Annotated in this window: 108 protein-coding genes and 3 pseudogenes (1 of these 111 only partly in view); 60 read left to right on the top strand and 51 right to left on the bottom strand. The window is 66.7% G+C overall.

Annotation, left to right across the window (positions count from 1 at the left end; genetic code table 11):
- The 3 genes in view from C8258_RS15425 to cysD are tightly spaced (at most 35 nt apart) and all read right to left on the bottom strand, a layout consistent with a single transcriptional unit that may run on beyond the window.
- Positions 1–766 carry the 5' portion of a hypothetical protein gene (locus C8258_RS15425; RefSeq protein ID WP_233225109.1) on the bottom strand. 476 nt of this gene lie to the left of the window's left edge, so 766 of the gene's 1,242 nt are visible here — the first part of the coding sequence; its start codon is at positions 764–766; the stop codon falls past the left edge of the window.
- Between the two features lie 35 nt (positions 767–801).
- The gene (gene cysC, locus C8258_RS15420) at positions 802–2,694 is read right to left on the bottom strand and encodes an adenylyl-sulfate kinase (RefSeq protein WP_106955775.1); all 1,893 of its coding nucleotides are present in this window, start codon (positions 2,692–2,694) and stop codon (positions 802–804) included.
- A complete protein-coding gene (cysD, locus tag C8258_RS15415; protein ID WP_106955839.1) occupies positions 2,694–3,599 on the bottom strand; it encodes a sulfate adenylyltransferase subunit CysD in 906 nt (301 codons plus the stop codon). Before cysD ends, cysC begins: the two co-directional genes overlap by 1 nt.
- A 637-nt stretch (positions 3,600–4,236) precedes the next feature.
- Between cysD and C8258_RS15410 the strand changes: the two genes are divergently transcribed.
- From C8258_RS15410 to C8258_RS15400, 3 genes and pseudogenes are all read left to right on the top strand, one after another.
- Positions 4,237–5,121: an IclR family transcriptional regulator gene (locus C8258_RS15410; RefSeq protein WP_233225108.1), complete on the top strand. Its 885-nt coding sequence runs from the start codon at positions 4,237–4,239 to the stop codon at positions 5,119–5,121.
- Between the two features lie 30 nt (positions 5,122–5,151).
- Positions 5,152–5,682 (top strand): annotated as a pseudogene (locus C8258_RS33645) (hypothetical protein); the annotation flags it as partial.
- Between the two features lie 115 nt (positions 5,683–5,797).
- Positions 5,798–6,580 (top strand): phosphotransferase, encoded by a 783-nt coding sequence (locus C8258_RS15400; protein ID WP_106955772.1) that lies wholly within the window; start codon positions 5,798–5,800, stop codon positions 6,578–6,580.
- On the opposite strand, the gene C8258_RS15395 is transcribed toward C8258_RS15400, so the two are convergent.
- Positions 6,562–7,329, bottom strand: a complete 768-nt coding sequence (locus C8258_RS15395) for an SDR family oxidoreductase (RefSeq protein ID WP_106955771.1) — start codon at positions 7,327–7,329, stop codon at positions 6,562–6,564. The two genes, C8258_RS15400 and C8258_RS15395, sit on opposite strands and share 19 nt — an antisense overlap.
- A gap of 379 nt (positions 7,330–7,708) precedes the next feature.
- Between C8258_RS15395 and C8258_RS15390 the strand changes: the two genes are divergently transcribed.
- Entirely contained in the window at positions 7,709–8,620 is a 912-nt protein-coding gene (locus C8258_RS15390) for a CPBP family intramembrane glutamic endopeptidase (protein ID WP_158271260.1), read from the top strand.
- Positions 8,621–8,648: 28 nt separating this feature from the next.
- Positions 8,649–9,932 (top strand): FAD-binding oxidoreductase, encoded by a 1,284-nt coding sequence (locus C8258_RS15385; protein ID WP_036500186.1) that lies wholly within the window; start codon positions 8,649–8,651, stop codon positions 9,930–9,932.
- 132 nt (positions 9,933–10,064) lie between these two features.
- On the opposite strand, the gene C8258_RS15380 is transcribed toward C8258_RS15385, so the two are convergent.
- Positions 10,065–10,481: a cytochrome c oxidase subunit 4 gene (locus C8258_RS15380; protein ID WP_036500184.1), complete on the bottom strand. Its 417-nt coding sequence runs from the start codon at positions 10,479–10,481 to the stop codon at positions 10,065–10,067.
- An 18-nt stretch (positions 10,482–10,499) separates the two neighbouring features.
- The gene (locus tag C8258_RS15375; protein WP_106955770.1) at positions 10,500–11,498 is read right to left on the bottom strand and encodes a cytochrome c oxidase subunit II; all 999 of its coding nucleotides are present in this window, start codon (positions 11,496–11,498) and stop codon (positions 10,500–10,502) included.
- 456 nt (positions 11,499–11,954) lie between these two features.
- Between C8258_RS15375 and asnB the strand changes: the two genes are divergently transcribed.
- From asnB to C8258_RS15355, 4 genes are all read left to right on the top strand, one after another.
- Complete coding sequence (gene asnB / locus C8258_RS15370) at positions 11,955–13,880, top strand: asparagine synthase (glutamine-hydrolyzing) (protein WP_106955769.1); 1,926 nt, start codon at positions 11,955–11,957, stop codon at positions 13,878–13,880.
- 231 nt (positions 13,881–14,111) lie between these two features.
- Positions 14,112–14,441 carry a hypothetical protein gene (locus C8258_RS15365; protein WP_106955768.1) on the top strand — a complete coding sequence of 110 codons (330 nt, stop codon included), beginning with the start codon at positions 14,112–14,114 and terminating at the stop codon, positions 14,439–14,441.
- Positions 14,442–14,493: 52 nt separating this feature from the next.
- Entirely contained in the window at positions 14,494–14,763 is a 270-nt protein-coding gene (locus C8258_RS15360; protein ID WP_039777254.1) for a DUF2277 family protein, read from the top strand.
- An 86-nt stretch (positions 14,764–14,849) separates the two neighbouring features.
- A complete protein-coding gene (locus tag C8258_RS15355; protein WP_106955767.1) occupies positions 14,850–16,622 on the top strand; it encodes a metallophosphoesterase family protein in 1,773 nt (590 codons plus the stop codon).
- 55 nt (positions 16,623–16,677) lie between these two features.
- Here C8258_RS15355 and C8258_RS15350 read toward each other — a convergent pair whose 3' ends face one another.
- The 5 genes from C8258_RS15350 to C8258_RS15330 form a co-directional block, all read right to left on the bottom strand.
- Positions 16,678–18,681 (bottom strand): hypothetical protein, encoded by a 2,004-nt coding sequence (locus C8258_RS15350; RefSeq protein ID WP_106955766.1) that lies wholly within the window; start codon positions 18,679–18,681, stop codon positions 16,678–16,680.
- 38 nt (positions 18,682–18,719) lie between these two features.
- A complete protein-coding gene (locus tag C8258_RS15345; RefSeq protein ID WP_106955765.1) occupies positions 18,720–19,961 on the bottom strand; it encodes an acetyl-CoA carboxylase biotin carboxylase subunit family protein in 1,242 nt (413 codons plus the stop codon).
- 317 nt (positions 19,962–20,278) lie between these two features.
- Positions 20,279–21,019 carry an adenosylcobinamide-GDP ribazoletransferase gene (locus C8258_RS15340; RefSeq protein WP_369974758.1) on the bottom strand — a complete coding sequence of 247 codons (741 nt, stop codon included), beginning with the start codon at positions 21,017–21,019 and terminating at the stop codon, positions 20,279–20,281.
- A gap of 20 nt (positions 21,020–21,039) precedes the next feature.
- Positions 21,040–22,971 (bottom strand): nicotinate-nucleotide--dimethylbenzimidazole phosphoribosyltransferase, encoded by a 1,932-nt coding sequence (gene cobT, locus C8258_RS15335; RefSeq protein WP_106955763.1) that lies wholly within the window; start codon positions 22,969–22,971, stop codon positions 21,040–21,042.
- Positions 22,972–23,209: 238 nt separating this feature from the next.
- Positions 23,210–23,878: a DUF3043 domain-containing protein gene (locus tag C8258_RS15330; RefSeq protein WP_233225107.1), complete on the bottom strand. Its 669-nt coding sequence runs from the start codon at positions 23,876–23,878 to the stop codon at positions 23,210–23,212.
- Between the two features lie 313 nt (positions 23,879–24,191).
- Between C8258_RS15330 and C8258_RS15325 the strand changes: the two genes are divergently transcribed.
- From C8258_RS15325 to C8258_RS15300, 6 genes are all read left to right on the top strand, one after another.
- Entirely contained in the window at positions 24,192–24,542 is a 351-nt protein-coding gene (locus C8258_RS15325) for an iron-sulfur cluster assembly accessory protein (RefSeq protein WP_036500157.1), read from the top strand.
- Between the two features lie 102 nt (positions 24,543–24,644).
- Entirely contained in the window at positions 24,645–25,616 is a 972-nt protein-coding gene (locus C8258_RS15320; RefSeq protein ID WP_106955762.1) for a carbohydrate kinase family protein, read from the top strand.
- A gap of 104 nt (positions 25,617–25,720) precedes the next feature.
- Complete coding sequence (locus tag C8258_RS15315) at positions 25,721–26,434, top strand: MBL fold metallo-hydrolase (protein ID WP_030514790.1); 714 nt, start codon at positions 25,721–25,723, stop codon at positions 26,432–26,434.
- A gap of 182 nt (positions 26,435–26,616) precedes the next feature.
- Complete coding sequence (locus C8258_RS15310) at positions 26,617–27,741, top strand: FtsX-like permease family protein (protein WP_106955761.1); 1,125 nt, start codon at positions 26,617–26,619, stop codon at positions 27,739–27,741.
- Positions 27,738–28,460: an ABC transporter ATP-binding protein gene (locus C8258_RS15305; RefSeq protein ID WP_106955760.1), complete on the top strand. Its 723-nt coding sequence runs from the start codon at positions 27,738–27,740 to the stop codon at positions 28,458–28,460. Before C8258_RS15310 ends, C8258_RS15305 begins: the two co-directional genes overlap by 4 nt.
- 89 nt (positions 28,461–28,549) lie before the next feature.
- Entirely contained in the window at positions 28,550–29,158 is a 609-nt protein-coding gene (locus tag C8258_RS15300; protein WP_106955759.1) for a TetR/AcrR family transcriptional regulator, read from the top strand.
- Positions 29,159–29,386: 228 nt separating this feature from the next.
- On the opposite strand, the gene C8258_RS15295 is transcribed toward C8258_RS15300, so the two are convergent.
- Together C8258_RS15295 and C8258_RS15290 are read right to left on the bottom strand one after the other, a co-directional pair.
- Entirely contained in the window at positions 29,387–30,640 is a 1,254-nt protein-coding gene (locus tag C8258_RS15295) for a SulP family inorganic anion transporter (protein WP_233225106.1), read from the bottom strand.
- A 25-nt stretch (positions 30,641–30,665) separates the two neighbouring features.
- Positions 30,666–31,646 (bottom strand): formylglycine-generating enzyme family protein, encoded by a 981-nt coding sequence (locus C8258_RS15290; protein WP_106955758.1) that lies wholly within the window; start codon positions 31,644–31,646, stop codon positions 30,666–30,668.
- Positions 31,647–31,888: 242 nt separating this feature from the next.
- Between C8258_RS15290 and C8258_RS15285 the strand changes: the two are divergent.
- Positions 31,889–32,926: pseudogene (locus tag C8258_RS15285) on the top strand (sulfatase-like hydrolase/transferase); the annotation flags it as partial.
- 305 nt (positions 32,927–33,231) lie between these two features.
- Here the strand turns inward: C8258_RS15285 and C8258_RS15280 are convergent.
- The 3 genes from C8258_RS15280 to C8258_RS15270 all read right to left on the bottom strand — a co-directional run bounded on the left by C8258_RS15280 (position 33,232) and on the right by C8258_RS15270 (position 36,245).
- Complete coding sequence (locus C8258_RS15280; protein WP_036500139.1) at positions 33,232–34,332, bottom strand: branched-chain amino acid aminotransferase; 1,101 nt, start codon at positions 34,330–34,332, stop codon at positions 33,232–33,234.
- A 244-nt stretch (positions 34,333–34,576) separates the two neighbouring features.
- Positions 34,577–35,677: a glycine cleavage system aminomethyltransferase GcvT gene (gene gcvT / locus C8258_RS15275; protein ID WP_106955757.1), complete on the bottom strand. Its 1,101-nt coding sequence runs from the start codon at positions 35,675–35,677 to the stop codon at positions 34,577–34,579.
- Between the two features lie 181 nt (positions 35,678–35,858).
- The gene (locus C8258_RS15270; protein WP_199195714.1) at positions 35,859–36,245 is read right to left on the bottom strand and encodes a helix-turn-helix domain-containing protein; all 387 of its coding nucleotides are present in this window, start codon (positions 36,243–36,245) and stop codon (positions 35,859–35,861) included.
- 90 nt (positions 36,246–36,335) lie between these two features.
- Between C8258_RS15270 and C8258_RS15265 the strand changes: the two genes are divergently transcribed.
- On the top strand, positions 36,336–37,016 hold the full coding sequence (locus C8258_RS15265) for an NADPH-dependent F420 reductase (protein ID WP_106955755.1): 681 nt from the start codon (positions 36,336–36,338) through the stop codon (positions 37,014–37,016).
- Positions 37,017–37,315: 299 nt separating this feature from the next.
- Positions 37,316–37,735: a group 1 truncated hemoglobin gene (locus tag C8258_RS15260; RefSeq protein ID WP_106955754.1), complete on the top strand. Its 420-nt coding sequence runs from the start codon at positions 37,316–37,318 to the stop codon at positions 37,733–37,735.
- A 229-nt stretch (positions 37,736–37,964) separates the two neighbouring features.
- Here the strand turns inward: C8258_RS15260 and C8258_RS15255 are convergent, their stop codons facing one another.
- Positions 37,965–38,693: a MerR family transcriptional regulator gene (locus tag C8258_RS15255; protein WP_106955753.1), complete on the bottom strand. Its 729-nt coding sequence runs from the start codon at positions 38,691–38,693 to the stop codon at positions 37,965–37,967.
- A 62-nt stretch (positions 38,694–38,755) separates the two neighbouring features.
- Between C8258_RS15255 and C8258_RS15250 the strand changes: the two genes are divergently transcribed.
- Positions 38,756–39,229, top strand: a complete 474-nt coding sequence (locus C8258_RS15250; RefSeq protein WP_106955752.1) for a DUF6194 family protein — start codon at positions 38,756–38,758, stop codon at positions 39,227–39,229.
- 23 nt (positions 39,230–39,252) lie between these two features.
- Here C8258_RS15250 and C8258_RS15245 read toward each other — a convergent pair whose 3' ends face one another.
- Together C8258_RS15245 and C8258_RS15240 are read right to left on the bottom strand one after the other, a co-directional pair.
- Complete coding sequence (locus C8258_RS15245; protein ID WP_106955751.1) at positions 39,253–40,515, bottom strand: amidohydrolase; 1,263 nt, start codon at positions 40,513–40,515, stop codon at positions 39,253–39,255.
- Positions 40,515–41,183, bottom strand: a complete 669-nt coding sequence (locus tag C8258_RS15240; RefSeq protein WP_106955836.1) for a trimeric intracellular cation channel family protein — start codon at positions 41,181–41,183, stop codon at positions 40,515–40,517. The genes C8258_RS15245 and C8258_RS15240 overlap by 1 nt, the downstream gene beginning before the upstream one ends.
- Positions 41,184–41,466: 283 nt before the next feature.
- Between C8258_RS15240 and C8258_RS15235 the strand changes: the two genes are divergently transcribed.
- The 4 genes from C8258_RS15235 to C8258_RS15220 all read left to right on the top strand — a co-directional run bounded on the left by C8258_RS15235 (position 41,467) and on the right by C8258_RS15220 (position 44,861).
- On the top strand, positions 41,467–42,021 hold the full coding sequence (locus tag C8258_RS15235; protein ID WP_106955750.1) for an RNA polymerase sigma factor: 555 nt from the start codon (positions 41,467–41,469) through the stop codon (positions 42,019–42,021).
- On the top strand, positions 42,018–42,284 hold the full coding sequence (locus tag C8258_RS15230; RefSeq protein ID WP_106955749.1) for a hypothetical protein: 267 nt from the start codon (positions 42,018–42,020) through the stop codon (positions 42,282–42,284). The genes C8258_RS15235 and C8258_RS15230 overlap by 4 nt, the downstream gene beginning before the upstream one ends.
- Before the next feature lie 155 nt (positions 42,285–42,439).
- Positions 42,440–44,179 (top strand): hypothetical protein, encoded by a 1,740-nt coding sequence (locus C8258_RS15225; RefSeq protein WP_233225105.1) that lies wholly within the window; start codon positions 42,440–42,442, stop codon positions 44,177–44,179.
- Between the two features lie 55 nt (positions 44,180–44,234).
- Positions 44,235–44,861, top strand: coding sequence for a DedA family protein (locus tag C8258_RS15220; RefSeq protein WP_106955748.1), 627 nt, complete (start codon positions 44,235–44,237; stop codon positions 44,859–44,861).
- A gap of 1 nt (position 44,862) precedes the next feature.
- Here the strand turns inward: C8258_RS15220 and C8258_RS15215 are convergent, their stop codons facing one another.
- Positions 44,863–45,969 (bottom strand): 4Fe-4S binding protein, encoded by a 1,107-nt coding sequence (locus C8258_RS15215; protein WP_106955747.1) that lies wholly within the window; start codon positions 45,967–45,969, stop codon positions 44,863–44,865.
- A 156-nt stretch (positions 45,970–46,125) separates the two neighbouring features.
- Positions 46,126–46,764 carry a TetR/AcrR family transcriptional regulator gene (locus C8258_RS15210; RefSeq protein WP_063008163.1) on the bottom strand — a complete coding sequence of 213 codons (639 nt, stop codon included), beginning with the start codon at positions 46,762–46,764 and terminating at the stop codon, positions 46,126–46,128.
- A 91-nt stretch (positions 46,765–46,855) separates the two neighbouring features.
- Between C8258_RS15210 and C8258_RS15205 the strand changes: the two genes are divergently transcribed.
- On the top strand, positions 46,856–48,154 hold the full coding sequence (locus tag C8258_RS15205) for a glycosyltransferase (RefSeq protein ID WP_106955746.1): 1,299 nt from the start codon (positions 46,856–46,858) through the stop codon (positions 48,152–48,154).
- Between the two features lie 505 nt (positions 48,155–48,659).
- Positions 48,660–50,087 carry an FAD-binding oxidoreductase gene (locus tag C8258_RS15200; RefSeq protein ID WP_106955745.1) on the top strand — a complete coding sequence of 476 codons (1,428 nt, stop codon included), beginning with the start codon at positions 48,660–48,662 and terminating at the stop codon, positions 50,085–50,087.
- Between the two features lie 14 nt (positions 50,088–50,101).
- Here C8258_RS15200 and C8258_RS15195 read toward each other — a convergent pair whose 3' ends face one another.
- A complete protein-coding gene (locus C8258_RS15195) occupies positions 50,102–50,620 on the bottom strand; it encodes an isoprenylcysteine carboxylmethyltransferase family protein (protein ID WP_106955744.1) in 519 nt (172 codons plus the stop codon).
- An 89-nt stretch (positions 50,621–50,709) separates the two neighbouring features.
- Here C8258_RS15195 and C8258_RS15190 point away from each other — a divergent pair, with 89 nt between their 5' ends.
- On the top strand, positions 50,710–51,153 hold the full coding sequence (locus C8258_RS15190; RefSeq protein ID WP_106955743.1) for a MarR family winged helix-turn-helix transcriptional regulator: 444 nt from the start codon (positions 50,710–50,712) through the stop codon (positions 51,151–51,153).
- On the opposite strand, the gene C8258_RS15185 is transcribed toward C8258_RS15190, so the two are convergent.
- Entirely contained in the window at positions 51,136–52,248 is a 1,113-nt protein-coding gene (locus C8258_RS15185; protein ID WP_106955742.1) for a DUF2332 domain-containing protein, read from the bottom strand. The two genes, C8258_RS15190 and C8258_RS15185, sit on opposite strands and share 18 nt — an antisense overlap.
- A 54-nt stretch (positions 52,249–52,302) precedes the next feature.
- On the opposite strand from C8258_RS15185, the gene C8258_RS15180 reads away from it, so the two are divergent.
- Genes C8258_RS15180 through pip form a run of 3 tightly spaced genes read left to right on the top strand, consistent with a single transcriptional unit; the run spans position 52,303 to position 54,908 of the window.
- A complete protein-coding gene (locus C8258_RS15180) occupies positions 52,303–53,517 on the top strand; it encodes a citrate synthase (RefSeq protein WP_106955741.1) in 1,215 nt (404 codons plus the stop codon).
- A 56-nt stretch (positions 53,518–53,573) separates the two neighbouring features.
- Entirely contained in the window at positions 53,574–53,912 is a 339-nt protein-coding gene (locus C8258_RS15175; RefSeq protein WP_106955740.1) for a hypothetical protein, read from the top strand.
- Positions 53,913–53,954: 42 nt separating this feature from the next.
- Complete coding sequence (gene pip / locus C8258_RS15170) at positions 53,955–54,908, top strand: prolyl aminopeptidase (protein WP_106955739.1); 954 nt, start codon at positions 53,955–53,957, stop codon at positions 54,906–54,908.
- Positions 54,909–54,929: 21 nt separating this feature from the next.
- On the opposite strand, the gene C8258_RS15165 is transcribed toward pip, so the two are convergent.
- Positions 54,930–56,294, bottom strand: a complete 1,365-nt coding sequence (locus C8258_RS15165; RefSeq protein ID WP_106955738.1) for a CYTH and CHAD domain-containing protein — start codon at positions 56,292–56,294, stop codon at positions 54,930–54,932.
- A 241-nt stretch (positions 56,295–56,535) separates the two neighbouring features.
- Between C8258_RS15165 and C8258_RS15160 the strand changes: the two genes are divergently transcribed.
- Complete coding sequence (locus tag C8258_RS15160; RefSeq protein WP_106955737.1) at positions 56,536–57,108, top strand: class I SAM-dependent methyltransferase; 573 nt, start codon at positions 56,536–56,538, stop codon at positions 57,106–57,108.
- Here the strand turns inward: C8258_RS15160 and C8258_RS15155 are convergent.
- The 3 genes from C8258_RS15155 to C8258_RS15145 all read right to left on the bottom strand — a co-directional run bounded on the left by C8258_RS15155 (position 57,095) and on the right by C8258_RS15145 (position 59,828).
- Entirely contained in the window at positions 57,095–57,427 is a 333-nt protein-coding gene (locus tag C8258_RS15155; RefSeq protein WP_106955736.1) for a putative quinol monooxygenase, read from the bottom strand. The genes C8258_RS15160 and C8258_RS15155 overlap by 14 nt on opposite strands.
- 219 nt (positions 57,428–57,646) lie before the next feature.
- On the bottom strand, positions 57,647–58,591 hold the full coding sequence (locus C8258_RS15150) for a hypothetical protein (RefSeq protein WP_146161245.1): 945 nt from the start codon (positions 58,589–58,591) through the stop codon (positions 57,647–57,649).
- 235 nt (positions 58,592–58,826) lie between these two features.
- Entirely contained in the window at positions 58,827–59,828 is a 1,002-nt protein-coding gene (locus C8258_RS15145) for a zinc-dependent alcohol dehydrogenase family protein (RefSeq protein WP_106955734.1), read from the bottom strand.
- 100 nt (positions 59,829–59,928) lie between these two features.
- Between C8258_RS15145 and C8258_RS15140 the strand changes: the two genes are divergently transcribed.
- The gene (locus C8258_RS15140) at positions 59,929–60,870 is read left to right on the top strand and encodes an AraC family transcriptional regulator (RefSeq protein WP_199195713.1); all 942 of its coding nucleotides are present in this window, start codon (positions 59,929–59,931) and stop codon (positions 60,868–60,870) included.
- A gap of 23 nt (positions 60,871–60,893) precedes the next feature.
- Here the strand turns inward: C8258_RS15140 and C8258_RS15135 are convergent, their stop codons facing one another.
- The 5 genes from C8258_RS15135 to C8258_RS15115 form a co-directional block, all read right to left on the bottom strand.
- The gene (locus C8258_RS15135; protein WP_146161244.1) at positions 60,894–61,391 is read right to left on the bottom strand and encodes a hypothetical protein; all 498 of its coding nucleotides are present in this window, start codon (positions 61,389–61,391) and stop codon (positions 60,894–60,896) included.
- Positions 61,355–61,636, bottom strand: a complete 282-nt coding sequence (locus tag C8258_RS15130; protein ID WP_106955732.1) for a helix-turn-helix transcriptional regulator — start codon at positions 61,634–61,636, stop codon at positions 61,355–61,357. Before C8258_RS15130 ends, C8258_RS15135 begins: the two co-directional genes overlap by 37 nt.
- A gap of 536 nt (positions 61,637–62,172) precedes the next feature.
- Positions 62,173–63,099 carry a haloalkane dehalogenase gene (locus C8258_RS15125; RefSeq protein WP_106955731.1) on the bottom strand — a complete coding sequence of 309 codons (927 nt, stop codon included), beginning with the start codon at positions 63,097–63,099 and terminating at the stop codon, positions 62,173–62,175.
- Between the two features lie 22 nt (positions 63,100–63,121).
- Entirely contained in the window at positions 63,122–63,565 is a 444-nt protein-coding gene (locus C8258_RS15120; protein WP_106955730.1) for a TIGR03618 family F420-dependent PPOX class oxidoreductase, read from the bottom strand.
- 416 nt (positions 63,566–63,981) lie between these two features.
- Positions 63,982–65,073 carry an acyl-CoA desaturase gene (locus C8258_RS15115; RefSeq protein WP_106955729.1) on the bottom strand — a complete coding sequence of 364 codons (1,092 nt, stop codon included), beginning with the start codon at positions 65,071–65,073 and terminating at the stop codon, positions 63,982–63,984.
- 417 nt (positions 65,074–65,490) lie between these two features.
- Here C8258_RS15115 and C8258_RS15110 point away from each other — a divergent pair, with 417 nt between their 5' ends.
- Positions 65,491–66,153, top strand: coding sequence for a hypothetical protein (locus tag C8258_RS15110; RefSeq protein ID WP_146161243.1), 663 nt, complete (start codon positions 65,491–65,493; stop codon positions 66,151–66,153).
- 211 nt (positions 66,154–66,364) lie between these two features.
- Entirely contained in the window at positions 66,365–66,823 is a 459-nt protein-coding gene (locus tag C8258_RS15105; protein WP_106955727.1) for a DUF488 family protein, read from the top strand.
- A 9-nt stretch (positions 66,824–66,832) separates the two neighbouring features.
- Here C8258_RS15105 and C8258_RS15100 read toward each other — a convergent pair whose 3' ends face one another.
- Both C8258_RS15100 and C8258_RS15095 read right to left on the bottom strand, forming a co-directional pair.
- Positions 66,833–67,705 (bottom strand): hypothetical protein, encoded by an 873-nt coding sequence (locus C8258_RS15100; protein ID WP_233225104.1) that lies wholly within the window; start codon positions 67,703–67,705, stop codon positions 66,833–66,835.
- 307 nt (positions 67,706–68,012) lie between these two features.
- Entirely contained in the window at positions 68,013–69,011 is a 999-nt protein-coding gene (locus C8258_RS15095; RefSeq protein ID WP_106955726.1) for a DUF3048 domain-containing protein, read from the bottom strand.
- 170 nt (positions 69,012–69,181) lie between these two features.
- Here C8258_RS15095 and dapA point away from each other — a divergent pair, with 170 nt between their 5' ends.
- From dapA to C8258_RS15065, 6 genes are all read left to right on the top strand, one after another.
- Positions 69,182–70,072, top strand: a complete 891-nt coding sequence (gene dapA / locus C8258_RS15090; protein WP_106955832.1) for a 4-hydroxy-tetrahydrodipicolinate synthase — start codon at positions 69,182–69,184, stop codon at positions 70,070–70,072.
- Between the two features lie 123 nt (positions 70,073–70,195).
- Positions 70,196–70,912, top strand: a complete 717-nt coding sequence (locus C8258_RS15085) for a hypothetical protein (protein WP_106955725.1) — start codon at positions 70,196–70,198, stop codon at positions 70,910–70,912.
- Positions 70,897–71,295, top strand: coding sequence for a hypothetical protein (locus C8258_RS33205; RefSeq protein WP_036524405.1), 399 nt, complete (start codon positions 70,897–70,899; stop codon positions 71,293–71,295). The genes C8258_RS15085 and C8258_RS33205 overlap by 16 nt, the downstream gene beginning before the upstream one ends.
- 185 nt (positions 71,296–71,480) lie before the next feature.
- A complete protein-coding gene (locus tag C8258_RS15075; RefSeq protein WP_106955723.1) occupies positions 71,481–77,492 on the top strand; it encodes a DUF4011 domain-containing protein in 6,012 nt (2,003 codons plus the stop codon).
- Positions 77,493–77,592: 100 nt separating this feature from the next.
- Positions 77,593–78,882: a hypothetical protein gene (locus C8258_RS15070; RefSeq protein ID WP_106955722.1), complete on the top strand. Its 1,290-nt coding sequence runs from the start codon at positions 77,593–77,595 to the stop codon at positions 78,880–78,882.
- 255 nt (positions 78,883–79,137) lie between these two features.
- On the top strand, positions 79,138–81,219 hold the full coding sequence (locus C8258_RS15065; RefSeq protein WP_233225103.1) for a DUF262 domain-containing protein: 2,082 nt from the start codon (positions 79,138–79,140) through the stop codon (positions 81,217–81,219).
- Between the two features lie 285 nt (positions 81,220–81,504).
- On the opposite strand, the gene C8258_RS32290 is transcribed toward C8258_RS15065, so the two are convergent.
- Positions 81,505–81,900 (bottom strand): hypothetical protein, encoded by a 396-nt coding sequence (locus C8258_RS32290; protein WP_146161242.1) that lies wholly within the window; start codon positions 81,898–81,900, stop codon positions 81,505–81,507.
- Position 81,901: 1 nt separating this feature from the next.
- Here C8258_RS32290 and C8258_RS15060 point away from each other — a divergent pair, with 1 nt between their 5' ends.
- The 4 genes from C8258_RS15060 (at position 81,902) to C8258_RS15045 (ending at position 85,834) form a co-directional block, all read left to right on the top strand.
- Positions 81,902–83,533, top strand: coding sequence for an exonuclease domain-containing protein (locus C8258_RS15060; protein ID WP_106955721.1), 1,632 nt, complete (start codon positions 81,902–81,904; stop codon positions 83,531–83,533).
- 274 nt (positions 83,534–83,807) lie between these two features.
- The gene (locus C8258_RS15055; RefSeq protein WP_106955720.1) at positions 83,808–84,122 is read left to right on the top strand and encodes a WXG100 family type VII secretion target; all 315 of its coding nucleotides are present in this window, start codon (positions 83,808–83,810) and stop codon (positions 84,120–84,122) included.
- On the top strand, positions 84,123–84,419 hold the full coding sequence (locus C8258_RS15050; RefSeq protein WP_106955719.1) for a WXG100 family type VII secretion target: 297 nt from the start codon (positions 84,123–84,125) through the stop codon (positions 84,417–84,419).
- Positions 84,416–85,834: a DUF4157 domain-containing protein gene (locus C8258_RS15045; RefSeq protein WP_106955718.1), complete on the top strand. Its 1,419-nt coding sequence runs from the start codon at positions 84,416–84,418 to the stop codon at positions 85,832–85,834. Before C8258_RS15050 ends, C8258_RS15045 begins: the two co-directional genes overlap by 4 nt.
- Here C8258_RS15045 and C8258_RS32285 read toward each other — a convergent pair.
- The gene (locus tag C8258_RS32285; protein WP_146161241.1) at positions 85,807–85,998 is read right to left on the bottom strand and encodes a hypothetical protein; all 192 of its coding nucleotides are present in this window, start codon (positions 85,996–85,998) and stop codon (positions 85,807–85,809) included. The genes C8258_RS15045 and C8258_RS32285 overlap by 28 nt on opposite strands.
- 149 nt (positions 85,999–86,147) lie before the next feature.
- On the opposite strand from C8258_RS32285, the gene C8258_RS15035 reads away from it, so the two are divergent.
- Together C8258_RS15035 and C8258_RS32280 are read left to right on the top strand one after the other, a co-directional pair.
- A complete protein-coding gene (locus tag C8258_RS15035) occupies positions 86,148–86,582 on the top strand; it encodes a YbaB/EbfC family nucleoid-associated protein (protein ID WP_106955716.1) in 435 nt (144 codons plus the stop codon).
- Entirely contained in the window at positions 86,579–87,133 is a 555-nt protein-coding gene (locus tag C8258_RS32280; protein WP_146161240.1) for a DUF6188 family protein, read from the top strand. The genes C8258_RS15035 and C8258_RS32280 overlap by 4 nt, the downstream gene beginning before the upstream one ends.
- 89 nt (positions 87,134–87,222) lie before the next feature.
- Here the strand turns inward: C8258_RS32280 and C8258_RS15030 are convergent, their stop codons facing one another.
- Positions 87,223–88,110: a PHB depolymerase family esterase gene (locus C8258_RS15030; protein ID WP_146161239.1), complete on the bottom strand. Its 888-nt coding sequence runs from the start codon at positions 88,108–88,110 to the stop codon at positions 87,223–87,225.
- A 288-nt stretch (positions 88,111–88,398) separates the two neighbouring features.
- On the opposite strand from C8258_RS15030, the gene C8258_RS15025 reads away from it, so the two are divergent.
- The 5 genes from C8258_RS15025 (at position 88,399) to C8258_RS15005 (ending at position 91,504) form a co-directional block, all read left to right on the top strand.
- Positions 88,399–88,632 carry a hypothetical protein gene (locus C8258_RS15025; protein WP_146161238.1) on the top strand — a complete coding sequence of 78 codons (234 nt, stop codon included), beginning with the start codon at positions 88,399–88,401 and terminating at the stop codon, positions 88,630–88,632.
- Positions 88,633–88,993: 361 nt separating this feature from the next.
- On the top strand, positions 88,994–89,398 hold the full coding sequence (locus C8258_RS15020; protein WP_146161237.1) for a hypothetical protein: 405 nt from the start codon (positions 88,994–88,996) through the stop codon (positions 89,396–89,398).
- A gap of 120 nt (positions 89,399–89,518) precedes the next feature.
- Complete coding sequence (locus tag C8258_RS15015; protein ID WP_106955712.1) at positions 89,519–90,772, top strand: amidase domain-containing protein; 1,254 nt, start codon at positions 89,519–89,521, stop codon at positions 90,770–90,772.
- A 222-nt stretch (positions 90,773–90,994) separates the two neighbouring features.
- Positions 90,995–91,168 carry a hypothetical protein gene (locus C8258_RS32620; RefSeq protein WP_158271259.1) on the top strand — a complete coding sequence of 58 codons (174 nt, stop codon included), beginning with the start codon at positions 90,995–90,997 and terminating at the stop codon, positions 91,166–91,168.
- A gap of 12 nt (positions 91,169–91,180) precedes the next feature.
- A complete protein-coding gene (locus C8258_RS15005) occupies positions 91,181–91,504 on the top strand; it encodes a hypothetical protein (RefSeq protein WP_146161236.1) in 324 nt (107 codons plus the stop codon).
- A gap of 59 nt (positions 91,505–91,563) precedes the next feature.
- Here the strand turns inward: C8258_RS15005 and C8258_RS15000 are convergent, their stop codons facing one another.
- The 4 genes from C8258_RS15000 to C8258_RS33200 form a co-directional block, all read right to left on the bottom strand.
- Positions 91,564–92,835 carry a cytochrome P450 gene (locus C8258_RS15000; RefSeq protein ID WP_106955830.1) on the bottom strand — a complete coding sequence of 424 codons (1,272 nt, stop codon included), beginning with the start codon at positions 92,833–92,835 and terminating at the stop codon, positions 91,564–91,566.
- Between the two features lie 148 nt (positions 92,836–92,983).
- Entirely contained in the window at positions 92,984–94,156 is a 1,173-nt protein-coding gene (locus tag C8258_RS14995; protein ID WP_106955710.1) for an aminoglycoside phosphotransferase family protein, read from the bottom strand.
- Positions 94,157–94,474: 318 nt separating this feature from the next.
- Positions 94,475–94,876, bottom strand: coding sequence for a hypothetical protein (locus tag C8258_RS14990; protein ID WP_199195711.1), 402 nt, complete (start codon positions 94,874–94,876; stop codon positions 94,475–94,477).
- Positions 94,877–94,898: 22 nt separating this feature from the next.
- Positions 94,899–95,666 carry a nitroreductase/quinone reductase family protein gene (locus tag C8258_RS33200; RefSeq protein ID WP_369974757.1) on the bottom strand — a complete coding sequence of 256 codons (768 nt, stop codon included), beginning with the start codon at positions 95,664–95,666 and terminating at the stop codon, positions 94,899–94,901.
- A gap of 248 nt (positions 95,667–95,914) precedes the next feature.
- On the opposite strand from C8258_RS33200, the gene C8258_RS14975 reads away from it, so the two are divergent.
- Positions 95,915–96,502 (top strand): TetR/AcrR family transcriptional regulator, encoded by a 588-nt coding sequence (locus C8258_RS14975; RefSeq protein ID WP_106955709.1) that lies wholly within the window; start codon positions 95,915–95,917, stop codon positions 96,500–96,502.
- A 24-nt stretch (positions 96,503–96,526) separates the two neighbouring features.
- On the opposite strand, the gene C8258_RS14970 is transcribed toward C8258_RS14975, so the two are convergent.
- Positions 96,527–97,282 carry a histidine phosphatase family protein gene (locus C8258_RS14970; RefSeq protein ID WP_233225101.1) on the bottom strand — a complete coding sequence of 252 codons (756 nt, stop codon included), beginning with the start codon at positions 97,280–97,282 and terminating at the stop codon, positions 96,527–96,529.
- Positions 97,283–97,430: 148 nt separating this feature from the next.
- A complete protein-coding gene (locus C8258_RS14965; protein ID WP_106955708.1) occupies positions 97,431–98,051 on the bottom strand; it encodes a TetR/AcrR family transcriptional regulator in 621 nt (206 codons plus the stop codon).
- Between the two features lie 76 nt (positions 98,052–98,127).
- Here C8258_RS14965 and C8258_RS14960 point away from each other — a divergent pair, with 76 nt between their 5' ends.
- From C8258_RS14960 to C8258_RS14950, 3 genes are all read left to right on the top strand, one after another.
- Positions 98,128–99,006: a sterol desaturase family protein gene (locus C8258_RS14960; RefSeq protein ID WP_106955707.1), complete on the top strand. Its 879-nt coding sequence runs from the start codon at positions 98,128–98,130 to the stop codon at positions 99,004–99,006.
- A 141-nt stretch (positions 99,007–99,147) separates the two neighbouring features.
- Positions 99,148–99,654, top strand: a complete 507-nt coding sequence (locus C8258_RS14955) for a gluconokinase (protein ID WP_106955826.1) — start codon at positions 99,148–99,150, stop codon at positions 99,652–99,654.
- A gap of 94 nt (positions 99,655–99,748) precedes the next feature.
- A complete protein-coding gene (locus C8258_RS14950; RefSeq protein WP_106955706.1) occupies positions 99,749–101,863 on the top strand; it encodes an FAD-dependent oxidoreductase in 2,115 nt (704 codons plus the stop codon).
- 94 nt (positions 101,864–101,957) lie between these two features.
- Here the strand turns inward: C8258_RS14950 and C8258_RS14945 are convergent, their stop codons facing one another.
- The 5 genes and pseudogenes from C8258_RS14945 to C8258_RS14925 form a co-directional block, all read right to left on the bottom strand.
- Entirely contained in the window at positions 101,958–102,443 is a 486-nt protein-coding gene (locus tag C8258_RS14945) for an alpha/beta-hydrolase N-terminal domain-containing protein (RefSeq protein WP_106955705.1), read from the bottom strand.
- A gap of 5 nt (positions 102,444–102,448) precedes the next feature.
- Complete coding sequence (locus C8258_RS14940) at positions 102,449–103,255, bottom strand: hypothetical protein (protein ID WP_106955704.1); 807 nt, start codon at positions 103,253–103,255, stop codon at positions 102,449–102,451.
- A 48-nt stretch (positions 103,256–103,303) separates the two neighbouring features.
- Positions 103,304–105,238: a UvrD-helicase domain-containing protein gene (locus tag C8258_RS14935; protein ID WP_106955703.1), complete on the bottom strand. Its 1,935-nt coding sequence runs from the start codon at positions 105,236–105,238 to the stop codon at positions 103,304–103,306.
- A gap of 142 nt (positions 105,239–105,380) precedes the next feature.
- Positions 105,381–105,593 (bottom strand): annotated as a pseudogene (locus tag C8258_RS14930) (SDR family oxidoreductase); the annotation flags it as partial.
- 61 nt (positions 105,594–105,654) lie between these two features.
- Positions 105,655–106,131 carry a nuclear transport factor 2 family protein gene (locus C8258_RS14925; RefSeq protein ID WP_063065153.1) on the bottom strand — a complete coding sequence of 159 codons (477 nt, stop codon included), beginning with the start codon at positions 106,129–106,131 and terminating at the stop codon, positions 105,655–105,657.
- A 246-nt stretch (positions 106,132–106,377) separates the two neighbouring features.
- On the opposite strand from C8258_RS14925, the gene C8258_RS14920 reads away from it, so the two are divergent.
- A complete protein-coding gene (locus tag C8258_RS14920; RefSeq protein WP_106955701.1) occupies positions 106,378–107,178 on the top strand; it encodes an SGNH/GDSL hydrolase family protein in 801 nt (266 codons plus the stop codon).
- Between the two features lie 106 nt (positions 107,179–107,284).
- The gene (locus C8258_RS14915; protein ID WP_106955700.1) at positions 107,285–108,415 is read left to right on the top strand and encodes an ImmA/IrrE family metallo-endopeptidase; all 1,131 of its coding nucleotides are present in this window, start codon (positions 107,285–107,287) and stop codon (positions 108,413–108,415) included.
- On the opposite strand, the gene C8258_RS14910 is transcribed toward C8258_RS14915, so the two are convergent.
- Positions 108,412–109,266: a TIGR03621 family F420-dependent LLM class oxidoreductase gene (locus C8258_RS14910; protein WP_106955699.1), complete on the bottom strand. Its 855-nt coding sequence runs from the start codon at positions 109,264–109,266 to the stop codon at positions 108,412–108,414. The genes C8258_RS14915 and C8258_RS14910 overlap by 4 nt on opposite strands.
- A gap of 19 nt (positions 109,267–109,285) precedes the next feature.
- Positions 109,286–110,338 carry a mechanosensitive ion channel family protein gene (locus tag C8258_RS14905; RefSeq protein ID WP_106955698.1) on the bottom strand — a complete coding sequence of 351 codons (1,053 nt, stop codon included), beginning with the start codon at positions 110,336–110,338 and terminating at the stop codon, positions 109,286–109,288.
- A gap of 335 nt (positions 110,339–110,673) precedes the next feature.
- On the opposite strand from C8258_RS14905, the gene C8258_RS14900 reads away from it, so the two are divergent.
- From C8258_RS14900 to C8258_RS14890, 3 genes are all read left to right on the top strand, one after another.
- Positions 110,674–111,096: a DUF1707 domain-containing protein gene (locus tag C8258_RS14900; RefSeq protein WP_233225100.1), complete on the top strand. Its 423-nt coding sequence runs from the start codon at positions 110,674–110,676 to the stop codon at positions 111,094–111,096.
- 83 nt (positions 111,097–111,179) lie between these two features.
- Positions 111,180–112,097 carry a helix-turn-helix domain-containing protein gene (locus tag C8258_RS14895; protein WP_233225099.1) on the top strand — a complete coding sequence of 306 codons (918 nt, stop codon included), beginning with the start codon at positions 111,180–111,182 and terminating at the stop codon, positions 112,095–112,097.
- Between the two features lie 2 nt (positions 112,098–112,099).
- A complete protein-coding gene (locus C8258_RS14890; protein WP_106955824.1) occupies positions 112,100–112,633 on the top strand; it encodes a dihydrofolate reductase family protein in 534 nt (177 codons plus the stop codon).
- Positions 112,634–112,665: 32 nt separating this feature from the next.
- On the opposite strand, the gene C8258_RS14885 is transcribed toward C8258_RS14890, so the two are convergent.
- Complete coding sequence (locus tag C8258_RS14885; RefSeq protein WP_106955696.1) at positions 112,666–113,352, bottom strand: SDR family oxidoreductase; 687 nt, start codon at positions 113,350–113,352, stop codon at positions 112,666–112,668.
- An 83-nt stretch (positions 113,353–113,435) separates the two neighbouring features.
- Between C8258_RS14885 and C8258_RS14880 the strand changes: the two genes are divergently transcribed.
- A complete protein-coding gene (locus C8258_RS14880) occupies positions 113,436–114,008 on the top strand; it encodes a TetR/AcrR family transcriptional regulator (RefSeq protein WP_199195710.1) in 573 nt (190 codons plus the stop codon).
- Positions 114,009–114,114: the final 106 nt, after the last annotated feature.

Raw genomic sequence — 114,114 nt, 5'->3', positions numbered from 1 at the left:
GTTCGGTGAGGGTGTTCACCGGCAGGTCGAGATAGAACCATTTGGGGAAGTTGAACCAGGTGTGGATGCGCTGCACCAGCGCCCGCGCCGCGGCCCGATACCGCTTACGCAGCTGGTCGACACCGGGTTCGGGGGCCGCGGTGCCGATGGTGTCGAGGCGCTCGATGCGGATACTGCCCTTCATCTCCGCGTTCCAGTCGCCGTAGACCTCGCGCACCGCCAGCATCGAGGCGCCCTCGCCGAGGACGAAATAGTTCGGCCCGGCATCGGCTTTCGGCGGGCCGAAGCGGAGCTGATAGCTGCCGTCCGCGGCGATCCGCAGGCGGCGGTCGTCGAAGGCGTCGTCGCCGTTGGGCACATCGGTGGCGGTGTAGTCGCCGCGCAGCACCTGGAAGCTGAGGTCGACGGTGCTGCCGCGGACACCGGTGAGCAGATATTCCGCACCCGGCTCGACATTGGCGTGGTAGTAGAGCGTATCCGGGTTGTCCAGGCCCATTTTCGCGTGCGGGCCGGTGGAGCTCACGAAGTACGGGTGGCTGGTGCCGTGCGTACCCGAGAGCTGCAGGCAGGCGGCGATACTGCCGGCGAGGTAGTCGTAGCCCTCGGCGAGATCCTTCTCGTCGTGGATGAAATCCGCTGCCGCGATCAGCTTCTCGGCCTCGGCGATCGCCGCGGTGAACGGTTCGGTCAGCGGAGCGCCGCCGCCCGGAAGTCCGTTTCCGGTGACGGCGTCGGTCCCCGGTGACGATCCTGTCGATGTACTCATGTCGTCCTAGCGTGTTGTGCGGGCGGTACTGCGGTTCACAGTCTCAGTTCGCGGCGGATCAGCGCGGCGATTTCGGCGGGTGAGCCGTGTTCGGGGGTGATCACGAGCTGGGCGTGTTCGGGACGTTCGTAGGGTGAGTCGATACCGGTGAACTCCGGCAGCCGGCCCGCGCGAGCCTTGGCGTACAAGCCCTTCGGATCGCGGCGCTCACACACCTCCAGCGGTGTGTCGACGAAGATCTCGTGGAAGTCCAGGCCGCTCGCGGCGTGCACACCGCGCGCCTGTTCGCGCTGATCGGCGAACGGGCTGATCACCGAGACGATGGCGATCAGACCGGCGTCGGCGAACAGCGAGGCGACCTGGGCCACCCGGCGGATGTTCTCGCGCCGGTCGTCGTCGGTGAAACCGAGGTCGGCGTTGAGCCCGTGCCGCAGATTGTCGCCGTCGAGCCGGTAGGCCGGGCGGCCGGCGGCCACCAGCTGGCGCTCCAATTCCACAGCGATCGTGGACTTTCCGGAGCCGGACAGACCGGTCAGCCACACCGTCGCACCGGCGTGCGGGCGCTCGCCGCGCCCCACCGACGAGCTGTGCCAGACGACGTCCGCACGCACCACCGCGGGTGCGGCCGAGGCATCGGGCACGGACTCCGGTCCGGTGTCGCGGGCCAGGATCATCCCGGCCGCCACGGTCTGGTCGGTGTCCTCGTCGACGAGGATGAAACTGCCGGTGCGGCGATTGTCGCGGTAGCTGTCGACCATCAGCGGACGCTGGCTGCGCAGGGTGAGGCGGCCGATGTCGTTGAGCGCCAAGGCTTCCGCGCCGGCGACCCGGTGCAGGGTGTTGACGTCGAGCCGGTAGTCGAGTTCGTGGACCTGGACGCGGGTGGTCTGGGCGGCGGTGCGGATCGTGTAGCGCGCACCGGGCCGCAGTTCGGTGGTCTCGGAGAACCAGCAGACCATGGCGTCGACCTCGCCGGCGATATGCGGCCGGTTTCCGGGGCGGGCCAGCATATCTCCGCGCCCGACGTCGACCTCGTCGTCGAGTTCCACCGAGACCGCCATCCCGGTGAACCCCTCGTCCACCTTCACCCCGCCCGGCCCCCAGATCCGCGCGACCCGCGACGAGCGCCCGGATGGCAGCACGACCACCTCGTCGCCGGGTTTGAAGATGCCGCCCGCGATGGTTCCGGCATAGGTGCGATGCCCGGCCCCGCCGGCGGCGGCGTCGGCGGCGTGCGGGCGGATCACGTACTGCACCGGCAGCCGCGCATCGATCAAATTGCGGTCCGAAGCGATATGCACCTGTTCGAGGTGGCTCAGCAGCGGCGGGCCCGCAAACCACGGCGTATGCGCGGAATCGGTGACCACGTTGTCGCCGTGCAGCGCCGAGACCGGCACGAAACTCAGGTCGCCGACGGTCAGCTTCGCCGCGAAATCGGCGAATTCCTCGCGGATCTCCTCGAACCGCGCGGCCGACCAGTCCACCAGATCCATCTTGTTCACACACACCACCAGGTGCGGCACCCCGAGCAGCGAGGCCAGGAACGCGTGCCGGCGGGTCTGCTCGACCACGCCCTTGCGCGCGTCGACCAGGATCAGCGCCAGATCGGCCGTGGAGGCGCCGGTCACCATATTGCGCGTGTACTGCACATGGCCCGGGGTGTCGGCGATGATGAACTTGCGGCGCGGCGTGGTGAAGTAGCGGTAGGCCACATCGATGGTGATGCCCTGCTCCCGCTCGGCGCGCAGGCCGTCGGTCACCAGCGCCAGATCCGTTGCGGCATCGCCACGTTGGGCGCTGGCCCGTTCGATGGCGGCCAGCTGGTCGGAGAACAGGTTCTTGGAGTCGTAGAGCAGGCGGCCGATGAGGGTGGACTTGCCGTCGTCGACGCTGCCGGCCGTCGCGAGACGTAACAGATTGCGGCTCATCAGAAGTAGCCCTCCCGCTTGCGGTCTTCCATCCCGGATTCGGAGATGCGGTCGTCGGCGCGGGTGGCGCCGCGTTCGGTGAGCCGGGTGATCGCGGTTTCGGCGATCACGGCCGCCGGATTGTCGGCCTCGCTCTCGATACATCCGGTGCAGGTGGCGTCGCCGACGGTGCGGAACCGGACCGTCGTCTCGAACACCGGCTCGTCCGCGCCCGGAGTCAGGAAAGGATTGGCGGCCAGCAGCATTCCGTCACGCCGGAAGACCGGGCGGCGGTGCGCGTAGTACAGCGGGGGCAATTCCACCGCCTCGCGGTCGATGTACTCCCAGATGTCGAGTTCGGTCCAGTTCGACAGCGGGAACACCCGGATATGCTGGCCCGCACGGTGTTTGCCGTTGTAGAGGTTCCACACCTCCGGGCGCTGCGCCCGCGGCTCCCAGGCGCCGAATTCGTCGCGGAAACTGAACACCCGCTCCTTGGCGCGCGCCTTCTCCTCGTCGCGCCGCGCCCCGCCGAACACGGCATCGAAGCGATGTTCGGCGATCGCGCGCAGCAATGTGGTGGTCTGCAGCCGATTCCGGCTCTCCCCCGGACGTTCGGTCACCCGCCCGGCGTCGATATCGTCCTGCACCCGCGCCACCAGCAGCCGCGCACCGAGCCTGGCCGCCGTGCGATCGCGGAAGTCGATCACCTCATCGAAGTTGTGCCCGGTGTCGACGTGCAGCAGCGCGAACGGCAGCGCCGCCGGCCAGAACGCCTTGCGCGCCAACTCCAGCATCACCGCCGAGTCCTTACCGCCGGAGAACAGCAGCACCGGTCGTTCGAAGGTGGCCGCCACCTCCCGGAAGATGTGCACCGATTCGGCCTCGAGGGCCGACAGATGCGACAGCTCGTATCCCGTCCGCATCACATTCGCCTTGTCCGCATCGCTCGCACCGCTCCCCGAATCCGAAATCTCGACCACTTCAGGGTTGCGGTGTCGAATATTCGACGCTATTGTTCGATATTGTGACACCGACGATAAGCGGATGCCGGTGCGTCGGTCAAGGGGTTGTCGACCCCGCGCGGATTTCGCCCCGTCACACCTGGCCGCCATACCGGTGCGAAGTCGCCGCATCGACCTGGTCCGTGAGCGGAGCTGCGCTTTCGGCACCGCGCACGCCGATCCGAGGCCGGGAGTGCCTCGAAGTCCCGGCCTCGACCTCGACCGCGCCACACACGGCCCTCGCCGACATCCAGCGCGCTCCGAACCGGCCACCCAGTTCGCCCTCTCACGTCGGACCGCACAGCAACGACCGGCGCGGTGAGCCGCCTGTGCGCACACCGAAGGCAGCCACCGCCCGGCGCACCCGGGACCGAGACAGCGGCTTCGCGGCACCCGGGGCGTGGAAATCCGCACCGACGCAGGCGCGAATCCACGGCACTGCACTCGAAGGACCACGCCCGCGGCGGCCGGTACGGTCAGCGGCGGTGCGACCCGTCACCGCCAGGTGCGGCGCGATCGGCGCCCGCGTGGATCAACCTGTCGACCAGGAAAGGGCGCCATGTCCGAGGGCACCGACATCGCTACTCCCGCTGCCTCCGCAGGATCACCACCCACGCATCGGGTGGTGCGGGTGATCGAACTGCTGTCGCGCCGGCCGGCCGAGCACTTGTCGCTGGCGCGGATCGTGCGCGAGACCGGACTCTCGCGGGCGACGGCACATGCGGTGCTGACCCAGCTCACGGCCGACGGCTGGACCGTGCGCGATCTCGACGGCAACTACGGTCTGGGGATGGGGCTGCTCGCCGTCGCACGCCGTGCGGAGGCGGCGTTCCCGCTGCGCCGGCTGGCCGCGGACCTGTTGCGGGAATTCGTTGCCGAACAGGGCTTTCCGGTCTTCCTGGCCGAGCGCGACGACGGGTCGATCATCATCACCGAGGTCGCCGGGACTCCCTCGGTGCCGTGGATCCGGCAGGGCCGCCGCCTGCCCCTCGCACCGCCGGTCGCGCGCGAATTCATCGCCTGGGCACCAGCTTCCGAACGCACCGCCTGGATCGACCACGCCGACCCCGCCCATCGCGAACGCCTGCTCGCGGTACTCGACGCCGTCCGCGCCCGCGGCTACTCCGTCGAACGCCTCGCCGACGAATCCGCGCCCATACTCGAAGCCCTTGCCGCCATGCGCAACTCACCGGTCACCGACCCGCTCCGCAACCGCCTGGGCAGCATGATCACCGACCTGATCACCATCGACTACCTCCCCGACGAACTCGGCGCCGAGAACGCCGTAGTCACCGTCGCCGCTCCCATCTTCGCCGGCGACCGCGTCATCGCCGCCGTAGTCGCCTGCCCCGACACCCGCCTCTCCGCCCAGGACCTCACCAACCTCGGCGCCGCCATCACCACCACCGCAGAAAAGATCACCCGAACCACCACCGGCATTTGATCGACCGGCTTGCCTTGCGCGAGCACAGGGATGCCGACCGCGACGGGCGGGCAACTGCCGCCACCGGTACATCGATTCAGGGCCGAAGAATGCCATGGCGGAAGGAAGCGCCTGGTCCCACCGGGCCTCCACATGCCACGACCGGTCCACGCGCATCGACGCCGCAGCAATTACGGTCGGGATGTGCCAACCTCAACCTTCCCACGCCTTTCCCTCCACCTCCGCCGTGGCGTTCTCCCCCTGCGGATTTCGATCGCCGCACTCACAGTGACCGCGGCCTTGTCCGGCTGCGGATCCGAAAATGCCACGCCCGCAACGACTACCACCGCCGCGGGCACTTCGGCCGGCACTGCGCACACGTCCGGCGGCGCGACGAGCACACCGAACGCCGCGAACCCCAGCGCGAGCACATCTCCCTCGCCCGGCACGGTCACCGTTCCTGACGTCCGCGGGGACCGCCCAGCCCTCGCCGACCAACTCCTCACCGCCGCCGGCCTGCACGCGCACATCACCGGCGGCACCGGCCGTGGACCGGGTGGCGGTCAGTGCGTCATCAGCAGCCAGACCCCTCACGCGGAGACCTCGGTACCCACCGGCACCACGATCGAGCTCACCACCGGCGAGGTCGGCGGGCAGAGTCCCTGCTGAACCGCGGCCATCGAGTTACGGTCGCACCATGGAGTTTTCCGGCGGCTGGGACACTGTGGCGACCTTGGTCGACGACCGCTGGGTCGAGCGGCGGCCGCGCCGACCGGAGGTCGCCGCGCAACTGCTCCGTGAAACGCGACTGTTGCCGTGGCTGGCGGCACAATTGCCGCTGCGCGTACCGGTCCCCCGGGTGTCCGGGGAGAACCCGCTCGTCGTACGCCATGCACTGATTCCGGGGAGCGCTCTCGAAACACCCTGTGCCGAACAGGGTTTGCTCGTCGGCCGATTTCTGCGCGCCCTGCACGACTGTCCGGCAACGACGGCGATCGAGCACGGATTGGCACCGGCAGAGCAGACCCGGCGCGACCGGAACGAGACCTTCGAGCAGTTTCGCGCCGACGTCGTTCCGCTACTATCGGGCGCTCATCGTCCTGCGGCGCTGGCCCTGCTCGACGCGGCCCGCGAATTCCCCGCCGATACCGTCGTCCACGGCGATATCGGTCCGGAGCACATCCTGGTCGAGGCCGGCCGCATCACCGGCGTGATCGATTTCGGCGACGCTCACCTGGGTGATCCCGCCATCGACCTGGCATGGGCGCTGTACGGCGCGCCACCCGAGTTCTCGAATGCCGTGACCGCCGCGTACGAGGTGACCGGCGAACTTCGCGGCCGGGCGTCGGTGTGGCATCGGCTCGGGCCGTGGCACGAGGTGACCCACGGCCTCGAGACCGGCTCGACCGCTCATATCCGCAGCGGGCTGGCCGGCCTGGTCGAGCGCTTGTCCCCGGCGGATCAACCACGCAGCCGGTAGCTGGGGCTCGGGTTCGCCGCGACGTAGTCGGCCCACGTGCGGGTGCCGTCGGCGTGGTCGGGACAGGTGTTGTCGCCGGCACGGAAGCTCCGCGCGATCTTGCCGGGGAGCGGGAGCGGCACCGTCCGCCGAGGGCGCCCGTAATGCTGCTGCCATGTCTTCACCAGCTCGCCCAGCATGGATACCTGCGGTCCACCGAAATCTGCCGCACGGCCGCGAGGTTCCCCTTCGACCAGGTCGGCCAGGCGGGTGGCGACATCTTCGGTGGCGACCGGCTGGAAGCGGAAATCCAAGGGCAGCGGGGCGACCGGAAGCTTCTGCACCCCGGCCAGCACTGCGGCGATCAGGTCGTGGAATTGGGTGGCGCGCTGAATCGTATGCGGCACACCACTGTCGGCGATCAGGTGTTCGCAGGCGAGTTTGTTCCGGTAATAGCCGAAGGGAATGCGGTCGATGCCGACGATCGACACGTAGATCAGATGCCGCGCTCCCCCGGCAGCCGCGAGCAGATTCCGCGTCTGCTCGATATCCGGTTTGCCGAACCGCCGGAAGTCCGAGGCCGCGTGCACGATCGACTCCGCACCCTCGGCAGCGTCGCGCACACCGGCCCCCGTCGTCAGATCCCCCACGTGCGTCCCCGCACCCGGGCGTCGCGAGAGCACCCGCACGTCGTGCCCGCGTTCGCGCAGCCGATCCACGATGTGCCGCCCGAGCGCGCCTGTCCCACCGGTCACCAGCACTGTGCTCATGCCCCCACCCAACCCCGCACTCGCAGTCCGGGCAAGCACCCGACAGCCGATGTCACATCCGAATCCACCCGACCGCCACACCGGGACGCCGGCGCACACAACGGTGAGCGCCGGCAGACGGGTGAGGGTGAATCAATCGTGCAAACCTCGCCGCATTCGGCGGTTTTCCGCATTTCCTGTGGCGGTTTGCACGAAAAGTTCAGGGTACGTCCGGCCTTCGCGTCGTCCGGCACGCCCGCACGTCGGCGGGCACGCCGTCCGAACCACACTGCGGGGGAACCGATCCCATTTTTGCCGCGTCGAAGTATCCGGGGGGACTGAATGCCGGAAACCGGTGGCGGCCGTCCCGATCGGCATCGGATTCAGCAAGGACGGACATATGGTTGCTCGGCGCTCGGATATCGCCACCTACATCGTGGTCGCGTACGCGCTCGCGTGGGTGCTCGCGTCGATTCCCTGGATCGATGGCAAGGGCCTGGAATCGGTGCCCTGGCTGCACGACGGAGCGGCCCTCATGATGTTCGCCCCGACAGTGGCCGTTCTGGTCGCACGGTCGAGGATGCGGCAGCCCGTCCTCGCGCGCTCCGCGGCCCCGGGCGTCCAGGCCGCTCCCGGCTTCGCCGCCGACGTCGGCCTCGGACTCGGTCCGGCACCCACGCGCACCGCCCGGTTGATGGTCGCCGCCTGGCTCGGCACGCAGATGGTCGCGTGGATCGGCTACGAGATCAGTGCGGCGCTCGGCTGGTTCCATTTCGATCTGGGCACAATCGACACTTCGATGCTGGTCGCGATGCTGTTGGAGACGCTGACGACGTCCGTCATCGCGACGCTACCGAACGCGCTCGGCGAGGAGATCGGTTGGCGCGGTTGGCTACTGCCACAATTGATCTCCCGCTACGGCACCCCGGTGGCGCTGATTGCGACCGGTGTCGTCTGGGCCCTCTGGCACGCCCCGCTGACACTGCTCGGTTACGGCTTCACAGATATCGGCGCCTGGTCGGCGCCGGCCTACATCCCGTTCTGCATCTGCTTCGGCGCCGTCCTCGGCTGGCTGCGCCTGCGGTCGGCCAGCGTGTGGCCCGCGGCGGTCGCGCACGCGTCGTGGAACGGCGGAGTGATGATCTTCGGCGCCCTGCAGTCGGCCGACTCGAGCGAGCACGCGCACACGCTGCTGGGCGGTTCCGGCATCCCGGGGTGGATCCTGTGGGCGGCCGTGGCGACCGCACTGTTCGCCTTCGCGCCGATTGCGAAAACCCCCGCACCTGCACTGCAAACTTCGGTGCAGACGTAGCGCCGCTACTGTGGTTAGCTTTGAGGCCATGAGTACCACGCTCGCTGCTCTTCCGGAGGAATACCTGCCCCGCGACACCGCGGATGTCGTTCGCACAGTGCGAGATTCACGACCGCAACCGCTGACCGTGCGCGGCGGTGACCACAGCAGCGAGCAGCTCGACGACGAACCGGCCCCGCCCGACCGTCGCATCGTGATGTCGCTGCGGCGGATGAACCGGGTGCAGGCGGTCGACGCCGACGCGCGACTGGTGCGGGTGCAGGCCGGCGCACGACTGTCCGATATCGATCGCACCCTGGCCGCGCACGGCTTGGGGCTGCCGATCGTCGGCGACCACCGCGAGATCACCGCCGGCGGTTTCGCGGCCGTCGGCGGGCTCAGCGCGGCCTCGCACCGCTACGGCATGTTCAGCGACAACGTGGTCGCCCTCGAATACGTGGACCCCGAGGGCCGATTCGGCACCTGCGGGCGCACCCATCACGCCGACCGCTTCCGGCGCATCCTCGGCGGAGCCGGGCGCACCGGCATCATCACGGCGCTGACGCTGCAAGCCATCGAGGTCGACAAGGACCACACCTGGCTGACGTCCGACGCGCACCGATTCCTCGACTTCGACACCTTCGTCGAGCACTCGCACGCCGAGATCACCCGCCCCGGCGACGCTCTGCTGCAGGTCGGCCGCTGGGTCGACACCGCGCCGCTGCGGGTGTCGCGACCGGTCGGCACCGGAAACATCCAGCTCGGCACGGTTCGCTTCGGCCAGTGGTCGAGTCTGCATCCCACCACCGCCACCCCCTCGCTGCGGGCCCGCCGTGAACTGGGTGCGCGGGCACGAAAGTCGTTGGGCGCCATCGCCTCCGCCGCGGGCGGCCGCGCCGGTATGCCGGTGCGCAACGCCGCCGCCGGCGCGCTGATGTTCGCGCCGAAGGTGCTGACGCTGCGCGACGCCGAATATCTCGCCGACACGGTGATCAGCTCCTCCGAGCGCGGCCCCGCCTACCGGGTGGCGGTCTTCGCGCCCATGAGCAGCTACAGCACCGTCTTCCACCGGCTGCACGACCTGTTCGCCGACCATCGCGAACGCAGCGGCGCCATCACGGTCATCTCCGCCATGACCTACGGCGTGCGCTCCCCGGATCTGCACGAATCCGCAGGCGAGGACCACGGCTTCATCACCTTCACCTGCCGCCTGCGCCCCACCGGCACCTACTCCGGCCGCTCCGGCGCCCCGGAACTGATGCGTGAGATCACCTCCGGCATCGACGACATCTGCCGCTCCGAACGCGCCCGCCGCTACCACACCCCCGACTGAACCCTTTGCGTAGACCGAACGCCCCGGCAGATATGTCGGGGCGTTCGGCTTTTCCGGCGGTATCTCGAACGGCCCCCGCAACGACGAAGCGCCCCGGCCGAAGCCGGGGCGCTCGAGACTGCCGTCGGATGCTCAGTGCTTCTCGGGTCCCACGTGGTACTCGAACACCAGGCCGGCGACCGAGGCCAGGACGCAGAGCACGCCCAGGCCGATCAGCCAGTACTGGAAGAACGCGAAGCCGAGCGCGGTGACCGAGGCGGAACCGGCCAGCAGGATGGGCCAGAAGCTGCCGGGCGAGAAGAAGCCCAGGTCGCCGGCGCCGTCGATGATCTCGGCCTCTTCGTAGTCCTCGGGGCGCAGATCCAGGCGGCGGGCCACGAAGCGGAAGTAGGTGCCGACGATCAACGTCAGTCCGGCGGTCAGCACGATGGCGGTGGTACCCGCCCACTCGACGCCGGTGCGGGACTGGCCGGTGAAGAATCCGTAGACAACCGCCACGATGATGAAGAACACCGTGAGCAGCTCGAAGATGCGTGCTTCGACCTTCATGTCAGTTCAGTACCCTTCTTACTTGCTCTCGGCCTGGCTGGCTTCACGCGCGGTGCGACGGGTGTCGAACGGATGCGTGGTCGTCGCGACCGGCGACTCGCCGATGCTCGACAGGGCCTCGGCATTGGTCTTACCCGCGTCGCGGGCGGCGATGTACTTGTCGAACTTGTCCGGCGTCACGGCACGCACTTCGAAGTTCATCATCGAGTGGAAAGTACCGCACATCTCCGCGCAGCGGCCGACGAAGGCACCCTCGTGCTCGATCTTGGTGATCTGGAAGGTGTTGTCGGAGTGGTTTTCCTTCGGGTTCGGCATCACGTCGCGCTTGAACAGGAACTCCGGCACCCAGAAGGAGTGGATGACGTCGGCGGAGGCCAGCTGGAATTCCACGACCTTGTTGGTCGGCAGCACCAGCACCGGGATCTCGTTGGACGAGCCGACGGTCTCCACCTTGTCGTAGTGCAGGTAGGAGATGTCGTTGGCGGGCAGGCCGTGCAGCGGACCCGGCTGCGGGTGGCCGTCGGCGGTGCGCTCCTTGTACTCGGCCTGGATCTGCTCGTTCATCGCCTGACGGGTCTGGTCGACACCCTGGTAGACCTGGCCGTTCTGACCGACGACCTTCTGGTAACCGAACTTCCAGTTCCACTGGAACGCGGTCACGTCGACGACCACATCGGGGTTCGAGGTCTTCTCGTGCACGTAGTTCTGCACGACCACGGTGAAGTAGAACAGCACCGCGATGATCACGAACGGAATCGCCGTGTAGGTGAGCTCCAGCGGCACGTTGTAGCCGGTCTGCCGCGGGAACTCCGGGGAGTTCTTCTTCTTGCGGTGGAAGGTCACGGTCCAGAAGGTCAGGCCCCAGACCAGCACACCCATCGCCAGGGCGGCGACGACCGACCACGTCCACAGTTCCCGCATCCGGGTCGCCTGCGGGGTCACACCCGAGGGCCACCCGAACCGAAGCACGGGATTGTCGATCGAGCAGCCCGAGACGAGCATCACGGTGATCCCCATGGACACCGCCAGCCCGGCCCGCCGAAGGATGCGGCCCCGCCGTACCCGGGCGGGTCGTGCCCCTATCGCTTCGCTCGCCTTGTGCGCCACGCTCAACGCCTTCCTGGTCGTCCATCCGACACGGCGCCACCCGGATGCCGGGCGGCGCGTTTTCAGCACGTTCGGGAGCCTTCCGCGAGCCGCACCGAACGCACGGCCGACCACGAGAGTTCCCGAGTACTACGCAGCGTAGACCAAACCGCCTCCCGCGTTGTGCCCGGGTCGCTTTCGACACACCGGCCACCGGGTGCGATCCCCGGCCGTACCTCCGCGCCGCTCGCGGGCCCGGACGCGAAATCCCTGGCGAGCGCGACCGCCGCCCAGCGAGGCGACGAGCAGGCCCGCGGTGCGGCATACTCGGGGACTGGTTTCGAATGTTCTCCGCGTACCCGATCCGGAAACGAGGTTCTCGACGCAGTGTGTGGACTGCTGGGATTTCTGACCGCCGATGTGGCCACCGACTCCGTCGTACAGCAGGTGTACGACGCCTTGCAGTGCGGGCGCCATCGCGGCCCGGACGAGCGCGGCACCTGGCACGACGAACACATCATCCTGGGCTTCAACCGCCTGTCGATCATCGACATCGAGCATTCGCATCAGCCGCTGCGCTGGGGTCCGCCGGAGAATACTCAGCGTTATGCGCTGGCGTTCAACGGTGAGATCTACAACTATCTGGAGTTGCGCGCGCAGCTGAGCGAGGAGTTCGGGGCGCGGTTCGCCACCGAGGGTGATGGTGAGGCGATCGTCGCGGCCTATCACCACTGGGGCACCGCGGCATTCTCCAAGTTGCGCGGCATGTTCGCCTTCGCCATCTGGGACACCGAGACCCAGGAGCTGATACTGGCCCGCGACCCGTTCGGCATCAAGCCGCTGTTCCTGGCCACCGGCCCGGGCGGCACCGCCTATGCCAGCGAGAAGAAGAGCCTGCTGGAACTGCTGCCGGCGCTGAATCTCTCGGACGCACTGGATCCGCGCGCGCTCGAGCACTACACGGTGCTGCAGTACGTGCCGGAGCCGGAATCGCTGCACGCGAACATCCGCCGTCTGGAATCCGGCTGCTACGCCACCCTGCGCCCCGGCGCAGCGCCGGAAATCACCCGTTACTTCGAGCCGAACTTCCGGGTGCGCCCGTTCGCGGCCGGCTCGGAGGAGGCCCGCTACCGCGAGATCGCGGCGGTGCTCGAGGATTCGGTCGCCAAGCACATGCGCGCGGACGTCACCGTCGGCGCCTTCCTGTCCGGCGGCATCGACTCCACCGCCATCGCGGCGCTGGCGATCCGGCACAACCCGAATCTGCTCACCTTCACCTCGGCGTTCGAGCGGGAGGGGTATTCGGAGGCCGATGTGGCGGCCGAGACCGCGGAGGCGATCGGCGCGAAGCATTTCATCCGCACCGTCAGCCCCGAGGAGTTCGCGGGCGCGATCCCCGAGATCGTCTGGTACCTCGACGATCCGGTGGCCGATCCGGCACTGGTGCCGCTGTATTTCGTGGCCCAGGAGGCCCGCAAGCACGTCAAGGTGGTGCTCTCCGGCGAGGGTTCCGACGAGCTGTTCGGCGGCTATACGATCTATCGGGAACCGTTGTCGCTCAAGCCTTTCGAGTACCTGCCGAAGGGCGTGCGGCGGCTGGCCGGCAAGCTCTCGGACCGGATTCCGGACGGGACGCGCGGCAAGAGCCTGCTGCACCGCGGTTCGCTGCCGCTCGAGCAGCGCTACTACGGCAACGCCCGCAGCTTCAACGACGCCCAGTTGCGTTCGGTGCTGCGCGAATTCCGCCCGGAGTGGACGCATCAGGATGTGACGGCCCCGATCTACGCGCGCTCGCGCGGCTGGGATCCGGTGGCGCGCATGCAGCATCTGGACCTGTTCACCTGGTTGCGCGGCGACATCCTGGTCAAGGCCGACAAGATGACCATGGCCAATTCGCTGGAGTTGCGGGTTCCGTTCCTGGATCCCGAGGTGTTCGCGGTCGCCGAGCAGATCCCGTATCAGCAGAAGATCACCCAGGAGACCACCAAGTACGCGCTGCGCCGCGCGCTCGAGACGATCGTCCCGCCGCATGTGCTGCACCGGCCGAAACTGGGCTTCCCGGTGCCGCTGCGGCACTGGCTGCGCGGACCGGAACTCTACGACTGGGCCGCCACCCAGATCGCGGAATCGCAGACCGACCATCTGCTGGACAAGTCCGCGATCAAGGCCATGCTCGAGGCGCACCGGGCCGGCAACGGCGACCACAGCCGTCGCCTGTGGACGCTGCTGGTGTTCATGATCTGGCACGGCATCTTCGTCGAGGACCGGATCAAGCCCGATATCCAGGAGCCGACCTACCCCGTGCGGCTCTAGCCGGCGGATACCAGCGACGCGGGCGTCGTACCGCGGCCGATCACGGTCGGCGGTGCGGCGCCCGTCCCGTGTGCAGCGATCCCCCTTCGCACGCCACTCGTAGTCACGTCATCTTTTCGACGCTCTTGAACGTACCGTTAAATAGCGGTACATTAAATGGCGTCAAGCTAGTCGAGCGGTCCGATCGGGCCGCGGACGGATACGACCGAGACACGTACCGAAGGAATTCCGATGGTTCGAAACGACCTGCCCTCGAAGCTCCGCACCCGCATGTCACGCACCGTGATCACGGTCGCCATCGCGGCGGCGCCGATCGTGGCGGCCGCAACCCCCGCTCTCGCCGAACCGGCGGCGGCCCCAGCCCAAGCCCAAGCCCAGGAAATCCACGGCTGGGGCCACCATGGCTGGGGTCATCACGGTGGTTGGGGAATGCCGGGCTGGGGCCTGCCCGGCGGAGGCTACGGCGGCTTCTATCCCGGATGGAACAGCCCGTGGTCGGGTGGCTACGGATACGGGTACGGCTACGGTTACTCGCCGTTCTCGACCGGCAGCGCCTCCTGAGCCGAAATCATCCGGCTCGATCCCACCCGGCACGCGGCCTAACCTCGTAGCTATGTGCCGAAATATCACCGCCCTGCGCGGCCTCGAACCGGAAGCCACGGCCGAGGAGATCGAAGCGGCCGCGCTGCAGTACGTCCGCAAGGTGGGTGGTCTGAGCAGTATCTCCGCGGCCACCCGCCCCGCGGTCGACGAGGCCGTCGCCGAGATCGCCGCGGCCACCACCCGTCTGCTGGCCGCTCTGCCCGACCGCAAGGTGCCGCCGAAGTCGGTTCCGCCGCTGCGGCGGCCGGAGGTGCAGGCGCGCATCGCCGCCCGCGCCTGAGCCCGAGGCCGGCGTTCGGCTCGTGATTCACCCGGAGTTCGCCGTGGCGTGGGGTTTTCTGAACCCGCGCACGGTTGGCTGGAGGTATGGACGAGCGGGATGCGTCGGAGCCGGTAGCGGAGCAGGCGGGTAGTGCCGGGGCGGAGGCCGGTCCTGGTTCGACGCCGGGCACCGGTACCCACGGAGATGTCACCGCCGGGCCGCAAGCCGCTGCTCGCGTAGGCGGACCGGACGGGGTCGGCGCACGCCCCGACCGATCGCGCGGGGTGAGCCGGCGATGGCTGTTCGGCGCGTCGGGGGCAGCGGCGCTCGCCGGGCTGGCCGTGGGTGCGGGGACGACGGCGGCATTGCACGGCGACGGTTCCTCGACCGGCGGCGGCGGGCGATTCTGGCCGCTGTCACCGGAATTGGCGACGGGTCCGGCCCGGGTCGCCACACCGCCCGTGACGGGGTTGCACCTGCAGTTCGGTGCCGACGCCGCGCGCGAGGCGGTGGTGAGCTGGCAGAGTTCGGCGTCGGTGCGCAATCCGGTGGTGCGATTCGGTACGGCCACAACCGGATTCGGCGCGACGGCGCAAGCACAGACCCGGGTCTACCGCGACGCCGCCTCGGGCACCGAGGCATACGCCCATCACGCGGTCCTGACCGGGCTCACGCCGGACACCGACTACATCTACGCAGCCGGACACGACGGTGCCACACCGGAATTGGGCACCCACCGCACCGCGCCGGCGGGCCGGGCCGCGTTCCGCTTCACCAGTTTCGGTGATCAGGGCACTCCGACGCTCGGCAAGCTGGACAACGGCCGCTACGTCAACGACAACCTCGGCTCCCCCGTCGCCGGTGACGTCACCGCGGGGATCGAACATCTGGCTCCGCTGTTCAATCTCGTCAACGGCGATCTGTGCTACGCCAATCTCGCCATCGACCGGATCCGCACCTGGAACGATTGGTGGGCCAACAATTCCCGGTCCGCTCGCCACCGCCCGTGGATGCCGGCGCCGGGTAACCACGAGAACGAACGCGGCAACGGCCCGATCGGCTACGAGGCGTTCCAAACGTATTTCACCGTGCCCGACAGCGGGGCCGAGGATCTCGCGCGCGGGCTCTGGTACGCCTTCACGGTCGGCGCGGTCCGGGTGATCGCGGTGGCCAACGACGACATCTGCCTGCAGGACGGCGGCAACTCCTACGTGCACGGCTACTCCGGCGGTGCCCAGAAGCGTTGGCTGGACAAGGAATTGGCCACCGCCCGGGCGGACCGCGCGATCGACTGGATCGTCGTGTTCATGCATCAGACCGCGATCTCCTCGGCCGACAAGGCCAACGGCGCCGATCTGGGGATCCGCCAGGAATGGCTACCGCTGTTCGACCGCTACCAGGTCGACCTGGTGCTGTGCGGCCACGAACACCATTACGAGCGTTCTCATCCCGTCCGCGGCGTCCTCGGCAGCGACACCCTCACCCCGAAACCGGTCCCGGAGGCGGTCACGCCCGCCACCGCGACCGCACCGGAGATCATCGACACCTCTCGGGGCACAGTGCATCTCGTGATCGGCGGCGGCGGAACCTCCGTCCCCTCGAACGGGCTGTTCTTCCCCGGGCAGCAGTGCCGGGTGATCACCGGCGTCGGCTCGGTCGACCCCGCCACAGGCAAGAAGGCGCCGATCTATGTGATGGAGCAGGCGCCCTGGTCGGCCTTCAAGGACCCCGACCATCCTTACGGATTCTGCGCTTTCGACGTCGATCCCGGCGCCCCCGGCGGCCACACCACCATGACCGCCACCTACTACGCCGTGACCGACACACTGAAACCGGTGGACAGCTTCGTCCTCACCCGCCCGCGTTCGGACCACTGACCCCGCCGCACGCTCGCCAGCGTGAATCGTCCATGTACGCAACGTATCCGCCGCGTCACGACGGCGCATCGCTCACGATCTCCGGTAGCCGGTCCGCACCCCAGCTGCGGTGGATGTAGCCGACGACCCGATCCAGTTCCGCGCGCTCCACCGCGGCCGGTTCGCCGCGTTCGAGCGGATCGAAATGGAAGATGTAGAGCCGCGACGCGAACTGTTCGAACGGCAGCGATCCCTCCCCGAACCGTTCGCCGTGCCCGGCGGTGCCGACGACCACGCCGTCGCCCCAGTCCTGGCCGCTGTCGTTGTTCGGGTTGTAGAAGTAGACCCTCATGGTGTCCAGCGGATCGAGGCTGACCCGCAGGACGGTGATCGCGTGCCAGCCGACGAACCGGGCGGCGCTGTCGGTGACCGCGATGCCGGCCGGCTGTGGGTGGATCAACGGCTGATTGCCGTTGTAGAAGGGGTGGTAGCTGGCGTAGAAGTGCCGCAGGAATTCGTCGACGTCGATCAGCCGCCCGGTCTCCACATCGACGTTGATACGGAATCCGCGCCCGGACCACCAGCCGTGGAATTCGGGGTTGATCCACCGATGCGGATCGCCCTCGCGGCCGACGCAGCGCCGCCCCATCTCCGCGTAGATCCGGTCGAGATGGGGCACGACCAGCAGCGATACCGGGTCCAGATCCATGGGCAGGGTGGTCGCCACCCCGGCCCCGGCCTCCAGCGAGGAAATCGGCTGCCCCTCGAAATGCATGACGATCTCGTCGTCGCGGGCCGCCCACGCCACGGTCTGCAACAGGTAGTCGGGATCGTTGTAGGCCCACATCGACAAAGCGCGCGCCGACTGGCAGGTCGGATTGTCGCCCTGACCGACGCCGAGCGGCAGACCCAGGATCGACAGCATCCCGGACAGCAGCCGCGCCCGCGCGTCCGGCACCAGTCCGAACACCTCGTGCAGCCGTTCCCGGGAGCGCGGCGACACCGGAAGCGCGAGTTGCCGCCACAGGGCGGGCGCGACCGGCGGTTGATACAGAATCCCCCGCTCCAGCAGGAGCGCGAGCCCGTAGATGCCCTGCGCGGTCTCGACGTGCACGGCCTCCTCGATCAGGTTGCGCACGAGTTCGTGGTAGCACAGCAGGCTGTCGCGCCCGGTGCTCGACAATCCCAACGCCTCACCGAGCAGGTATTCCCCTTTGGTCAGCAGGAACCGCAGCAGCACCGCGTGATACGGCGACACCAGCCCGGTATCGTGCATCGAGCGCGCGAAACCCGTTGCCTCATACTGCAATGCGCTGTCGTCCATACTTTCCAGGCGCGTGCGGTAGACCTCCACGCCCGGATCCTCCCGGCATGCGTCGGTGGTGCCGTAGAGGCTGCTGATCAGCCGGTCCGCGCCCAGCCCGGCGGCGCCGAGATCGATATCGGGATTGCTGCGGGCGACGGCGATCTGCGTGATCATCCGCTTCACCTGCTCGACCTGGATGGGACGTTGGCGCAGAATCCGCCAGATCTCGTCGACCAGATGCTCGAGCACCTTCTCGTACCCGATTTCCTCCACCAGATGATGCAGCAGCTCCCGCGAGACCCGCGCCATCCGCCCCTGCTGTTCGCGTTCGGCCTCGCTCGGCGGCGTGAACAGCAGGCTCAGATTGACCGCCAGCACCTGCGACAGATGCCCCAGCGCCTGTTCCGCACTCACCGACGGATGCGGGTAATCACCTTTGGCCACAGCCAGCAACCGCAGATCGCTCACCGTCTCCAGCACCATCGTGTCGGCATTGGCGCTGCGCAGCGAACCCACACTCAACGCGGGAATCAGGATCTCCGGATGCGCCCAGTCGGTGCCGAGGAACAGCCCGGCCGCCTCGAGCCCGCTCGCCCGCGCCCGCACCGCCGCGCAGCCGCCGGGCAGCAGCAGCACCCGACGCAGCGCACCCAGCACCCTGGACAGCTTCACCTGCTTACCGAAATCGCTGGTGTCGCCCAGAATTCGGGTGGCTTCGTCCAGCGTGGCGAGACGTCTGTCCAGAGTGTCGTCGTCGCTGCCGAGTGGAGTCAATCAGGATCCTCCCGTGATCCATTCCTGCCGAGAAGGAGTCATACGTAGAAGTCGAGTTCTTCCTGTCGCTTCAGCAGGTCCCGCAGAGCGTACGGGTCTTCGCCGAAGAAGTACAGCAGACCCCAGTGATTGCCGAATGCCGTTCGCTTGGTGACCTTTTCCGCCAGTGGGGCGGTGAGTTCGTGGGTTTCGAAATATTCGTGATCCTCCGTCTCCTCCGGGATCGACAACCGGCTGACCACCCGCCGCCGCGGATAGACGCCGAACGAACCGGCATGTCCTTTCGCATCCACCACTTCGCGGGGGAAGAACGCCACGATCTCCTCCTCGGTGGTCTTCGGATCGAAGGCGAGCACCAGCGCGTGATAGGCGTTGAAACCGTATGCGCGTTCCAGCAATTCGAACACCTTGAACCCGGGCGGGCGATAGGCGACCTCACCGAAATACATCTCACCGTCGCTGGTGACGAAGTATTCCGGGTGGACGAACCCGAATTCGATATCGAAAGTTTTGATCAGCTTTTCCACCTGCCGGGTGATCTCCGGACGATACTTCTCCAGTTCCGGTGTCGCGGGGACGAAGACGGAGTAGCCGAGCCGCACATATTCGGAGATGTTGAGGAATCGGATCTTGCCGTCGTGGATCCACGCCTCGACCGCGAATTCCCAACCGTCCAAATGGGATTCCATCAGCACCGGGAACTCGTCGTCGGGGATCGCGTCGATCTCGTCGGGGGTGCGGATCACGCGGTGACCGAGGCAGCCGGCCTTGTCGAAGGCCTTGATGTGGATCGGGTCGTTCGGATCACCGTCGAGTTTGAGCAGGGTCTGGTTGACGCGCTTGAGGAACCGGATGACGTCGTCACGCTCGTGTGCCTCCTCGAAGATGCCCACCCGGATACCGCCCAGCTGCGCGCGCCGCTTCATCAGCGATTTGTCGCGCAGCAGCATCGCCTGGCCGAGCAGCCGCGGATTGTCCAGCAGCACCGAATTGATCGCACCCGCCCATTCCACGGTCTCCTCGAAGATCGGGATGGCGACGTCGACGCCCATCTCCTTCAGGGTCTCCGCGATTTCCATCGACCGGTCGTTGAGCCGCTCGAAATTCCAGCAGAGATAGGGAATTTCGTGTTCGGTGCAATACTCCTCTGCCCACTCCGGAGCCACCACGACATAGCGCCGATCGAATCGGTCCACCGCTTCGACTGCGTTCAAGCTCCAACCCAGCAGGGCGACATAGCCTTTGTCCGGGTTCCTGTTCTTCGATTCACGGGATGACATCGACAAACCTGCTCCCCTCTTCGACCTCGGTGCACGTTCGTCGATTGCGAGGTCGTCTCATCGCGCGGTGGTCCTGCGCTCGATACCGGGGCTGCGAATTCGGCGGGCTCCGGTATCGCCGCGCGTGCGCTCGGCATCGTCGGCGGGCGGCAACAACGGCGATCCGCTCTATCACCGTCATTGCCCACGGATACCCCGATGTCTCATTCCCAAACAGGGGCAACGCCGTTGCGCTATTGATACACAATCATTTTCGCTGGTCGTCCTCTTCCGGGACGGAGAAAGACGTACGGCCGCCCCGGCGATCCGGCAGGAGCTCAGGACACCGACAGCACCGCGGCGGTGACCGCGACGGTCACCTCGACGGCGGCGCCGAGCACATCACCGTTGAGCCCGCCGAAACGCCGCACACAATGCCACACCAGCAAAGCCACGCCGGCCAGAGCCACGGCAACCGCGACCGGCCCGAGCCACCGCGTGGGTGCGGCGACAACGCCGGCGGCGAGCGCGACGAGAGTCCAGACCGCCAGTGTCACCACCGATTGCGTGCGCGCCACCAGCGCACCGAACGCGGCGCCGTGAGCAGGCGCATACCCGCGGCAGGCGAGGACGACGGCGACCCGCCCGACCGCAACCGCGAGCCCCACCGCGAACCAGCGGCCGTGTTCGGCGAGGGCAGCGAACGACAGCGCCTGAATGCCGATCGCGAAGATCAACGCGGCCACCCCGAAGGGCCCCGCCCCGCCGCTCTTCATGATTTCCCGGGCACGTTCCGGCGGCCCGTAACTGCCGAGCCCGTCCGCGGTGTCGGCCAGCCCGTCCAGGTGCATTCCGCGGGTGGCCAACCCCAGCGCGCCGACGGTGATCAGACCGGCGAGCGCGAAACCCATACCTACCCAGGACAAAACCCACAGCACCCCGGCGGCACCCACACCGAGCACCACCCCGACCACCGGCGCGGCCGCAATCGCCCCCGCCGCCGACTTCCGGTCGACCGTCTCGGGCCCACGCACCGGCAGCACCGTCAACCACGAGACCGCCAACCGGGCGGCGGCGATCATCGCACCACCCGCCTCGCTCAGGACACGACTTCCGGTGCGGGCGAATCGGATTCGGCGGTGCTCACCCCGGCCTCACCGAAGGTCGACATCTCCGACAGCGCGGCGACGGCCGCGCGCAGCAGCGGCAGCGCGCTCACCGCACCGGAGCCTTCACCGAGCCGCATGTTCAGCTCGACCAGCGGTTCCAGGTCGAGCTTGGCAAGGGCAAGTGGGTGCGCCGGTTCCGTGGACCGATGCCCGGCCACCCACCAGCGCTTCGCACCGGGGGCGAGCATCTCGGCGATGAGCGCGGCGGCGGTGACCACCACACCGTCGAGAATCACCGGCGTGCGCCGGGCGGCGGCCTGAGCGAGATAGCCCGCGGTGGCGGCGAAATCCGCGCCACCGGCGATCCGCAGCAGCGCGAACGGGTCCTGGCGGTGCGGGCGCGCGCGCCACATGGCGTCGCGGATCGCGGAGGCCTTGCGCATCCATCCGGCATCGTCGACGCCGGTGCCGCGGCCGATCGCCACCACCGGTTCGGTATCGGTGAGGGTGGCGATGAGAACCGTTGCGGGCGTGGTGTTCCCGATACCCATATCGCCGGCGATCAGCAGGTCGGCTCCACTGTCGATCTCCTCGTCGGCGATCGCGCGGCCCGCGGCCAGCGCGGCGTACAGTTCGGCTTCGGTGAGGGCGTCCTCGCGGTCGATGGCGCCGCTGGAGCGGCGAATCTTGTGCGTGGACACCGACGGATCGGTGTCGGCGTCCACCGCGATGTCGACCACGCGCACGGTCGCATCGGCCAGTCGTGCCAGCGCGTTCACCGCCGCCCCACCGGCCAGGAAGTTGGCGACCATCTGCGCGGTCACCTCACTCGGATACGCCGACACCCCGTGTCGCGCCACACCGTGATCTCCGGCGAACACCACGACCCGGGCGCGCCGGAACTGATGCGGCGGGCACTCCCCCTGGCACGCCGCCACCCAATTGCCCAGTGTCTCCAACCGGCCCAGCGCCCCCGCCGGTTTGGTCAACTGCAACTGCCGCTGCTCGGCCTCGGCCCGTACGCGCGCATCGGGCGCGGCAACCGGGCCGAATGCCGGTGTGGTGCCATCGAATTCGGCGAGGCCGCGCGGTGTCGAGACCGCCGTCGAGCCGGCGGCAGCAGCCGCGCCCACGTCCGCCACGTCACTCGTCCCGGTCGACGCAGCGGCGCCCTCCGCATCGTGACCGGATGCCAAAGCCCTTTCCGCCGCAGCGGAGTCGGCGAAACCGGAGCCGTGGAAAGGATGTTCGCGGCCCACGGTATCGGCGCTGCCCGAAGCCGAAACCCGTTCCGCCGCACCACCTGCCAGTCCGGCTGCCGCGGCCGCCGCGGAGGCCGTCCCGATCCCGCGTCCGGTGGTAGCGCCGGCAGCTTCCACACCCTTCAGCACGACCGGCACTCCGGCGACGACCAGCACGACCTCGTCGCACACCGCCGCGAGCCGCTGATTCAGCGTCCCGATCTCGTCCTGGAACAGTCGTCCCGACGCGGTCGCCGGCACCACGCCCAGTCCGACCTCCGGGCTCACGATCAGCAGGCGGTCCGCGTAGCCGGTCACCGCCGCGACCAGCGCGTCGATATCGGGGCCGACGGTTCCGCGCGGCGATTCCCAGGCGGCGCGCGCGTCGATGCGGGCGGTCAGCCAGGTGCCGAGGTCGTCGATCAGCGTCACCGGCGCCGGATCACCGAGCACGGTGATCGGATCGCCCTCCACCACATGCCAGGTGCCGGGGCGCCGGACGCGATGGGCGGCAATACGATCGGCGAAGTCCGCGTCGGCGGGATCGGGAACTGCGGTCGCCACATAGCGCACCGGTCCGCTGCCGCCGGCCACCTCCTCGGCATAGGCGGATTTCCCCGAGCGCGCCCCACCGAGCACCAGCGTCCGCAGCCCTCGGCCGCCCGCAGCATCGTTCACCACGTCAGCACGGTACCAATCGGCCCGCACCCGGGCCCTCGCCTACCCGAGCCCACGGCCCCCCGAGCCCGCCGCACATCGCGCCGTTCGAGTCCCGTTCCCCACAGCCGCAACTTCGGAGACCGCGCGACTGGAAGCACACGACAGCCGCCCCCGCCCTTCCGACCGCGCCGCCAATCGAACACGCGACTGTCCGCGAGGAGGCAGGCGATCGTGCCCCCTCGCACGGGACAGCCCGGACTCAGACCGCGTCGCCGGGCGAAACCCGCGGCTTCGGCGCGCGCATACGGCGGATCTGGGAGGCGCGGACGAAGGCGTACCAGCCCAGCGACCAGCTCGAGGTGGTGTCGTCGGGATAGCGCTCGCTCACCCGCTTGTTGATGAGGCGGCCGATCACGAAGCCCTCGGCGACCATGAACAGCATCATCACGATCATCGCGAGGGTGACGTAGGCCTGTATCTGCGGCGTGAGGAACATGGTCAGGATCAGCACCAGCGCCAGCGGCATGAACAGGCCGACCAGGTTGCGCCGGGCGTCGACCAGGTCGCGGACGTAGGCGCGGACCGGGCCGCGGTCGCGCGGCAGCAGATATTTGTCCTCACCGGCGAGCATCCGGGCGCGGCGATCGGCGGCTGCGGCCCGGCGTTCGGCCGAGGCGACCTTGCGTTCCTCGCGGTTGCCGCGGGTGGCCTTGCGCCGGGCGCGGGCCTCCTTGGCGGTCAGCGGCGCGGGCGCAACCGGCCCGCGACGTCTGCCCTGGACATCGCGACGTCTGGGCGTCGGCCGGCCCTTGCCGGCGGTCGGTGCGGGCCGCTGCGCTGCCGTGGCCGTGTCGTCGTCGGTCGCGGCCGACGTGTCGTCGACGTGGTCGTCGGTGGTGCTGGCATCGCCACGGCGCAGGAACTTCACGCCGACCAGGCTATTGGATGGCACACCGGCCTGGAAACACGGTCTCCGCAGACCTGTGTGATCGGTCATACCGCCCATACCGGCAAACCGGCTCCGACCGGGCGGTCTGCACCCCGCGACACACCTCACGGGTGTGGCGATTCGCACGTCCGGCCGCCGACAACCGGCAATTCCGGGGCCCGACGGGCCCGCACCGGCGCGCACAGTGGCAAGATTGGAATAGCCACCCGCGACGTGGCGTTGACAGCTACCGAGCCGTGCGCTGTTCACGGAAACAACGTTCACGGGTAACGAGGGTCTGCGAGGAGACTTCATGACTGTGCAGAACGAGACCACCACCCACGGTGTGATCCTGACCGACGCCGCCGCGTCCAAGGCGAAGGCGCTGCTGGACCAGGAGGGCCGCGACGATCTGGCGCTGCGCATCGCGGTGCAGCCGGGCGGTTGCGCGGGTCTGCGGTACCAGCTGTTCTTCGACGATCGCACTCTCGACGGTGACCTGACCGCCGAGTTCGGCGGGGTCAAGCTCGCCGTCGACCGGATGAGCGCCCCCTACGTCCAGGGTGCGTCCATCGACTTCGTCGACACCATCGAGAAGCAGGGCTTCACGATCGACAACCCGAACGCCACCGGCTCCTGCGCCTGCGGCGACAGCTTCAACTGACGATCTGCACCCGGCGCGGAATCTCTGCGGAGGTTCCGCGCCGTGTCGTGCACACGGTACGGTAAAGCTGATTCCGCCCTCGACAGACAAGGACCGGGCTTCGTGACCATCGCTGTGTCCGCTTCCATCGCGACCGACCATTTGATGCGTTTTCCGGGGAAATTCTCCGACGTCCTGCTTGCCGATCAGTTGCAGCATGTGTCGTTGAGCTTTCTGGTCGACGATCTGGTGATTCGCCGAGGCGGTGTCGGCGGCAACATCGCGTATGCGATGGGTCTGCTGAACGGTAACCCGCTGCTGCTCGGCGCGGTCGGCCCCGATTTCGGTGAGTACCGCGACTGGCTCGAGCGCCACGGCGTCGACTGCTCGGCGGTGCGGATCTCCGAGACCGCGCACACCGCCCGCTTCGTCTGCACCACCGACGAGACGATGGCCCAGATCGCGTCGTTCTATCCCGGCGCGATGAGCGAGGCCCGCGACATCTCGGTCGCCGAGGTGGCCGAAAACCGTTCGCTGGATCTGGTTTTGGTGGGCGCCAACGATCCCGACGCGATGCTGCGCCACACCGAGGAGTGCCGCAAGCTCGGTATCCCGTTCGCCGCGGACCCCTCGCAGCAGCTGGCCCGCCTCGACGGCGATCAGGCGCTCGCCCTGATCGACGGCGCCACATACCTTTTCACCAACGAGTACGAGTGGGGCCTGCTGCTGCAGAAGACCGGCCTGTCCCCCGAGGAGATCGGTCGCCGGGTCGGCATTCGCGTCACCACCCTCGGCGCCAAAGGCGCGCTGATCGTCGACGGCGACGGTGTCGAGGTGAATGTCGAAGTGGTGCCGGAACTTTCGCAGGTCGACCCGACCGGTGTCGGCGACGCGTTCCGAGCCGGCTTCCTCACCGGGCACACCGCCGGACTCAGCCTCCAGCGCTCGGCTCAGCTGGGTTCGCTGACCGCGGTGCTGGTCCTGGAGACCGTGGGCACCCAGGAGTGGTCGCTCGACCGCGACGACGCGCTGCGGCGGTTGCGCGGCGCGTACGGACCGGAGGCGGCGGAGGAACTCGGCGCGCTGCTGAGCTGACGCCGCCCCCGAAGATCCGGGCCATTCGGCGGCCCGCGGCCGTGATGATTCACAACATTGCGTCCGGATGCGCGGAGTTCGCCGGCGAACAATAGGGTGTGCGTATGGGATCCGATCGTTTATATTTTCGTCAGCTGCTGGCGGGCCGGGACTGGGCCGTCGGCGACCCGATCGCCACTCAGATGCGCAATTTCTCGTATCTGATCGGCGATCGCGAGTCCGGCGAATGTGTGGTGGTGGATCCCGCGTACGCAGCGGGTGATCTGGTCGATATCGCCGAGGCCGACGGCCTGCGGCTGACGGGCGTGCTGGCAACTCACCACCACCCCGACCACGTCGGCGGCACGATGATGGGTTTCACCTTACGCGGAGTGAAGGAACTGCTCGAGCGGGTGCAGGTTCCGGTGCACGTGAATCACGAGGAACTGTCCTGGGTCGCCAACGTCACCGGTATCGCCCCGAGCGAGCTGACCGGCCACGACCACGGTGACACTCTCGCCGTCGGCGGCGTCGAGATCGAATTCCTGCACACCCCCGGCCACACGCCGGGCAGCCAGTGCTTCCTGTTCGAGGACCGGCTCGTCGCCGGTGACACGCTGTTCGTCGACGGCTGCGGCCGCACCGACTTCCCCGGCGGCGACTCCGACGCCATGTTCCGCAGCCTGCGCCACCTGGCCGAATTGTCCGGCGACCCGGTCGTCTACCCCGGCCACTGGTACTCCGAAGAACCCAGCGCGGCCCTGTCGTCGGTGCGCGAGAACAACTACGTGATGCGCCCGACCACCCTGGAGCAGTGGCATATGCTCATGCCCGGCTGAGCACACGCACCTGCCCTCCAAGCCCTTTCGCCTTGCGCGAGAGGGCTTTTCGCATTTCCGGCGCAGGTGCAACACCCCGGCGCAGGTTTACCGACGCAGCGTTGGTATCTTACCGACGCACCGTCAGGAAGATGGTGCTGTCCCGCCGCCGGTCCGCCCGGCGGCAGCCGTGAGGAGTTGTCATGTTCCTGGCACTGCGCGAACTGTGGTACGCGCGAGTGAGATTCGGCCTGATGGGCGGCGTGGTCGCGCTCATCTCGATCCTGACCGTGATGCTGTCCGGGCTGTCGTCCGGACTGGTCGACGACGGCGTTTCCGGCCTGCGCGCTCTGCCCGTCGACGCCTTCGCCTTCGCGCACGGCACGAAGACCGACTCGGCGTTCACCCGCAGCACGATCGACACCGCGCAGGTCGCGGCGTGGCGGTCCCGGCCGGACGTGGCCGACGCCGCACCCTTCGGTAATACGCTGGTCAACGCCAAGACCGGCGGTGGGGTCGCGGTCGACTTCGCCCTGTTCGGCGTCGATCCGCAGTCGTTCCTGGCCCCGGATCCGGCGCAAGGCGCACGGCTGGACCGGCCGGACGGCATCGTCGTGAGCGCGACCGCCCTCGACAAGGGTGCGCGACTGGGCGACACCGTCGTGATCGATCGGCTCGGCACCACGTTGACGATCGTCGGTGTGACCGCGGGCAAGCAGACCTTCGGCCACGTCGATGTCGCCTATGTGCCGCTGCATACCTGGCAGCAGATCCATGCCGGGGTGAAACCGGGCGAGCAGGTGCGGGAGCAGGCCTACCGCGAGGCCAGTGCCGTGGCACTGCGTGCGCGGCCGGGTGCGACGGTCGACCTGGCCGCCGGTGACGCGGCGGCGGATACGACCGCCATGACGCGCACCGCCTCCTACGACGCCTCCCCCGGCTTCTCGGCGGAGATGGCGACCATGTCGCTGATCAAGGTGTTCCTCTACGCGATCTCGGCGCTGGTGGTCGGTGCGTTCTTCCTGGTGTGGACCATTCAGCGCGCGGGCGAACTGGCGGTGTTGCGAGCGATCGGCGCACCGACGCGGTTCCTGCTCGCGGACGGACTCACTCAGGCCGTGGTGGTGCTGGTCGGTGCGACCGCCGTCGGAGTGCTGATCGCCGTCGGCGGCAGCCGATTCATTCACGGCATGCCGTTCACCCTCGATCCCGCGGCCATCGCCACCGGCGCCGGCCTGCTGGTGCTGCTCGGTGTGCTGGGCGCTGCCGCCGCCATCGTGCGCGTCACCAGAATCGATCCCCTCGCGGCCCTGGGAGCCAACCGATGAGCCTGTTCACCACACGCAAAGCCGCTGCGGCACAGGACGATACGCGCGACCGCGACCTGACGGGCCTCGAACTCGACGGCGTAGCGCTCACCCTCGGCGACGGCACCGATACGGTGACCGCGCTGGACGACGTTCACCTGTCGGTCGCGCCGGGGGAATTCGTCGCGATCATCGGCCCCTCCGGTTCGGGCAAATCGAGTCTGCTCGCGGTGGCGGGCGGGCTCACCACGCCCGACGCCGGGCGGGTCCGCGTCGGCGGCACCGATCTCATCGCCCTAGGCGCCCGGGCCCGCGCCCGATTCCGTTTGCGCCACATCGGTTTCGTCTTCCAATCGGGCAACCTGCTGCCCGCGCTCACGGCCGCCGATCAACTGCGACTGATCGCCCGGCTCACCGGTGCCCAGCGCGATCCGCAGGAATTGCTCGACGCGGTCGGGATGGGCGCGAAGGCGAATCGGCGTCCGGAGCAACTGTCCGGCGGGGAACGCCAGCGCGTCGGCATCGCCCGCGCACTCATCGGCTCACCGCGCGTCCTGCTGGTCGACGAGCCCACCGCCGCCCTCGATCGCACCCGCAGCGCGGAGGTGGTGGAACTGCTGGCCCGCGAAACCCGCGCGGCGGCGGTCGCCACCGTCATGGTCACCCACGACCACGACATCCTCGACCGCTGCGACCGCGTCCTGCACATGGTCGACGGCCGCCTCACTCCCGAGCGCTGAGCGTGCACCACACCCCGTCACCGCGACGGGGTGTGATAGCACTGTCGCAAGGGTCGGACCGAGACCCGGTCGTGCGAGAAGGAGGTGTCGTGCCGAGAATTCAGGCGGCGACGGTCGCGGAACACCGGCAGGCGCAGCGACGTGCCCTCCTCGACGCCGCCCGCGCGATCCTCTCGGAACAGACCGGTGCGGCGCCCACCCTCGCCGAGGTGGCCGCTCGCGCCGGCCTGGCCCGGCCCAGCGTGTATCAGTATTTCGGCTCGCGAGACGAACTGTTCGAGGCGGTCCTGGCCGACGCACTCCCCCGCTGGAGCGCGCGGATCGCCGAACGCATGGCCGCGGCCGGCGACCCCGGCGGCAAGGTCCTGGCCTATGCGATGGCCAACCTCGAACTGGTCGACGAGGGCGAACACGCAGTGGTCCAAGGGCTTTCGACCCACGTCGCCGCCGATGCCCTCGCCGCCCAGGGCCGCGCCATCCACGACGAACTCCGCACACCGCTGCTCGACGCGCTGACCGAACTCGGCGCACCCGATCCGGCCACCACCGCCGAACTGATCAACGCCGTCGTCCACACCGCCTCCCGCCTGGTGGAAAACCACACTCCCGTCGACACCGTGGCGACGAGCGTCCGAGAGCTACTGAGTCCGTACCTCGTTCACACGGCGGCCGCCACGCGTACACGACCCGGCGCGTAGACCCCTGCCGTCGAGCGCGGCGATCCGGTGATTCCGCCGCGACGGAGCCCGCTCGGGAACGCGAACGCCGCGACGGCGGAAAGGACTGAGCCCCGCACGGATTCGATATTCGCCATGTCCGCGCGCTCGGGCACCGGCGCCGGTTCAGGAGTCCGGATTCCCGCCGCCCGCAGCGGGTTCGGCCCCGTATTCACCCGCAACGTGTGACGGCACACCGGTGTCCGCGCCCTACCGTGATCGTGCGGGACCGCACCCGCGCACCGCCGGACGAGCACAGTGGGGCGAGCGGACCCGAGTCGGCGCAGGCACCAGGGACTGGCGAGGAGTTGACATGGGTGATCTGCTCGTACTGCTGCTTCCGGAAGTGATCGGCCTGATCGTCACCCCGGGCGCCGTCGCGGGATGTGTTGCTGTTGCCACCATCGCACCGAGGGTGGCCTGCGGCAGATCGTCGAGCACGGGTGCGAGGAACAACGCCACCGCGACCGCCAGCACCGCCGTCACGATCGCCGCCAATTGCGTTCGAGCACCGGCGCGTAACGCCACCGCGGTCTGCGAGAACCCACCCGCCGGGGGCAGGGTGTGGAAGAACGAGCCCGCCAGTGACGCCATCCCGTTGGCGAACAGTTCCCGGTTGCTGTCGATCTGAGGTTCACTCGCGCGGCGCACGCCACGCCCCACCGCGACCGTCTCCAGGAACGCCATCATCGAGATGGCCAGCGCACCCGGCAGCAGGTCACCGATATCGCGCAGCCGCGGCACACCCAGCAGCGGTATCCCGGGCGGGACCGGCGAAATCAACGCCACCCCGTGATCGTCGAGATGCGCGAAGGCGACCAGTGCGATTCCGACCACCACCACCAGCGGACCGGGAACGCGCGGCAGCAGTGTCGACCTCGCGTACGGCCCGGTGATACTGGCCGCCGCCAGTATCACCGTCGCCGGATTCGCCGAGCCGAGGTGTTTCAGCGCCGACCACAGCACCCGGAAGAATCCGGTCGCGGCCGGATCGGCGGGCACGCCCAGAAGTTTCGGCAGCTGTCCGGCCGCCACGGTGAGCCCGACGCCGATCTTGATCCCGGTGAGCGTCGCGTCGCTGATGTTCTCGATGATCGCGCCCAGGCGCGCCGGCCGCGCGAGCAGCAGGATCACCCCGACCATCAGGGTCAAGGTCATCAGCGAGGTCTGCGCATCCTCGGATCCGGCGGCGATCCCCGCCCCGACCAGCGTGGATGCGGTCAGGGTCGCGATGGTGGAGGTGGTGCTCACGCTCGCGGTGCGTGACCCGCCCAGCAGCGCGTAGACGACCATCGGCACCATGCAGGTGTAGAGGCCGATCTGCACCGGCAGATCCGCGATGGTCGCGTAGGCCATGGCCTGCGGAATCACCACCGCACCCGCACTGAGCCCGGCCACGATATCGGGCCTCAGCCAGGTGCGGCGATAGCCGGCCAGGGTCGGCGCCACCGTCACACTGCTCATCCGCCCTCCACTCCGCCGCCGCGTGTCAGCGTGCCGCAGGAGGATCGGCGACCACCCGGAAGCCCAGATTCCCGGTCGAGGAGACCGGTTCGCTGCCCTGCCGGGCCGAAACCCGGTAGCGGCGGCAGTAGGACAGGTGGCACAGATACGAGCCGCCCCGCATCACCCGGTCGCGGCCGAGGTCGGGTCCTCTGGGATTCGCTTCGGGACTGTGCCGGTAGTAGTCGGGCGAGAAATAGTCCGAACACCACTCCCACACATTCCCGGTGGTGTTGTAGAGCCCGAAACCGTTGGGGGCGTATGCGTTCACGGGCATCGTGCCCAGATGGGCGCCGGGCGCCGTGCGGGGAAATTCGCCGGTGAAGACGTTCATCCGCCGCTGGCCGTCCGGCTCGAAGTCCTCGCCCCAGGGAAACGGGCCGGTGGATCCGCCGCGCGCGGCATATTCCCATTCGGCCTCGGTGGGCAACCGGGTGCCCGACCACGTGCAGAAGGCTCGCGCGTCCTCCCAGGACACGTGGACCACAGGATGGTCGGCCAGGGTCCCGACATCGGAGTCCGGTCCGAACGGATGCGCCCAGTCCGCGCCCTCCACCTGCCGCCACCACGGGGCGTTCACCACCGCGCGGGTCGGCGGCATATCCGGCGGCAGCAGTCCGGCGAAGACGAACGACCAGCCGTATTTCTCGGCATCGGTGCGGTAGCCGGTGTCGGCGACGAAGGCGGAGAAGTCCGCGTTGGTCACCGCGTACCGGCCGATGGCGAAGGCGTCGACCGTGACCGGGTGGCACGGCCCCTCGCCGTCGCCGGGATACGCCCACCGGCTCTCGTCTCCCATGGTGAAGGTGCCGCCGGGGATCGGAACCAATGCGGAGTCGAACTCCCGGCCGTGGTCTCCCCCGGCCGGGCGACCGATGGCGCCGGTGTCCTCGGCCGAATCGGCGCTCTTTCCCGCTGACGGTGCGCAGCAGGCGTGGTGGGTGCCGGAGTCGGTGCGGTGTGGCATGACTTCCTCTCCCTCACTGTCCGAAATGTCAACGCAGGCAGCGATAGCCGACCGTACGCTGAATCGACCGTACCGCCCGATTCGCCCGGTCGGGGGCGGTATCGGCAACTGGGTGCGCGGGGGCGCGGGACGGCACCGGAATTCACCCCGAGCGGATGAGGCCGGACAGCCGATCGCGGTGCCGCTCTCGCAAGCGGGTTCCACTCCGTGACGCAGACCAGTCTCCGACAGGGGTTCCAGCGATGAGCGATAAGCAGTTCAAGGGCGTCATCAATCTCGACATCCGGGACTCGGTTCCCGATTGGGACGCCTTCCTGGCCGAGAAAGCACCCGACGGCGCACCGAATGTGCTGGTCGTGCTGTACGACGACACCGGATGCGCGGCTTGGTCGCCCTACGGCGGGCGGATCGAGATGCCGACCATGGACCGGCTGGCGCGCGAGGGACTGACCTACAGTCAGTGGCACACCACGGCGCTGTGCTCGCCGACCCGCTCCACCTTCCTCACCGGCCGCAACCATCACCTCAACGGATTCGCCTCGATCTCGGAGACCTCCTCCGGATTCCCCGGCTACAGCTCCCACATCCCGCCGGAGAACGCCTCGATAGCCACCATATTGCGGAAGGCCGGCTGGGGCACCTACTGGGTCGGCAAGAACCACAACATCCCGGTCGACGAATGGACCGCCGGCTCGTCCCGGGAGCGGTGGCCGCTGGGACAGGGCTTCGACCGCTTCTACGGTTTCGTCGGCGGTGAGACCAATCAGTGGTATCCGGACCTGGCCGAGGACAACCTCGAGATGATCGACAAACTCGGCACGCCGGACACCTACAACCACTACCCGACCGGATGGGCGGCCGCGTTCTCCACCCCGTTCAAGATGTTCAAACGGTATTCGTATCAGGGCGGTGTCGCCGATCCCCTGGTCATCTTCTGGCCCAAGGGAATCGAGGCGCGTGGCGAGGTCCGCGACCAATACCACCACTGCACCGATATCGTGCCCGGAACCACCGAAGTTCCGGTGCGAGCCGCGGCCAATACCCACGCGGTGTCGTTCAAGGTGCTGGCGGAGGTGACCACGACGGACGACTCGGAGGGCGTGATCTTCGCCCAGGGTTCACGATTCGGTGGTCACGCCCTGTATTTCAAGGACGGCAAGGTCACCTACACCTACAACTTCCTGGGCATCGCGCCGGAGCAGCAGGTGCGGGCCGACGCACCCGCGCCGGGCCGGCACATCATCGGGATCGACTTCCGGAAGGAACGCCCCGGCGATCACGGCGAATTCTGGGGCACCGCCACGCTGTACATCGACGACAAGGCGGCGGCGCAATCCGAAATCCGCACGCAGCCCGGCCATTTCAGCCTCTGCGGAGAGGGTCTGCGCATCGGCTCGACGTCGGAGATCCGGTCAGCAGCGACTACCACGGTAAATTCGAGTTCAGCGGGGGCGAGATCGCGAAGGTGGTCTTCGATATCGCCGACGACGCCTATGTGGACGTCGAAAAGCATTACGAGGCAGCGCTTTCACGCGATTGACGCACGCTGCGGCGGCGCCCCGGGCCGACCCCGGGGCACCGGCTCTCACGCCAGCGTGCGCAACCAGCCGTGGTTGTCGGCGAACGTGCCGCGCTGGATTCCGGTCAACGTGTCGCGCAGCGCCATGGTGACCTCGCCGGGCTCCCCGCCGCCGATCTCGAATTCACCCTCGGCGGACTGCACCCAGCCGACCGGAGTGATGACCGCGGCGGTGCCGCACGCGAAAACCTCGGTGATCTCACCGGATTCGGCGCCCTTGCGCCATTCCTCGACCGACACCTTGCGTTCCTCGACCGGATAACCGGAGTCGGCGGCCAGGGTCAGCAGACTGTCGCGGGTGATCCCCGGCAGCAGCGACCCCGACAGTTCCGGGGTGACCAACCGGGCCTCGGAACCCGAACCGTAGACGAAGAACAGGTTGTTGGTGCCCATCTCCTCGACGTACTTGCGCTCGCAGGCGTCGAGCCACACGACCTGATCGCAGCCCTTGTCGGTGGCCTGCTGCTGCGCGAGCAGCGAGGATGCGTAGTTGCCGGCCACCTTGGCCTCGCCGGTCCCGCCCGGAGCGGCACGCACGTATTCGGTGGACAGCCACACCCGCACGGGCTTCACGCCACGCGGAAAGTACGCTCCGGCGGGCGAACCCAGCAGCAGGTACTTGTAGCCGGACGCGGGCTTCACGCCCAGCCCCGCCTCGGTGGCGAACATGAACGGCCGCAGATACAGCGACTCCTCACCACCGGCGGCCGGCACCCAGTCCGCGTCGACCTCGAGCAGCTGGCGCACCGATTCGATGAACAGCTCCTCGGGCAGCTCCGCCATCGCCAGCCGCCGCGCCGACCGCTGGAACCGCGCCGCGTTGGCATCGATGCGGAAGGTGGCGATACTGCCGTCGGCCTGCCGATACGCCTTGAGGCCCTCGAAGATGGCCTGACCGTAGTGGAAGACCATCGTCGCCGGATCCAGCGACAGCGGCCCGTACGGCTCGACCCGCGCGTTCGTCCACTGCCCGTCGAGGTAGTCGATCGACACCATATGGTCGGTGAAGTAGCGACCGAACCCGGGCGCCGCCAGAATCTCCGTGCGCCGATCCGCCGGAACCGGGGCGGGATGCGGGGTACGAGTGAACTGTGCAGCGACTGTCATGACCTCGATACTAGAACTGCGGCCCTCGGCGCCGATGCTCGGACCTGCGTCGGGACTCGCCGGCCAGCGGCCAGGAAACCGGACAATCGCGGCGTAATGCCTCCTTGACGGCGTCCGATACGAGTCATTCGCTCCACACTGGCGAGCCCCCTGCCGCCGTCGTGCAGCGCACATACCGGTTACCGGACACCTCACTCCGGAAATGTGATGATTTCCGTCACGTGTCCGAGTCCGCGACCGCCGTTCAGGAGGTGTGCGGTGTGACGAACGGCGGGCGCACCACCTCGGCGCGCAGGCGGCGGCCGCGTACATCGACGGTGACCTCGTCGCCCGGTTCCAGTCCGGCGTCGGTATTCAGCAACGCCAGCGCGATGCCCACCTTGAGACTCGGTGAGAAGGTGCCCGAGGTGGTCTCGCCGACCGTCTCCTCTCCACGCAGCACCGTCTGCCCCTGCCGCAGCACACCGCGATCGAGAGCTTTGAGCCCCAACAGGATTCGCCGTGGACCCGCCGACTTCTCCTGCGTCAGCGCCGCTTTGCCCCAGAACTCCGGCTTCTTCCAGCCGACCGCCCAGCCCGCGCGGGCCTGCACCGGCGAAATCTCCGGCGACAGCTCGTGGCCGTGCAGCGGATAGCCCATCTCGGTGCGCAGGGTGTCGCGCGCACCCAGTCCGGCCGGCTGCCCACCCGCGGCCTCGACCTGCGCCGTCAGCGCGCGGAAGACCGCCTCGGCATCGGCCCAGCGCGGCAGCAGTTCATAGCCGTGCTCGCCGGTGTATCCGGTCCGGCAGACGCGCACCGGACGCCCGTCCCACTCGGCATCGGCGAACGCCATGTACTCCATATCGGTCGGAAGCCCCAGCGCGGCAAGCACTTCGGCCGATTTCGGGCCCTGCACCGCGAAGACCGCGTACTCGCGGTGCTCATCGGTGATCGTGATGCCCTCCGGCGCCGCCTTGCGCAACTGCGCCACCACCGCGGCCGTATTGGCCGCATTCGGCACCAGGAAGATCTCGTCGTCGGAGACGTAGTAGGCGATCAGATCGTCGATCACCCCGCCCTGCTCGGTGCAGCACAGCGTGTACTGCGCCTTCCCGGGCCCGACGCGGCCGAGATCGTTGGTCAGCGCCGCGTTCACGAATGCCGCCGCCCCCGCGCCGCGCACAGTCGCCTTACCGAGGTGGCTCACATCGAAAACACCGACGGTGGTCCGCACGGCGGTGTGCTCGGCGACGGTGCCCGCGTACTGCACCGGCATCTCCCACCCGCCGAACGGAGCGAAGGTCGCGCCCAGCTCCACGTGGACGGCGTGGATGGGGCCCTGCTGCAGCGTCTCGTCGGTCACCCGGCGAGCTTATCGAGCGTCGCGGGGCGATGGTTCACGGCCGGGCCGCCGTGTCGGTCCCGCGCTGCGCACGCCGCGAGCCCGGGAGTCGACGGGCTCGGACAGTCCAGCGCCGACGGGCGCTCCAGGTGTGGGCTCACCCGGACCGGCGCAGTACACCGCTCCCGGCGAGGACCGCCGCTTACGCCGGGTCGCCCTGACGCTCCCCTTCAGGCTCGCCCGCATCCAGCAGTGCGTCGCCGTGAATCTCGATCCACTCGCCGAGCGCGCGCATCGGCCCCTCGACGAGGCTCAGCCCCAGCGGTGTCAGCGCGTATTCGACCCGGGGCGGCGCCTGCGCGTAGCGCTGACGCTCGAGCAGTCCGCGGCCGAGCAGCCGGCGCAATGCCTCGGTGAGCGCCTTGTCGCTGATCCCGCCGATCTCGGCCCGTAATTCGCTGCGCCGGCGCGCCCCGCCGAGCAGTCCGACCAGCACCACCGGATCCCAGGTGTGCGCGAAAAGGTCTGTGGCCGCACGTAATCGGCAGTCGGCGACCAGTTCGCCCGCATGCTCGTCGTAACCGCTCATCCCGTGATGATCACCCATCCGTCGCGCACCGATCGGTGCGTATCGGCTCCCCTACCGTAGCGCCGGATCGACAAGTCGAAGGAGCACACGATGCGGATACGTATCACGATTCTCGGCACCGGCACATTGGCCGAGGCATTGGGCCGCCGATGGGCGCGCGCCGGACACGAGATCACAGTGGCCGGGCGATCGGTGGAGAAGGCCCAGCAACTCGCGCAGCGGCTGGGTGCAGGCACGCGGGCGGTGCCGTTGGCGGAGATTGCGGCGGGCGCGGCGGGCGCACGGGCCGGCGCCGAAGCGGTGCTGCTGGCGGTGGCCTATACCGGCGTGGAGGAAATCTTGCGCGCGGTCGGCGCGCCCGGCGGCGCGCTGTCCGGCCTCACCGTCATCGACGCGACCAATGCGATCGACCACGGCGTCGGCGTGCTGCGTGTGCCGCCGGGGACCTCGCACGCGCAGCGCGTGGCGGAACTCGCGCTGGGCGCCCGGGTCATCAAGGCGTTCCATCTGTTCCCGAGCGAACAATGGGCCGTGGCCGAATCCGCAGATGCCGGAACGACTCACCTACCACCGTCGGTCACGATCTGCGGCGACGACCCGGCCGCGCTGGAGATCACCGAACAACTGGTCCGCGACGTCGGCGCCGAACCGGTGGTGCTGGGTGGTCTGGATCGCGCACGTCAACTGGAGGAGGCCGCCGGATTCGTCATCTCGCTGGCCTTCTCCGGTGTGGACCCCAGCCGGGCGGTGCCGGCCATGCCGACCCAGTAGTTCCATGCGCGCGGAGGTTGTGCGGTTCCGGCGTCACGGCGCCGGGCTCGCGCACCGGGATCCACAGCAACCGGCCACACGGCGCGCACGAAGATCCCGGCAGCCGACCGCGCGGCGCGCACGAAGATCGAGGCGGCCGCGCATCCGGACCGGCCCGCTTGCTCGTCATCGCAGCGAGAGAAACCTCGCAGCCCGGCCGCGGCGAATGTGAGATCGGAGCAACCGTCTTTCTACACGGGGCAATCCGTCGGCGACACACAACTAACGGAGGTGAAACACGCCGCTGATTTCCTGTTTTCATGCGAATCTCGTCACTTTTCTCGAAATCGTCCGCAGCCCCGTCCGCGCCCGCTCCGTCGATCTACGAGCAGATCGGCGGGCACGAGGCGTTGGAAACCGTCGTCGAGGACTTCTACGTCCGAGTCCTCGCCGACGAGGACCTCGCCGGCTTCTTCACCGGCACCAACATGTCGAGGTTGAAGGGCCGCCAGGTGGAATTCTTCGCCGCCGCCCTGGGCGGTCCCGAGCCGTACACCGGCGCACCGATGAAGCAGGTGCACCAGGGCCGGGGCATCACCATGCACCACTTCACCCTCGTCGCCGCCCACCTCACCGACGCCCTGGTGGCCGCCGGGGTTCAGGAGCCGACCCTCGGCGAAATCATCGGCGCCATCGCACCTTTGGCACCGGAGATCGCCTCCGACGCACCCGTGTCGTAAGCCGCACCCGCGGGTTGCCGGCGAGAGAGCCCCACCTCCCTGCGCAGGCACACCGCTCCCGGGGCCGCGACTATCGGCGGGACCTCGCCGCGCGGGTGACCTCGCAGGATCGGCCGCCGCCCGCGCCTGCCCGCGCACAGGATCGGCGGCGGCCGAGCGACACACGGACCGGGCAGTCTCCGACAGACGACCCGTAGCCGACCGCGGAAGACACATTGCCGGTGACCATTTATCCGATCTCGACGGAGGCGTCGCCGGACGAGGAGACGATCCGGAACAGCAGGGCGTCCGCCTCGAACAACGCCCAGGAGCGCGTGTCGATCTCGGCCTCTCGCGCGGCGAGTGCGGCCGATACGTCACCACCTCGAAAGGTTCGCAGGGCGGACAGCAGGTCGCGCAGCGCCGGAATGCGATATCCGGCGAGCCGGAGCTGATGCGCGATCCGCGCATCCCGCACATCCTCCGGCGCGTACAGCCGCGCACCGCGCGCCCCGGCCCGGCCGGGCACGACCAGCCCTTCCGCATCCCAGTGCCGCAATGTCGACGGCCGCACACCGAGCGCGCCCGCCAGTTCCGACACCGTCATGGAGTCGGCGGGCTTCGCATCCCCGATCGGTTCCTCCGCGATCGCTTCGGCCGCTCGCTGCGCCAGCCGCAGTTCCCGGCGCTGCGCGTCGAGGCGCGCGTGCGCGGCATCCATCAGCACGGGCAACCGCTGACCGGAATGTGCCTCGCGCAGAACAACTCTCGCCTCCGCGGGCCCGACGGCCGCCGCCACCAGCCGATACGCGCGGGCCGACAGCACATGCACCTCACGGTACGTGCGATAGCCGGACGGACCACGCTCGGCCGCGGGCAGCACGCCGTCGCGTTCGAGGTTGCGTACCTGCTGAACGGAACAGCCGGCCCGCCGCGCCACATCCACGGTCCGCAGACCAGCAGTTTTGCGACTTGCCACTAGCCGGCCTCCCGTTCTGATGGATCAAGTCTCCACAAGCACATGAATGAAACGCTAGAGCTATGGAGATCAACGAGATCATCGAATTCGTCGACAACCTCGGCGGCGTGCTGACGCTGAACCCCGTGCCCGGCGACGGCACCCCCGAAATCAGCTGGGGCGACACCTTCTTCTACTACGCCCCCGACGGCGTAGTCCCCCGCACCCAGCCCTTCGCCACCATCGTCACCAAGAACTATCCGGACGACGAATCATCCCGCCTGGACCGCCCGAACACGTTCCGCCTCAACATCTTCGGGGGCAAAGAGGCCTTCACCGCGCTGACCGGCCACACCCCGCGCGACCACGCCGCGAACCCGGCCGACCCGAGCATCCCCGACACCCTGGTCCCCCACCCCGTCTACGGCGCCCAGGGCTGGCTCGCCGTAGTGAACCCGGGCCGGCACACCGCCACCACGGTCACCCACCTCCTCCATCGTGCCCACCACATCGCGCGCACCCGATATGAACGTCGAGAATCCCACGCCGACAACTGATGTCGTCATCGTCCGACGGTGACCTACTTGCCCAACCACGCCAGCGCGGCCACGACCAGCGCTTCGGTCCCGGTCCGCAATGTGGGCTCGATGACGGGGGCGAAGGACGGCGAGTGGTTGACCGGGATGTCCTGGGCTATCCGTCCCGCCTTCGCCGCTGCCTGGAACGTCTCCGGGTCGATACCGCCGACGCCCCAATAGGTGTAGGGCACGCCGAGGGCGTTCGGGATATCGCTGAAATCCTCACTGGCACTCTGCCGTGGCAGTTCGACGGCGCGGTCGCCGAAGTGAGTGGTGAACGCAGCCGCGACCCGGCGGGTCGTCTCGGCGTCGTTGTCGGTCACCGGGAATCGGTCGAACAGTTCGAATTCCGGGTCCTTCGGGGAGTTCGAGGCCTGGCATTCGGCGGTGACGATCCGGCGGATCGCGTCGAGGATCGTGGTGCGGGTCGATTCGCTGTAGGTGCGCACATTCAGTTGCAGCACAGCATGATCGGAGATGACGTTGCTCTTGGTTCCGGCAGTGATGCTGCCGACGGTCAGCACCGCGGTCTCGGTCGGCGCCACCTCGCGCGAGACCACCATCTGCAACCGCAGCACGATCATCGACGCGAGCACCACCGGATCGACGGTCGCCTGCGGCATCGAGCCGTGCCCGCCGCGCCCGTAGACGGTGATCCGCATACTGTCGGCGGCGGCCAGCATCGGCCCGCCGCCGGTTCCGACGATCCCGGCCGGCGCGGGCAGGACATGCTGGCCCAGCGCGACATCGACCTTCGGCAGCAGCTCGGCCAGACCGTCCTGGACCATCCCGCGCGCCCCGTCGCCGACCTCCTCGGCGGGCTGGAACAGTGCGACGAGCGTGCCCTGCCAGTGATCGGTGTGTTCGGCGAACAGTTGCGCCGCGCCGAGCAGGCAGGTCACGTGCACGTCGTGGCCGCAGGCGTGCATCACCGGGACCTCGTGCCCGCCGGCGTCGGTGGCGGAAACCGAACTGGCATAGGGTAATCCGGTCGCTTCCCGCACCGGCAAGGCGTCGATATCGGCACGCAACAGCACTCCGGCGCCGTCACCGTTGCGCAGGATCCCGACCACCCCGGTTCCGCCGACGCCCTCGCGCACCCCGTACCCCCATGATCGCAACTTCTCGGCTATCAGTCCGGCAGTGCGGTGCTCCTGATGCGACAGTTCCGGATTGGCGTGCAGGTCGCGGTAGAACTCGTGCTGCCACCCGCCGATTCCGTCCAGCCCGGCCAATACCGCTGCTTCCTGCGCAGTCGAGGCCATTACCTCTCCTTTCGCCGTCCGTAACGCAACCGCTCCGGCCAACTCATCTGCTCCGGCAACATCCATCCCCGCCACCGCGCCAGCAGGCACAACCCCGCTCCGACCACGGTTGCCGCGATCGAACCCGCCGTCACGTGCCCGGAATACCAGATGATCACCAGTGTCGCACTGGCCACCAGCGCACACGTGGCATACAGCGTGTTACCCCCGAAAATCGTCGGCACCCGCCCCACGGCGAGATCGCGAACCACTCCGCCGCCGACCGCCGTCGTCGTCCCCAGCAACACCGCCGGCAACCACCCGAGGCCGACTTCGAGCGTCTTCTGCGCACCGACCGCCGCCCAGCAGCCCAGCGCCAGCGAGTCCACCCAGGGAAACAGCCGGTCCCACAACCGGCCCTCGAATCGGAACACGAAGGCGACCAGCGCCCCGATCAGCGCGGTGAGCAGGTAGGTGTAGTCGACCAGCGCCACCGGCGTCCCCCGCTGCAGGAGCGTGTCGCGGATGATGCCGCCGCCCAGTCCCGACGCGGTGGCCAGCACGGCGAATCCGATCGGGTCGAACCGGAACGTGCGCGCCACCGCCCCGCCGAGCATCGCGTTGGCGAACACACCGGTCAGATCCAGCGCGCGCAGCAATTCGGGGACGGTATCCGACACTGCCGCCATCGACCCCGTTCCTTCCGCGATATCCGCCGCATCCGCTATCGGCACGGTACCCGCCGGTCAGCGAATCGCCCGGGAACCGGCGGGCCGCCGTCGCCCGACCGGCCTCGGCACCCTCACGCGAAAACAACGTGAATCCTTTCCCGTCCGCGATCGCTCTCATATCCGTGCGGGCAACCGGCCCGCGGAATGGAAGGAGTCGACATGGTTGTCGCCGTCATCGCCGTGGTGGTCTCGGCCGTACTACTGTGCAGCTGCATGCTGGTCCTGCGACGGAGGCGTAACCGTGGCTGAGTGGACGAGATCGGCGTGGCCCGAACAACATCTGGTCGCGGCGGCCCGCGACGGCGACGAGTCCGCCATCGCCGCACTGGTTTCCGGTTCCTATCCCCACGTCCAGCGCTTCGCCCATTCCTTGTGCGCGACCAGTCAGGACGCCGAGGACGCCGCACAGGAGGCGATGCTGGTCCTGTTCCGCAAGATCGGCACGCTGCGGGCGGCGGGTGCGCTGGCCTCGTGGATGTTCCGCATCGTGCGCAACGAATGCCTGCGGCGGATACGCACCGCCGCGCACCGGGAACCGGACGCGGAGATCGCGGCGGCGTCGGCGGAGGACGATGTGCTGGCCCGGATGGAAATCGAGCGGGTCGCCGGCGCTATCGCCGCCCTGCCCGCCGATCAGCGTCGAGTCCTCATCATGCGTGATGTGCAAGGACTGCCGGGTAGCATGGTCGCCCGCACGCTCGGATTGAGCACGGCGGCAATGAAATCCAGGCTGCACCGAGCGCGGGCCGCCGTCCGCGCCGAACTCGGGATGCCGGATCGAGGTCTACGGCCATGAAGAACGGTGCCGGACAGCAGAAAACGTTCGCCAGCCGCTCGATCCCGGTCCACCTGGCACGCGGGCTGCTCGGGTTCGGCCTGATCGCGGCCTCGATCGCGCTGATTCCCGCAGCAGGACCGGCCGTCCTGCTCCTGCTGCCGGCCGGTGTGGTCGCGCTGCGCGGCTGCCCCACCTGCTGGCTTATCGGCCTGGCGCAGACGGTGTCACGCGGCAGAATCGAACGACAGTGCGTGGAAGGCCAGTGCCGGATGCGCGTGTAACCGCTACACACCTTTCCCCATCTCTGGCCGGTCTCGCCGGATTGACAGCCGTCGGCACGCGGATTCAAGATCGACCGACAGCTGTAGAAGTGCTCGCCGAGGGACGCAAAGCTGTTGCGCCCCTTGGCGAATCTTTCGAGTATGGGTTTCGGTGAATGGTTGAGGTAGTAACAGCGCGGCCGGAAACCACCGGCCCGCAGCGGGAGAACCTGCGGCAGCGACGCGGGCGATCATGGTGGGGCGCGGCGGCCGCGGTGACGAGCGGCGTGCTGTTACTGGTGTGGCAGGCGGCGCAGTACGGCATCTGGCTGGTGGACGACGCGGGAATCACGTTCGCCTACGCACGCAGTGTCGCCGAGGGGGCGGGGCCGGTGCTGCAGCCCGGGGCGCAACCGGTGGAAGGATTTTCCGATCCCACCTGGCTCGCGGTGCTGGTGCTGGGCAAATGGTGCGGCCTGTTCGACTCCGGCTCCCTGTTCGGCATTCCCGATTTCGTCTTCTACCCCAAGGCGATCGCGGCACTGTGCTGCGCCGGGATCCTCCTCTGCTGTTACGTCGCCGCGCGGCGGGTGTCGCGATGGCCCGCGGTGGTGACCTTCGTCACCGGCGCCGTGCTCGCCGCGATTCCGTCGTTCGTGATCTGGTGCTTCTCCGGCCTGGAGAACTCACTCTTCGCGCTCGCGGCATGCGCCCTCGCCGTCCGCCTGTTCCTGGCGGTGCTGGACGACCGATTGTGGACACCCACGGTGGCCGTAACCGCCGGTGCGCTAGCGGCATTCGCGGCGTTGACCCGCCCCGACGGCCTGATCTACCTCGCCGCGTACCCCCTGGTTTCGGTGATCCTCGTTCGTCGTGCCACCTGGCCCGTCGCCGTGCGTCACGTGGTGTATTCCGTTGTGGCGTTCGCGATTCCGTTCGGGGCGTATCTGGTGTGGCGGATCACCGAGTTCGGCCGGCTCGTCGCGAATACGGCGGTCGCCAAGAATCAGGCGATGCCGACCGTGCACGACCTGACCAGGGCCGGTGATCTGGTGCAGTATGCGGGCGCACCCGCCGTGGTCGCGGCCGTCGGCGTGGTCGGATTCGCCCTGGCCGGCCCGGGCAGAATCCGTCACGGCCTGGTCGCCCTGCTGGTTCCGCTGACGCTGGCGATAACGGGCTACTGTGTGCTGCAACCGGATTGGATGGAGCAGTTCCGGTTCGCCACTCCGGTGTGGGCACTCGCCGCGCTCGTCGTCGCGCTCTCGGCGACGGAGGTGCTCGCCCGGCTGCGCGCCCGGGGCCGGGCGCTGGTCGCGCTGACGCTGGTCGCCGCCATGATCCCGTCCGGCGTGGCCCTGGCGGATGCCGCGCAATCCTATCGGGCCGATTCGGATATCCCGTTGTGCTGGATAGCGTTTCGCTTCGGACGCTACTTCAACGGCTACGCCGACATCCTCGACCTGCAGCAGGGCACACTGCTGGCGCCCGACATGGGCGGAAGCGCACTGACCTCCCGACTCCGGCTGATCGATATGGCCGGACTCGCCGACGCGCGGATCGCGGACATCTACGCCGGCAAGGCCGACATCGGCCTGTCCGACTACGTCTTCGAGGACCTGAAGCCCACCTTCGTCCACACCCACGGCGTCTGGATGCAGAACGGACTCACCGTCGATCCCCGCATGGACCGCGACTACTACCGGATCCAGCAGTCGCAGAACACCGCCAGCCCGGACGAGGACTGGGTCCGCAAGGATGTGGTGCGCGGCGACAGACAACTCGCGCAACTGCGCCGGTACTCGAGCGAGGTCCTGCCGCATCTGTTGTCCGACTACCAGAAGACCGGTGACTGCGGAACGGTGCTGCGACCGGGTCAGACGGTGGAGCGCAGCCGGGAGGGGAACGCTTCCTAGCGCGCGACGGACGCCGTTCCCCGCCCCGAATCCGGCAAACCGTTACGGTTGTCCTGTGACCGGCACGTGGACCGCACTCAACCCGACGAGTGGATCCTCCCTGCTGGCCAACTTCGGCGCGCTGGCCGTCCTGGTCGGGACCTTCGCCGAGTCCGGGTTGCTGGTCGTCGGCTTCTTCCTTCCGGGCGACACCCTGATCTTCCCCGCCGGCATCCTGTGCGCGGGCGGGTCCCATTCCGGACCCCATCTCATCCTGTGGCAGGTATTGCTCTGCGCCGCACTAGGTTCGATCGTGGGAGCGCAGGCCGGGTACACATTCGGCAAGCACGGCGGCCGCGCCGTTCTCCAGCGCACGACTAACTCCCGCCTGCACACCGTCGTGGCCCGCGGCGAACGCTGGCTCGACCGGTACGGCGCGCGCCGGGCGATCGTGATCGGCCGATTCGTGCCGATGGTCCGGACGGTCATCAGCCCGGTCGCCGGTGTGCTCGACGTGCCCACCCGCACCTTCACGCTGTGGCAGATCGTCGGCGCGATCGTGTGGTCGCAGAGTCTGGTCCTGCTGGGTTATTGGCTAGGGGCGTCGGTGCCGAATGTCGACAAATATCTGCTGCCGGCGGTCGCGGTCATCGTCGTGGTGTCGATGCTGCCGCTGCTGGGGCAGCTGCGTAAACGCGCATAAGTCACTCCGACGTATTCCCCCGCCGCGGGCGCGGCCCGATCTGATCGAGCAGATCGTTGACCTCGTCGCCGAAACCGTTGCCGACCGGCTTCGGCGTCTTGTTGGGAAACCGGCGCGTCACATGTTCCTCGGCCGCGGATCCCGGTAGCACATAGACGGTTTCGGATTTGTTCTGCAACGGACGCACCACTTCGTCGAGATGCGTTTTCCGGTCGTCGATAAAGGCGCCGATCACGTCTTCACCGGCCGGGCATACGGCCATGCAGTAGCCGGCCTTGTAGTTGGGTTTGAACGACAGGCTCTGCCACATCGAGAACGACTCGCCCCGGGTCACGCGCTCGCGGTAGTCGTCGCGGCCGGCGCTGTCGGCGACGTTTTCGGCCCAGTCGGTGAAGCCGCCCATGAACTCGCGATAGTTGTGGGTGTAGCAGGCTTGGAAATCGAAACCACCGTCGTTGGTGATCGCGCCGACCGGGCACGCGGAGACGCACAACTTGCATTCCAGGCACGGGCTGAAGTCCAGTGCCGTACTCGGCTCGTCGACGACGGCGTCGGTCACCACGGTGCCGAGCAAAATGAAGTTGCCGAACTTCGGATGAATCACGTTGCGGTGAATTCCCATGACGCCCAGGCCCGCGGCCTCGGCCACCACCTTGTGCGCGAGCACCCATATCCGTCCCGGGAACTGTTCGACCTCCATCGGATAGCCGGGCGCCGGGTAGACCGCGCGATAGCCGGCCTCCTCGAGGGCCCGGGTGATGCGCCGCGACACCACATTCGTCTCGTCGTCGGCATGGTTGAACTCGGCATTGGCGAGGCTGCGCATCGGGCTGCGCAGATTGTCGCGGTTCATCCGGATGCAGAAGGCCACGAAGGTGCGGGCGGACGGCAGAATGCCGCGCGCGTGCTCGCGCTCCTCCGCGACCTTCGGATCCTCGACGGAGACGAAGCCCACGTCGTCGGCACCGGCGGCGAGACAGATCTCGCGCAGCCGCGCGGCGGTCAGCACCGGATCGGGTGCCTTTCGCCCTTGGGCGGCAAGGTTTTTCACGGTCGGATGCTCCGCGTAGCGCCCTGCCTCGGTCGGCTCCCGGTCAGTTGACGACATCGCGCCCTCCTATCTCCACGAGACGTTATGGCCTCGAAGAGATAGACGAATCCGGTCGCCGGAATTCATCGCCGGTAATCGCCGCGGCAGCAGACGTTATCGAAACGCAATCCGATCCCGACTCGAAGATCACTGCACAGCAACGGCTTTGGAACCTCAGCCGAATTGGCGCCGGACCGCGGCGACGAGCCACTGTTCGTAGCGTTCCATACTCCATCCGCCCTGCAGGACGAGCTGCTGGTGACTTTCGGGCGACCAGAGGAAGGACAGCTCGTCGGCCGCGGTCTCGGGATCGGTGCCGTCTCGGGCTATTCCGCGTTCGAGCAACATGCCGATCACGTTGCGGTAGTCCTGTTTGCGGCGCGTCAGCAGTCCGGCCAGCGCCTCGGCGACGGCGGTATCGGCGTTCGCCGCGCTCAGGAACTCCGTCCACAGCACGCTGGTGCGGGCGTTGGCCGCGGCGACGAACCCGGCGGCCGCTCGCAGGAAACCCTCCTGGTCGGCGATGGCGTTGACCTCGGCCGCGGCATCGCTGTCCGATACCGGCGCCTCCCCCTCTTCTCCCGCGAATGCCTGCTCGAAGGCGCCCAGCAGCAGATTGCGTTTGGGGCCGTTGGCCTTCACGGTCTCGGTCGACACTCCGGCGCGCGACCCGATATCGGACAGCGACGTGCCGCTGTAGCCGCGCTCCACGAAGCAGGCGGCCGCGGCCTCGAGCACGCGGCGGCGGGTGGCCGCGGCCTGTTCGCTGCGCAGGGCGGATCGATAGGTCCGTGTTGCGGTCTTGTCGCTCATCCCAATTCCTAATTGACTACCCCGGCGAGGTAGTGAATACTTCATCGGTGTCACCAATCTTACGTCGCTTCACACTCGGGAAGACCTGCCCATGACCTCCGTTCTCCTGACCGCCACACCCGTGCGCAGCCATGTCACGCCTCTGCTGTCCGTCGCGGAGGCACTCATCGCCGCGGGTGACCGCGTGCGGTTCCTCACCGGCACCCGCTTCCGCGACGACGTCCTGGCCACCGGCGCCGAATTCCTGCCCCTTCCACCCGAGGCGGACTACGACGATCGCGATATCGACGCGGCCTTCCCCGGACGTCGCGGACTGTCGGGCCCCGCTGGGATTCGCTACGACATGATCGAGATCTTCCTCCGCCCGGTGCCCGCCCAGCTGCGAGCGGTCCGCGAGGCCATCGCCGCCGAGCCCACCGATGCCGTTCTCGCCGAGTCGATGTTCGCCGCCGCCGCGGTGTTCAGCGGTATTCCGCGCACGGAGCGGCCACTGCTGGTCAATCTGGGCATTCTGCCGCTCGCGCTGAAGCATCCGGACGTCGCGCCGTTCGGTCTCGGGATCGCACCGATGCGCGGACCGCTGGGGCGCCTGCGCAACGCGGTGCTCACCCTCGGCGCGGAGAAGGGCGTGTTCGCTCCCGTCCAGCGCTTCGCGAACGAGATCGCGCGCGCCGAGACCGGTCACGCACTGCCGCGGTTCTTCCTCGACTGGCCGGCCGGAGCCGACCACATCGTGCAGTTCACCGTCCCCGAATTCGAATACGTGCGCCGCGGCCTGCCCGACACCGTGCATTTCGTCGGGCCGGTGGCCCGGTCGCGGCCGTCGGCGATGCCGGTGCCCGAGTGGTGGGACGATCTCGCCGGCCGCCGCGTCGTGCACGTGACACAGGGCACGGTCGCCACCGGCGAATGGAATCTGATCGAACCCACGGTGCGCGCACTCGCCCACGACGACGTGATCGTCGTGGTCAGCACCGGCGGACGACCGGTCGACACACTGCCGAACGACCTGCCCGCCAATGTGCGCGTCGCCGAATTCCTCCCCTACGACCGGTTACTGCCGCAGACCGACGTCTTCGTCACCAATGGGGGCTACGGCGGGGTGCACTACGCGCTCGAACACGGCGTACCGATCGTGGTCGCGGGCCGCACCGAGGACAAGACGGAGGTCAGTGCGCGGGTGGCCTGGTCCGGAGTCGGCATCGACCTGCGCACCGACAATCCCACGCCGGACAAGGTCGCCGCCGCGGTCCGCACCGCCTTGAACGACGAGCGCTATCGTCTGCGCGCCAAGGCTATCGGCGACTCGATCCGTCGATCGCCCGGTCCCGACGCCGTGCACGGCATCATCGCCGACGCGGTGCGGTCCGCCGGCCGGCAGCGGGCGTAGAGCTACCGGCGTCCGTCCGGTTATCAGGTCGAGGTGGCGGCGTTCGAGATCACCGGCCATGGCGGCGCGGACCTGGTTGCTACGAGTCGGTGAAATACCGGAGTAGTCAGCCTCCGAAGCTGGATCCGGTCGTTCGATGCCCAGCCGTGCGGGCTACGAACCCCACGCGGTTCACGCGTCCGCCACTCATACTGTCGCTCGCTTGCTTCCCAATCCTCTTCTCCCGCCCATGAAGTGCCGACCAGCATCCGGATGTAGACGATCCTTTCGCGGAACCACCCGGCGGCTGGAAACCGTCCAGAATCACCACGGCCGATGATCAGCGCGTCCAGCCGTGCACCCTGTGACACACCGATCATCGCAAGGCTCTGCATTTCTCACATCGCCTCATAAGGCCAATTCATTTCGTCCACATCATCTTTCACTTCATCCGACCCTGCACTTTCCGCGGGCCGGACGATCCGTCGCACCCGTTTCGGGCCGCAACCCAACAAGGAGAGAAACCATGACCCTCCCGCACGAAGCCCTCCGCCGCGCGAACAGCAGACCCGGCGTGGTCGATCGAAACGCTGAGTTACCGAATATCTTTCGCAACCTCGACGACCTCGCGGCGGCACTGTCCGGCGCCCTCATCCGATCCACGGATGCCGAATGGGACCAAGCCCGCGCCGCATGGCAATTGCTGGCCGACCAGCGACCGATCGCCGTGGTGACCGCGGCGACCACCGACGATGTGGCACTCACCGTCCGCGCCGCCGCCGCACTCGGACTGCGGGTCGCCCCGCAATCCACCGGCCACAACGCCACCCCGCTGGGCGACCTCACACGCACGATCCTGCTGCGCACCGGCGCACTCGATCGCATCGAGATCGACGCCGACGCGCGCATCGCGCAGGTCGGCGCCGGCACCCGTTGCGCCGATCTCACCGCCGCCGCGGCATCCGCGGGCCTCGTACCGATCGGCGGTTTCTCCGCGGACGTCGGCGTGGTCGGCCTCGTGTTGGGTGGTGGCCTCGGCTGGTTCGCGCGCTCACACGGCCCCGCCCGAGCCTCGGTTCTCGCGCTCGAACTCGTGACCGGCGACGGCGTGATCCGCCGCGTCCGCGCCGGCGAGGACCTGTTCGATTCGGCCCTCGCCGGCGCCGATATCGCGGTGATCACCGCGCTCACATTGCGACTGCACGCCATCGATGACGTGGTCGCCGGCGCTTTGTTCTGGCCGGTCGAATCGACCCACGACATCTTCCACGCCTGGACGGCATGGACCGCGACGATGCCCGAGACCGTGACCTCCGTGGTACGAGTACTGCGCTTCCCCGACGCGCCCGACGCCCCACCGATGTTCGCCGGACGGGCCTTCGCGATCATCGAGGCCGTCATACAAGCCGACGCGGCGACGGCACACGATCTGCTCGCTCCGCTGCGTGAATTGTCCCCTCTTGTCGACACATTCGATGTCGTCGCACCGACGGCGCTCGCCGGTCTGCATATGGATCCGCCGGTTCCGGTCCCGGCGCTCGGGTGCAGCGCGCTGCTCCGGACGCTCCCCGCAGAGGTGGTGGACGCGATCGTCACCGCGGTGACCGACGGTCCCGCCGACACACTCACCTCGGTCGAACTGCGCCACCTCGGCGGTGCTCTGGACCGCACCGAAGCGAGCCCGACCCGCGGATCCGCAGCACTGTTGTTCGCCGTCGCCGTAGTTCCCGCCCCGGGCGCGGCCGAAGCGGCCGCAACCGGGTTCCAGACACTGACGGCTGCCGTCGCCACCGTCCGATCGGATCGTGACATCAGCAGCTTCACCGAAAGCGCAGCGGCGCCGGAGCGCTTGTTCGGCTCCGACCTGCCGCGATGGGTAGCCGCGAAGGACCGCTGGGACGCGGCAGACGTGATTCACGCCAATCATCGCGTGCGAGACCCGTTCGGGGACTAAGGTTTCCGAGCGAATTACGCCGGCGGTCCGGCACAGCCACCGCCCCGGCTGCCAGAGGGGTGCAGCCGGGGCACCCATGCCGGAACAGCGGCCCGGTAGTTCTCGTACTGCTCGCCATACCGCGCCGCCAGAGTCGGCTGCTCGTAGGTGACGACGAACAGAGCCGTCGCCGCCCAGACGAGAGCAGCGTAGATCAGCAGCGCGATCTGGCCGAACAGCAACCATTGACCGGTGATGATCATGACGACACCGAGGTACATCGGATTTCGGACATAGCGATTGAATCCGCTCACGACCAGCGTCTCGGTGGGCGCGAGCGGTGCGGGTGTTCCTGCGGCACGGGCGAATTCGATGAACGCACCGATCAGCGGTATCAGCCCCACGCCGATCACCACGGCGCCCAGAATACGCGCGGCGAGCGAGGGCTGATGGAACTCCCAGCGCGAAATCCACCACGGAACAAGGCCCGCGACTGTCCCCGGGGTGAGTACGAAGAAGACGAGAGTGCCGACGGCGGCATGGGATTTACGCATGACAACCACCTCATTGCGCAGGGTTCCTGCGCAAATTATAGGCAGGTAGCCTGCATACTGTCCAGTGCACGTCTCGACAGGAGGCAGCAGTGAATCAGCCGCTCGTCGCGCTGTTGCGCGGTATCAGCGCGACCATTGTCAGCGAACTCGTCACGACACTGCATGCCGCCGGATATCCCGACATCACCGCCGCCCACCACCCGGTCTTCTACCACCTCGATTCGGACGGCACCCGCCTCACCACCCTGGCCGCCCGCGCCGGTATCACCCATCAATCGATGGGCGAACTCGTTGCCAACCTGGTAGATCTGGGTTACCTTGCCCGACAACCCGACCCGTCGGATCGCCGGGCACGACTGATCGTTCTGACCGAGAAGGGTGAGCGCGCCGTCCACATCGCTCGCGCCGCTGTCTCCGACATCGACCGAGCGTGGTACGCCCGGTTGGAGGCCGCAGGGATACAGGGTGATCTCCGGACCGCGCTCACAGCCGCGCTACGGGAAGCTCGAGAGAACTTACAGATCCCTGATTAGAGTCCGCTGGGTGTTACCGGGATCGTCCAGTGGATAGGCGAACGTGGGTACACCGTGCGGCATCGCACGGGCGAGGATCACCGGGTCGTTCTTGCCTATCCGCGCGGTGAGCCGGAACCCGTTGCGGTCGTCGGAGTTGTTCTGGGGTTCGAAAGCGACACAGGCGAATCCGGCGTCGGCGCACGAGGCCGCGGCCAGCCGGTCCAGCTCGGCGGAGACCGCCTGCCATTCGTCTCTGCCGACGTATTGGCGCATCACCGAATGCCACACCACGGTCAGCGTGCCGGGCTCCACCTCGATGCCGGCGAGGAAGTCACGAGCGCCGGTCACGGCGATATCGACGGGGATCTTCTCCGCCAGTCGCAACGCTCCGTCGAGCCGGGCCGCACGCGCCTGCTGATCGGGCCAGACATAGGCGCGCAGCGCGAGTGCATCGCCCGGCGACAACGGATCCAGCGGCGTCGGATCGCACCCGCGCCGCTCGACGACCGTGATCCGCGGATGACGTCGCACCGCGCCGGCCAGCCACTGCGGGACCGGCCCTCGCCACGCGTCCGCGATCGTGACCGGTGAATCCTCCGGCCCCCAGCCGATATCGCCACTGTCCCACCGGAAATGGTCGGCACGCAGATTGAGCCCGCCGCTGGCGCCCAGCTCGAGCAACCGGATCGGCAGTGGCGTCACATCGACCGCCGCGAGCAGCCCGGCCAGCAGCGGAACGGCCCGACCGACCTCGTTGGTCTGCGGCGGACGAGTCAGCCAGTCGCGAATCCATTCGGCCCGATCGGCCACGACCTGCCGGAACGGATCCCACGCGCCGGCGGGATCGTGGGCCCGCACTCTCGCTCCCGAGCTGGGATAGAAGGGAGCGAGATCGCTTGCGGCGCCGGACAATACCAGCGCGTGCACACCGGCCAGCAAGCGCAACGGCACCGCGGAGTCGAAGTCGATGTCCTCGTAGCCCTCCAGAACTGCGGCGCAGGGGCCGTGATCGTCGATATCGCGCGCGATGTCGCGCAGCAGGGAGCCGTACAGCGGTGAACCGAGCTTGTCGCAGGCCTTGGCTTGCAACTCGAATTGCGATACCAGATGCATGAGTGAACTGTGCGCCGCCGCCCAGCCGTAATCAATATTGATTATGGTCAACCCATGGAGTGGATGGACACCGCCGACGCCACCGAACGGCTCGGGGTGAAGCCCGCGACCCTCTACGCCTACGTCAGCCGCGGGGTGCTGAAACGCCGCTACGACCCGGTCCGGCGGCGCAGCCTCTTCGATCCGGCGGAGATCGAGGCGCTGGCCCGGCGGGGCAAACCCCGCCGTAAACCCGCGCCGACCGAAATCGATATCGCCTCCCGCATCACCACCTTGGGCACCGACCGGCCATATTTCCGCGGTCGCGACGCCGTCGAACTGGCCGCATCGCACAGCTTCGAGGCCGTCGCCGAATGGTTGTGGGACGGCGACCTCATCGACAGCGGCCCCTGGGAATCCTCCGAGAAGGCGGTGGCAGCCGCACGCGCGACACAGGCCGACCTGCCCGAGGGCCTGTTGCCGATCGACCGGCTGCAACTCATCGTGACCACCCTGGCCGTCGGCGACCCGCTGCGTTTCCACCGCGACCGCGCAACCGTCGTCACCATCGCGCGCGCCGTGATCGCCGGCATGATCGAGGCCCTCCCGCAACTATCCATCCCGGTCGGCCGCTCCGCCGCCGCGATGCTCTGGTCACGACTGTCGGCCTCCGCGCCCGCCGGAGGCGACGAGTTGCGAATACTATGCGCGGCAATGGTTCTGCTGGCCGATCACGAGCTGGCGTCCTCCACCTTCGCGGCCCGGATCGCGGCCTCGGCGCACGCCGACCCCTATGCCGTCGTCGGCTGCGGTCTCGGGGTTCTCGGTGGTCCGATGCACGGCGGCGCCTCGCTGGCGGTGGAGCGGATGCTCGCCGACATCACCGATCCCCGCGCCGTACCCACGGCGCTGGACGAGCGTCTGCGTCGCGGTGAACGCATTCCCGGCGCCGGCCACGCCGTCTATCGATCAGGCGACGCACGCGGCACCTACGTGGTGGATGCGATCCGTACCCTCGCGCCGGATCATCCGGCTCTGCTTGTGGCCGAGGCGATTTCGGCCGAACTGCGGCACCGGCGGTTGCCCGCGATCAACAGTGATTTCGGACTCGGCGTTCTCGCCACGGTATTCGGCATGATTCCCGGTGCGGGCGAAATCATCTTCGCCGTCGCGCGAACGGCGGGCTGGCTGGCCCACGCGATGGAGGAGTACGAATCCGGGACGCTCATCCGCCCTCGCGCGGTCCCACGACACCGAAGACATCACGAACCGGCGATCGGACAGCCGTAGCCGCTAAGATTCGAGGACATCCCCGAAGCGGCACAAGACATACAGGGAGGGCAGTGATGCGAGAGGTCTTGGTCGCCGAAGTCCGGTCGGATTCACAGCCCCGGCGCAATCAGAAGGCGCGAGCGAGTGACAACTTCTCGTTCGCGTCCGTGCCGGCGGAAGCGGAAGAACTGCTCTGGCGGACCGGGCCCGGCACCGAAGTGATCAAGTTCAGCGTGATGGTCGACGTCCGGGCCAACTACGACCAGCGCGTCCTCTCGAACATCGTCTCCGGCGGCAGAACCCGGATGCCGCTGGAACGGAAGTCGTTGTCGCGCCGCGGTTTCTACATCGCCGATCCTTCCGGCGCGACGCAGGAATTCGTCGTGCAGGTGTATGCCCTGATCCCCGACTGAGTCGTCGACGCCGGCACCGCTGTTCCGCTAACCTCGGCAACCGTGCCTCCCTACCCCGCGATCGACCCGTACGCCGACGGCCTGCTCGAGGTGGGCCAAGGAAATCAGGTGTACTGGTGCGCCAGCGGTAACCCCGCTGGCCGGCCGGTGTTGGTGGTGCACGGCGGACCGGGCAGCGGTAGCGGCCCCGGGCCACGAAAGTCGTTCGACCCGAACGTCTTCCGGATCGTGCAGTTCGACCAGCGCGGTTGTGGCCGGAGCATTCCGAGCGCTGCCGACCCGGACACCGACATGTCGGTGAACACCACCGAGCACCTCATCGCGGATATGGAGCGGCTGCGCACCCATCTCGGCGTCGACCGCTGGCTGCTGTACGGCGGATCCTGGGGTTCGACGCTCATCCTCGCCTACGCCGAGCGGTACCCGGAGCGGGTCACCGGGATCGTGTTGGTCGGCATCACCACCACCCGACGCCGCGAAATCGACTGGCTGTACCGGGGTGTCGCACAGCTGCTGCCCGCGGAGTGGGAGCGGTTCCGGGCGGGGCTGCCCGGCGACGGTGACCTGGTCGACGGTTACCGGCAGCTACTCGAACACCGGGACCCGGAGGTGCGCCGCAGCGCCGCGATCGAGTGGTGCCGCTGGGAAGACGCGGTGATCGCGCACGAATCCCTCGGCCGCCCAGGGCAATACAGTGCCAAGCCGGACGCGGCCATGCTCGCCTTCGTCCGGATCTGCACTCACTACTTCGCGCACGCGGCGTGGCTCGATGAAGGCGTGCTGCTGCGCGAGGCCGGGCGGCTGGCCGGAATCCCCGGTGAACTGATCCACGGCCGCCTCGATCTCAGCGCACCCCTGGAAACCGCCTGGGAACTGGCGAAAGTCTGGCCCGACGCCCGCTTGCACGTCATCGACGACTCCGGCCACACGGGCAGCCCCGCCATGAGCGAAGCGATTGCACGCGCCATCGCCCGCTTCGCACAACCCGACGTCTGATCAGGCCCACATTTCGGTGACCTACCGCTCCCCGAGTCGCAGCGATTGACGCACCTTCTCGGCGCGCTGTACCTCCCTGCCGTACAGCAATCCGTAGGTGAAGGCGTTCTCCCCGGCCAGGTGCGCCTGGACACCGAGGGTGCGCACCTCGGCGCGCGCGACGATCGCGTCCTGGTGGACGCCGAGGGATTTCTGCAACTTCTTCATGCGGCGGGCCAGTTTCTTCTTGCCGGTCGCCTCGGCTGCGTAGCGGGTGCGTTTCGCCGCCTTCCGCACCTCGTGCAGGCCGCGATCGGTGCCGAGCCGACCGATGTCGTCGAACGCACGGTCGATGCGGCGGCGGGTCTTGCGCAGCCCCTTGCCCTTCTTGCGGTGCAGCGGGAGTCGGTGGCTGGTTTCCAGGCAGTCCAGCAGCGCGAAGTATCGTTCGCTGTTCAGCGCCTCGAGCACGTCGGTGCGGGCCGCCGATCGGCGTGGGACGAACGACTCGGTCAGCCGCCGGCGTACCTCGCCGATCACCAGTTCGTCCGGCAAGGCCCTGACCTCCGCGACGAGGTGGTCGTGCAGAACCTCGAGATCACGCATATCGCCGAGGACACCGGAGAGCCACTTCAACTCGTTGCGCAGATCTCGCGAGCCCTTGAAGGCCTGCAGGATGCTGCGCAGCCGACGACCGGCGACCCGCATCTGGTGGATCGAGTCGGGGCTGCGGCGCCGGATCAGAATGTCCTGCTCGATCATCTTGTCCGCCTGCTTGCGCATATAGCCCTGCAGACCCTGCTCGGGTGGACGCTGGGTCGTACGGACACCGAGGACGCGCAGCGCCTTCGGCGGCGCATCCGACGGCTTGCCCAGTCTCTTCTCGACGCTGTCGAACACATCCGGACCACCGCCGGTCAACTCGACCTCGATCTCCTCCCACGACATCACCGACGACGACTCACCGAGCGTCTGACCCGACACACTGTCGGCGACGACCTCCGCCGCCACTGCGCCCCGATCGTCGGACAGCCGCCATTTCCGCCGTTTCGTCCGAATATGCGCCACCGGCGCGAGCGGCCGGCCCCGGGTGATCCCCGCGAGCATGTCGGTCAGCTCCTGCGGCGCCGACTTGCCCCCGCGCCCCAGCGGTACCTGAATCTCTTCACGGGTATCCTCCCCCACCGGCAACTTCAGATGCCACCCCTCATCCTCCCCACCGGTCCGCCGCCGAAGCGTAATTCCCTTGTGCGCCAACCGCAGATCCGCGGTGTCGTGGTAGACGGCGTCCAGCACCTGCTCCTCGCTCAGCGGGTCCAGGGTCATACCGGGCATATCATCCAGCGGCACCCCACCCGTGATCGGCAACTGGTACTTCCGTTCCCTTTCGTTCACGTGCGTGGCCATATAGCCCGACTACCACGAATGGGCGGTTTTAGTCGTGGGTTGCTCCACCGACCGGCGGGAACGGTGTCGACACCGTGACCGCGTACTACCCGACGGCGCGAACACGCGGTTCGTCGAATCGGGCTTCGATCGCACCAGGGCATTCTCCGGTCCCGGGCCAGGAGCCGAGCGACCGAACTTCCAGCTTGCTACCTCATCGGGGCCGCAGAATGGGCCGAAGCGCCGATCCGGAAAGGCACCGATGACCACTCCATCGCTCACCTCCGAGTACGCAAACCTGGAACCTCTTCGAACCCGCATCCGCACCCACCGGCTCTATTCCGAGACCGACGACGACGTGAACACCTCCGTCATCGACGCGTTGCGGCTCGCCGGATCCGAGCATCTGATCGATATCGGTTGCGGGACAAGCGAGTTCCTCGCTCTTCTGGCCGAGCGTGGGCATGCCGGGCAGTTGTGCGGACTCGATGCCTCACACTCGGCCGCGAGCGCGGCAGCCCGGCTTCCAGGGGCGGTCGGCATCCGTGCCACAGCACAGCAGATACCTGCCCGCGACGGAACGTGGGATTGCCTGACGGCCAGGCACATGCTCTACCACCTCGACGACCCGCTCCGCGCCCTTCGCGAGTTCCGGCGGGTCGTCCGCTGCGGTGGCACGGTGTGTGTCGTCGTCAACCACGCCAGAGCATGCGCACGGACCCGCGACCTCGTGGCCGCCGTCTCCGCCCGCTACGGATTTCGAGAGCCGACGGGGATGCTCAACCCCACCGTCGACTCACGGGCCGCACGGCGACGAATGATCACCCGTTGGTGAGCCTGCCGCCTACATGAACGGTGTGGCCGTAGGCCCCGTCGGGTTGCCGAGCAAGGAGCGGCGGAACCTGGCGAGAGACCGCGGCGACCCGCTCGGAACGAGTGGTTTCATCGTGCGCGTCCTTGTCGCGCCACAGCTGGGTCAGCCAGATCGTGTCCGGGTCGTCGAATGCGGTGTTGATGCTGTAGTGGAGCAGGCCGCTATCGTCACCGCCGGCGCGAAATCCGGCGAGGAGCAACACGATCAACTCGTCACGCCGCCCGGGCAGGGCGGTCATTTGCCCGTAGACGCTGAACATATTCCCACTCCCGCTGGACATACATTTCGCCTTCCGCCTGCCCCTCCTTCGACGAGGCTACTCCGAGGCAGGAATCGGGTGCGCCGCCGAATCCCCAGTGTCTCCGGCAGATTCGCAACCCAGAACGCGCCGTTCCACATTCCGATACCGGTCGAGCTTTCAGTCGTGGGTTTTCCCGATTACAACGTCGAGCGCGTCGTGGCGCCATCGAGACCGGACCGGCCGCTGTAAGCCTTCGACCTAGCTGGCCAGCAGGTCGAGCAGGGAGCCGAAGATGAACAGACCCAGGGCAATCCAGCGCAGAGGGTGCGCCGGATGCTCGCGGTGCATGACCCAGACGATCGAACGAGTGATCGGGACCGGGAGCCAGCACACGACCGCCCAGAGCCACGCCAGAACAGCCCCGGCACGGTGACGTTTATCGGGTTGCGTGGTCAGGAACGTCAACGGCGCGAGTATCACCAGCCCGATTGCGATCGCCACCATGAGCCCTGGCAGGTGCGATCCCACCGTCCACTGGGCGATGAGATAAGTCGGGGCGACCAGGGCGAGGACCCCCAGCAGGACCGAGCCGATCCGCTCCACCCGCCGGTCGACGTATTCGGCATTACGCCACGCTGTTTTGTCGCTTCCGGCCAGCGTGTTGACGAAAGCTGCTTCGACCTGGCTCTCGAAAATCTCTCGGCCATGCTGACATTCCCATTTGTATACACACGGCTCCGGCCCGACGACCACGATATCGTCGGCGATCGAGACCGGTGGCATGGCATATCTGCACGATGCGCAGATGAGCTCGCCGTCGAACGTCTCGACCAGCGAAGCCAGCAGCGACTCGTACTCCGGGGTGTCGCGTCCTCGTTGCCCGGCCGTAAGGTCCGACTTCACGCCACATTCCAATGCGCGCAGGCGTTCGAGTAACCGTGCCGCGTCGCGGGTGGCTGTGATTCTGGCTTTCGCTCTACTCAGGCGCTTCACGTGCCGGCTACCGAATTCGTTCAACGCGCCCGCGCCGATCAGATCGAAGATCACTGGCAAGCCGGCTACGAACTGAAGACTTTTCCCGAGACGACCCCAGAAAAGAACCGAATGTCCGAGCAGAAGATTCGCTTCGGGCAGCGGGCCGCGCGACCACCTCACGCACAGCTCCCACCACCAGCCGCGGAAGACCACCGCTGCGACGAGCACGAGAGCACCGCCCAACCACCATGCGCGAAGGCCGAACCGGCGTTGCTCTCGTGCAGTGTTCCCTCCGCCCACCCCTACGACGATCACCCAATCCCTGCGCGGCGTCCAGCCCACAATTCGAAGGGCTGCGGGCAGACATCGCATACCGCACCAGGTTGCCGAGGCCGGGGTTCTTCTGGCCGACCCGGTGACGGTTGCCGGGGAAATCCGGCGGCGGGGCGAAAAGAACGGCTTCTCAGAGTTTGACGACGATCTTGCCGGTGTGGGTGCTGGACTCCATCAGGCGGTGGGCCTCGCGGATGCTGTCGAGGCCGTCGAAGACCGCGCCAACGTGGGGGCGGAACACACCGTCGCGGATGCCGGAGGCGATCCAGTGGTTGATCCGGCGGCGGCCGTCGGCGGTGACCGACAGTTCCATATTGGCGTAGCCGAGGATTCGAAGCGGCCAGTTCATGGGCATGGCCATCGGGCGCTGGTCGAGCCAGCCGTAGACGACGATCGTGCCGTTATGCGCTGCCGCCCTGCTCAATTCGGCCAGGCCGGGCCCGCCGACGGCGTCGAAGATCAGCTGTGCGCCGACGCCGTCGGTGATGCGTCGGGTCTCGGCCACGACTTCGGTATCGGCCGAGGCGATGACGTGCGCCGCTCCGTTGTCGAGCAGGTATCGGCTCTTCTCGCCCGTCCGGGTGACCGCGATGGGGATGGCGCCGATGCGGGCGGCGGTCTGCAATGCCGCGATACCGACGCCACTGGACGCCGCGGTGATCAGGACGTGGTCGCCCGGACGCAGGCCGCCGGTTTCGATCATGCCGCCGTATGCGGTGGAGTAGGTGAGCCAGGTGGCCGCGCCGGTGACCGCGTCGAGGCCCTCCGGGCGCGGGACCACCGACTCCACCGGCAGCACCACCCGCTCGGCATAGACCCCGGCCGAGCTCATCTCGATATTCGGGCCCGTCGAGACCTTGTCTCCCACAGCGTATTCGGTCACGTCGGCGCCAACCGCCTCGATCACTCCGGAGGATTCGTAGCCGAGCCGGGATCCCGGAAGCGTCGGCAGGTAGTAGTAGGTGCCGGCCCGGAATAATGCCTCCGCCCGGTTGAGTCCCAGCGCTTCGATGCGAATGAGTACCTCCTTCGGTCCAGGCGCCGGCAGGTCGAGATTCTCGATGGTCAACACCTCGGGGTCACCGAGTTCGTGGAAGACGACGGTGCGTGCGGTAATCGCGTCGGTTGTCATGCCACTGACGCTATTCACCAGCGGAGAGATGATCTATGCGTGAAAGTCTCGCGGAAATGTCCGTTCGTCTCGCTACCAGGATTTCGTCTACCATGCGGATATGGGCTTGGACGTACTCAGCGATGCCGTCGCGACGATGCGAACCGGGCGTCCGCACTCCTCGCGCCAGCACAGGTCGGCCCCGTGGGGAATGCGTTTCCCCGCGTCGGACGGCACGGGATTCCATGTCGTGCTGCAAGGTTCGGCATGGTTGATCCTCGAGAACCGCGAGCCGACTCCGCTCGGCCCCGGCGATATCGTCTTCCTGCCGCACGGCCGCGGCCACGCACTGGCCAGCGATCCGTCCGCGCCGCTGCGAGCGGTGAACCCGCTGCCCGACGGATCCTGGCCACCACCCGCACCCGACCCGCACACACCGGGCGCGCCCCTCACGCTATTACTGTGCGGCGCATACCAACTCGATCGTCGGCGCGCCCATCCCCTGCTCACCGATCTGCCCGATGTGGTCCATTTACGCCCTCGAGTCGGCACCCACCGCTCCCTGCGTGCGGCGGTGGAACTACTCGGCACCGAACTCGAAGAGTCTCAGCCCGGTTCGGACGCCATCGTGACGTCCCTGCTCGACACATTGCTGCTCTACATTCTGCGCGCCTGGTGGTTGGACACCGAGGACGACGGCACCCCTCGTAACGGCTGGGCCGCCGCCTTGGCCGATCGCCCCGTCGCCACCGCGCTGCGCGCCATACACACCAGCCCCGAAAAACCCTGGACCGTAGAAGAACTCGGCGCCCTCGGCGGTCTGTCGCGCGCCGCCTTCTCCCGCCGATTCACCGCCACGGTCGGCCGGTCCCCACTCGCTTATCTGACCTGGTGGCGCATGACCCTCGCCGGCCGCTTGCTCCGCTCCGACGACACCCCGTTGCACACTGTGGCCCAACGAGTCGGCTACACCTCCGAATTCGCCTTCGCCAAGGCATTCAAGCGCGAGTACAGCACTCCCCCCGGTCGTTATCGCGCTGCGGCACTTGATCTTTCGCGCTGATAACCCCCGCTCCGGACGGATCACTAGTCGAAGCTGTCGTCCTCGGGCAGATTCTCCGCTGCGGAGCGGCGTCGAAAGAGTTTGCCGATGGTTGCGGCGACTCCTGCTCCGATAGCACCACCCACCACCGCACCCAACAGACTCTGCGGCAACGAATCCGACGGCAACGTGCGCCACAGGAAAACGATCAGCCATGCCGCGATCAATGGATACGTCGTGGCATAGGCAATCCGTTTGCGCCGCAGCGGGAAGCCTTTCAGCAGGGTCTGCATATCGATGCCGCGCCGCGCGCAATAGCGAAGCAGCAGGAGTGAGGTGAGGCTGGGGAGCACGAAGATCAGCAGTGAGACCCACTTGGCATCCACCGCCGCGGCGACGATCGCGATCGCATAGCAGCCGTAGATCGTCGCGCACAGCGCCATGGTCGAGCCCCGGTAGAACTCCTCGCGAGCACGCTCGTCCCCCCAGGCCGGTTCGTCGGGCGCTAGGAAGATGTCTTCGAATGCAGTGGTTTTGGCCATGTCCCCTCCAGCTCCTCGGTCCAGAAAATGTCTTCCACCGTCGTTCCCAGCGCACGGGCGATCCGCAGTGCGAGATAGACACTCGGCGCGTAGTCGCCCTGTTCGATCGAGATCACGGTCTGCCGGCTGACGCCGACCGTTGTCGCCAACTGCGCCTGGGTCATCCGGCACTCGCGCCGCCGCGTACGTACCGGATGCTCCCGCTGCTCGCCGACCACGAAACAAATGTTAAGGATGTTTGACATCCCATGTCAAGGAAACTTGTCTTTTCGGCCTCGGATCATGTGCAGGCCGAACGACCGCGATGTCGGCTCGGATACCGTCTGCATCCGGTGGGATGTGGCCCGGTCGATCGATCTGCCCTACGACCTGGATCCGGAATTGGCCGAGCCCGCGCGCGGATCGCCGAGGCGGTGCCCGACGGGGATTTCCGGCTGCACCCCGGTTCGGCGTTCGCGCCCGAGGGAGGTCGCTCTCCCTCGCCCCTCGACTGTTGAGGCGCTCCGGTGAGTACACCGAGACGACCGTGGCCTGGAGCGGGAGTCCCGGCCGCTCCCACCGGCCTCAACGCCGTACAGTTGTGTCGGCCAGCGCTTTTCGTCGATGGCCCGACGTGAATCGCACAGCTCCGGCGCCATACACCTCAGACGTACCCCGGCAATGCAACTTCGGTGGCTGCACCACCGCTCGCGAGTAGACGAGCCCGGCGTCCCGACCTCGGCCATCGGTTGCAAGCGGACAGCGGCGGCGGTCGAGTCGGCACGCCACCGATCCGGCTACCTCAAGCAGGCGACTCGTCCAGTGGCGTCGCACGGACGAAGTCGACGACCACTGCAGCGAGCTCTTCGCCCTTGTCCTCCTGGAGGAAATGCCCGGCCGAGGTGATGGTCACCGGCGAATGGGCTGCGGCGCCAGGGATTTTCGTCGACAGCACCTTGTCTCCGCCGCGCGTGATCGGATCCGAGTCCGAGAACGCGCACAGGAACGGCCGCTCGAACGTCTCCAGAACTGCCCACGCGGCCCGGTTCGCGGGCGCCGCAGGATCCTCCGGACTGGTCGGTACCAGGAGCGGGAACTGGCGGGCGCCCTGCTTGTAGGTGTCGTCGGGGAAGGGGGCGTCGTAGGCTGCGATCACCTCGGGAGAGAGCTCGGTCCGGCAGGCGCCGTTGACGATCTTCCCGGCTCGGAAGTCGGGGGTGTCCTGGCTGAAGCGCTGCCAGGCGAGGAACGCGTCGCCGGGATGGCGATCACCGGTCGGCAAGAACGTATTCGCCGCGACCACACGCGCGAAACGCTCGGGATGCTCACCGACCAGTCGCAACCCGATCAGGCCGCCCCAGTCCTGGCATACGAGAGTGATCCGGTCGAGGCCGATGGCTTCGATCGCCGCCCAGGTCCAGTCGACGTGTGCCTGATAGGTGTAGTCGGCGCGGTCCGCCGGCTTGTCACTGCGGCCGAATCCGACGAGATCGATCGCGACCGCCCGCAGCCCGGCCGAGACCAGAACCGGGATCATACGCCGATACAGATACGACCACGACGGCTCACCGTGCAACAGCAGCACGACCTCACCGTCGGACGGCCCTTCGTCCAGGTAGTGAACCCGCAACGTGGTCCCGTCGTCGCCCGGCACCTCGACGTAATGCGGTTCGAACGGGAAGTCGGGCAGTCCCGCGAAGCGCTCATCGAGGGTTCTCAGTATCCGCATGGCCCAATCCCTTTCGTCGAAACTAGCTGCCGTTGCTGTACACCCGGGTCGGTTCGACCAGGACCGCCGCGCGGCGCTCCGCCGCCATCACGCGGTCGTACTCGTCCCAGTCGTCGTGCTCACCGCCGGCGGCCGCGAACACATCACGCAGAAGCCTGCGCAACCCCTCGGCATCGATCCACGGCTGCGGATCGTCGGGCCCGACGATCTGACCCCGCCCCTCCACCGTCGCCCACGCCCACCCTTGCCGGAATGTGGCGCTCACCTGCGGCCGAGCGCGGAGATTCGCGAGCTTCACCTTGCCGTAGGTCACGAACCCCAGAACCGGGTCACCCGTCGAAGGATGAGCCAACAACCCGACGTTGACCAGCGTCGACTGAATGGTCTGATCGGATCTGAGGGTGGAGACGACGGCGAGCCCCTTCTCGGCGCGACCGAGTTCCACTGCCTGTTCCAGTGTGGTCATCACATCTCCCGTGGTTGGATGCTCCGATCCTCGCACGGCCCATTGTGCGCTTTGGTGAACAGCGCGAACGGTGGCGACTTCACGAAGTTCGCTGGAACTCGCCCCGCGCGGTGCCGGCTGGGCATCTGGGCTGAATTTTCCGTGCAAACCTCGACGAGAATGCGAGAAAACTGCAAAATTCGACGAGGTTTGCACGATCAGTTCACATCCCTCCCTCACTGCTCGATGCTGTGGATGGAGGACACGACCACTTCTCCGTGGCAGCACGGCTCCACTGACTTACCGCCGTGACGCGGGGGGCCGGCGCGTGTAGCGATGACACGAGCGCGTGACGCGGTGTCGCCAGGTGCCGTGCTGCGGGTGCCTGACGCGGTGAGGCGAGGACGTAGCGCTGAGGGAAGGGCGTTCGAATCGGCCTAGCGTCCCGCTGTAGACCCCTCGATCGGTTCATCCTGTGCCTGGCGTGGACCTCCGGCACGCAACGGCACACCGACGTCATGCAGGTGCCTCAGCGCCTCGCGGTACGAGGCGACCAGCCCGGTCTCGTGATACGGCACGCCGATTTCGGCACAGTACTCGCGGACGATGACCTGGGCATGCCGCAAGTTCGGAGTGGGCATGCTCGGGAACAAGTGATGCTCGATCTGATAGTTCAGCCCGCCGAGGGCGATATCGGTCAACGCGCCGCCACGTACATTGCGCGAGGTCAGCACCTGCCGGCGCAGGTAGTCGGGCCGGTCGTCCCCGGTGAAGGTCTGCATCCCTTTGTGGTTCGGCGCGAAGATGCACCCCATGTAGAGACCGAACAGCGCCTGATGCACAGCGAAGAACGCAAAAGCCTTGTCGGCGGGCAGAATTGCGAACAGTGCGCCCAGATAGACAGCGAAGTGGCCGAGGAGCAACGCCCCCTCCAACACGCGGTGCTTGACTGCCCGGCTCCAAAGCGCACGCACCCCGGCCACATGCAAGTTCAGGCCCTCCAACAGCAACAGCGGGAAGAACAGGAACGCCTGCGCCCGCCCGATCAGCCGAGGCAGCCCACGACTATCGCGCGCCTGCCGCTGCGACCACACCAGAATGTCGGGCGCGACATCGGGATCGAGCTCCTCATGATTCGGGTTGGCGTGATGCCGAGTGTGCTTGTCCTGCCACCACCCATACCCCAGCCCGATCCCCGCATTCCCGACAACCCGACCCATGATCTCGGTCGGACGCCGCAGCCGAAAGACCTGACGATGCGCGACATCATGCATAACGAGCGCGACCTGAGCGAACGTGACGGCCATGATCGCCGCGACCATCAGCGTCCACCACGAGTCGCCGACCAGAACGAACGCCACCCAGCCGGCCACGAACGCAATCCCCACGAGGCTGAGCCGGATGAGGTAGTAGCCGGGACGGCGGTCCATCAAGCCCGCGTCGGAGACACGACGAAGCAGTCGGGCGTAATCACCGTCGGCGCCGGTGCGCCGCGAGCGTGAGTGTGGGACCAAGGCCGGTGTCGTCATAGTTCTCCCTGAGAGCAGGCGCGGATACCACCTCAGCCCCTCGATACCCGTCTCGCTGGAGATTCGGCGGGCACTGCTCAGTGGGTCGGTGTGGCGACTTCGATACACCAAAGCTATTGGCCGGGTCCTAGTTTCATGTCATACCCAGGTATGGGATCGGGATCGAACTGTGGGGTGACACAGGTGCGGCGCTGGCCCGAATGCCGGGGCAAGATCCAACTAGTGTGCAGTCGGCCGCCCGACCTCCAAACGGCACGGGTTCCGGCCACTCGTCAGATGTTTCGCCGTTGCCGCAGTTCGATGGTGCAGCGGGTGATAGCCGTCCGGCGAGCCCCGGCCACGTGCTCAGGAGGGCCCACACCCGAGAAATCGGACGAAGAGTTGTTTACGTCCGCGACGCAACGGAGGATGGCTGGAGTGAGCACCCGACCTCGCAGGCAAACCGATGTCGCAGTGCGGATTCGCCTCCGCGAAGACTTCGCCGCAGACCCCCATTTCGATCCGCAGGAAACGTTCGTCCTACAACTGTCCGACGAGCTACCCAACGTATGCACTCGTCACGGCGAAACCGCAATCGAACAGCGCAACAAGGACTTCGACTTCAGGCCGAAGACGGCCCGGCGTTCTGCGGAACAACAATGGATACAGCGGACCCCTTCGTATGAAGTTCGATTTCTGCTACGAGGTTTCTACCGCATCGCCACGTTCAGATGGGTCGAGGTCAACCCGCCATCCACTGTCCTCGAGGGAACCTGGCCGATCTGTACGAAATGCAAACGCACAAGCCAGCTTTGCCAGTACACCGGCCATGCGATCGTTCTACTGGGCCTCGCCGCCATCCTCGTCATGCTCGCAGCCACCCAAACAACGACCTCCGACCACCTTCCCGTAGCACTCGTACTGGCTGTCTTCCCGGGATGGGGACTTTTCGGGTTGATCGCCGCATACTTGCTCTACCGCCGCTCGACGACATTCGTGCTGTTCCGGCCTATCGTCGATCTCGATTCGGCACGGATCAGGGCGCACCCGCGGTTCGCGGAGGCGTTCGAATCGCGAGGGTCGCTGTCCGGGGAGGCATAGTCTGTCCTGCTCCGCTCTCGGTTCCGGCACGCAGTTCATCCAGCACTCAGGAGCACCGGGGACACCAGAGCAGCACTTGGCTTGAAGCACATTCGTCAGCTGAATGCGCAGATGAGGTGACAACCGGCCTGGGGCAGAGTCCTGCCCGGCCTGTCTGCGCAGTAATCGAGCCGTCCGCCCCTCTCACGGCGCGACGTGCAAGTATGACCACGTGCCTGTAGCGAGCCCCGCTAGTACACGAATTCGTCTGTTCACCGTCGGTTATGAGGGCCGGCGAGCGGACGAACTCGTCGCAATTCTGACAGAGGCCGGCGTCGCGACCGTCGTGGACGTGCGACTTACTCCCATCTCGCGCAAACCGGGATTGTCGAAGACCAAATTGTCGGCGGCCCTGAGCCAGGCCGGCATCCGTTACGTGCATCTCAAGGAGCTCGGCAATCCCCGAGACAATCGCGACGGTTTCCGCGTCGGTGACGCCGATGCGCGTGACCGATATGCGCATGTGCTCGCAAGCCCGGAAGGAGCTGAGGCGCTGCACTCGGTCAGGACGCTCATGGCGCAGGGCCCGGTCGCATTGCTCTGTTTCGAGCACGAGCACACCACATGCCACCGTCAAATGGTCGCCGATGCTGTACGGGATACTGCTACCGCCGGAATAATTCAGCTGTGACACAACGGCTTACAGCATGGCCAGCTGGTCGGGCTCGGCACCGGAACTCACCTTCGGGTACCACGCGCCCAGCACTTCGAACGACCTACGGTGCAGCGCCTGGTTCCCGATGAAGAAGTAGAGGTCCCGCTCAGGAGCACAAATCTCCTGCTCCCATTTCCCTCGCAGCCTCTGCTGAGCTCCGGCAACTCCATACATCTGCTGCCATTTCCGTCCCGCCTGACCGATCTCCCAGTCCAAGCACTGCTGCCGATGACCGGGACATTCACTGTCGGTGCAGTGATAGCTGTAGGTGACCCGATACGGCATCGGTTCGAGCACCGGCGGCGCATCGTCGAACAAACTCGGCGCGGCCGCCGCCTGCGCCTTCCTCCGTTGCTGTGGTGTCCAGCCGTTTCCGCGCTCAACCGTCACGGCGTCGACGATCGGCTTGATCATGCCCAGCGACGGCGCGGGCACGGCCATCGCACCTTTCGGATTCGCGCGAATCAGCTCGCACGTCGACGTCGCCCCGATCAGAGGACGGATCAGTGTCCGCCGCTGCGTCCATCGCCCACCGTTCGTATCGACGTGCCCGACGACCTGCAGTGACTGCTGATCCGGTTGAAACGACTCGATTCGTGGATCGTCCCCACGACGCTTCCGAACATCGACCTCGACGATGTCGTATTTGCGGAACACGAGCTCCTGCCCCATCCCGCGGAACCTCATGGGGTACAACCGTATCCACGTCGGCGGCAAACGGTCGATACGAACACCCGCGACACACACCGTCTCGCCGTACCGTTCCGACGGCGCGGGATAAGCCTTCACGGTGATCAGAATCCGAGCGCGCTCACTTCCTGGCAGCATCGAAAACCCCCTAATGACACCAGGATTCAAGTATGCACGGACGCCGGCAGGGACGATGGGTATTCCTGTCGGCGCCACCCGTCACGATTCATTCCGTGGCCATCGGATCGCCGAAACCGAGCGTGTCTCTCGCGGTCACGTATCGTGGGTCGCCCCTGATCAGAGCCGCATCCACGCACGAGCACTTCGGAATGGGCGACATCGAATGCGGCGGACACTCGATCTCGCCGCAGCCCTCGGGCCGACGCAGCGTTGCGCCCACTCCCCTGGCCCGGCGGTCGGTACGTCGCTGGCATCTCCGAATTTCGCCTCAACGGTCATACCGTGAGGACAGGGCTCACCAGAGTTGCTCTGGAACCAGAACTGTCCAAACCTGCCCCGGAGCGAAGGGGATGGCTGCACCGGTGGGGTCTGTGTACGTTGTGCCCGCCTCCGGGGAGGGCCGGGACCACGTGGCCGGGAACGCTTGGCCGTCGCGAAGTACGAGTGCCTGACCGCTACCGGTCGTCTGGGCCAGGGGTGAGACGCTGCCCGCCACGTCGCTGATGGCCGAGTTCTGCACCGGCACACTCTGCAGCACGACCGTACTTGGCGTGAGCCGTCCGGTATCGGCAGCGCTGTAGGCAGCACCATCCATGGACACCAGCCAGCCGTGATCGCTGGGTGACCAGTCGAAGCCGACCACCGCAGCCGGGTACCGCGCTTCCTCATGTTGCGTGGGCCGACCGCCGGCAGGCGCAGGACCGAAGTGCAGTTGCGAAGCCTCCGGCCAGCCGCCGCCTTCGGGCAACTGATCGGGGCGGACGAACATGTTGTGCGGCGCGGCGCGACTGTAATCGCGGAAGTACGCCGCGGGTTGCAGATCGGCCGAGGCGTTCTGGAGCGAGGAGGAATCGAGGGCGGGAATCAGCTCGGGCGCGGAACCAGAGGATGCCAACGTCGGGTTACCGAACTGGGCCAACAGCGTCAGATCCGTTTCCCGCGCGCTCCGGACAGGTCCGATCACCGGAGGCTTCTGTGTCACGAACACCGCGGCCAGCCGGCTCAAACCACCCTCGACCGGCTCGACGTAGACCACATCGGCGGCTCCGAGCCCAACCGGTGGCCGTGCCTGCGGACTGTTGTCTATCTTCGCGACCAGTACCGGCACCCCTACCCGGGAGGGCGGGGGCGACTCAGGTGCCGCCTGCTCGGGTCCGGTGCGGGTGGCGGTGCCAGTGCGGGTGCCGGTGCCGGTGCCGGTGCCGGTGCCGGTGCCGCCACTGCACGCGAACGTAGTGCACATTCCCAAGCTCATCAGGAACGCGGCAATCCACACCCACCATCGCTGTTGCATAAGGCAAACCTCTAGCTACCAATTTACGCCGCCCTCGACCACTCGGGCCGGTCGCTGGTTGAGGCTTTTGGTCCCCGGCGAGCGCCCGTCGAACCACCCCGACGACGCACTTCGCGTGGGCACGGACCGTCCGCACGGGTGGTGAGGTGCTCGCCTGTAATCTCACGATCATGGTGGACACCCCCTTCGGTCGAGTCATCACGGCGATGGTGACCCCCATGCACGCCGACGGCTCGATCGACTACGACGGCCTGCAGAACCTCGCCGTATACCTCGCCGACCACGGCCACGACGGATTGCTGGTCAACGGGACCACGGGTGAGTCCGCCACTACCACCGACGAGGAGGACTACGCCTGCGTGCGGGCGGTCGTCGAGGCCGTGGGCGACCGCGTCCAGGTGATGGCCGGCTGCGGCACCAACGACACCGAGCATTCCACTCGTGCGGCGCGCGAAATGGTCGCCTGCGGGGCCGACGCTCTGCTCGTTGTCACGCCGTATTACAACAAGCCGCCGCAGGACTGCATCCTCGAACACTTCCGCCTGGTCGCCGAGGCCGGCGGCGGTGTGCCCGTCATGCTGTACGACATCCCGGGTCGGACCGGGACGGCGCTGAGCACCGATACGATTCTCCGCGCGGCGGACATTCCCGCCGTGCGTGCCGTCAAAGATGCCAAGGGCGATTTCTTCGAGGCCAGTCGGATCATGTCGCAGACCGACCTGCTCTGGTATTCCGGTGACGACGTCGTGAACCTGCCCCACCTCGCTCAAGGCGCGACCGGCATCGTGTCGGTGGTCGGTCACGTCGCAGGCGATCACTACGCGGAGATGATCGCCGCCGTCGACCGCGGCGACCTGCCTCGGGCACGCGAGATCCACCGGCGCCTCATCCCCGCCGTCGATGCGATCATGCACGTCTCACAGGGCGCCATCCAGGCGAAGGCCGCGATGAAAATGCTCGGCGTCATCTCCTCCGACGCGCTGCGGATGCCGTATCGGCAGGGCCCGCCGGAGCATCAGCAACGCCTGCGTGCTGGACTCGAGGAATCCGGTCTGTTGTAGACGGGCACGCGAACATCACTGTGCAGCAGTCGGATACAACTTCGTGGGCGCCGAGTACGAGGATTACGTCAACGAGCAACGACCAAACGCAACGATGGCGACCGGGGCTGAGCGGTCGACGGTGTGGCCGGTGCCGCACTGGGAGTGATGAGCCAGGGCGAACTGCACTCGCTGGGGTTGTCGCTGTTCCTGCCGCATGCCACGGCGGCGCAGAGTCCGTTCCGGTTCCTCGTGATCGACGACCCGGTTCAGTCCATGGATCCCGCCAAGGTCGACGGGTTGGCCCGAGTGCTGGACGAGGTGGCGCGATCCCGGCAGGTAGTCGTTTTCACACACGACCTGCGGTTGTCCGAAGCCGTGCGCCGCCTGCATATTCCGGCGACCATTCTCGATGTACAGCGGCGGGAGCGGTCGGTCGTGGAAGTCCGGGTGTCGGTCGACCCGATCCGCCGCAACCTCGCCGATGCTCGCGCATTGCAGTCGACGCCCCGGTTGCCCAAGGACGAAGCCAATGAGCTGATCGCATTGTGCTGCCGACAAGCGATCGAGTCCGCCAGCACCGCAAAAGTCCGAAAGATACTGGGTGAGAACGGCCTCAGCCAGATCGCCATCGACGAGCAGCTCGCGGCGGCCGAACGAACCAAACAGAAGCTCGCACTCGCCCTGTTTCTGGACCGAACGAAAGAGGGCGCAGCCCTCGCACGCCTGGACCGGGAACTCGCCCCGTGGGCATCGTCGGTGATCGAGGCGTGCAATCGCGGCGCGCACGGCAGTACCCGCGGCGACCTCGAAGACCTCATCAATCGCGCGGAGAGGATTACGGCATGGCTCAGCAACTGACGCTCGTCCGCTCCAGGCTCGGCACTGCCGACATGCTCATCACCGACGCTACGGCCGACCTGGACGGCCTCTGGCCGAGGGCATCAGCATGGATGCTGCGTATTGCCGTCGAGCACGCCATCGAAGAACTGTGGAAATCGGTATCGCCACGGATGGTCTCGGTAACCCGGCGTGCCCAGCTGCTGGTTCTTCCCAAGTACATCGGTGCGCAGGCTGCCGGCGAGGCGCGTGTCCTGTGGGCGGAGCTGTCGGTCGTCACTCATCATCACGACTACGAACTGAACCCGACCGTGCAGCAGTTGCGGCGGTGGCAAGAAAGTTCCGAGCGTGTAGTGGCAGCGATCGACGCGGCAGTGCGCGCACATACCGGCACGAGCCGGTAACCGTTGCGCTACAACGTGTTCTAGTTTGGCGCGTCAGCAGCAGGCGTGAGATATCGGGACACGCGGAGAGCGATTGCGTCTGTCACATTTTCAGGTCGCCCGCCGATGTCAGTTGGGGTGATCGCCGGGGCGCATCCGGGCGCGGCCGAGCCGACGAAGAGTTCTGGGGCATAGAGGAGGTAAAGGTGGCGCAAACCGCGCTGTGGGAGGACACCACGGCAGTGGAGTCCGGGCTGACCGTTCAGGTTCTGACCCAGCCCGCGATCAACCTGGCGCTCGTCCACAACGGCGTGCCGCTGATCTCCGGACTTCGTGTCACGAACGATTCGGGCTCATCGGTGGTCGACATGACCGTGACCGTCCGCCTGCACGGCGACGGTGCCGAACTGACCCCGGCATGGCAGCGGACCTACGACGGCGACCTGTCCGACGGCGCGGATGTGTTTTGGGACGATTTCGGTACCTTCGCGCCGAAGACGTCCTACCTCCGAGAGCTGAACGAAAGTCACCCAGCGACACTGAGTATCACCGTGACGCGAATGTGGGGACCCGACGTCCATCTCACGACGCCGATCCGGGTTCTCGCCCACAACGAGTGGTTCAACGCGCCGATCTTCTACGACTCGCTGGCGGCGTTCGTCCAACCGAATACCAAATCCGTTCAGTCGGTTCTCGATGACGCCGCGGAGCTCCTGCGTACCAACACCGGAGATTCCTCGATCAGCGGCTACCAAGCAGGCCCGGAGCGAGCCGCGCTCATTGCCGCCGCTATCTACGAGGTCCTGCGCGCACGGCGGATCCGCTACATCAACCCTCCGGCTTCGTTCGAGGCGACCGGACAGAAGATCCGCACCACCGCAGGCGTTCTCGACGAGCGGTTCGGCACATGCATCGATCTCTCCGTGACCTATGCGGCCTGCCTCGAGGCATCGGGTCTGCGCCCGCTCGTGTGGTTGGTGACCGGTCACGCCTTCGCCGGCTTTCTGCGTGAAGAAGTGAACTTGTCTCATCCGTCCTTGACCGAGCAGAACGCTCTCGTCAATCTCGTCGAGTCGGGTATCGCCGTGCCTGTCGAGGCGGTGTTCTACGAGGAGTCGTCGAAAGGCAGCTTTACCAGCGCCATAGCGACGGCACGACCGCACTTCAGTAACCCCGAGTCACTGGCCGGAGTTGTCGACATCGCTGCTGCCAGGAGAAGCGGTGTACGACCCCTACCCAGCACCGATGACGTCGCCGCCGCCGCTTCCCCCGAGCCGACGAAAATCGGCGGAATCGTTCTGGACTTGCCCGATGAACTTCGGGCTCAGAATCAGAACGACGAAATCTTGGACACGACCGACCCCGCTCCGGCACGCGTACGAAAGTGGAAGCGATCGCTCCTCGACTTGAGCACCCGCAACAGGTTGCTGAACCTGAAGGCGTCATCTCAGGTGATCGACTTGCATGTCCCCCACAACGGCCTGCCGATCCTCGACGACATCGTTCATGCGGGTACTCTCCTCACACTGGCGCCACACGACGACCTCGCGTCCATTCATCAACTCCAAGGTGCGCGGCGTGCCGCCGAGATCGACCCAGATGTACTGCGGGCGTATCTCTCCGAGGACCACCAGCTGTACGCCGCCGTTCCGAACACCGCCTACACGCGCAGATTCAAAGAGCTCGCCCGGACCGCACGGACGCTGTTCGAAGAAACCGGCAGTTCGAACCTCTACCTGACGCTCGGCGCGCTCGTCCACCACACGAGCACGGGCGCCGAGGCGCGGGCTCCTCTGTTTCTCCTTCCGGTGAAAATCACTGGCGGTACGGGACGTAAACAGTTCCAAATCAGCACCAACACAACCGAAGTCGCGAGTCCGAACTACTGCCTGGTCGAGTGGCTGCGTCTGAAGCACAACGTTTCGATCGAGGCACTCGAAGCACCGAAATTGGACGACAGCGGAATCGATATCGTCCACGCCCTTCGCGGGATCCGGAGCGCTCTGGTCGAGAACAACATCGATCTGCGGGTGGATGAGGTCGCAACGCTCGCCATCTGCCAATTCGGTACGTTCGGCATGTGGAAGGACCTCAGCGACAGCTGGGAAATCCTCGAGCAGAGTCCTATCGTGCGGCATCTGACGCATCATCCCGGCGAGTCGTTCCATGACCCGAACTCGGACGGTGATGCCGGTCTGGAGCACCTCGAGGTCGACGAAAGTACTGTGCCCGTGCCGATTCCGGCCGACGGCTCACAGCTCAGAGCGATCGCGCTCGCCGCGGCCGGCCGCACATTCGTCCTCGAAGGCCCGCCCGGAACAGGTAAGTCCCAGACGATCACGAATTTGATCGCCCACGCCTTGGGGCAGGGCAAGACCGTTCTCTTCGTTGCAGAGAAGCAGGCAGCCCTCGACGTGGTGAAACGGCGCCTCGAACGGGTCGGTCTGCAGAATTTCACTCTCGACTTGCACGGGAAAAGTCAGAGTCCCAACATGATTCGCGATCAGCTCAAGGCGGCGATCGACAACTCGATCCGCTACAACGAGCGCACGTGGGACGCCCGGCTGGCGGACTTTCAGGCGAGGCTCGCACCACTTTCCGACTATCCGAGAAAGCTGCATCAGCGGAATGGTATCGACTACTCGCTCTGGAGCGCCTTCGAGGAGATCCTCGAGACCGGCGACGGTCCGGTAGCGCCGATTCCGATCTCCTATGTCGCTCGCCCTTCCGAGAACTGGCCTGCAGTCAAAGCTGCCCTCGACCTCTTCTCGCGCGCAGCCCGTCCTCTGGATATCGCACCCGGTGTGCCATGGGCTCTGGCAGGCGCCATTCCGGACTCAGTGGGCGCGGAGCAGATCGCGCCTGCCGTGCGTCGGTTTGCCAACGCAGTCGATGCCGCGGAAGCGAGCGATCGCGTGCGGTCCCTACTGGCGGCCATCGACGGCCCCGAGCAGCTCGTCTCCTTGATCGAACCGGCACAGCGCCAGCTCGGTCGACCGGTTCCGGACGCGTCCACGCTTGCTCGGATGCGCGGACCGCAATTCGCCGGCGCGCTGAAGGCGCTGATGACGGAAATCGAACAGCTGCAGCGAAACTGCGCTCCGCTGCTGGCGACGTTCACGCCGATGTTCGTCGAAACGGGTGATATCGCCCCCATGGTCACCGAGGCGGAAGAGTGCGACAAAGGAATGTTCGGCCGGAAGAAGAAGGCCGAGCAGTTTCAGCGCAATATGGCTCCGTTCGCTCAGCCGGGCGCCGATCTCGCACCGCAGAGCGTCCTGCCCCTTCTGCGGGCAATCCCTGGTGCCCGCGAGCACGTTTCGCGAACTCAGGCACTCGCCGGGGAACTGCTCGGACCCTTCATGCCGGCGCGTTGGAATCCCCTCGCCCCCGGCAGCGCGGAAGAACTGCGGCCGATCTTCGACTACATCGCCGCGACGCTCCGATTTATCGATTGTTCCCCCAACGAGTGGCGTCTGCTCGAAACTACGAGTTTCCCGGCAAATCGAGAGATCGGGTTGCTCGAGGAAGTGAGCGACGCGTGGACCCAGTTACGTGGGTGCCTCGGCACCACCGACGACGATGTGACCCGCTGGCGCAACAGCGAACACTGGCTCACCGCGTGGAAGCGCACGAGTGGTGAACTCATCGAAGACGCCGAGCTTTTCAATGCCCGGCACCTGCTCGACTGGTCCAGGATGTCCAGCTATCTCGCGCCCCTGCGCCGAGCAGGACTCGACGAGTTCGTGGAAGCACTTCTGACCGCTCGCATTCCGGCGGCCGACGCAACGGCGGCCTTCTTTCGTGGAACCGCTGCTACATCTCTGGACGAACGCCGCCGATCGACCGGCTTGAACAACTTCCTTTCCGACCTTCGAGACGGCGAAATCGACGACTTCGTGCGCGCTGCGGAGTCGTTGCGGGACGAACAGGTCAAGGCCCTTGCCGCCGCGCTACTCAACCGGCGGCCCTTCCACGCCGGTTCGCTCACCGGCGAGGTCGGGGAATTGCGACGTTCGCTGGACAGAAAACGTGGCGGCCTCAGCTTCCGGCAATTGATGAACAAATACGCCGATTACATTCTGGCGGCCACCCCGTGTGTTTTCGTCAGTCCGGCCTCGCTCGCGAAGTTCATAGCGCCCGGCTCCGCGACGTTCGACATCGTCGTATTCGATGAAGCGTCGCAGGTGACCGTGGCGCAAGCGATCGGCGCCCTGGGTCGCGGCCGGTCGGCAGTCATCGTCGGCGACTCGCAGCAGATGCCGCCGACCTCGTTCGGTCAGGTCACCGCGTCCGATGACGACGACGCGCACGAGGAGGGCGAACTCGCCCCGGAGGATCTGGACAGCATCCTCACCGAATGTGTCGAGTCCGGCGTTCCGCGTCTGTGGTTGTCGTGGCACTACCGCAGCCAGGACGAGACACTCATCAGCTTCTCCAACGAGAAGTACTACGAGGGGCGGCTCGCCAGCCTGCCCTCCCCCGGCGGAGACAGCACTGCGGGCGTCGAATGGCGACGCGTCGCCGGGCAGTTCAACCGCGAGGATCGTGGCCGTGAGCACCGCACGAATCGTGTCGAAGCAGAGGCCGTCGTCGAGGAGATTCGAACCCGTTTGGCGACACCATATCTGGCGCACCAGAGCATCGGCGTCGTGACGTTCAACGCCCAACAACGCACTCTCGTAGAGGACCTCCTCGATGAGTGCGACGATCCGCTCGTTCGCGAGAACCTGCGGCCGGATGCCGAAGAAGGCATATTCGTCAAGAACCTGGAGAACGTTCAGGGTGACGAGCGCGACGTCATCTTGTTCACCACCGCCTTTTCGACGAAACCGGGCGAGACACAGCTACCGCTGAACTTCGGCCCGCTCAGCCGGTCGGGCGGCGAAAAGCGCTTCAATGTCGCGATCACCCGGGCACGCCGCAAGGTCATCGTGTTCACCTCGTTCGACCCATCGCACATCGACCTGTCCCGGACGAAATCCGTTGGTATGGCCCACCTGCGCGGTTACCTCGAAATGGCGTCGCACGGACCGAGCACGGGTGAACACCCCCGCGACGGCCTCGGGCTCGACCCCATCCAAAGAGACATCTGCGCCGGACTGCGCGAGCGTGGCTACGAGGTGGAGACGAACTACGGGCTCTCCGACTTCGTCCTCGACCTCGTCGTACGCGAACCCGGCTGTGAGCATTGGCAAGTGGCTGTCATGCTCGACGGCCCGCGGTGGGCGGAACGGCCGACGGCCGCAGACCGGGATCTGACACCGCGGCTGCTCGAATCGATGATGCATTGGGGTTCGTCGCTGCGGGTGTGGTTGCCGGACTGGATCGACAACCGCAGCGCCGTACTCGACCGCATCGACGCGGCGATCGAAACATCGGGCTCGAAGCATGAGGCATTCGAAGCCGAACTCGCCGCGGCAGCGGAAGAGCGGGCGGCCCTCATCGCGAAGATGGAAGCGGAGGCTGCGGCCGAAAGCGCGGACGAATCCGGGCAGCTTGATGTGGTAGCCGTTGAGACAGAAAGTAGTTCGGCTGTCGAGCCGGCCTACGACTCGGCGCCGCTGGATGAGCCGGAGTTCGTCGCGAGCGCACCGATTGCGAGCAGCCTCGGCTCTGCGGCGAATGTTATGGACAAGCCGGCCGCGCGAGACTGGAACGGCCGCGGCACCACTTATCTCTCCGCACCGACGACAACGCTCGGCGATCGGACGGATCTCGACCGAACCAACTCGGCGTCGGTACGGCGCATCATCACCGATGCCGTACGAGAAACCGTGGAGACCGAGGGACCTATCGCTTTGGATCGACTCGCGCGCGTCGTCGCGAACCGGTTCGGCTACGACCGAGTGTCCGCCGCGCGCAAGTCGTTTGTCATCGACTGCGTCCCCGCCGAGCTGATTCACTCCGGCCCGCTCGGCACGTTCGTGTGGCCGCATCAGATCGACCGGGCTACGTGGGCCGGCTACCGCACCACCCCGGATGACGTGACGCGCTCTCTGAACGAAATCGCACCGGAGGAGATCGTCAATGCCATGAAGGCGGCCTGCTCGAGTGCGGGACTGGAGTCGGAGCCTTTGATGCGCGCGACCATGGCCATCTTCAACCAGCGTCGCCTCGCCGGCGCCAGCCGGGAGCGGTTGGAATCATGCATCGCCGCCGGATTGGCGAACGGACGGCTCATCCGGATCGGTTCGCACATACGGCCCGGCGCCTGACACCCCCTCGCACGAAACCGCAAGGCATTTCGGCGCCCATGTGTCGGTGGGACCCGATACATTCCATGAGAGACCCGAGCCAAGAAGGTTGCAGACGCCAATGGTCGATACCGCAACAGGTTCCGATGAGCAGGATCACTCTGAGATTGCAGTAATCGCCGATGAGTTCGGCGCACTGGTCATCGGCAGCGATGATGCACTCACTGATTTCGCTGACGAGTGGGCCCAACACAATCGCGCCGAGGTAACCGAACTGCCCGCGGTACAGATCGGTACGACGCTCAGTTCGGTCACCACCGCCCTACTCGCCACCGGCAGACCTGTGGCCCGCTACCTCCCCGGGGCCGACGTTTGGGAGAAGTCCGGACGACCGCGCCCCGGAACGGTGGTCACCTTCCACAGGACAGTGCGTTCAGCCGAGTCGGGAAAGATTTTGTCGAACACGAGGATTGCTCCAGTCGCCGCGGTACCCGGGGTCGGGCAGGCGGCCATCGCCGCATTGACCGTGCAGATGGCGCTCGAACAGTTCGCCGACAGGATCATCGCACGTCTCGACGACATCGAGGACAAGGTCGATGACGTACTCCGACTGGCCTCCGCACAACGACTCGGCGACGTATACGGACATCGACGCATCCTGCAACGCCGCATTCAGGAGCTTGGTTCGGGCGTCGCGCTCACCGATACCGATTGGTCGAGTATCGCCGCACTCGGTGCTGACCTGGAGGTCGGAGTCGAGCGACTGCGCCGGCATGCCTTGCTGCTCACCGATCAGCTCAACCCGGACGACTCGGCGGACAAACGTGCCGACCAGCTCGAATCGGCCGTTCACAAAGGACGGCTGAAGGAAACGCTGAAACTACTTCTTGTCGCCCAGCATTCGCTCTACTTGTGGCAACGCCAGCGACTGGAACGCGTTCGGTCCGCCGAGCCCGAATATCTCGAACAAACAGCGGCCAGCGCTCGCGCCACCCTGAGCGAACACCTCGAAGCCGACCATGACCTGGCAAGCCGATTACGCGATGTACTCGACCGCCATACGGTGCTGCGCGTAACGGAGGTGCATCGGCAACTCGCGGGGCGCAAGCTGGCGAAGAACCGAGATGCGCTGAGCCACATGGTCGACTCGTTCATCGAAGCCCGCGCACTCCAGATCGGCAGCTGGGAAGGCGCTGACAACGCCACCATCCGCGAAGCTTGGTCACTGGCTCGTGATCGCACGGTCGCGGCTGCCAATTCGGGTCGCCGGCATCTGTCCGCCGGCGCGACTGCGGTTGCGCGATGGGTGGAACCCAAGGACGACTCGGACGGGCCCGAACCAGCTGCAGCCACACCGCCTGCCGAGGTTCCGCATACGCCAACGAATCTCCCGTTGACCACCGACAAGTAGTCCAAGGGGACGAGCACTCGCTCGCTTCCCTCCATCCACCTTCGACAGCAGACAGTTATGCCGCGCGTGACCGATGCGAACCGAAACATACTGAGCGGTCAAACTCCGTTTGCCGCAACGGGTTCCACAAAACAGACAGTGTGAAACAACCTCGCCCCCGCCGACGATATGCGCCAGAGTTGATGTCCGCGTGGGGCAGCACCCACATCACTTTCCGGTCCGTTGGCGCTGTCCACGGCCGCACTTCCCAAGGAGATGTCCACCGTGGTCGCCGCACAGGAAACGAGTCTGCAAAAGATACTCGAAGGCACCTCGCAATACCTCGTTCCGTTGTATCAGCGGCCGTACCAGTGGGGGCCGGACAACTTCAAGGAGTTGTGGCGCGATGTCACACAGCTGGCCGAGGACCGAGCCGAGGATGTCGAGACCACACACTTCATCGGTTCAGTTGTGCTGGCGCCAGTTCCGGGTAGCGTCGCAGGTTCGATCACGCGATATCTGGTCGTCGATGGGCAGCAGCGCCTCACCACCCTTACGCTGCTGCTCGCGGCAATCCGTGACCACCTTCGCGAACGCGACGCTTCCACGCGCCGCGACACAGATCGCATTCACAATCAGCTGCTGACAAATCAGTACGAGGACGACCCGTACCGGCTGAAACTGCTACCCACGCAAGCGGACCAGGCTTCCTACACCGCCGTCATCGACGCGCTGCCGACTGCGGGTGGTGACGACAATATCGGGGCCGCGTACCGCTTTTTCCGGGCGCAATTGGCCGAGCCCATAGATCCCGATCTCGGCTACGACGTGGTGCAGATAGCTCATGCAGTGACGTCTGGGCTGTCGGTGGTTTCGATCAGCACCCATCCGGGTGACAATGTTCACCGAATCTTCCAGTCGCTGAACAACACCGGACTGAAGCTGACTCAGGGCGACCTACTGCGAAACTACCTCTTCATGCGGATGCCGACTCGCAGCGAGGAGGTTTACCGCACCCTGTGGCGTCCTCTCCAGGACGCGCTCGCTGACAATGAGCGTCTCGAAACACTGTTCTGGTTGGACCTTTTGCAGACCACGGCGAAGGTCAAGCAAACGCAGACATTTGCAGGGCAGCAGGCAAGGCTGGACCGGTTCGCGAACGAGGACGAGATAGTGGCCGAAGTCGAGAGGATCGCCGGCCTTGGTCGGCTCTATGGACTGATGCTCCATCCAACCGATGAGCCCGACCCGGCCGTCCGCCAGCGTCTGATCCGCCTCGCCGAATGGGATTCCACCGCTCCGGCACCGTTGGTACTGCATCTACTGGTCCTGCGTGAGCGCGGTGACGCCACCTCGGAACAAGTTGCCCGCGCCCTGTTGTACATCGAATCGCTACTTGTCCGCAGGTTCTTGGTGGGGCGGGTAACCCAGGGGCTAAATCGTCTGTTTCCCGCGGCGGTGCAGGAACTCGACGAATCCCTTCCTGTCGACGAGGCGCTGCACAAGTATCTGTCGGTGGGGCGCAAGCACTACGCCACCGACGAGAAGCTCACCGAGGCGATCCTCACTTCACCGCTGTACACCACCGGACGTGCCGCGCAGCGCAAGACCATGCTGATCTGGATCGAGCAGCTGTTCAATTCCAAGGAGCAAGTCGAACCGACATCGCTCACGGTCGAACATGTCATGCCACAAACTCTCTCGGCGCAGTGGCGCAAAGAGGTGGGTTCGACATACGGAATTGAGAACGTTGACGACCTGCACGACAGCCATGTCCACACGCTGGGCAACCTCACACTCACCGGATACAACGAGAACCTGGGCAACAACACCTTCGATCGAAAACGAGCTGTCCTCCGGGGGAGCAGCATTCGCATGAATCAAGCGATCGCGACCTTTTCGGAATGGGGTCCTGAACAGATCGAGCAGCGCGGCCGCGAGCTTGCCAAGCTGATCATCGGAGCGTGGCCCGGACCGCTCACCGATATCGCTGCCAACGGCGACGACAACCCACTGTGGGAATCGATGAATCGGCTGCTCGCTCTGCTGCCTGCCGGACACTGGACCACCTACGGCGATGTCGCCAGAGTCTTGGGAACGGCGGCCCAGCCGCTGGGAAACCGGCTGGCAACCGCACCCGCACCGAATGCTCACCGCGTTCTCACATCGCAAGGCGAGGTGTCCCCCTCATTTCGATGGGTAGAGCCTGGCCGAACCGATAATCCCAAAGAGATTCTCGAACAAGAAGGTCTTCGATTCGCAGCCGGAGTTCGGGCGGATTCCTCTATGCGGCTATCGATCTCGCAACTCGATGAGTTGCGGAGGGCGGTGGAGGACGGCTTCGACGCGGTCCAATGAGCTCGCACATGCTCGACGCGGAGCGTCCGACGAGCCTGCATAGGCGCCGTGACAACCGGAGACCCCCGCTGACCCACAGGGAGAACAATGCTCGGCTTCGCCATTGTCGACAGACAGCCGACCGCTGACGCTACCGCGGTGTGGATTACCAGCCGCACCGACACCACCATCGTCCGCAACACGAATGCTGTGGTGATTCCACAGGACGATCCGGACCATGACTCGAAGGTCCAGTGTTTGGTTAGCGGTCGATCGGTGGTGCTGACTGCAGGCACCGCACCGCATTCATGTTTCGAGAATGCTGTCGAGGTCGACCTTTTCGACGATCTCATCAAATTGACCACCACGTATCAGGAACGCATCTGCCAAGCCGTCGATGACTACTGCCGGCGCCAGCGGTCGAAGTTGGTCGTGCCAGTTTTCCAGCCCGTCCCACAGCTTGCGGCCGCAGCACAGGACGAGCCGCGCTTTCGCGCGTTGGCTGTTGCCAACTACGTCGGGAACGTCTGGACCGCTTGGCTCTTCACCGAAGAGCAGCGGCTTCGCCGAACGGTCAACCCGAGAACCGGGGAAACACCGTGGATCATGCCGGAGGACCTGAACAATCCGGCGATTGCGATCTTCCCGGCAGAGTTCCGTGGTGTGCTCAGCTCGCAGGTCGCGAGGAGAGGAGTCGTCCACGATGAGCAACGGCTTTGCGGCACGACCCGGCTGGTATGCAGACCCCTCACGTCATGCGCCGCTGCGGTGGTTCGATGGGTTCCGCTGGACCGACGCCGTTTCCAACGCCCCGGGCTGGTATCCCGACCCATGGCAGGAAGCGCACTATCGCTGGTTCGACGGGCACCTGTGGGCCGACGCACTACAGCCGGCGGTTCACCACCCGCCGGTGCCACTGGACACCGGAGCCGGCGCATCAACAACCATTCAACCGGCGGGCGGCATTGCGCCGCAGCTGGCTTCGCTTCTCGGCACCGCTTCACGTTTCGCGGTGATGGATGTGGAGACAACCGGTCTCCGACACTCGGACCGGGTCGTGGAGATCACCGTGCTCACCCTCGATCATTCAGGGACAGTCACGAACACGTTCGATACTGTCGTCAATCCGATGCGCGATGTCGGTCCCACGTGGATCCATGGTCTTACGGCGGCCGAGGTCGCCAGCGCACCTACATTTGGGGAGATCGCGCACGCGGTGGCGGAGCTCATCGACGGTGCAATCGTCGTCGCCCACAACCGGCCCTTCGACACACGAATGGTGGGTTTCGAACTGGAGCGGTCAGGCATCGACGTCCAGTGGGGCTCGGGTCTGGACACGTTGGCGGTGACCCGCTGCAAGCTGGCAGCCGCTTGCTTCGAACACGGTGTCCAGCACGAGAACCAACACCGAGCGCTGGGGGACGCGCGCGCCACCGCGGGCCTGCTGCAGGCCATCGCAAGTCATTTCCCGGAGCCAGGGACCCCCACCGCTGCCACCCGGTATCGAAAGGCACACAGTGCCAGGGTGTGTGCCCGCGACGGCGAATCGATCGCCCAGCCGCTCCCCTTCCTCGCCGACATCAGCCAGGGCCTGCACACCGCCGCGGACGTTGCGCCCTACGAGATTCTGCTGGACCAAGCTCTAGCCGATCTGCAGCTCACCACGGAGGAGCGGACAGAACTTCAACGCCTCGCATGGGACCTGGGGCTCGACGATGCCGCTGTGCACGTCGCGCACACCCACTTCCTCAACGCCGCAATAGAGGCCGCACTCGAAGACTCGGTCGTGACCGACGACGAAATCGACCGACTTCTGCGGGTCGCGGCGCTACTGGACCTTCCCGCCGAGGTGGTCACCGCGCGAACGCACCAGCACCGCGCAGAGTCCGTCGTCGTGGATCTGGGCGCGGGAACCATTGTGTGCTTCACCGGCGATGACGGGCGTCCACGCGAGGAACTGGAGGAACTCGCGTTGGAATACGGTCTGACACCCGCGCCCTCCATGACCAAGGCGGTCGACGTGCTCGTCGCCGCAGATCCGGCGACGATGTCCGGCAAAGCGAAGACGGCGCACAAGCACGGGAAGCCGATTGTCTCGGCAGAAGACTTCGTTGCCGCATTGCGCTCGGGCCGACAAGCGAACGGGACACGGTTGCGCTTGGCGGGCCTCGCATGCGTCTGCGACAAGTGCGGGTCGACGTGGACCGCGAGCAGACGAAGCAAACTCTGCCGTTCGTGCCTCGGCACATCGCGCCCCAAATCCAGGGCGAAGAGGATCGTAGGGGACCATTCGGACCTCGCGCTCGATCCGGCCTCCATCCAGCCAGTCCCCTGAATTCGATTCTGGCGTTGTGAATAGTGCGAGCCCACCTCTCGCCGCATAGGACATAGCCTCGCGTTCAGGTGGAGGCAGCCCTGTCGTCCACCCTAGGGTCGCCGGGGCGAACCGGCCTGTTGCACAACTCAATTCGACCAGCACACCGCCGCGATACTCTACCGCGCGACCAACAACGGCTGGGTTTGCCGTCGCGGGAAACTCCGCAGGAGAAGACAACGCTAGGCACGTATAGTGCAGACGGCACGTCTGATGGCAACAAAGGGGAGGCGACGTGGGCAATTCGGTGGGAGTGAACCCGGAGCAAGTGCATGCGGCCGCTGACTGGCTCGACAAGTCGGCTCAGGACTTCCGCGACGAGTTGGGTTCGCTGATGAAGGAAGTGAGGACCTTCGTCGGAGGCGAATGGCAGGGCGCCGCGTCCGGGTCTCACGGTAATGCCTGGGATGAGTGGGAAGAAGGCGCACGGCAGATCATCGCCGGCCTCGAACACGACGCCGCCGCGCTACACCAGGCAGCAGGCCTCATACACAACACCGACCAAGGTTCCGCCGGCTCGATCGGCACGACGTTCCCGGGGAATGGGTAGATGCAACCCGGCAACTATCGCGTCGATCTCGTCGGCATGCAGAACCTGATCGATAAGGCGATCGACTTCGAGAAGCGGCTCGAGGATCGCCTGAGTGACATACGGAAACAGGTCACGAATCTCCATATCGACTGGACCGGCCAGGCAGCACAGACGCACCAACAGGCCAGCGCTGAATGGGATACGGGCGCAACAGAAATGCACACCGCCCTGGGTGAATTGCGGAAGGCGCTAGACCATGCGCGGTCGGCCTACCACAACGCAGGAGAGACAAACCACGGGATGTGGCCACAATGACGACGCCGACCGTCCCGGTGATCGTCCACCGAGCAGACGAATATCATTCTGCCGGAGAAGTATTCGGACAGATGTCAACCGACTCGGTGACGACCCATTCGTCGCTGATCAATGTACTCAACTCGTACATCGGCATGGCCGGCAGCGACAGCATCGGTCAGCAGTGGGCCGACTCCTACCACGAGTCGGCACAGCTGGCGGTTTCCGCGTCCTCGAAGCTGACCACGTCGTGTGGCCAGATTCGTGACCTTCTCGTCGTCGGAGCGCACAATCATGAGGTTGCGGAGATCACCGCGCATCAGCGCAATCTGCCGGTTCCGCCTCCACCCCAGCTGCTTCCGGACCCCTGTATGCCCTCGACCGCACCCAACGCGGCCGGTGACGGTATTCCCGAACCATTTGGATGGTCGATCATCAAGGATGTGGTCGGCTTCGCGTGGCCGAACGGACACCAAGATCAGCTGAATGCCGCAAAGACCGCGTGGCAGACCGCCGCCGCCGACTACCGCACCATCGCCGGACAGGTGCCGCAGGCCAAGACTCTTCTGGCCAATCAACAGTCTCCCGAGATCGACATCGCTGTTCAGACGTCGCAGGAACGGCAGAACGACTTCAATGCGCTGGCAGATGTGTGCGATGCGCTCGGCACTGCCTGTGGCGACTACGCCCATCATCTGGACGAAGCGCATCACAAAATCCTGGACGAACTGAAGGAGTTCGTCGTCGAGACCGCGGTAGCCGAGGGGGTATTCGCCATCCTCGCCCCTGTGACGGGGAGTCTGTCCGAGTGGGTCGGAAACACCGCCATGGCCGGGCGTATCGCTATGAAAGGGCGCCGCATTGCAACCATCATCGGCGAGCTTTCCACCAAGGTCGCGAAGATCGTAACTGACGCCATCAAACCGCTTGTCGGCAAGATGAAGCCAATCTTCGAAAAAGTGCGAAATTGGGTGGATGCAGCAAAGGTCAAGCTGACGCCGCTCGATCGCGGGGGCGCCGTATTGTCCGATGGCCGCCTGTTCTCGCGGATGGGGAGTAGAACCAATCGTGAGGTGTTGGACAGCGGAAACCACTTGCCGATGACCAGAGAGACCGTCGAGGAATACGCACGTCGCGCAGGGGTCGACTTGACGGGCGTGCGGTTCGACATCGCGAACTCCGCCGACGACATTCGCTACTACGACAGTGTGGGCGCCAGTGCGAGCACGTCAGGCGACCACATCGCTCTCGCACCGTCGGCTTTCGCCGATGAGGAGAGTTTGATGCGGAATCTTGTGCACGAGCGAGTCCACATCGACCAATATGCGCAGGGGAAGGTAACCAACAACCTCGTGACGAATGAACTTGAGGATGAGGCGTACGCCGCAGACGAGAGATTCTGGAACGACTACTTGTCCGGAAAGGCAGGACACTGAGAGTGAGCGAATTCCGGATCGATGACATATTTCGGGTCAGCTTTCGCCCCAACCCGATTATTGTCGGCCGAACCGACGACATATTCTCCGTCGGCGACCAGGTCGAACTGCTCAAGAGCGACGGGGCAACCGTCCGCGGCGTTCTGGAAGGTATCGAAATTCACCGCTCCCCTTCCGGGCAATACTCGTTCGTGTTCTCCCGAGAGATATCCGAGCGAGCAGAACCGGGGGACGTAGTGCGCACAGTGTAGCCGGCGAATCGTTCAGTACCACCCGAATCCGGATCCACTCGGTGAAGAGGAGAGCCCGCCCGATGGCAGACCTGCAAGAATGGGAACGACAACTACAACGCGACCTCGATGAGGTCAGACGCAACAGCCAGCAGTTATCCGATTCAGTCGCTGCGATCCGGGGCCTCTGTCAACTGCAAGGTGTCGCAATAGAAGTCGACGCGAACGGCGACATCACCGATCTGCGCATTGCGCCCGGCGCGCTGCGCTGGACCAGTGAGCAGCTCGCTCACTCGATACGTACTGCTCATCGAAAGGCCCGAGCTGATGCAGCTACAAAGGTCCAACGGCTCATTCAGCACGGCGATCCTCGCATGCGTCGGCAGTTCGAGATCCTGACTGGCGAGCAGTCAGCACCACCGGAACCGCCGCGCCATCAGCCAATGACCGAGGACGACATCCAGGCAGCCGATGATGCCTATTTTGAGCGTATGAACCGCCGCGGCTGGACGGCGTGAAGCTCGCCTCTGGAGGATTGATTCGAGCCGATGAGGGATCTCGGGCCATCGTTGAGCACGAGGATCGCTGGCTGTTCAAGCCTTTGCGTGGGAGAACCATCACCAGGATAGAGTGGAAATCGGACCACCTCGAACTCGTCTTGGACGACAATCACTTCCGCATTTTCGTCGGGTACGACGCCGAACTGTCCGTTAGATCCCTCGCCAAGGACTCCCCCGACGGACATCGTATCGACCATTGGAACCGGGCTGAGGTTGAGGAATTCCTGGGTTCAAGGATTGTTTCGGCTGTGTTTTTCAAGACCGGAGCGGTTCGTTTGGGGTTCAAGAATGGGTGGATACTGTTTGTCGACGCCGACCGACGAGTTTTCTCTCCTGAGGTTCATTTCGGAGATCGAACGGTCTGGAACACCGCGGGGATCACCGACCATTCCATCTTCGAAATCCAGCCGCTGGATGCATGGACAGGACAACCTGTCACTCCGCCTCATTGGCCAGGACGGCCGGATCACCTGAATGACAGCCCCGGATCGGACGACATCAACGACTGACGATCAGGAGGCCGTGCTGGATACCATGAGCGGCCGCTTGCCTCGATTCCGTTGCAGCGCAGCATAAACCGTCCACAGGAACCCAGCTGTCACGAAATCGGATGGTTCTGGAAAAGCTGCCACATCCGATTCCGCACATCGGCGCCTCGGTCGCCGCTCGGCCAATCATGGCTGCCTGCTTTGTATTTGCGCCATACGACGTTGGCGCCCTGCTCGCAGGAATACCGGTACCCTTCCGCCACTTCGGGGCCGGTTTCGGTGGCGGCGTCGTTACTGCAGCCGATGGTGCCGCGCCACTGTAGGTGCGCCGCATAGACCGGGGCCTGGGTGAAGTCGTTGTCGGCGGTGAAGAAGCCGAAGGACAGTTTGCGGATCGGGACGCCGTCTTCGCATCCGCCGTGTGAGCCGCCGGCGTACATCGCCACCGCGCCCAGCTGGGCTGATGCGGCGCAGGCCATGCGGGAGGTCATTTGCCCGCCGTTGGAGTGGCCGGACATGTAGACCCTCTTGGTATCGACGCACCAGTGGCTTTCGATGTCGGCAATGACCTGGAGCAGGAAGTCGACGTCGTGTCTGTTGCCGTTTTCGAAGTACCAGCTGCGGTCGCCGGGGCGGTTGGGGTCGGTGACGTCGTTTTTGCCGCCTTGGGGATAGGCGACGATGAATTTCTGCTGTGCGGCGAAAGGTGTCCAGCCCGACTGGGTTTCGTGCCTGCCGGGGTTGCTTCCGCCACCGTGCAGTGCGACCAGCAGCGGCGCGGCACCGGTCAGGCCGCTGGGCACGCGGAGTAGGTAGGGCTGACCGTTGATGGTGCGAGTCACCGAGGCGGCAGCCAGCGAGCAGGCCCCGGGTGAGGGGTCCGACTCCCCTGGCGCCGGCTCGGCCGCGGCGACCGCGCTCGGCATCGCCAGCGCGAGTATGGCAGACATGACTGTGACAGCCCGGCATACCGGTCCGGACATACGAATGCGATGCATCGAATCCTCCCGCCCCACAAGGACATTGAATTACTTCCATTCGAATCTATCGCCGAGCGGGTTGGTTCGCCGAGGTTCGACAGCATTTGTGACAACTCCTCAGCCTCGCCCTCGCTGTGTCAGATTCCGCGCGGATGTCCGGAGCGGTGAACATCCAGGTAGCAACCAACCGGTCAGCCGACTCCGAGACCGCGGTGCGAAGCCTGCCGATCCACTCCGAAACATCACCACTTCACACTATGCTGGCTCGAACGCTGAAACCTGATGCAGTTGTTCGAGAGGAACACCATGGAACGGCTTGCCGTCCTCGCCGTCACAGTCGCCGCCCTCGGCATCGCCCCGGCCGGCATCGCCGCCGCTGGGACCGGAATCCCGTTGGAGTACAGCAACACTGACCGGATAGCCGCGAACGCGCCTGTCGTCCTGCACACCGGTTCGACCGTGATCGATCTGCTCGCGTACATCGGCGCGGGCTGCGTCGGCAGCTGGAGCCCCGCTCCCCCTGCGTACTGCGTCGGATAACTCAGACTCTCCGTCCATCGCCCCGTGAAGCCAACCTCGCGCAGCCGGTGTCTGCGATACCTCCGTCGGAACCTCGACCACCGGGACACACGCCAGGCCGCACCGACCTCGCTCCCACCCGCGGCGCTCTGCGACAATAGGGATGTGAGCACCACCAACAGCCACAGCAGTGGACATCGACTCGGCGACCCGATCGGCGCCGCGACCGGGACAGCGGCGTTCGTCGCCCGGTAGTTCGATGTCTGACCAGGAAGTACCGGAATCGCGATCCGCGCCGAAGGCAACCGGGGCGGGCGCGCCGAAGGTTGTCCAGCTACCGCGGCGTCCCCGGCGGGTGGCGGACGACGCCAAGCCTCCCCGTATGACGTGGCGTTCAGAGGGCGCCCGCGTCAACGATCCGCCGCCGACCAGGCCCGTCATGCGGTCGGAATTGCAGCGGGAGACCGGGTCGTGGCCGGTGGATTCGAGTACTGCGTGGCATGGTCCCGCGGTGGCCGATACCGGCCCCGCGGTGGCCGATGCAGGTCCCGCATCGGTTCATGCGGGCCCTGCCGACCAGGACGCAAGCGTCGTCGACCTCGACGAATTGCGGCGGAAGCGAGCCGGTGAACGCGCCCCGGCCGCTGGAATCCGGCGCATCGCCAAACCGCGCCGGATCGGCAAAGGTCCTGGTGATCGATCCGGTGTCGAGAGCGGCGACGGCAACCGGGACGAGGCTCATGATTCTCCGTCGACCGACGGGTATACCGGTCGCCACCGCAAGTAGCCCTTGGCGGGCGCGCGCCGCGCAAAACCGAGATCGCCGCGCCACCAAATCTGTTCCATTTGCCCGTTTTTGGCGTTTTGACTACCCTCAGACCACCATCGAAGGTACGGGGGGACGGTCGTGGATCTACATCAACTTCGGTACGCGAATCCGGGCAGCTGGCAAGCCGCAGCCGACGATCTGCTGGCGGCGGCCAAGGATTGCGAGGAGGCCGTCGCCGAAATCCATGCCAATGGTTCGCGTCGGCTCGAGGAATCCTGGACCGACTATCTGGGCGAGCTCGTGCGCGGGCGGATCTCCGATGCCACGGGGAAGCTGGAGGAGATCGGTGTCCTGTTGCGGGGCGCCGTCACCGCGCTGGACACGTTGGAGGATGCGGCTCGGATCGCGCAGGCACAGGCCGGTTCGGCGATCACGGCGGGAACGGTCGCGGGCCTGGACCTCGAGGGCGATGTTCTCGTCGTCCCTGCCGGGCATCACGATCCGGAGACCGCGGCGGACGACTGCCGGCGGTACAACGCGCTGATCAAGGATGCGATCGATGCGGCCGATCGCGCCGACCAGGAAGTCGCCGGCGCGCTGCGCAAACTGAATATCAACGTCGACACCAGCTCGCTCGACGATGCGCTGAAACAGCAGTCCGCGGCGGTGGCCGACGCGCTCGACGCCATTCGCGAGACCCTGCCGCAGGGCCAGCCCGCCGATGTGGTGAAGGCGTGGTGGGATTCGCTGGCCGTCGATCGGCGCAAGCAACTCATGTTGGCGGTGCCGGTCGAACTGCACGATCTCAACGGGATTCCCGACAGCGTGAAGAAGGAACTCGAAGGTTCCAACGGCTACAACGCGGTCAAGGCGGTGCAGTTCGCTCGCGACCACGCGAACGATACGTCGATCGACAAGTTCCAGAACAACTGCGCGAACTTCGTTTCCACCACTCTCGCGTCGGCCGGTCTCGACTACAAAGGCACCCTGACCACCGATTCGGACGGCTGGAACCGCAGCCGGGCGGCGGGAATCAACTTCGATCCGCCGGGGCCTGGCTCCCTGCAGGGACTGAGCCACAGCGATACCTGGTTCAATGCGGAGAAGCAGAAGAATTTCTTCCTGAACAACGGGGCGCAGGAGGTCGGGACGGCCGGGGCGAAACCCGGTGATCTCGTGTATTGGGAGCACACGCAGAACGTCGGCGACTACAAGCCCGGCGAAGCGCACCACACGGCGGTCGTGACCGCGGTACTTCCCAACGGTGACATCCTCTATTCCCAGCACACCACCAACGGGAAGGATTTCAGCCTGACCGACCGGATCGGATTCTCGAATCAGGACGGCGGCACACAGAACGTCCGGATCATTCGGCCGAAGGAGACCTGGTAGTTGAAACGCCCCACGATCGTGTCAGCCGCACTGTTCCTCGCCTGCTTCGCAGCTGCCGTTCTCCTCCTTGCGGTTGCCGATCACAAGCTGGATGAGCGATCCGACGCTCTTCTCGAATCGCATTGTGCGCGAACCATTCCCGTTCCGACGGCCGCCACCGCTTCGAGCTGGGCCGCGACAGTTCTGTTGATCTGCGCCGCCGCGGCAGCAGTGGTGTTCCTCGTGTCCGCCACGCGTTTCTCCTCGACGCCGGCGAAGGTCCTCGGGATCGTTGTCGCGGCCTCGGCGGTGATCATCAGCATCGGTTACGCATTGGTCGTGGGATCGGCACTGCTGCAACCGAATACCGATGAACCGATCTCGCCTCGCTACCATCCGTGCGAAGCGTTCTTCTGACAGGACCTCACCATGACAGACGTCTGCATCGACCCCGCGACGGCGCAACAGGCCGGGGTGGACATCTCCACCGACAGCAACGAATCCCGCACCCGGGTCGAGCAACAATTCGACGAGATCGAACCGGCGCGGCAGGCGAACGAAGGCTGGCAGACCGGGCCCGCGCTCGTCGATTTCGCCTCCGCTCGAAAGCAGGACATCCTGTCGAGCCTGGCGGAACTCGAGAGCATCGGAAAGAAGATCGTCGAGATCGTCAGCGCGCGAACGAGTGTCGACGAACGGTATGCGACCAGCCTCGGTCGAATCGGCAAGGCCGTGGACTCCATGTCCGAATAACAATGGGTAGTGCGCTCCTCGGCCGAAAACGCCTGCCGAGGAGCGTCACTGTGCGAGTCTCACCCCGGCATGGCCGGTTTGTTGTTCAAATTCAGCGGTTCGGTGCGGGGGAAGGTCACCGGCAGGGCCGTCAACGCTCGGTGGAACGGGCCGGGGCGCCAGCTCGGGGCGTCGATTGCGAGCTCGATTTCGGGTAGGGCGTCGAGGAGTTGGTCGATCGCTTCCTGGGCGATCAGGTACGCGATCGACTGGGCGGGGCACGCGTGGGGGCCGATACCCCAGGCCAGGTGGGATCGGTTGCCGGTCATATCGTCGCTGCGAATCACGGGATCGTTGTTGCAGGCCGACATGCTGATCACGACCGGTTGATTGGCGGGAAGCCAGACATCGTCGATCAGCATCGGCTGGCGGGGGTAGGTGATCAGCAGGTTCGCCAGGGGCGGGTCGTTGAACAACACCTCGTCCACCGCGTCGCGGGAGGAGAGATTTCCGCCGAGCACACTGCCGCCGAAACGGTCGTCGGTGAGTACCAGCAGCAGGGTGTTGGCGATCAGGTTCAGCTCGAATTCGATTCCGGTGCCGTAGATCTGCGACACGTGATGCGAGACTTCGGAGTCGTCGAGGGCGGCCGGATGTTGTTGCAGGACCGACGTGATGTCGTTGCTCGGTGTGGCTCGTTTGAGGCGCACCAGGCTCATCAGCGCCTCGCCGAGGATGCGGTTGCCCTGTTCGGCGTCGACGCCTTCGAGCAGTTTGGCCGTGCCGGCCGCGACCTGCGCGCCGATTTCCGGTGGGCATCCGAGCATGACGTTCACGAGCTCGAATGCGAGTGGGTAGATGTACTGGGTGATCAGTTCCGCCTGGCCGTCCTGGCAGAAGCTGTTGATCAGGGGAAGTGTGGCCTTCTCGACCGCCGCGCGCAGCGAGTGCAGATCGACGGCATCGATACCGGCGGTGATGGCCTCACGGTACCGATGGAAATCGGCGCCGGAACTTCTGCTCGCCATCGGGCGCCATTCCAGCAGCGGGAGGATCGGGCAGTCCGAGGGCACCGTCTGCTGCCACACGCGCGGGTCGGCGGGAAAGTGTTCGGGATCGTTGAGAATGCGCACCGCGGTGCGATATCCGATCACCAGGGTCGCGGGCACGCCCGGCGCCAGTTCGACGGGTGCGAGTGAGCCGTATCTGCTGCGCATTTCGCGGTAGACCCGATGCGGGTCGTCGGAGAAATCCGGGGTGTACAACGGGACGCGCGGGCCGTCGGAACTCGTCGGCGAGCCGTGGGCAACGGGACACATCGTCGGGCGGGTCGGGAACTGCGACGTAGTCATCAACCACTCCAGTTGTCGTATCGCGCGCCGTTCGAACTGCATGAGGGGATATCGCGCGCGTCGAAGGCTGCGCTGGTCGCACCCGGACGACCCTGGCCGGGACGACCATCGGCAGCACGATGATCATTCGTGGTACAGCGTTGGTGCGTCAGACGCCGAGGGCGCCCAGGGAATCGTTGTCGTCGATGGCGGTGGTGATGCGCCGCAACAGGGTCAAGCAAGTTTCGTTCGACTGCATCTTGGGCTGGTAACTCGCGCGTCCGATGGTGAAAGCCCATGCGGCGTAGGCGAACATCGACTGCTGGCGGTAGAGCAACCAGGCGTCGTCGAAGGCCGGCGGCTTACCGCCCGCCTCCCCCAGTTCGTCCAGGTACGCCGCGAGCAGGTCTCTGTCCCACACTCGGCGGTCTTCCGGCTCGCATCCGGAGTTGACGGTGTAGGCGAAATCGTGTGCCCATCCGCCTCGCATGACGACCTGCCAGTCCACGAAACCCATGCGGCCGGCGCTGGTGACGTAGGTTTGCCCGATGTGGGGATCGCCGTGCAGCAGCGTCGGCGGAACCTCCTCGGTCGCGATGGCCACCGCCCGCTCGACACCGGCCCACAGCCGTTCGCTGCTGCCGTGCAGGGCCGGCGGAACGACCTCCTCCGCGCGGCGAAGGCCCACCTCGCACCGCTTCTTCATATCGATCGCGGAGAGGTATACGTCGAGCATGTACGCCGGGGTGTTGAGGGCGTCGATCGCCTCGGATTCCCAGAAGGTGCCGTGCAGCCGGGCGAGGTTGCGGACCAGATCCTCGGCTTGTTCGCGGGTGATCGAGGCGGTGGGCTCGCTGAACACCGCGCCGCGGGTCGCGGCGATGTCCTCCATCAGGGCGATCGACCGCCAGGACGCCGGATCGGACGCGCCCCAGTATCCGATCGGCGCCTCGATGTCGACGGCGGGCCGGAAGTCGCGGAAGAACCGGGTTTCCCCGTCGATCATCTTTCCGCCGCCCAGCAGTATGCGCTGGCTGAAACTGGTGGTGGTCTTGGCGAACAACCGGGTCGGCAGCTGCGCCCGGGTCCCCGCCTCGTTGTATTCGACCCGGATCGCGACCCTCGTCGAGGTGCCGCTACTGCCGTTGGAGGTCTCGAAGCCCGTCACCTCGGCGCCGGAAACATCGCGGCACAGCACCGCGGTCAGCCATTCGGGGGTGACGTGGTCTCCGGAGATCGGTACGTCGGTCAGGGAGCGCGATCTCGGCCCGCGAATCTTCTCACCCAGCATCCGGGTCCCGACGGTGGCAGAACGACCGAGCAACCAGAGCTTGTGATTCACGCACGTATCTCGATTCCACTGTAAGACAACGATTATCCGAGCGAACCGGCGCCCGCACCGATCGCGGCGCCAGAAGCACAGTACCTTACAGCACTCGAAAGCATTGCAAGACAATAAAATACCTATTGCCTCAATTCTTCGATGCAACCGCGGACAGGCGGGATGGAGTTACTCGCCGGTATCCCGAGGGTAGCCGAGACCGCTCTCATACCATTCGAAACAGACTGTGCGGCAGGTATTTCCCTATCGCGGAAACCACCGGCGCCCACGCGTCGGTTGAGTCGGCGCAGCAAGCCACCGTCAACCATCCCCGCCGGTTCATTCCCGCGCGAAGTCACGGCCGTCGGCCACGATCAGCAGCGCGGCGAAGGCGAGCGGCGCGATCGTCTGATAGCCGATCCAGAGCTCGCCGGCCGTCCGGTTGCCCTGCCATGCCAGCAGCAGCGCGACGACGGTCACGATCGACCAGCCGCTGTCGTAGCCGATCATGAGCCGCATATACGTGCTCATCGGGCGGTTGCGCAGGTAGGCGAGTTCACTGCCGCCCGCGATGAGCAGGGCTGCGGCGCAGGCGATCAGCAGCCAGGTGGCGACGCCGAGTCGATGACTCAGCGATTCGGCGGCGGCGATGTAGACGACGGCGAGCAGTATTTTGACGGCGCCGTCGGCAAGAATGCCGACGGCTTGCCCGGTGATCGGCGTCAACGGAGTGCGGATCATCGTTCCCCCTCGTTATGCGGCGTCACGCGACGGGGTCGACACGAAAGACGGCGCAGCGGTTCGCCGCGTCGGCGAAGCTGTCCGGCGAGCCGGAATCGACCAGGCCGTTTCTGACGAACGCCTGTGCGCCCCTGGGATTTTGCACGGGAAAGGCGCGCAGCACGGGTCCGCGATGCCGTTCGGGCAGTTCGATCAGGTCGACAGTCCGGGACTTGCGGCCGCGCGTGAGGACGCCACGGCCGGCGGCTCGGGCATTCTTGATCCACTCGGCACCGGGGTATGCCTGCACGAGGTACTGGACGCCGTCCAGCTGTATCGGGGCGACGGGAGTGGTTCGGGGATTTCCCGTCGAACGGCCCGCCACGGTGAGCAGGTGAATGGGGCCGAATGGCAGGCCGACCCGGTGGGCGAATACGACGATGCGATTGCGGATATCGCGTCGCGCGGAGGGTGACCGGTGCGGATTTTCTCGCCTCCGCCGGATATTGTCATCGGTCGAGGCGGATCCCACTACCACGACGATCACCAGAATGAATGCGACTACGGCGCAACCGGTTCGGGTGAAATGAAACAATTCCCAGCGTCGCAGGATATCGGCGTAATCCGCGGGCGGGGCGCCCACCGCCCATCGCTTGATCTGCTGGTTGATCGGCACATTCCCGAATCGCGTCACCAGGAACGAGAGAACCACCAGCACCGTGGCAAACGCGGCGACCCGGCGCCGCCCTCCCCGCGATTGCACCGCGAGCGCCAGGGCGCCGAGCACCGCCAGCGCCATCAGCGATTGCATGACCGGACCGTTGACTCGCATGAGCGCGACGTGAAACGTGAACCGGACCTCGAGGGGCACTTCACGAAACGCGTACAGCACGTTGACGGCGCCGTAGCCGAACGCTCCGGCCAGGAGACCGGGGAACAGGAGTGCGGCTCCCCGGACGGACTTCGACAGCATCGAGACTCCCATCGGAATATCGCAACATCGAGTTGCGATATTGTCAGGATGCCCGCCCGTTCGCGATATCGCAACTAGGAGTTGCAATGAGTTCGTCCGCGCCTCTGGGACGTGGACCGAAGGTCCGCGCCGCCGTGCTCGCCGCCACCGTCGACGAGCTGAGCGAACGGGGATACGCCGCGTTCACGATCGACAACGTCGCCCAGCGCACCGGGGTGCACAAGACCACCGTCTATCGGCGATGGCCCGATCGCGACAGCTTGATCGCCGAGGCGCTGGCCGAGAGTGTCGCGACGGAAATCCCCATCCCCGATACCGGGTCGGTCGACAAGGATCTCCGCGCGCTCGCGCGCAGTCTCGTCGCGTGGACCACCAGTGCCTCCGGCCGGGCCATTCTGGCGGTGATGGTGTCCACCGCGGCGGGCCTGCCCGCACCTCCGAACTCCGCCCGGCACGTCTTCCGCGATCGGATCCGGCAAACGCTGCCGGTCGTGACGCGTGCGGTCGCGCGCGGGGAGCTACCCGAAGGCACCGATCCGGCGGAGATGATCAAAACACTTGTGGCGCCGATCTATTTCCGCGTACTGATCACCGGGGAGCGGGTGGACGACAGCACCGCCGATGCCGCCGCGAGGGTGACGCTGACCGCGGCGCGCGCCCAGCTGTTCACCTGAACGCGCGTTCGCGGATTCGGTCGCTCAGTCGACAGTCGTCCCCGGCATCGCATCGCTGCCCCATGCGATGAGCCGCAGATGGCTTTCGCTGTTGTGCCAGTGCGTGATCGAGGCGTTGGGCACTGGCGGCAGATCGGCAGGAGGCGGCGCGCCCACGCCGGCCAGGACCTGCGCGGCGGTGACCACGACCGCGTCGTGGGCGACGATCAGAATCCGCTCGGCGGTGGTCCGGTCGAGTTCGGTGAGCAGATCGCGCATCCGCAGCGCGACATCGGCCGGAGATTCCCCGCCCGGGGGGCGATAGAACCATTCGCCGAGGCGGGCGCGGCGCTCGTACTCCTGCGGCGCTCGGCGTCGAATCGCTTGCGGCGTATGCAATTCGAAGATCCCCATCTCGCGATCACGGCAGCGTTCGTCGGTCACGGCGGGTACAGCTCCCGCCCCGTCGGTGATGCCGTCGGCGGTGCGGGCCATCGTCGCCCACGTCTGCTGGGCGCGCACATACGGCGAACACACCACCAGTTGCGGTGCCCGGTCCGGCGTCAGGCCGGCCAGCCACCGTCCGAGCCGAGCGGCTTGCTCGTATCCCGTGGGCGTCAGCTCGACGTCGGAGTCGCTTCCCGGGAAGGGCTCGTCGGCGCCGGCGCTGAACGCGGCATTGGCCCGGCTTTCGCCGTGGCGGATGATCCAGAGGTCGCGCATGCGATACCGCGGCGGAATCGGGGCCGCGGGAACGGACGGGAATGCGCTCGACGGGTCGGGACCACCCATTGCCGTCATCCGATCCTCCCTTTCGGTCCCGCTGCGCGAACAGGTTGCGCGTGTTCGGCGGGTTGTGTTCACCGGTTCGTTCCAGCATGCCCGACCGATGAAGCCATCCCGGACTGCCGAGCAGGCTCCACCGCCGCGCCGGCCGAAGCCGGGTGATTCAGCGTGTCGCGCCGATCGAGAAGACGATGTCGATCAGGCGGGTGAAGCGGGCGGTCAGGTCGTCGGCGGATTCTTCGGGATGTGCGCGCGCCCAGGCCATTACCGCGTCGACCGCGGCGGTCCAGATGCCGGCGAGCGCTTCGATATCGCGTTCGTCGGTGTCGCCCAGGGCGTCGAGGAACCGGCGCACGCCCGAGTCGGCGTGTGCGGCGATCCGGTTGCGGTAGCCGTGCACCAGATCCGCTACCGCGCCGGTCGCCGGGGCGGTCGGGTCGTGGATGATCCGCCAGGCGGTGCGGTCGGGGCCGAGGGTGTCGAAGAGGCCGCGCAGTGCGTTACCCGGCATCGCGAAAGGTGCTGTGGCGGGGTTCATTTCGTCGTCGAGGCGTTCCAGTAGCGGGTCGGCCAGGGCGGTCAGGCACTCCGCGTAGAGCTGTTCCTTCGAGGTGAAGTGCTGATAGACCAGCGCCTTGGAGATGCCCGCGCGCCCGGCGATGGACACCATCGATGCGGCGGCGAACCCGCGTTCGGCGAACTCCCGCATGGCGGCGATCAGGATCTTCTCGCGGCGGTCCTGCGCGGGCATGCCCTTGGTTCCGAGTCCGGCGGCCGTTGACATGTGCCCGAACTTACCCTACGGTCACTTCCAATGAAGTGACCGTAGGGTCATATAGCCGTTCCGGAGAGTGCCTGCGATGACCCTGTGGGAACAGATCAACCAGCCGGTGACCTACGCGGTGCCGTTCTTCGTGCTCGCGATGATCCTCGAGATCGCCGCGCTGCGCGGTCATGCCGAGGATCGCGCCGGCTACGACGTGACCGATGCGCGAACCAGCCTGACCATGGGTTTCGTCTCTCTGTTCGTCAGCGGTGCCGCGAAATTCGCCGCACTCATCGGCTACGCCGTGCTGTACGTACACGCGCCGTGGCAGGTCGATCCGCGCAATCCGCTGTCGTGGCTGGCGGTCATGCTCGCGGTCGATCTGCTCTGGTACGCCTATCACCGCCTCGCGCATCGCGTCCGGGTGGTGTGGGCGGCGCATCAGGTGCACCACAACAGCCGGTACTTCAACTACGCGACCGCGCTGCGTCAGAAGTGGAATCCGTGGTTCGAACTCCTTGCCTGGGTACCGCTGCCGCTCTTGGGCGTGCCGCCGTGGATGATCTTCACGGCTTGGTCGTTCAACCTGATCTACCAGTTCTGGGTGCACACCGAGACCATCGGGAAGCTGCCCCGCTGGTTCGAATTCGTCTTCAATACGCCGTCCCATCATCGCGTGCACCATGCCAGCGATCGGGAGTATCTGGACCGCAACTACGGCGGCATCCTGATCCTGTGGGACCGCATGTTCGGCACCTTTCGCGCAGAAACCTTCCGCCCCACCTACGGGCTCACGAAGAACATCGAGAGCTCGAACGTCCTCACGCTCCAGTACTACGAATTCGGTGCGCTGTGGCGAGATATACGCTCCACCAGACGAATTCGCGATTGGGCCGGATATCTGTTCGGGCCACCAGGTTGGCATCCCGGCGCCACGGACCCTAGCGACAGCGGAGATCGGCTACCTCGCTGACCGCACCGGCATCAGCTCCGGTCGCACGCACCGGCGAGGTCGGGAGCGACGCGCCCCGGCATGGCTGGAGGATGCGACGAATATCCGCCCATGATCGGCAGCGGTAACCGGGTCGGTTACCGTGCCAGGGTGACCGACCGTATGCGCCCGACCTGTGTGGTGGTGATGGGGGTCTCCGGCACCGGGAAATCGACGGTCGGTCGTCTGCTTGCCGACCGGCTCGGTAGTCCCTTCGCGGATGCGGACGACCTTCACTCCCCTGCCAATATCGCGAAGATGTCCGCGGGTATTGCGCTGACGGATGAGGATCGCGCACCGTGGCTGGCGGCGGTGGGGCGCTGGTTGCACGATCGGATGGTCGAGAAGACCGGTGGTGTGATCGCGTGCTCGGCGCTGAAGCGGAGTTATCGCGATGCCTTGCGGACCGCCGCGCCCGAGGTGTTGTTCGTGCATTTGACCGCGAATCGCGAGGAATTGATCGAGCGTATGACCGGCCGCCGTGGCCACTACATGCCCGCCTCCCTGGTCGATTCGCAACTGCGGACGCTCGAGCCACTGGACGCCGCCGAGCGCGGGGTCGTTCTCCACACCGATCGCGCACCGGAAGTCCTCGCGGAGAATGCCGCTGCGCTGCTGCACATCGGGTAGTGCGTTTCCGGGTCCGCGCCGACGGCACACGGTCGATGTCTCGGTGATCGGGAAGTTCGCCCTGGCCCGCACACGGGAGTTCTAGCGTCGACGCGTGCCGCGCAACCAGACCTTTCCCCACCTGCTCGCCCCCGGGACGATCGGCCCGATGACCGTCCCCAACCGCGTCGTTCTGCCAGCGATGGATATGAACCTCTGCGACGACGGGGAGATCGAGCAGGGCGATATCGATCATTTCGCCGCCCGTGCGGCCGGCGGGACGGGGCTGATCATCACCGGATGCTGTGCCGTCGCCTACCCGGTGGGCTGTGCGAGCACCAAGGAACCCGGGCTGTCCGAGGATCGGTTCATTCCCGGTCTCCGCGCACTCGCGGACGCGGTCCATGCCGCGGGCAGCAAATTATGTGTGCAGATGACGCATCACGGGAAGATCGCCCGGATCGATACCGTGCAGGGGCGGCCGCTGCTGGTTCCGTCGACGCCGCGCGGCTCGGCGGATATGTCGGCGCTGGCCGACAACACCGCGGAAGAATTGCAGAAACTCGCGGCTGTCACGGGCGGTAAGCAGGCCACCTATCGCGAAGCCACACAGGACGATATCGATTGGGTCGTGCGGTGTTTCGCGGAGGCCGCGAGGCGGGTGCAGGCGGCCGGTGGTGACGCCGTCGAAATTCACTGCGCGCACGGGTACATACTCGGCGGCTTTCTGAGCCGGGCGGACAACAAGCGGACCGACGAATACGGTGGCTCACTGGTGAATCGGGCGCGTTTGGCGGTCGAGGTGATTCGCGCGGTCAAGGCGGAGGTCGGCGATGCGCTGGCGATTCTGGTGCGGATCGCGGGGCGTGAATTCGGTGAGGACGATGCGCTGACCACCGAGGAGGCGAAGCAGGCATCGGCGCTGTTCGAGGCGGCCGGAGCGGACGCTATTCATGTCACCGGCTGGGGCCGAAACCCGTTCTCCAACTTTACCGATGGGCCGCTGCCGGACCGAGTCGGCGCCTATACGGAATTGGCGGGCGAGGTGAAGAAGGCCGTCTCGATTCCCGTGATCACTGTCGGCAGGGTATTGCCGGAGATCGGTGAGAAGGTCATCGCCGAGGGCAAGGCGGATTTCGCGGCGATGGGACGGCAGTTGCTCGCCGACCCGGAATTGGTGAACAAGTTGCGTGCCGGGACACCGCAGAACGTTCGGCCCTGCATCAATTGCTATGTGTGCGTTCAGGAGAACTTCTGGGACGACACCCCGCTGTGTGCGGTGAACCCGGCACTCGGCGACGAGAAAGTCCTTCCGTTGGTTCGCAGCACGACATCGAAACGTATCGTCGTGGTCGGGGCCGGTCCCGGCGGGCTCGAGGTCGCCCGTCTCGCAGCCGAGCGTGGACACCGAGTCACGCTGCTGGACAAGGCGGATCGCCTCGGAGGCACCCTCTGGTTCTCCAGTTTGACCACGCCCGACAACGAGCGCCTGCTGAACTGGCTGAAGAGCCAAGTGGAGCAACTCGACATCGATATCCGGTTGAAGACCGAGGCAACCGCGCCGCTGATCCAGGCGCTGAATCCCGACGTGGTCGTGGTGGCCACCGGCGCGGTGCGGGATCGGCCGACGGTTCCCGGCAGCGATCTGCCGCACGTGCACACCGGCGATACGTTGCGCGCCTTGATGACCGGCGTCGGAGACGTATCCCGGGTGCCACCGTTGCTGCGCACCGTCGCGAAGCTGGGCAAGGTTTCCGGTGTCACGAAGAGCCCCGCCGCGATCCGATCGGTGACCCGCAGATTCCTGCCGATGGGCAAGAACGTGGTGGTGATCGGCGGTTCGCTTGTCGGACTCGAACTTTCGGAATTCCTGGCCGAACGCGGACGCGCCGTGACATTGTTCGAGGAAGGTCAGCAGCTGGGCGTGCCGATGGCGATGCCTCGGCGGTGGACGGCCGTTCGGCATGCGGGCGGCGCGGGCGTCACCATTCACCGGCATGCGACCGTACAGCGAATCACTGAGCGGAACGTCGAATTTCGCGTCGGCGACCGGATTTCGACCGCAGCGGCGGACATGGTGGTGGTCGCCTCGGGTGTTTCCGCGCAAGCGCCCCTGGCCGATGCGCTGGCGGGGCTGGTTCCCGAGGTACATGTGGTGGGTGACGCCGGATCCGTCGACTACATCGAGGGCGCGATCCACTCGGCATGGAAGCTCGCGGCAGCGCTGTAAGTCAGCTCGGGCGCAGTGAATTCGGCTCCAGCCCTGTTGGTTCGGTCGAGCGCGGTGCACTCGGCTCTCGCGGTGCACCCCGGCGAGACCAGGCTCAGAGTCGCAGGAGTTTCTTTATCCCCCAGCGCATTCCACGTCCGATGCCGACCAGGAACACCGCGATCGCCACCGCCCCCAGTGCGCAGCGCAGCCAGTACGCCGCGCCGACCGGGGCCTCACCCATGGCCGCGTGCAGGCCGTTCTGCCATGCCGCGGCGCGCACGACGACCGCCGTCACCACGAATCCGCAGAGCAGCAGGATCGGGACGCGGTGGCGGCCGAAGCGTTTGTCGATATCGAAACGCCAGTGGCCCAATGTCATTCGCACCAAACCGGCCACTCCGATGGCGAGTGCCACCGGCACACCGGTGAGGATGGCCTGGGATACCGAGGTGCGCGGCAGGACTGCCGGAAGCAGCGACATCACGACGGCGATGGTGACGGCGACGACGGTATCGATGCGCGGGCGCACGTGGAGGGACCGATGGCGGCGCGACTTCGCCGTCGCGTCGGACCGGGGGGTGGTGCTCTGCACTGTCATAACGGTCACCCGGCGGCACCGGCTTCCGCGACGGCGTTCGGGGCCGCCAGGCGGGCCGGCCGCAGCCGCCGCCACGCCACGATGCCGACGATCGCCGCCGAGACCGCTCCGATCGCGGCCGGACCGCCGAAGTGGAGCAGCTGATCACTGAGCCGTTCGCCGGACAGTTGCGCGCCGAACAGAAACTCCGGGTCCGGGGTGGCGTAGTTCTGCCGCCGGGAATTCAGGTCGACGCCCGTGGTGGCGACCGTCGCCAGGACATCGCAGCGGGCGCGGGCGGCGGTGTCGGCGCGCGTATCGCAGGCGGCGTGCATGCGGCGCTGCAGGGTCGCGTCGATGGCTTGGCGTGCCCACGGCTGCAGCGGTTGCTGCCGCTGTTCGGCGTATCGCAGCATGTCGTAGCCCAGGTCGTGAGCCTTGCAGGCCTCGGTGAACTCGGCGGGAAGCTGGATCGGCGACGAGCAGTCCCCGTCGGGATCGACGAGAATCCCGTTCTCGACCACCGGACGATAGCCCGCCTCGGCCGCGAAATCGGCGGGTAGGGCCACCGACCACGGGTGGTCGCCGACCAGATCGGTGACCGCCGCGCGGGCCGGCGCATTCTCCACGCCCGGCTTCGCCACCGCCGCCGAGGCGGGCATGGCGGGCGCGAAGGCCAGCGGCACCATGGCTGTCATCACCGCCAGCATCACCGAGACGACCACCTGACGGACCTTGCCCAGTCGTCGCGGCCGGCGATCTCGGGCGGGTGCGGTGGGCGTCGATTCCGGCAGGGCGTGCGGCCCGGCCGGACCCGGTGATGCGTCGGTCATGGATGCCGAAGGTAACCGATTCAGCTGAGAAAGACCGACTCGTGGGCCTCAATCCTTCATCAGCCCGATCCAGATGTGGTCGCGGGCGCGGGTCAGCGCCACCATGGTCTGCCGTGCCGCCAGCTCCGCCCGGTCGCGCTCGCTGCCGCGCAAACGGTCGACGGGTGCGGCCGGCGCGTCGGTGAGGTGGAACACGGCAGCGAAGTCCATGCCCTTGGCGCGATGCACGGTTCCGACCTTCACCGCATCATGCTGGGTGCCGTCGTAGTGTTCGAGCGAGACTGCGGGAATTCGCTTGCGGCGCAATGCTGCTCGGATTCTCTCGGCCTGGCGGTCGGTGTCGGTGATCACGGCGACGTCGGAGTGCGGATATCCGGAGTCGGTCAGGGCCGCGATCACCTTCTCCTCGGCCCGCGACCGCGAGAAGGTTTCCGAGCGGGCGGCGCCGCCCGGCAATACGACCTCGCTGTCGCGCAGGACGAAGCCCGGTGCGCCGTCGAGGTCGTCGACCGTATTCGTGGCGTCGACCCGCTTGGCGTAGTCGTGCACGGCCGCGCGATTGCGGTAGTTGGTGCGCAGCACCGCGCCGCGGCCGACGATCGGGATGCCGGCATCCGACAGGCGCCAGCCGCCGGGATAGACCTGCTGCTGACCGTCGCCCACCAGCAACAACGGCGAGGTGGAGGTGCCGCCGGCGATCTGGTGCACAAGTTTGAGTTCCATCAGCGTGAAGTCCTGGACCTCGTCGACAACCACCAGGTCGTAGGGTGCGTCCAGCGGCGCCGCGCGCAGTTCGTCGATCGCCAGATCGATGACGTCGTTGAAATCCACCGTCGCGAGGTCCTGCAGCGCCGCCTGATACGGCAGGTACAGGTGCGCCCAGACGAGCTCGCGGTGCGTTTTGTCCAGCCGCAGGCCGCTTCGGCCCACCCGGTCGATCTTCAGGTAGAGATCGCGATCGATACCTTGGCCCTTGATGACCCGATGCAGTTCGTCCTTCCAATAGCTCGGATTCGGTTCGAGGGGTTCGAGATGGCGGCGGGCGGTGCGCCAGGCGTGGTAGAAGGCGTTGTCGCCGCTGCCCAGGCGGCAGCCGATATCGCGGCTGCGCAGAAACTGAGTGGTCCAGGAGTGGAGTCCGGCGAACTCCACTCGCTCACCCGCATGCGGTGCGAGGCGCCGGAAGCCCGATTCGTGATAGGCCGGCAGCGTGCGCACGAAACTGGTGAAGAGCTGCCGCCCGGCGCCTTCTTTGGACAGCCGTGCCATGCGATGCAGGGCGACGACGGTCTTCCCGGTTCCCGCCGGACCGCTGAATCGCGCGGGGCCGTTGTAGTTTCGGTAGACGAGGTCGAGTTGGGCCGGGTCGAGAAACGTCATCCATTCGCTGAAAGGTCGCTTCAACGCTCGCGCTCGTTCGTCCGCACGCAGTGTCGTCGTCTCGAAAAGCCCGTCGGCGGGCAGAGTTTCGGGCACCGCATTGCTGTCGGCGGACAGCAATGCGAACCAGGTGTTGCGTTCGGCCACCGTCATCGAGATCTGGCGGGCGCTGCGGCCGGACAGGCGCGCTTCGGCGAACAGCCGCGCGGCGATCGTGGTCGGGTCGACCGCGACGTAGCGGGCCTCGGCCGGAGTGTCGGCCGCCTCGTCCATCAGCAGCAACACCTCGATCATATGCGGCACATACCGGGTGCGGCCCGCGGTGAGATTCGCGAACGTCTCCTCCGCACGCCACCGGATCCGGCGCAATTCCGCAGCCGACGGCACCACCTCGGTGAGGACCAGAGCGAAGACACCGCCCGGGCCGACGGCATAGGCGTCGAAGCGATCCGAACGGCTGTTCTCTCGCTCCACGAGCACATGCCAGCCATTGCGCATCAGCGGCACCGACAGGAACCGGCGCCAGGCCGGCGTGAGTACGGTCAGTTCGCCGAGCTGTTGCGCCACTCTGTGGCGACGCCGCTCGAAGTCGATATCGGCCATCACGGGCCCCCTTACCGGCGTAGCCGGGCGGGTCCGTGGTGGAGCCGCCACACCCCTGGCTACCAAAACCTGTGTCTATCAAGGTATTACATCGCACGAGGGAGTGCAGAGAATACGGCCGGAGAAGCTCGGCGTGAGCGGTCTACATCGGCCGATCCCGTTCGGCGGCATCGAGATCCGGTGCCCACGCGACACCGTTGATATGGCTGCCGCCGTCGACGAACAGGGTGTTTCCGGTCAGGTATCGCGAATAGCCGGAGGCGAGGAATACGACCACGGGCGCGATGTCGTCGTACGGATCACCGATGCGCCCCATGGGGTTTGCCGCATCCGCCATCGCTTCCATCTCGGGGTGTTCGCTCCGATACCGGCGGCGGCCCCGTTCACCAACGCGACCTTGCCGGCGAGTTGTCCGCTCATCGCGCCACGCCCTCGATTCCGGCGGTCAGCAGTTCGCGGGCCGCGGGATCGCCGTCGACCGTGCGGGTGGTGCGGGCGGTGATCTGCCAGCGGCCGTCGATCCGGCGCAGGGTGAAGTGGTTGGCGCCGGTGCGGGCCACGACATTGCGGCCGTTGTGCTGGACCACGAGGACGGATTCGCAGACCGCGACTGCCTCGTCGCCGTCGACGGTGACCACCGCCGGCCCGTGGAAATGCAGGCAGCCTCGCCCGATCAGCCCCTGATGGGCGTCGGAGCCGACCATCGCGGCGACGTCGGCGCGGCCGCGCATCTGCCAGTCCTCGACGTCGTAGGTGCCCTCGGCGGACCACAGATCGGCGGCGGCGACGTTACCCGCGTCGACCAGCGGGCCGTACGAGGCGATGATCCGTTCGATCGCGCGTTCGTCCTCGATCCGGGCGAGGCGTCGGTGCAGTTCGGCCAGTTCGGTCACGGCGAAATCCTTCCGATGGGCAGACGGCCGGGCCGATTCAGCGGTGGTCCGGCCCGCTCGGGTCGAGTAATAGCGCACGCCCGGGCGAGGCGGTGCCGTCGTTCCGGCCATCGGGACCGGGTGAGCGTTCCGGTGGCGCGGATCACCGCGGTCCTGACGCCCCGATTCCGCCGAACAGCGCCGATGTAGCCTGGTCGGCCGGTGGCGACTGCCCGCACCACCCTCTTCACGTCCCGGAGGTCTGCCATGACGACGTTGTCCTCGCCGAACCGCTACGAACGCTTCGTCGCGTTGGGCGACAGCCAGACCGAGGGGCTGTGGGACGGCGACGACGGCACCGGTCTGCGCGGGTGGGCCGATCGGCTGGCCGAGCGCCTGGTTCAGGACAATCCGGAGATCCGGTACGCCAATCTGGCGGTGCGTGGTCGCCGCCTCGCGGAGATCCGGGACGAACAACTCGACGCCGCCCTGGCGATGGACCCGGATCTGGTCGGCATCTGCGCGGGCATGAACGATGTCACGGCTCCCGGCACCGATTTCGCCGCGGCGCTGGATCTCATGGAGGAGCTGTACGCGAAGCTGACCGCCTGCGGCGCAACGGTGGTGACGACGACCTTTCCCGATGTGCGCCGCGTCGTGCCGCTGGCCGCCCGCTACATCGGACCACGCGTCGACCTGATCAACGATCGAATTCGCTTGTGCGCGAGCCGGTACGGCCTGCGCCTGGTCGATCTGTTCGGCGCCGCGTCGATGGCCGATCTGCGCATGTGGAGTCCGGACCGGCTGCACGGCTCCGAACTGGGTCACGAACGGTTCGCGCTGGCCGCCGCGGAGGCACTGGGTCTCGACGGCGCCGATCACAACTGGGCGCTGCCGCCGGACGGCTCCGAGCGTTTCCGCGCGGCCGGTGTAGTCGGCGAACTCGCCTGGGTGGCAGCGACATTGCGCCCGTGGGTGTGGCGGCGGCTGCGCGGCGTGTCGACCGGTGACGGCCGGCCGGCGAAACGCCCTGAACTGCTGCCGGTCATGCCGGGCGAAATGTCCTGAATAGCCGGAGGTTTCGCCGCGCATCAGTTTGTCCGCTTCGCCGGAAACCGAATTTTTCTTCGGGTCGGATCCCCCGCAGCGACCGGCGATGCGGTAAACATTTCGGGTGGACAGTGACGGTCGGCAGGACCGACGCGGGCTGAAACTCCTCACCGAACGGGCCGGCGAGCCGTTCGGATTCGTCGCGTCGGCGTTCGAGCCGATACGACTGACGCAGGCGCGGCGCTGGGCCGAATTGTCCGTCGGCGAACTGGCGGACGCGGCAGGCCTGTCCGCCGCGGTCGTCGAACAGTACGAGATCGGCGCCCTACAGCCCGATCCGGACGTTCCGGCCGACCTGGCCAGGGCGTTGAAAGTTCCCGTCGACTACTTCGCCACCGGACGCCCGATGTGCCGGATCGACGCCGCGGACCTGCATTTCGACGATCCCGGTTCGGCCACCGCATCCGATCGGGCCAAGGCGGTGGCATTCGCGGAATACCTTTGGGAGTTGGCGTACACGCTGGCCTGCCGGATGCGGTTCCCGGCGCTCGACCTCCCCGCCCTCGAAGACGGAACCGCGCCTGCCGACGCCGCGCGCCTGCTCCGCGACCACTGGGGCATCGTACCGGGGCCGCTGGCGCATCTCGGCGCGACACTCGAGGCGCGCGGCATCGTGGTGGCTTTCGCGCCGGCGACGAGTGCGGCCATGGCTCGGGTCGGCACCTACGCCGCGCACACCTGGGGGCGCTCGCTGATCGTCGTGGCCGCCCGGCACACGCAATGCGTCTACGGCTACCGGTTCGCGTGTGCGCGCGCACTCGGCCATCTACTACTGCACCCCTGCCCGCTGCCGGGAGACCGGACGCAGGCGGAGGAGGCCGACCGGTTCGCCGCCGAACTGCTGGTTCCCGCCGATGACATGGCCCAGCTGTTTCCGTCGCCGATCCACTTCCCCAGCCCGGCGGCGCTCGCACGGCAGTGGGGTGTGCCGACCGAGGTGATCAGGCGGATCGGCCAGGACCGAGGGCCCCGCATGCACATTCTCGAACCGACCCGGACTCTGGATCACGACCGTGAGCCGGTCGCCGAATATCCCGGCGAGGCACCCGGATTGCTGGCGGAGGCCGTGGCGCGGGCGCACAGCGCGGGGTTCGGGCGCGCGGAACTCACCGACGAACTGCGGTGGACCTCATGGCTTCTCGCCGAAGTCCTCGGCGAGGCGCAGGTCGGTCCGCATCTGTCGGTCGTGCACTAGCCCCGCACTTCCCGCATCACCTTGGCGAACGCCTCCATCGCGGGCTCCAATACGGTGACGTAGGAGAACCCGTAGCGTTCCCGGCGTTCTCGCACCTGATCGGCCATCTCGGCGGGTGTGCCGATCAGCAGGGTCGGCGCGTCCAGCACCTCGGCGACGCTCAAATGGTCCATCTGCGCGGCGATCTCGGTGGCGGCGGCCTTGCGGTCATGTGTTTCCACGACCTGCTGGACCAGGATGTTGAATTCCGGATCGCGGTCGTACTCGGTGACGAAACGCCGTGCCGCGGCGACACGTTCGTCGACCGTCTCGGCACTGGACAGGCGCATCGAGCCGTCGGTGGCGCCGGGGACGGATTCGCCACCGGTGAACGCGATGATGTCGGCGTGGCGAGCCGCCAGCCGCAGCATGCGGTTACCGCTGCCGCCCAGCAGAATGGTGGGGTGCGGTTCGGGCAGCATCCGCCGGAGTTCGGTCAGCGTCTTCTCGAGGTGGTCGACCCGGCTCCGTGGGGTGCCGAAATCGATGCCGGCTTCCTCGAATTCGTCTCGCACATAACCGGTTCCGAGGCCGAGCTCGAGCCGGCCGCCGGTGAGCCGGGCGGTGCTGACCACGTCGCGCGCCAGCAGGACCGGGTTCCAGAACGCGGCGTTCAGGACGAAGGTGCCCACCCGCGGGCGTTCGGCGGCCTGCGCGGCGGCGAGCACCGACGGGAAGGGCGCCGGGAGTTCCAGGTGGTCGGGAACCAACAGCACGTCGTAGCCGAGCGATTCGGCCCGCCGGCATTTCGTGGCCCACTCGTCGGCGGACCCGGGATTGAGGAAGTTGACTCCGAAGCGGAATTCGCGCACTCCACGACTCTATAGGCGGCTACTCGGCCATCGCATGTTCGCGTTCGACCACGCTGGTCGGGATCTTCGGCAGGGCGGCCGGGTGTTCGTTGCGCAGCCAGGCCAGCAGTTCCTCGCGCACCGCACAACGCAGCGTCCACACGTCGTCGGCATTGCGGGCCGACATGGAGGCGCGGACCTGGATACCGAAGGGGGTGCTGTCGGTGACCAGCAGATTCCAGCTGCGGCCGTCCCAATCGTCCCGGGTGCGCAGATAGTCGCGCAGATGTTCCCGCAGTTCGGCCACCGGCGTGCTGGTGTCCAGGTAGAGGAAGACCGTGCCGGTGATCTGCGGGCCGCCCTTGGACCAGTTCTCGTACGGTTTGGAGTTGAAGTACGAGACCGGCATGGTGAGACGGCGGTCGTCCCAGATGCGGACGGTGAGGAACGACAGCGTGATCTCCTCGACCGTGCCCCACTCCCCCTCGACCACCACGGTGTCGCCGATCTTCACCGAATCACCGAACGCGATCTGCAGGCCGGCCACCAGATTGCCCAGCGTCGACTGTGCGGCGACACCGGCGATCACGCCGATGATGCCGGCTGAGGCCAGCAGTGAGGTGCCGAGGGTACGCAGGTCCGGGAACAGCAGCAGAATCGCGACCGCCGCGGTGGTGATCGCCAGCACCGTGGTGATGATGCGCCGGACCAGCGTCAGCTGCGTATGCAGCCGCCGCACCTTGGCGATGTCGCTGGTGCGATGAGCGTATTTGTCCAGCGTGTTCTCGGCGACCGCGTCGACGGCACGCATCACCACCCAGGCGGCGGACAGGATCGCCACCGCGGCGAGGATGTTCAGCACGACCGCGTCGTGGCGCAGGTTGATCTCTGCCAGCGGATAGGTGAAATGCAGGGCTATCGTCGCCAGGAACACCTGCAGCGGCAGGTGGATGCGACGCAGTAGACCGGGCAGTCGGTTAGCGGGATGCTTCTGCGCGGCGTGACTCAACAGGCGGTCGACCACCGCGCCGATCGAAATGGTGACCGCGAGTGTCGCGGCGAAGACCACCAGCGGTCGAAGTACCTCCTCCAAGGCTTCCAACTCCTCGCGACGGCTTGTCGGGCTTGCTCGTATCTCGGGCTTTCAGCCACGCTACCGAGGGAAACCGCAGCTCGCCGCCGCCCGCGGCTGTGCGAAATCCGACACTTTCGCGACCTGGGCCGATGCGGTGAATAGTGTTTCACGGCAAGGCTTCCGGGTATTTTCCGCTGCTCATCCGGAGTTCGCCGGCATCGTCCGCGCGAGCGATCCACGCCGGATCCGTCGCGGGGCGTAGCCGCGGATACGCCCGCGGGCGCAGGCACGATTCGCCGAACCGTCCTACGCTGGGTGCATCGTGATTTCGTTTCCCCGGTGAGGCGGTTGCCATGACCGATTTCGACCCCGCGGTGTTCGGGTCGCCGAGCGTCCGCGTCGGCACGGCCGAACGTGAACAGGCCGCGGCCGCCCTCGGCGACCATTTCGCGGCCGGACGCCTCGAGCTCGACGAATACGACGAGCGCGTGAGCCGTGCCTACGCAGCGAAGACCGCCGCCGACTTGGTCGTCCTCTTCAGCGACCTGCCGCGTCCGCTACCCGCCCCGCCGGCCCGACCGCAGCGGGAGCCCCGCCGCGCGCGCCCAGTGTTCCCGGCGCTGCTGCTGGCCGCGGTGGTGGTCGCGGTCGTGATCGTCGCCACCACCCATATGATTCCGTTCTTCGTCTTCCCGGCGCTGTTCTTCCTGTTCATCCATCACCGCCGCGGATACGGCCCGCCCGGATACGGCCCCCGCCGGCACTACCGGGTGTGAATTCACGGCGCGGAGCCGGTTCACGCGGACATGCGCAAGATCGGTCAAGCGCGCCATGACCCGCGCCGACCACACTGAACGGTGTGACGACCGGACGTGACCGATTACGGGAACTGCTCGATTCCGTTCTCGACGAGAACAACACCACGCTGAGTGCGATGGCGCAGGGCGCGTTCGTCTCGCCCTATCACTTCTCCCGGCAATTCTCCCGCGGTACCGGCGAGGCGCCGGTGGCGATGCGGCGGCGGGTGCTGCTCGAGCGCGCCGCCTGGCAGTTGAGTGGCGGCGCGGCGGTGACGGATGTCGCCTTCGCCGCGGGTTACGACTCGGTGGAGGGGTTCAGCCGGGCCTACAGCCGCGCCTACGGACATCCGCCGAGCGCGACGCCGGCCGCCTCCCGCATCCGCTGGCTTCCCGCGGTGAACGGGATCCATTTCCACCCGCCGATGTCGCTGTGGGTGGAGGGCGAACCGAAAGGCAGACACGATATGGATCCGACATCGCTGCTGCTGCACCACGACGTGGAGGACACGCGCGAACTCCTCGACCTCGCGAAGGGCCTGGACGAACACCGGTACCGGCGGCAGCGTTCGTCCGCGGCGGTACTGGCGTGGGATGGACCGGATGCGTCGATCGCGACCGTCCTCGCATACCTGGTATGGACCAAACAGGTGTGGCTGGCCGCCATCGAAGGCACCGATCAACCCGGCCGCGGATCCGACGACCTCCCCGGACTGACACGGCGATTCGAGGAGACGGTGCCGCGGTGGCTGGATACCGTCCGCGACATCGACCGTCGCGGCGGCTGGGACGACACCCTGATCGACGCCCTGTGCGAGCCGCCGGAAAGTTTCGTCCTCGGCTCCGTGATCGCCCACGTGCTCACCTATTCGGCCTACCGGCGACTGCTGGTGCGCCAGTGGATCGACAGCGAATTCCCCGATCGGACAACCGAACACAACAACGGCGACCCCATCATGTGGTTGCGCAGGAGAGGATGACCATGCCCCGCACCGTGTACTACACCGCCACCACCCTGGACGGATTCATCGCCACACCGGACCACCAACTGGACTGGCTGGTGACCCGGCAGGTCGACAACGACGGCCCGATGGGGTACGACGCGTTCATCGCCGACATCGGCGCTATCGCCATGGGCGCCAACACGTATCGGTGGATCCTCGACAACCATCCCGAGATGGAATGGCCCTACTCGATGCCCGCATGGGTCTTCACCCACCGCGACTTCGACCCGCGCACCGACGGGGCCGACGTGCGGTATACGCAGCAGCCGATCACCGTGGTGCACAAGGAGATGACCGACGTCGCCGCAGACAAAGACATCTGGATCGTCGGCGGCGGCGAGCTGGCGGGACAGTTCGCCGACCACGGATTGCTGGACGAAGTGTGCGTATCGATCGCCCCCATCACACTCGGGGCAGGACAGCCACTGCTGCCCCGCCGGGTCGAGATGAAGCTGACCGAACTGGCGCGCAACGGTGAATTTGCCTGTGCCCGTTACGACATCGTCCGGTAAGCGATACCGCGGGTTCACGGTCGCCACGCCGGCTACGCGACCGTGAACCCGCCGTCCACCGGCAAGACCGTACCGGTGACGTAGTCCGCGCCGATGACATAGCGGATGGCATCGGCGACATCGGCGGGCGTGCCCACCCGGCCCGCCGGCACGGATTCGGCGGCGCCGCGGAACTGCGCGGCCCGCTCCTCCGGCGACAGGAACGACCACCACGCGGTATCGATTACGCCGGGAGCGATCGCGTTCACCCGCACCGGGGCCAATTCCACGGCCAGCGGTGAGACGATGCGTTCGATGGCGCCGTTGACGGCCGCGAGGGTCACCGTGCCCGGCAGCGCGGCCCGCGCACTGGCCGCCGACACCATGGTGATCGAGCCGCTGACCTGAGCGTGCTGGATCGCCGACAGGTATCCGAACAGTTTGCCGTCGAATCCGGCCCGCACGTCGTCGAGTGCGACCTCGCGCAGGGGTCCGGCGCCGGTCGCACCGGGGCTGAAGGCGAGGACCAGGTGATCGACGGCGCCGACACGTTCGAAGAATGCGGCGATCTCCGCCGCGGACGTGCCGTCGACCGCCTCGGCCGCGGCGACCCGATCCTTCACGGCCGCAAGCTTTTCCGGGTCACGGCCGGTGACCACGACCTCGTGACCCGCTTCGGAGAGCACCTCGGCGGCGGCCAGACCGATGCCCGAGGTTCCACCCATGATGACGATGCGCATGCTGCGCCTCCAAGTTTCTAGTTTCTAGACGTTGCGTCTCGTATCAATCTAATTCGAACCGCCGCGTCTTGTAAAGTGGCGGCATGACGGGCGACAAGCAGGTCGGGAGGCCGCGCAGTGAGGATCGACGGCGCGCGATCCTCTCGGCGGCGATGGCCGAGTTGCGGGAGAAGGGCTACGCCGCGCTGACGATCGAGGGCATCGCGGCGCGTGCGGGGTCGGGCAAGCAGACCATCTACCGGTGGTGGCCGTCGAAGGCGGACGTGGTGCTCGAGGCGATGCTCACCGAGGTCGCCGCGGTGATCGCGATACCCGATACGGGCTCGCTGCCCGGAGATCTGACCGCATTCCTGGCCGATACCTTCCGGCAGCGCGGACAACGGCCGGTACTGGTCGGGCTGATGGCGCAGGCGCTACTGGATCCCGTTTTCGCCCAGGCGTTCCGGGATCGATTCCTGTTCAGCCGCCGAGATGCGTTGCGGCAGATCATCGATCGCGCGATCGCGCGGGGCGAGGTCGCCGCCGATATGGATCCGGACCTGATGATCGACGTGGTGTACGGCGTGCTGTGGTATCGCCTGCTGCTCGATCACGCACCGCTCGATGACGAATCGGGGCGGCAGCTGGCGGATTTCGTGGTGCGCGCCGTGCGGTGAGGGCGACCTCGGGCGTACCGGGAGATCTTCACTCACCGAACCGCGCGCACACCCCACCGGCCGAGGTGGGCGTGCGCGCGGCTGTCACCCCTGTCTCTTATACACA

The organism is Nocardia sp. MDA0666 (assembly GCF_003023875.1).
Classification (GTDB): Bacteria; Actinomycetota; Actinomycetes; order Mycobacteriales; family Mycobacteriaceae; genus Nocardia; species Nocardia aobensis.
The sequence above is the reverse complement of the archived record's forward strand: the minus strand, read 5'-3'. Positions and strand labels throughout refer to the sequence as shown.

What these genes read in the sequence shown, in the direction of transcription:
- cysC (WP_106955775.1), bottom strand. Translation starts at nt 2,694, where the DNA reads ATGAGCCGCAATCTGTTACGTCTCGCGACGGCCGGCAGCGTCGACGAC.
- cysD (WP_106955839.1), bottom strand. Translation starts at nt 3,599, where the DNA reads ATGCGGACGGGATACGAGCTGTCGCATCTGTCGGCCCTCGAGGCCGAA.
- C8258_RS15410 (WP_233225108.1), top strand. Translation starts at nt 4,237, where the DNA reads ATGTCCGAGGGCACCGACATCGCTACTCCCGCTGCCTCCGCAGGATCA.
- C8258_RS15400 (WP_106955772.1), top strand. Translation starts at nt 5,798, where the DNA reads ATGGAGTTTTCCGGCGGCTGGGACACTGTGGCGACCTTGGTCGACGAC.
- C8258_RS15395 (WP_106955771.1), bottom strand. Translation starts at nt 7,329, where the DNA reads ATGAGCACAGTGCTGGTGACCGGTGGGACAGGCGCGCTCGGGCGGCAC.
- C8258_RS15390 (WP_158271260.1), top strand. Translation starts at nt 7,709, where the DNA reads ATGGTTGCTCGGCGCTCGGATATCGCCACCTACATCGTGGTCGCGTAC.
- C8258_RS15385 (WP_036500186.1), top strand. Translation starts at nt 8,649, where the DNA reads ATGAGTACCACGCTCGCTGCTCTTCCGGAGGAATACCTGCCCCGCGAC.
- C8258_RS15380 (WP_036500184.1), bottom strand. Translation starts at nt 10,481, where the DNA reads ATGAAGGTCGAAGCACGCATCTTCGAGCTGCTCACGGTGTTCTTCATC.
- C8258_RS15375 (WP_106955770.1), bottom strand. Translation starts at nt 11,498, where the DNA reads ATGGGGATCACCGTGATGCTCGTCTCGGGCTGCTCGATCGACAATCCC.
- C8258_RS15365 (WP_106955768.1), top strand. Translation starts at nt 14,112, where the DNA reads ATGGTTCGAAACGACCTGCCCTCGAAGCTCCGCACCCGCATGTCACGC.
- C8258_RS15360 (WP_039777254.1), top strand. Translation starts at nt 14,494, where the DNA reads ATGTGCCGAAATATCACCGCCCTGCGCGGCCTCGAACCGGAAGCCACG.
- C8258_RS15355 (WP_106955767.1), top strand. Translation starts at nt 14,850, where the DNA reads ATGGACGAGCGGGATGCGTCGGAGCCGGTAGCGGAGCAGGCGGGTAGT.
- C8258_RS15345 (WP_106955765.1), bottom strand. Translation starts at nt 19,961, where the DNA reads ATGTCATCCCGTGAATCGAAGAACAGGAACCCGGACAAAGGCTATGTC.
- C8258_RS15325 (WP_036500157.1), top strand. Translation starts at nt 24,192, where the DNA reads ATGACTGTGCAGAACGAGACCACCACCCACGGTGTGATCCTGACCGAC.
- C8258_RS15315 (WP_030514790.1), top strand. Translation starts at nt 25,721, where the DNA reads ATGGGATCCGATCGTTTATATTTTCGTCAGCTGCTGGCGGGCCGGGAC.
- C8258_RS15310 (WP_106955761.1), top strand. Translation starts at nt 26,617, where the DNA reads ATGTTCCTGGCACTGCGCGAACTGTGGTACGCGCGAGTGAGATTCGGC.
- C8258_RS15305 (WP_106955760.1), top strand. Translation starts at nt 27,738, where the DNA reads ATGAGCCTGTTCACCACACGCAAAGCCGCTGCGGCACAGGACGATACG.
- C8258_RS15295 (WP_233225106.1), bottom strand. Translation starts at nt 30,640, where the DNA reads ATGAGCAGTGTGACGGTGGCGCCGACCCTGGCCGGCTATCGCCGCACC.
- C8258_RS15290 (WP_106955758.1), bottom strand. Translation starts at nt 31,646, where the DNA reads ATGCCACACCGCACCGACTCCGGCACCCACCACGCCTGCTGCGCACCG.
- C8258_RS15280 (WP_036500139.1), bottom strand. Translation starts at nt 34,332, where the DNA reads ATGACAGTCGCTGCACAGTTCACTCGTACCCCGCATCCCGCCCCGGTT.
- C8258_RS15270 (WP_199195714.1), bottom strand. Translation starts at nt 36,245, where the DNA reads ATGAGCGGTTACGACGAGCATGCGGGCGAACTGGTCGCCGACTGCCGA.
- C8258_RS15265 (WP_106955755.1), top strand. Translation starts at nt 36,336, where the DNA reads ATGCGGATACGTATCACGATTCTCGGCACCGGCACATTGGCCGAGGCA.
- C8258_RS15260 (WP_106955754.1), top strand. Translation starts at nt 37,316, where the DNA reads ATGCGAATCTCGTCACTTTTCTCGAAATCGTCCGCAGCCCCGTCCGCG.
- C8258_RS15250 (WP_106955752.1), top strand. Translation starts at nt 38,756, where the DNA reads ATGGAGATCAACGAGATCATCGAATTCGTCGACAACCTCGGCGGCGTG.
- C8258_RS15245 (WP_106955751.1), bottom strand. Translation starts at nt 40,515, where the DNA reads ATGGCCTCGACTGCGCAGGAAGCAGCGGTATTGGCCGGGCTGGACGGA.
- C8258_RS15240 (WP_106955836.1), bottom strand. Translation starts at nt 41,183, where the DNA reads ATGGCGGCAGTGTCGGATACCGTCCCCGAATTGCTGCGCGCGCTGGAT.
- C8258_RS15230 (WP_106955749.1), top strand. Translation starts at nt 42,018, where the DNA reads ATGAAGAACGGTGCCGGACAGCAGAAAACGTTCGCCAGCCGCTCGATC.
- C8258_RS15225 (WP_233225105.1), top strand. Translation starts at nt 42,440, where the DNA reads ATGGTTGAGGTAGTAACAGCGCGGCCGGAAACCACCGGCCCGCAGCGG.
- C8258_RS15215 (WP_106955747.1), bottom strand. Translation starts at nt 45,969, where the DNA reads ATGTCGTCAACTGACCGGGAGCCGACCGAGGCAGGGCGCTACGCGGAG.
- C8258_RS15210 (WP_063008163.1), bottom strand. Translation starts at nt 46,764, where the DNA reads ATGAGCGACAAGACCGCAACACGGACCTATCGATCCGCCCTGCGCAGC.
- C8258_RS15205 (WP_106955746.1), top strand. Translation starts at nt 46,856, where the DNA reads ATGACCTCCGTTCTCCTGACCGCCACACCCGTGCGCAGCCATGTCACG.
- C8258_RS15200 (WP_106955745.1), top strand. Translation starts at nt 48,660, where the DNA reads ATGACCCTCCCGCACGAAGCCCTCCGCCGCGCGAACAGCAGACCCGGC.
- C8258_RS15195 (WP_106955744.1), bottom strand. Translation starts at nt 50,620, where the DNA reads ATGCGTAAATCCCATGCCGCCGTCGGCACTCTCGTCTTCTTCGTACTC.
- C8258_RS15185 (WP_106955742.1), bottom strand. Translation starts at nt 52,248, where the DNA reads ATGCATCTGGTATCGCAATTCGAGTTGCAAGCCAAGGCCTGCGACAAG.
- C8258_RS15180 (WP_106955741.1), top strand. Translation starts at nt 52,303, where the DNA reads ATGGAGTGGATGGACACCGCCGACGCCACCGAACGGCTCGGGGTGAAG.
- C8258_RS15175 (WP_106955740.1), top strand. Translation starts at nt 53,574, where the DNA reads ATGCGAGAGGTCTTGGTCGCCGAAGTCCGGTCGGATTCACAGCCCCGG.
- C8258_RS15165 (WP_106955738.1), bottom strand. Translation starts at nt 56,294, where the DNA reads ATGGCCACGCACGTGAACGAAAGGGAACGGAAGTACCAGTTGCCGATC.
- C8258_RS15160 (WP_106955737.1), top strand. Translation starts at nt 56,536, where the DNA reads ATGACCACTCCATCGCTCACCTCCGAGTACGCAAACCTGGAACCTCTT.
- C8258_RS15155 (WP_106955736.1), bottom strand. Translation starts at nt 57,427, where the DNA reads ATGTCCAGCGGGAGTGGGAATATGTTCAGCGTCTACGGGCAAATGACC.
- C8258_RS15145 (WP_106955734.1), bottom strand. Translation starts at nt 59,828, where the DNA reads ATGACAACCGACGCGATTACCGCACGCACCGTCGTCTTCCACGAACTC.
- C8258_RS15140 (WP_199195713.1), top strand. Translation starts at nt 59,929, where the DNA reads ATGGGCTTGGACGTACTCAGCGATGCCGTCGCGACGATGCGAACCGGG.
- C8258_RS15135 (WP_146161244.1), bottom strand. Translation starts at nt 61,391, where the DNA reads ATGGCCAAAACCACTGCATTCGAAGACATCTTCCTAGCGCCCGACGAA.
- C8258_RS15130 (WP_106955732.1), bottom strand. Translation starts at nt 61,636, where the DNA reads ATGTCAAACATCCTTAACATTTGTTTCGTGGTCGGCGAGCAGCGGGAG.
- C8258_RS15125 (WP_106955731.1), bottom strand. Translation starts at nt 63,099, where the DNA reads ATGCGGATACTGAGAACCCTCGATGAGCGCTTCGCGGGACTGCCCGAC.
- C8258_RS15120 (WP_106955730.1), bottom strand. Translation starts at nt 63,565, where the DNA reads ATGACCACACTGGAACAGGCAGTGGAACTCGGTCGCGCCGAGAAGGGG.
- C8258_RS15115 (WP_106955729.1), bottom strand. Translation starts at nt 65,073, where the DNA reads ATGACGACACCGGCCTTGGTCCCACACTCACGCTCGCGGCGCACCGGC.
- C8258_RS15095 (WP_106955726.1), bottom strand. Translation starts at nt 69,011, where the DNA reads ATGCAACAGCGATGGTGGGTGTGGATTGCCGCGTTCCTGATGAGCTTG.
- dapA (WP_106955832.1), top strand. Translation starts at nt 69,182, where the DNA reads ATGGTGGACACCCCCTTCGGTCGAGTCATCACGGCGATGGTGACCCCC.
- C8258_RS33205 (WP_036524405.1), top strand. Translation starts at nt 70,897, where the DNA reads ATGGCTCAGCAACTGACGCTCGTCCGCTCCAGGCTCGGCACTGCCGAC.
- C8258_RS15070 (WP_106955722.1), top strand. Translation starts at nt 77,593, where the DNA reads ATGGTCGATACCGCAACAGGTTCCGATGAGCAGGATCACTCTGAGATT.
- C8258_RS15065 (WP_233225103.1), top strand. Translation starts at nt 79,138, where the DNA reads ATGTCCACCGTGGTCGCCGCACAGGAAACGAGTCTGCAAAAGATACTC.
- C8258_RS15060 (WP_106955721.1), top strand. Translation starts at nt 81,902, where the DNA reads ATGAGCAACGGCTTTGCGGCACGACCCGGCTGGTATGCAGACCCCTCA.
- C8258_RS15050 (WP_106955719.1), top strand. Translation starts at nt 84,123, where the DNA reads ATGCAACCCGGCAACTATCGCGTCGATCTCGTCGGCATGCAGAACCTG.
- C8258_RS15045 (WP_106955718.1), top strand. Translation starts at nt 84,416, where the DNA reads ATGACGACGCCGACCGTCCCGGTGATCGTCCACCGAGCAGACGAATAT.
- C8258_RS15035 (WP_106955716.1), top strand. Translation starts at nt 86,148, where the DNA reads ATGGCAGACCTGCAAGAATGGGAACGACAACTACAACGCGACCTCGAT.
- C8258_RS15030 (WP_146161239.1), bottom strand. Translation starts at nt 88,110, where the DNA reads ATGCATCGCATTCGTATGTCCGGACCGGTATGCCGGGCTGTCACAGTC.
- C8258_RS15025 (WP_146161238.1), top strand. Translation starts at nt 88,399, where the DNA reads ATGGAACGGCTTGCCGTCCTCGCCGTCACAGTCGCCGCCCTCGGCATC.
- C8258_RS15020 (WP_146161237.1), top strand. Translation starts at nt 88,994, where the DNA reads ATGACGTGGCGTTCAGAGGGCGCCCGCGTCAACGATCCGCCGCCGACC.
- C8258_RS15005 (WP_146161236.1), top strand. Translation starts at nt 91,181, where the DNA reads ATGACAGACGTCTGCATCGACCCCGCGACGGCGCAACAGGCCGGGGTG.
- C8258_RS15000 (WP_106955830.1), bottom strand. Translation starts at nt 92,835, where the DNA reads ATGACTACGTCGCAGTTCCCGACCCGCCCGACGATGTGTCCCGTTGCC.
- C8258_RS14990 (WP_199195711.1), bottom strand. Translation starts at nt 94,876, where the DNA reads ATGATCCGCACTCCGTTGACGCCGATCACCGGGCAAGCCGTCGGCATT.
- C8258_RS33200 (WP_369974757.1), bottom strand. Translation starts at nt 95,666, where the DNA reads ATGCAATCGCTGATGGCGCTGGCGGTGCTCGGCGCCCTGGCGCTCGCG.
- C8258_RS14975 (WP_106955709.1), top strand. Translation starts at nt 95,915, where the DNA reads ATGAGTTCGTCCGCGCCTCTGGGACGTGGACCGAAGGTCCGCGCCGCC.
- C8258_RS14970 (WP_233225101.1), bottom strand. Translation starts at nt 97,282, where the DNA reads ATGACGGCAATGGGTGGTCCCGACCCGTCGAGCGCATTCCCGTCCGTT.
- C8258_RS14965 (WP_106955708.1), bottom strand. Translation starts at nt 98,051, where the DNA reads ATGTCAACGGCCGCCGGACTCGGAACCAAGGGCATGCCCGCGCAGGAC.
- C8258_RS14960 (WP_106955707.1), top strand. Translation starts at nt 98,128, where the DNA reads ATGACCCTGTGGGAACAGATCAACCAGCCGGTGACCTACGCGGTGCCG.
- C8258_RS14955 (WP_106955826.1), top strand. Translation starts at nt 99,148, where the DNA reads ATGCGCCCGACCTGTGTGGTGGTGATGGGGGTCTCCGGCACCGGGAAA.
- C8258_RS14945 (WP_106955705.1), bottom strand. Translation starts at nt 102,443, where the DNA reads ATGACAGTGCAGAGCACCACCCCCCGGTCCGACGCGACGGCGAAGTCG.
- C8258_RS14940 (WP_106955704.1), bottom strand. Translation starts at nt 103,255, where the DNA reads ATGACCGACGCATCACCGGGTCCGGCCGGGCCGCACGCCCTGCCGGAA.
- C8258_RS14935 (WP_106955703.1), bottom strand. Translation starts at nt 105,238, where the DNA reads ATGGCCGATATCGACTTCGAGCGGCGTCGCCACAGAGTGGCGCAACAG.
- C8258_RS14920 (WP_106955701.1), top strand. Translation starts at nt 106,378, where the DNA reads ATGACGACGTTGTCCTCGCCGAACCGCTACGAACGCTTCGTCGCGTTG.
- C8258_RS14900 (WP_233225100.1), top strand. Translation starts at nt 110,674, where the DNA reads ATGACCGATTTCGACCCCGCGGTGTTCGGGTCGCCGAGCGTCCGCGTC.
- C8258_RS14890 (WP_106955824.1), top strand. Translation starts at nt 112,100, where the DNA reads ATGCCCCGCACCGTGTACTACACCGCCACCACCCTGGACGGATTCATC.
- C8258_RS14885 (WP_106955696.1), bottom strand. Translation starts at nt 113,352, where the DNA reads ATGCGCATCGTCATCATGGGTGGAACCTCGGGCATCGGTCTGGCCGCC.
- C8258_RS14880 (WP_199195710.1), top strand. Translation starts at nt 113,436, where the DNA reads ATGACGGGCGACAAGCAGGTCGGGAGGCCGCGCAGTGAGGATCGACGG.